Source organism: Chryseobacterium foetidum (assembly GCF_025457425.1).
Lineage (GTDB): Bacteria > Bacteroidota > Bacteroidia > Flavobacteriales > Weeksellaceae > Chryseobacterium > Chryseobacterium foetidum.
The window spans coordinates 978,943-1,093,916 of sequence record NZ_JAMXIA010000001.1; the positions used below are offsets into that span (position 1 = coordinate 978,943).

Annotated in this window: 118 protein-coding genes and 6 tRNA genes (2 of these 124 only partly in view); 43 read left to right on the forward strand and 81 right to left on the reverse strand. The window is 36.1% G+C overall.

The features are described from left to right. On the forward strand, window positions 1-894 hold the 3' portion of the coding sequence (locus NG809_RS04665) for an ABC transporter permease (protein WP_262148495.1). Its footprint begins 417 nt before the window's first position; only the last 894 of its 1,311 coding nucleotides appear in the window; the start codon falls outside the window, past its left edge; the stop codon is at window positions 892-894. Window positions 895-1,119: 225 nt separating this feature from the next. Next, window positions 1,120-1,947: a GLPGLI family protein gene (locus tag NG809_RS04670; protein ID WP_262148496.1), complete on the forward strand. Its 828-nt coding sequence runs from the start codon at window positions 1,120-1,122 to the stop codon at window positions 1,945-1,947. Between the two features lie 89 nt (window positions 1,948-2,036). Here NG809_RS04670 and NG809_RS04675 read toward each other — a convergent pair whose 3' ends face one another. The 9 genes from NG809_RS04675 to NG809_RS04715 all read right to left on the reverse strand — a co-directional run bounded on the left by NG809_RS04675 (window position 2,037) and on the right by NG809_RS04715 (window position 10,377). Then, window positions 2,037-2,681, reverse strand: coding sequence for a porin family protein (locus NG809_RS04675; RefSeq protein WP_262148498.1), 645 nt, complete (start codon window positions 2,679-2,681; stop codon window positions 2,037-2,039). Between the two features lie 101 nt (window positions 2,682-2,782). Next, window positions 2,783-3,655, reverse strand: coding sequence for a succinate--CoA ligase subunit alpha (sucD, locus tag NG809_RS04680; RefSeq protein ID WP_056081696.1), 873 nt, complete (start codon window positions 3,653-3,655; stop codon window positions 2,783-2,785). Window positions 3,656-3,745: 90 nt separating this feature from the next. Next, window positions 3,746-4,648 (reverse strand): UDP-3-O-(3-hydroxymyristoyl)glucosamine N-acyltransferase, encoded by a 903-nt coding sequence (locus NG809_RS04685; protein ID WP_262148501.1) that lies wholly within the window; start codon window positions 4,646-4,648, stop codon window positions 3,746-3,748. Window positions 4,649-4,911: 263 nt separating this feature from the next. Next, on the reverse strand, window positions 4,912-5,478 hold the full coding sequence (efp, locus tag NG809_RS04690; RefSeq protein WP_262148502.1) for an elongation factor P: 567 nt from the start codon (window positions 5,476-5,478) through the stop codon (window positions 4,912-4,914). A 23-nt stretch (window positions 5,479-5,501) separates the two neighbouring features. Further along, on the reverse strand, window positions 5,502-5,849 hold the full coding sequence (locus NG809_RS04695; protein ID WP_262148504.1) for a hypothetical protein: 348 nt from the start codon (window positions 5,847-5,849) through the stop codon (window positions 5,502-5,504). A 16-nt stretch (window positions 5,850-5,865) separates the two neighbouring features. Then, window positions 5,866-6,654: an acyl-ACP--UDP-N-acetylglucosamine O-acyltransferase gene (gene lpxA / locus NG809_RS04700; RefSeq protein ID WP_262148506.1), complete on the reverse strand. Its 789-nt coding sequence runs from the start codon at window positions 6,652-6,654 to the stop codon at window positions 5,866-5,868. Beyond that, the gene (locus NG809_RS04705) at window positions 6,655-8,052 is read right to left on the reverse strand and encodes a bifunctional UDP-3-O-[3-hydroxymyristoyl] N-acetylglucosamine deacetylase/3-hydroxyacyl-ACP dehydratase (protein WP_262148507.1); all 1,398 of its coding nucleotides are present in this window, start codon (window positions 8,050-8,052) and stop codon (window positions 6,655-6,657) included. It abuts the gene before it with no gap. After that, window positions 8,045-9,076 carry a UDP-3-O-(3-hydroxymyristoyl)glucosamine N-acyltransferase gene (gene lpxD / locus NG809_RS04710; RefSeq protein ID WP_262148510.1) on the reverse strand — a complete coding sequence of 344 codons (1,032 nt, stop codon included), beginning with the start codon at window positions 9,074-9,076 and terminating at the stop codon, window positions 8,045-8,047. The genes NG809_RS04705 and lpxD overlap by 8 nt, the downstream gene beginning before the upstream one ends. An 83-nt stretch (window positions 9,077-9,159) precedes the next feature. Beyond that, window positions 9,160-10,377: an HD domain-containing protein gene (locus tag NG809_RS04715; protein WP_262148512.1), complete on the reverse strand. Its 1,218-nt coding sequence runs from the start codon at window positions 10,375-10,377 to the stop codon at window positions 9,160-9,162. 121 nt (window positions 10,378-10,498) lie between these two features. On the opposite strand from NG809_RS04715, the gene NG809_RS04720 reads away from it, so the two are divergent. The 3 genes from NG809_RS04720 (at window position 10,499) to NG809_RS04730 (ending at window position 14,817) form a co-directional block, all read left to right on the forward strand. Next, window positions 10,499-12,148 (forward strand): S41 family peptidase, encoded by a 1,650-nt coding sequence (locus NG809_RS04720; RefSeq protein WP_262148514.1) that lies wholly within the window; start codon window positions 10,499-10,501, stop codon window positions 12,146-12,148. A gap of 148 nt (window positions 12,149-12,296) precedes the next feature. Beyond that, a complete protein-coding gene (gene porX, locus NG809_RS04725; RefSeq protein WP_262148515.1) occupies window positions 12,297-13,841 on the forward strand; it encodes a T9SS response regulator signal transducer PorX in 1,545 nt (514 codons plus the stop codon). 211 nt (window positions 13,842-14,052) lie between these two features. Continuing rightward, window positions 14,053-14,817 (forward strand): exodeoxyribonuclease III, encoded by a 765-nt coding sequence (locus tag NG809_RS04730; RefSeq protein WP_262148517.1) that lies wholly within the window; start codon window positions 14,053-14,055, stop codon window positions 14,815-14,817. Window positions 14,818-14,960: 143 nt separating this feature from the next. Here NG809_RS04730 and NG809_RS04735 read toward each other — a convergent pair whose 3' ends face one another. The 9 genes from NG809_RS04735 to NG809_RS04775 all read right to left on the reverse strand — a co-directional run bounded on the left by NG809_RS04735 (window position 14,961) and on the right by NG809_RS04775 (window position 25,066). After that, a complete protein-coding gene (locus tag NG809_RS04735) occupies window positions 14,961-15,341 on the reverse strand; it encodes a septal ring lytic transglycosylase RlpA family protein (protein WP_262148518.1) in 381 nt (126 codons plus the stop codon). A gap of 319 nt (window positions 15,342-15,660) precedes the next feature. Then, on the reverse strand, window positions 15,661-16,962 hold the full coding sequence (rimO, locus tag NG809_RS04740) for a 30S ribosomal protein S12 methylthiotransferase RimO (RefSeq protein ID WP_262148520.1): 1,302 nt from the start codon (window positions 16,960-16,962) through the stop codon (window positions 15,661-15,663). Between the two features lie 116 nt (window positions 16,963-17,078). Further along, window positions 17,079-17,624: a dTDP-4-dehydrorhamnose 3,5-epimerase gene (gene rfbC, locus NG809_RS04745; RefSeq protein ID WP_262148522.1), complete on the reverse strand. Its 546-nt coding sequence runs from the start codon at window positions 17,622-17,624 to the stop codon at window positions 17,079-17,081. Between the two features lie 9 nt (window positions 17,625-17,633). Continuing rightward, window positions 17,634-18,578, reverse strand: a complete 945-nt coding sequence (locus NG809_RS04750; protein WP_262148524.1) for a sugar transferase — start codon at window positions 18,576-18,578, stop codon at window positions 17,634-17,636. After that, window positions 18,575-19,636 carry a glycosyltransferase gene (locus tag NG809_RS04755; protein WP_262148528.1) on the reverse strand — a complete coding sequence of 354 codons (1,062 nt, stop codon included), beginning with the start codon at window positions 19,634-19,636 and terminating at the stop codon, window positions 18,575-18,577. The genes NG809_RS04750 and NG809_RS04755 overlap by 4 nt, the downstream gene beginning before the upstream one ends. Further along, the gene (locus NG809_RS04760; protein WP_262148530.1) at window positions 19,633-20,754 is read right to left on the reverse strand and encodes a right-handed parallel beta-helix repeat-containing protein; all 1,122 of its coding nucleotides are present in this window, start codon (window positions 20,752-20,754) and stop codon (window positions 19,633-19,635) included. The genes NG809_RS04755 and NG809_RS04760 overlap by 4 nt, the downstream gene beginning before the upstream one ends. Further along, window positions 20,744-21,568, reverse strand: coding sequence for a glycosyltransferase family 2 protein (locus NG809_RS04765; RefSeq protein WP_262148532.1), 825 nt, complete (start codon window positions 21,566-21,568; stop codon window positions 20,744-20,746). Before NG809_RS04765 ends, NG809_RS04760 begins: the two co-directional genes overlap by 11 nt. Beyond that, window positions 21,568-22,659 carry an EpsG family protein gene (locus NG809_RS04770; protein ID WP_262148533.1) on the reverse strand — a complete coding sequence of 364 codons (1,092 nt, stop codon included), beginning with the start codon at window positions 22,657-22,659 and terminating at the stop codon, window positions 21,568-21,570. The genes NG809_RS04765 and NG809_RS04770 overlap by 1 nt, the downstream gene beginning before the upstream one ends. Window positions 22,660-22,690: 31 nt before the next feature. Continuing rightward, window positions 22,691-25,066 carry a GumC family protein gene (locus NG809_RS04775; RefSeq protein WP_262148535.1) on the reverse strand — a complete coding sequence of 792 codons (2,376 nt, stop codon included), beginning with the start codon at window positions 25,064-25,066 and terminating at the stop codon, window positions 22,691-22,693. A gap of 271 nt (window positions 25,067-25,337) precedes the next feature. On the opposite strand from NG809_RS04775, the gene NG809_RS04780 reads away from it, so the two are divergent. Beyond that, complete coding sequence (locus tag NG809_RS04780; RefSeq protein WP_262148537.1) at window positions 25,338-26,414, forward strand: glycosyltransferase; 1,077 nt, start codon at window positions 25,338-25,340, stop codon at window positions 26,412-26,414. Here NG809_RS04780 and NG809_RS04785 read toward each other — a convergent pair whose 3' ends face one another. Both NG809_RS04785 and NG809_RS04790 read right to left on the reverse strand, forming a co-directional pair. Next, a complete protein-coding gene (locus NG809_RS04785) occupies window positions 26,415-27,665 on the reverse strand; it encodes an O-antigen translocase (protein ID WP_262148538.1) in 1,251 nt (416 codons plus the stop codon). A gap of 85 nt (window positions 27,666-27,750) precedes the next feature. Further along, window positions 27,751-28,341 (reverse strand): sugar transferase, encoded by a 591-nt coding sequence (locus NG809_RS04790; RefSeq protein ID WP_262148539.1) that lies wholly within the window; start codon window positions 28,339-28,341, stop codon window positions 27,751-27,753. Window positions 28,342-28,666: 325 nt separating this feature from the next. On the opposite strand from NG809_RS04790, the gene NG809_RS04795 reads away from it, so the two are divergent. After that, window positions 28,667-29,512, forward strand: a complete 846-nt coding sequence (locus NG809_RS04795; protein ID WP_262148541.1) for a prephenate dehydrogenase — start codon at window positions 28,667-28,669, stop codon at window positions 29,510-29,512. Between the two features lie 104 nt (window positions 29,513-29,616). Here the strand turns inward: NG809_RS04795 and NG809_RS04800 are convergent, their stop codons facing one another. The 7 genes from NG809_RS04800 to NG809_RS04830 all read right to left on the reverse strand — a co-directional run bounded on the left by NG809_RS04800 (window position 29,617) and on the right by NG809_RS04830 (window position 36,632). Further along, on the reverse strand, window positions 29,617-31,035 hold the full coding sequence (locus tag NG809_RS04800) for an L-serine ammonia-lyase (RefSeq protein ID WP_262148543.1): 1,419 nt from the start codon (window positions 31,033-31,035) through the stop codon (window positions 29,617-29,619). Between the two features lie 200 nt (window positions 31,036-31,235). Next, window positions 31,236-32,582 carry an ammonium transporter gene (locus NG809_RS04805; RefSeq protein WP_262148545.1) on the reverse strand — a complete coding sequence of 449 codons (1,347 nt, stop codon included), beginning with the start codon at window positions 32,580-32,582 and terminating at the stop codon, window positions 31,236-31,238. Window positions 32,583-32,714: 132 nt separating this feature from the next. Next, window positions 32,715-33,356 carry an alpha/beta hydrolase family protein gene (locus NG809_RS04810; RefSeq protein ID WP_262148547.1) on the reverse strand — a complete coding sequence of 214 codons (642 nt, stop codon included), beginning with the start codon at window positions 33,354-33,356 and terminating at the stop codon, window positions 32,715-32,717. 149 nt (window positions 33,357-33,505) lie between these two features. Beyond that, window positions 33,506-34,117, reverse strand: a complete 612-nt coding sequence (locus NG809_RS04815; RefSeq protein WP_262148549.1) for a YceI family protein — start codon at window positions 34,115-34,117, stop codon at window positions 33,506-33,508. Between the two features lie 79 nt (window positions 34,118-34,196). Continuing rightward, complete coding sequence (locus NG809_RS04820; protein ID WP_262148551.1) at window positions 34,197-34,763, reverse strand: YceI family protein; 567 nt, start codon at window positions 34,761-34,763, stop codon at window positions 34,197-34,199. A 143-nt stretch (window positions 34,764-34,906) separates the two neighbouring features. Then, window positions 34,907-35,956 carry a glucokinase gene (locus NG809_RS04825; protein ID WP_262148553.1) on the reverse strand — a complete coding sequence of 350 codons (1,050 nt, stop codon included), beginning with the start codon at window positions 35,954-35,956 and terminating at the stop codon, window positions 34,907-34,909. Between the two features lie 112 nt (window positions 35,957-36,068). Beyond that, window positions 36,069-36,632: a hypothetical protein gene (locus NG809_RS04830; protein ID WP_262148555.1), complete on the reverse strand. Its 564-nt coding sequence runs from the start codon at window positions 36,630-36,632 to the stop codon at window positions 36,069-36,071. Between the two features lie 248 nt (window positions 36,633-36,880). Here NG809_RS04830 and NG809_RS04835 point away from each other — a divergent pair, with 248 nt between their 5' ends. Together NG809_RS04835 and NG809_RS04840 are read left to right on the forward strand one after the other, a co-directional pair. Further along, complete coding sequence (locus tag NG809_RS04835; RefSeq protein ID WP_262148557.1) at window positions 36,881-38,260, forward strand: DUF1800 domain-containing protein; 1,380 nt, start codon at window positions 36,881-36,883, stop codon at window positions 38,258-38,260. Window positions 38,261-38,339: 79 nt separating this feature from the next. Continuing rightward, on the forward strand, window positions 38,340-39,530 hold the full coding sequence (locus NG809_RS04840) for a DUF1501 domain-containing protein (protein WP_262148559.1): 1,191 nt from the start codon (window positions 38,340-38,342) through the stop codon (window positions 39,528-39,530). 36 nt (window positions 39,531-39,566) lie between these two features. Here the strand turns inward: NG809_RS04840 and NG809_RS04845 are convergent, their stop codons facing one another. Further along, the gene (locus NG809_RS04845; RefSeq protein WP_262148561.1) at window positions 39,567-39,713 is read right to left on the reverse strand and encodes a hypothetical protein; all 147 of its coding nucleotides are present in this window, start codon (window positions 39,711-39,713) and stop codon (window positions 39,567-39,569) included. 119 nt (window positions 39,714-39,832) lie between these two features. On the opposite strand from NG809_RS04845, the gene NG809_RS04850 reads away from it, so the two are divergent. After that, window positions 39,833-40,975 carry a DEAD/DEAH box helicase gene (locus tag NG809_RS04850; RefSeq protein ID WP_262148562.1) on the forward strand — a complete coding sequence of 381 codons (1,143 nt, stop codon included), beginning with the start codon at window positions 39,833-39,835 and terminating at the stop codon, window positions 40,973-40,975. A 3-nt stretch (window positions 40,976-40,978) separates the two neighbouring features. On the opposite strand, the gene NG809_RS04855 is transcribed toward NG809_RS04850, so the two are convergent. The 3 genes from NG809_RS04855 to NG809_RS04865 form a co-directional block, all read right to left on the reverse strand. Then, window positions 40,979-41,998, reverse strand: a complete 1,020-nt coding sequence (locus NG809_RS04855; protein WP_262148564.1) for a helix-turn-helix transcriptional regulator — start codon at window positions 41,996-41,998, stop codon at window positions 40,979-40,981. A 268-nt stretch (window positions 41,999-42,266) separates the two neighbouring features. After that, window positions 42,267-42,599 (reverse strand): hypothetical protein, encoded by a 333-nt coding sequence (locus NG809_RS04860; protein WP_262148566.1) that lies wholly within the window; start codon window positions 42,597-42,599, stop codon window positions 42,267-42,269. A 31-nt stretch (window positions 42,600-42,630) separates the two neighbouring features. Continuing rightward, window positions 42,631-42,963, reverse strand: coding sequence for a HopJ type III effector protein (locus tag NG809_RS04865; RefSeq protein WP_262148568.1), 333 nt, complete (start codon window positions 42,961-42,963; stop codon window positions 42,631-42,633). A 781-nt stretch (window positions 42,964-43,744) separates the two neighbouring features. Between NG809_RS04865 and NG809_RS04870 the strand changes: the two genes are divergently transcribed. The 6 genes from NG809_RS04870 (at window position 43,745) to NG809_RS04895 (ending at window position 48,489) form a co-directional block, all read left to right on the forward strand. Beyond that, window positions 43,745-45,127, forward strand: coding sequence for an RtcB family protein (locus NG809_RS04870; protein WP_262148570.1), 1,383 nt, complete (start codon window positions 43,745-43,747; stop codon window positions 45,125-45,127). Between the two features lie 126 nt (window positions 45,128-45,253). After that, on the forward strand, window positions 45,254-46,003 hold the full coding sequence (locus NG809_RS04875) for a nucleotidyltransferase domain-containing protein (protein WP_262148572.1): 750 nt from the start codon (window positions 45,254-45,256) through the stop codon (window positions 46,001-46,003). 41 nt (window positions 46,004-46,044) lie between these two features. Beyond that, a complete protein-coding gene (locus NG809_RS04880) occupies window positions 46,045-46,248 on the forward strand; it encodes a hypothetical protein (RefSeq protein WP_262148574.1) in 204 nt (67 codons plus the stop codon). Window positions 46,249-46,675: 427 nt separating this feature from the next. Next, on the forward strand, window positions 46,676-46,960 hold the full coding sequence (locus NG809_RS04885) for a hypothetical protein (RefSeq protein ID WP_262148576.1): 285 nt from the start codon (window positions 46,676-46,678) through the stop codon (window positions 46,958-46,960). After that, window positions 46,960-48,003, forward strand: coding sequence for a nucleotidyltransferase domain-containing protein (locus NG809_RS04890; protein WP_262148577.1), 1,044 nt, complete (start codon window positions 46,960-46,962; stop codon window positions 48,001-48,003). Before NG809_RS04885 ends, NG809_RS04890 begins: the two co-directional genes overlap by 1 nt. A 108-nt stretch (window positions 48,004-48,111) precedes the next feature. Then, entirely contained in the window at window positions 48,112-48,489 is a 378-nt protein-coding gene (locus tag NG809_RS04895) for a hypothetical protein (protein WP_262148578.1), read from the forward strand. Between the two features lie 192 nt (window positions 48,490-48,681). Here NG809_RS04895 and NG809_RS04900 read toward each other — a convergent pair whose 3' ends face one another. Then, window positions 48,682-49,116 (reverse strand): cold-shock protein, encoded by a 435-nt coding sequence (locus NG809_RS04900; RefSeq protein ID WP_262148579.1) that lies wholly within the window; start codon window positions 49,114-49,116, stop codon window positions 48,682-48,684. 460 nt (window positions 49,117-49,576) lie between these two features. Here NG809_RS04900 and NG809_RS04905 point away from each other — a divergent pair, with 460 nt between their 5' ends. Beyond that, a complete protein-coding gene (locus tag NG809_RS04905; protein ID WP_262148580.1) occupies window positions 49,577-49,984 on the forward strand; it encodes a 5-fold beta-flower protein in 408 nt (135 codons plus the stop codon). Window positions 49,985-50,105: 121 nt separating this feature from the next. Here the strand turns inward: NG809_RS04905 and NG809_RS04910 are convergent, their stop codons facing one another. The 3 genes from NG809_RS04910 to rpsO form a co-directional block, all read right to left on the reverse strand. Continuing rightward, window positions 50,106-52,373, reverse strand: coding sequence for a polyribonucleotide nucleotidyltransferase (locus NG809_RS04910; protein WP_262148581.1), 2,268 nt, complete (start codon window positions 52,371-52,373; stop codon window positions 50,106-50,108). A gap of 158 nt (window positions 52,374-52,531) precedes the next feature. Beyond that, window positions 52,532-53,710: an acyloxyacyl hydrolase gene (locus NG809_RS04915; RefSeq protein WP_262148582.1), complete on the reverse strand. Its 1,179-nt coding sequence runs from the start codon at window positions 53,708-53,710 to the stop codon at window positions 52,532-52,534. Window positions 53,711-53,840: 130 nt separating this feature from the next. Continuing rightward, on the reverse strand, window positions 53,841-54,110 hold the full coding sequence (gene rpsO / locus NG809_RS04920; protein ID WP_056036093.1) for a 30S ribosomal protein S15: 270 nt from the start codon (window positions 54,108-54,110) through the stop codon (window positions 53,841-53,843). Between the two features lie 166 nt (window positions 54,111-54,276). Here rpsO and NG809_RS04925 point away from each other — a divergent pair, with 166 nt between their 5' ends. The 3 genes from NG809_RS04925 to NG809_RS04935 all read left to right on the forward strand — a co-directional run bounded on the left by NG809_RS04925 (window position 54,277) and on the right by NG809_RS04935 (window position 56,979). Further along, window positions 54,277-54,822 carry a pyruvate decarboxylase gene (locus NG809_RS04925; RefSeq protein ID WP_262148583.1) on the forward strand — a complete coding sequence of 182 codons (546 nt, stop codon included), beginning with the start codon at window positions 54,277-54,279 and terminating at the stop codon, window positions 54,820-54,822. An 82-nt stretch (window positions 54,823-54,904) separates the two neighbouring features. Beyond that, a complete protein-coding gene (gene mgtE, locus NG809_RS04930; protein WP_262148584.1) occupies window positions 54,905-56,227 on the forward strand; it encodes a magnesium transporter in 1,323 nt (440 codons plus the stop codon). 26 nt (window positions 56,228-56,253) lie between these two features. Then, window positions 56,254-56,979 (forward strand): ABC transporter substrate-binding protein, encoded by a 726-nt coding sequence (locus NG809_RS04935; protein ID WP_262148585.1) that lies wholly within the window; start codon window positions 56,254-56,256, stop codon window positions 56,977-56,979. A gap of 221 nt (window positions 56,980-57,200) precedes the next feature. Here NG809_RS04935 and NG809_RS04940 read toward each other — a convergent pair whose 3' ends face one another. Both NG809_RS04940 and NG809_RS04945 read right to left on the reverse strand, forming a co-directional pair. Further along, complete coding sequence (locus NG809_RS04940) at window positions 57,201-57,650, reverse strand: GAF domain-containing protein (RefSeq protein ID WP_262148586.1); 450 nt, start codon at window positions 57,648-57,650, stop codon at window positions 57,201-57,203. A gap of 11 nt (window positions 57,651-57,661) precedes the next feature. Then, entirely contained in the window at window positions 57,662-59,089 is a 1,428-nt protein-coding gene (locus tag NG809_RS04945) for a TonB-dependent receptor (RefSeq protein WP_262148587.1), read from the reverse strand. A gap of 55 nt (window positions 59,090-59,144) precedes the next feature. On the opposite strand from NG809_RS04945, the gene NG809_RS04950 reads away from it, so the two are divergent. Continuing rightward, window positions 59,145-59,906 carry an MBL fold metallo-hydrolase gene (locus NG809_RS04950; protein WP_262148588.1) on the forward strand — a complete coding sequence of 254 codons (762 nt, stop codon included), beginning with the start codon at window positions 59,145-59,147 and terminating at the stop codon, window positions 59,904-59,906. Between the two features lie 77 nt (window positions 59,907-59,983). Next, window positions 59,984-60,063: transfer RNA gene (locus NG809_RS04955), tRNA-Leu, on the forward strand. 69 nt (window positions 60,064-60,132) lie between these two features. Here the strand turns inward: NG809_RS04955 and NG809_RS04960 are convergent. Next, entirely contained in the window at window positions 60,133-60,879 is a 747-nt protein-coding gene (locus NG809_RS04960) for a metallophosphoesterase (protein ID WP_262148589.1), read from the reverse strand. Between the two features lie 351 nt (window positions 60,880-61,230). Between NG809_RS04960 and NG809_RS04965 the strand changes: the two genes are divergently transcribed. The 3 genes from NG809_RS04965 (at window position 61,231) to metQ (ending at window position 63,958) form a co-directional block, all read left to right on the forward strand. Next, the gene (locus NG809_RS04965) at window positions 61,231-62,259 is read left to right on the forward strand and encodes a methionine ABC transporter ATP-binding protein (RefSeq protein WP_262148590.1); all 1,029 of its coding nucleotides are present in this window, start codon (window positions 61,231-61,233) and stop codon (window positions 62,257-62,259) included. Further along, complete coding sequence (metI, locus tag NG809_RS04970) at window positions 62,252-62,908, forward strand: methionine ABC transporter permease MetI (RefSeq protein WP_262148591.1); 657 nt, start codon at window positions 62,252-62,254, stop codon at window positions 62,906-62,908. Before NG809_RS04965 ends, metI begins: the two co-directional genes overlap by 8 nt. Before the next feature lie 240 nt (window positions 62,909-63,148). Further along, the gene (gene metQ, locus NG809_RS04975) at window positions 63,149-63,958 is read left to right on the forward strand and encodes a methionine ABC transporter substrate-binding lipoprotein MetQ (protein ID WP_262148593.1); all 810 of its coding nucleotides are present in this window, start codon (window positions 63,149-63,151) and stop codon (window positions 63,956-63,958) included. Window positions 63,959-64,103: 145 nt separating this feature from the next. Here metQ and NG809_RS04980 read toward each other — a convergent pair whose 3' ends face one another. After that, window positions 64,104-65,390, reverse strand: a complete 1,287-nt coding sequence (locus NG809_RS04980; protein WP_262148595.1) for an adenylosuccinate synthase — start codon at window positions 65,388-65,390, stop codon at window positions 64,104-64,106. Window positions 65,391-65,551: 161 nt separating this feature from the next. On the opposite strand from NG809_RS04980, the gene NG809_RS04985 reads away from it, so the two are divergent. The 8 genes from NG809_RS04985 (at window position 65,552) to NG809_RS05020 (ending at window position 72,342) form a co-directional block, all read left to right on the forward strand. Beyond that, window positions 65,552-66,349, forward strand: coding sequence for a GIY-YIG nuclease family protein (locus NG809_RS04985; protein WP_262148597.1), 798 nt, complete (start codon window positions 65,552-65,554; stop codon window positions 66,347-66,349). A 47-nt stretch (window positions 66,350-66,396) separates the two neighbouring features. Continuing rightward, entirely contained in the window at window positions 66,397-66,990 is a 594-nt protein-coding gene (locus NG809_RS04990; protein ID WP_262148599.1) for a hypothetical protein, read from the forward strand. Window positions 66,991-67,273: 283 nt separating this feature from the next. After that, the gene (gene hpt / locus NG809_RS04995) at window positions 67,274-67,828 is read left to right on the forward strand and encodes a hypoxanthine phosphoribosyltransferase (protein WP_056081904.1); all 555 of its coding nucleotides are present in this window, start codon (window positions 67,274-67,276) and stop codon (window positions 67,826-67,828) included. A gap of 159 nt (window positions 67,829-67,987) precedes the next feature. Beyond that, a complete protein-coding gene (locus NG809_RS05000) occupies window positions 67,988-68,566 on the forward strand; it encodes an adenylate kinase (protein ID WP_262148602.1) in 579 nt (192 codons plus the stop codon). A 71-nt stretch (window positions 68,567-68,637) separates the two neighbouring features. Continuing rightward, on the forward strand, window positions 68,638-69,621 hold the full coding sequence (obgE, locus tag NG809_RS05005; RefSeq protein WP_262148603.1) for a GTPase ObgE: 984 nt from the start codon (window positions 68,638-68,640) through the stop codon (window positions 69,619-69,621). Window positions 69,622-69,707: 86 nt separating this feature from the next. Continuing rightward, the gene (locus NG809_RS05010) at window positions 69,708-70,346 is read left to right on the forward strand and encodes a porin family protein (protein ID WP_262148605.1); all 639 of its coding nucleotides are present in this window, start codon (window positions 69,708-69,710) and stop codon (window positions 70,344-70,346) included. Window positions 70,347-70,425: 79 nt separating this feature from the next. Beyond that, window positions 70,426-70,914: a DUF6438 domain-containing protein gene (locus NG809_RS05015; protein ID WP_262148606.1), complete on the forward strand. Its 489-nt coding sequence runs from the start codon at window positions 70,426-70,428 to the stop codon at window positions 70,912-70,914. Between the two features lie 168 nt (window positions 70,915-71,082). Continuing rightward, window positions 71,083-72,342, forward strand: a complete 1,260-nt coding sequence (locus tag NG809_RS05020) for a DEAD/DEAH box helicase (protein WP_262148607.1) — start codon at window positions 71,083-71,085, stop codon at window positions 72,340-72,342. A 378-nt stretch (window positions 72,343-72,720) separates the two neighbouring features. Here the strand turns inward: NG809_RS05020 and NG809_RS05025 are convergent, their stop codons facing one another. From NG809_RS05025 to NG809_RS05060, 8 genes are all read right to left on the reverse strand, one after another. Then, on the reverse strand, window positions 72,721-73,785 hold the full coding sequence (locus NG809_RS05025) for an acyltransferase family protein (RefSeq protein WP_262148609.1): 1,065 nt from the start codon (window positions 73,783-73,785) through the stop codon (window positions 72,721-72,723). A 6-nt stretch (window positions 73,786-73,791) separates the two neighbouring features. Further along, entirely contained in the window at window positions 73,792-74,559 is a 768-nt protein-coding gene (locus tag NG809_RS05030; RefSeq protein WP_262148611.1) for a TatD family hydrolase, read from the reverse strand. 4 nt (window positions 74,560-74,563) lie between these two features. Then, window positions 74,564-75,076, reverse strand: a complete 513-nt coding sequence (locus tag NG809_RS05035) for a DUF4269 domain-containing protein (RefSeq protein WP_262148613.1) — start codon at window positions 75,074-75,076, stop codon at window positions 74,564-74,566. Window positions 75,077-75,109: 33 nt separating this feature from the next. Continuing rightward, window positions 75,110-76,066 carry a GSCFA domain-containing protein gene (locus tag NG809_RS05040; RefSeq protein ID WP_262148614.1) on the reverse strand — a complete coding sequence of 319 codons (957 nt, stop codon included), beginning with the start codon at window positions 76,064-76,066 and terminating at the stop codon, window positions 75,110-75,112. A gap of 94 nt (window positions 76,067-76,160) precedes the next feature. Further along, the gene (locus NG809_RS05045) at window positions 76,161-77,132 is read right to left on the reverse strand and encodes a polyprenyl synthetase family protein (protein ID WP_262148616.1); all 972 of its coding nucleotides are present in this window, start codon (window positions 77,130-77,132) and stop codon (window positions 76,161-76,163) included. Window positions 77,133-77,461: 329 nt separating this feature from the next. Continuing rightward, entirely contained in the window at window positions 77,462-78,601 is a 1,140-nt protein-coding gene (locus NG809_RS05050; protein ID WP_262148617.1) for an inorganic phosphate transporter, read from the reverse strand. 22 nt (window positions 78,602-78,623) lie between these two features. Continuing rightward, window positions 78,624-79,262: a DUF47 domain-containing protein gene (locus NG809_RS05055; RefSeq protein ID WP_262148619.1), complete on the reverse strand. Its 639-nt coding sequence runs from the start codon at window positions 79,260-79,262 to the stop codon at window positions 78,624-78,626. 232 nt (window positions 79,263-79,494) lie between these two features. After that, on the reverse strand, window positions 79,495-81,222 hold the full coding sequence (locus NG809_RS05060) for a DEAD/DEAH box helicase (RefSeq protein ID WP_262148621.1): 1,728 nt from the start codon (window positions 81,220-81,222) through the stop codon (window positions 79,495-79,497). A 272-nt stretch (window positions 81,223-81,494) separates the two neighbouring features. Here NG809_RS05060 and NG809_RS05065 point away from each other — a divergent pair, with 272 nt between their 5' ends. The 3 genes from NG809_RS05065 (at window position 81,495) to NG809_RS05075 (ending at window position 84,689) form a co-directional block, all read left to right on the forward strand. Beyond that, window positions 81,495-82,163 (forward strand): DUF2461 domain-containing protein, encoded by a 669-nt coding sequence (locus tag NG809_RS05065; RefSeq protein ID WP_262148622.1) that lies wholly within the window; start codon window positions 81,495-81,497, stop codon window positions 82,161-82,163. A 246-nt stretch (window positions 82,164-82,409) separates the two neighbouring features. Next, window positions 82,410-83,204, forward strand: a complete 795-nt coding sequence (locus NG809_RS05070; RefSeq protein WP_262148624.1) for an FkbM family methyltransferase — start codon at window positions 82,410-82,412, stop codon at window positions 83,202-83,204. Window positions 83,205-83,213: 9 nt separating this feature from the next. Beyond that, window positions 83,214-84,689: a lipopolysaccharide biosynthesis protein gene (locus NG809_RS05075; protein WP_262148626.1), complete on the forward strand. Its 1,476-nt coding sequence runs from the start codon at window positions 83,214-83,216 to the stop codon at window positions 84,687-84,689. Here the strand turns inward: NG809_RS05075 and NG809_RS05080 are convergent. The 3 genes from NG809_RS05080 to NG809_RS05090 all read right to left on the reverse strand — a co-directional run bounded on the left by NG809_RS05080 (window position 84,682) and on the right by NG809_RS05090 (window position 87,809). Next, window positions 84,682-85,707, reverse strand: a complete 1,026-nt coding sequence (locus NG809_RS05080) for a hypothetical protein (protein ID WP_262148628.1) — start codon at window positions 85,705-85,707, stop codon at window positions 84,682-84,684. The genes NG809_RS05075 and NG809_RS05080 overlap by 8 nt on opposite strands. 108 nt (window positions 85,708-85,815) lie before the next feature. Then, window positions 85,816-86,670 carry a glycosyltransferase family 2 protein gene (locus NG809_RS05085; RefSeq protein ID WP_262148630.1) on the reverse strand — a complete coding sequence of 285 codons (855 nt, stop codon included), beginning with the start codon at window positions 86,668-86,670 and terminating at the stop codon, window positions 85,816-85,818. Between the two features lie 113 nt (window positions 86,671-86,783). Beyond that, window positions 86,784-87,809, reverse strand: coding sequence for an N-acetylmuramoyl-L-alanine amidase (locus NG809_RS05090; protein WP_262148632.1), 1,026 nt, complete (start codon window positions 87,807-87,809; stop codon window positions 86,784-86,786). A 134-nt stretch (window positions 87,810-87,943) separates the two neighbouring features. Here NG809_RS05090 and NG809_RS05095 point away from each other — a divergent pair. The 3 genes from NG809_RS05095 to NG809_RS05105 all read left to right on the forward strand — a co-directional run bounded on the left by NG809_RS05095 (window position 87,944) and on the right by NG809_RS05105 (window position 88,225). Continuing rightward, a tRNA-Ser gene (locus NG809_RS05095) sits at window positions 87,944-88,030 on the forward strand. Window positions 88,031-88,044: 14 nt separating this feature from the next. Beyond that, window positions 88,045-88,119 (forward strand) — tRNA-Pro (locus NG809_RS05100). Between the two features lie 32 nt (window positions 88,120-88,151). Next, a tRNA-Arg gene (locus NG809_RS05105) sits at window positions 88,152-88,225 on the forward strand. Between the two features lie 273 nt (window positions 88,226-88,498). Here the strand turns inward: NG809_RS05105 and NG809_RS05110 are convergent. The 3 genes from NG809_RS05110 to NG809_RS05120 are packed head-to-tail and all read right to left on the reverse strand — an operon-like array spanning window position 88,499 to window position 89,920. Then, window positions 88,499-89,170 (reverse strand): chitosanase, encoded by a 672-nt coding sequence (locus tag NG809_RS05110; RefSeq protein WP_262148633.1) that lies wholly within the window; start codon window positions 89,168-89,170, stop codon window positions 88,499-88,501. Between the two features lie 17 nt (window positions 89,171-89,187). Continuing rightward, window positions 89,188-89,376, reverse strand: coding sequence for a hypothetical protein (locus NG809_RS05115; RefSeq protein WP_262148634.1), 189 nt, complete (start codon window positions 89,374-89,376; stop codon window positions 89,188-89,190). A 10-nt stretch (window positions 89,377-89,386) separates the two neighbouring features. Then, on the reverse strand, window positions 89,387-89,920 hold the full coding sequence (locus NG809_RS05120; protein ID WP_317619158.1) for a peptidoglycan-binding domain-containing protein: 534 nt from the start codon (window positions 89,918-89,920) through the stop codon (window positions 89,387-89,389). 654 nt (window positions 89,921-90,574) lie between these two features. On the opposite strand from NG809_RS05120, the gene NG809_RS05125 reads away from it, so the two are divergent. From NG809_RS05125 to NG809_RS05135, 3 genes are all read left to right on the forward strand, one after another. Next, window positions 90,575-90,649: transfer RNA gene (locus NG809_RS05125), tRNA-Pro, on the forward strand. A gap of 114 nt (window positions 90,650-90,763) precedes the next feature. After that, window positions 90,764-90,837 (forward strand) — tRNA-Arg (locus tag NG809_RS05130). Between the two features lie 48 nt (window positions 90,838-90,885). Then, window positions 90,886-91,137, forward strand: coding sequence for a GIY-YIG nuclease family protein (locus NG809_RS05135; protein ID WP_262148635.1), 252 nt, complete (start codon window positions 90,886-90,888; stop codon window positions 91,135-91,137). A gap of 219 nt (window positions 91,138-91,356) precedes the next feature. Here the strand turns inward: NG809_RS05135 and NG809_RS05140 are convergent, their stop codons facing one another. The 14 genes from NG809_RS05140 to NG809_RS05205 form a co-directional block, all read right to left on the reverse strand. Further along, window positions 91,357-92,094 (reverse strand): DUF3575 domain-containing protein, encoded by a 738-nt coding sequence (locus NG809_RS05140; protein ID WP_262148636.1) that lies wholly within the window; start codon window positions 92,092-92,094, stop codon window positions 91,357-91,359. A gap of 10 nt (window positions 92,095-92,104) precedes the next feature. Beyond that, window positions 92,105-93,238, reverse strand: coding sequence for a DegT/DnrJ/EryC1/StrS family aminotransferase (locus NG809_RS05145; protein ID WP_262148638.1), 1,134 nt, complete (start codon window positions 93,236-93,238; stop codon window positions 92,105-92,107). A gap of 77 nt (window positions 93,239-93,315) precedes the next feature. After that, window positions 93,316-93,975 carry an acetyltransferase gene (locus tag NG809_RS05150; protein WP_262148639.1) on the reverse strand — a complete coding sequence of 220 codons (660 nt, stop codon included), beginning with the start codon at window positions 93,973-93,975 and terminating at the stop codon, window positions 93,316-93,318. Window positions 93,976-93,979: 4 nt separating this feature from the next. After that, window positions 93,980-94,579 carry an MBL fold metallo-hydrolase gene (locus NG809_RS05155; RefSeq protein ID WP_262148641.1) on the reverse strand — a complete coding sequence of 200 codons (600 nt, stop codon included), beginning with the start codon at window positions 94,577-94,579 and terminating at the stop codon, window positions 93,980-93,982. Beyond that, the gene (locus NG809_RS05160; RefSeq protein ID WP_262148642.1) at window positions 94,579-95,322 is read right to left on the reverse strand and encodes an SDR family NAD(P)-dependent oxidoreductase; all 744 of its coding nucleotides are present in this window, start codon (window positions 95,320-95,322) and stop codon (window positions 94,579-94,581) included. The genes NG809_RS05155 and NG809_RS05160 overlap by 1 nt, the downstream gene beginning before the upstream one ends. Before the next feature lie 5 nt (window positions 95,323-95,327). After that, the gene (locus tag NG809_RS05165; protein ID WP_262148643.1) at window positions 95,328-96,089 is read right to left on the reverse strand and encodes an SDR family NAD(P)-dependent oxidoreductase; all 762 of its coding nucleotides are present in this window, start codon (window positions 96,087-96,089) and stop codon (window positions 95,328-95,330) included. Beyond that, a complete protein-coding gene (locus NG809_RS05170) occupies window positions 96,082-96,303 on the reverse strand; it encodes an acyl carrier protein (protein WP_262148644.1) in 222 nt (73 codons plus the stop codon). The genes NG809_RS05165 and NG809_RS05170 overlap by 8 nt, the downstream gene beginning before the upstream one ends. A gap of 13 nt (window positions 96,304-96,316) precedes the next feature. After that, entirely contained in the window at window positions 96,317-97,384 is a 1,068-nt protein-coding gene (locus tag NG809_RS05175; protein ID WP_262148646.1) for a 3-oxoacyl-ACP synthase III family protein, read from the reverse strand. Then, a complete protein-coding gene (locus tag NG809_RS05180; protein ID WP_262148648.1) occupies window positions 97,384-97,614 on the reverse strand; it encodes a phosphopantetheine-binding protein in 231 nt (76 codons plus the stop codon). Before NG809_RS05180 ends, NG809_RS05175 begins: the two co-directional genes overlap by 1 nt. Next, window positions 97,595-98,356 carry a GNAT family N-acetyltransferase gene (locus NG809_RS05185; RefSeq protein WP_262148649.1) on the reverse strand — a complete coding sequence of 254 codons (762 nt, stop codon included), beginning with the start codon at window positions 98,354-98,356 and terminating at the stop codon, window positions 97,595-97,597. Before NG809_RS05185 ends, NG809_RS05180 begins: the two co-directional genes overlap by 20 nt. 75 nt (window positions 98,357-98,431) lie before the next feature. Then, window positions 98,432-99,958 (reverse strand): amino acid adenylation domain-containing protein, encoded by a 1,527-nt coding sequence (locus tag NG809_RS05190; protein WP_262148652.1) that lies wholly within the window; start codon window positions 99,956-99,958, stop codon window positions 98,432-98,434. 6 nt (window positions 99,959-99,964) lie between these two features. Then, on the reverse strand, window positions 99,965-100,570 hold the full coding sequence (locus NG809_RS05195) for a sugar transferase (protein ID WP_262148654.1): 606 nt from the start codon (window positions 100,568-100,570) through the stop codon (window positions 99,965-99,967). Window positions 100,571-100,575: 5 nt separating this feature from the next. After that, window positions 100,576-101,478 (reverse strand): glycosyltransferase, encoded by a 903-nt coding sequence (locus tag NG809_RS05200; RefSeq protein ID WP_262148656.1) that lies wholly within the window; start codon window positions 101,476-101,478, stop codon window positions 100,576-100,578. A gap of 1 nt (window position 101,479) precedes the next feature. Continuing rightward, window positions 101,480-102,178: a glycosyltransferase family 2 protein gene (locus NG809_RS05205; RefSeq protein WP_262148657.1), complete on the reverse strand. Its 699-nt coding sequence runs from the start codon at window positions 102,176-102,178 to the stop codon at window positions 101,480-101,482. A 64-nt stretch (window positions 102,179-102,242) separates the two neighbouring features. Between NG809_RS05205 and NG809_RS05210 the strand changes: the two genes are divergently transcribed. After that, on the forward strand, window positions 102,243-103,691 hold the full coding sequence (locus tag NG809_RS05210; protein ID WP_262148658.1) for a glycosyl hydrolase family 28-related protein: 1,449 nt from the start codon (window positions 102,243-102,245) through the stop codon (window positions 103,689-103,691). Here NG809_RS05210 and NG809_RS05215 read toward each other — a convergent pair. The 14 genes from NG809_RS05215 to NG809_RS05280 all read right to left on the reverse strand — a co-directional run. Then, the gene (locus NG809_RS05215; protein WP_262148659.1) at window positions 103,683-104,522 is read right to left on the reverse strand and encodes a glycosyltransferase; all 840 of its coding nucleotides are present in this window, start codon (window positions 104,520-104,522) and stop codon (window positions 103,683-103,685) included. The genes NG809_RS05210 and NG809_RS05215 overlap by 9 nt on opposite strands. Beyond that, window positions 104,510-105,475: an EpsG family protein gene (locus NG809_RS05220; RefSeq protein ID WP_262148661.1), complete on the reverse strand. Its 966-nt coding sequence runs from the start codon at window positions 105,473-105,475 to the stop codon at window positions 104,510-104,512. The genes NG809_RS05215 and NG809_RS05220 overlap by 13 nt, the downstream gene beginning before the upstream one ends. Before the next feature lie 114 nt (window positions 105,476-105,589). Then, window positions 105,590-106,561 (reverse strand): glycosyltransferase, encoded by a 972-nt coding sequence (locus NG809_RS05225; protein ID WP_262148663.1) that lies wholly within the window; start codon window positions 106,559-106,561, stop codon window positions 105,590-105,592. Window positions 106,562-106,568: 7 nt separating this feature from the next. Further along, window positions 106,569-107,510: a glycosyltransferase family 2 protein gene (locus tag NG809_RS05230; protein WP_262148665.1), complete on the reverse strand. Its 942-nt coding sequence runs from the start codon at window positions 107,508-107,510 to the stop codon at window positions 106,569-106,571. Between the two features lie 77 nt (window positions 107,511-107,587). Beyond that, complete coding sequence (locus NG809_RS05235) at window positions 107,588-109,075, reverse strand: oligosaccharide flippase family protein (protein WP_262148667.1); 1,488 nt, start codon at window positions 109,073-109,075, stop codon at window positions 107,588-107,590. Next, window positions 109,075-110,175 (reverse strand): DegT/DnrJ/EryC1/StrS family aminotransferase, encoded by a 1,101-nt coding sequence (locus NG809_RS05240; protein WP_262148669.1) that lies wholly within the window; start codon window positions 110,173-110,175, stop codon window positions 109,075-109,077. The genes NG809_RS05235 and NG809_RS05240 overlap by 1 nt, the downstream gene beginning before the upstream one ends. 9 nt (window positions 110,176-110,184) lie before the next feature. Beyond that, window positions 110,185-110,670, reverse strand: coding sequence for an acyltransferase (locus tag NG809_RS05245; RefSeq protein ID WP_262148671.1), 486 nt, complete (start codon window positions 110,668-110,670; stop codon window positions 110,185-110,187). Beyond that, window positions 110,663-111,079, reverse strand: coding sequence for a sugar 3,4-ketoisomerase (locus NG809_RS05250; RefSeq protein WP_262148673.1), 417 nt, complete (start codon window positions 111,077-111,079; stop codon window positions 110,663-110,665). Before NG809_RS05250 ends, NG809_RS05245 begins: the two co-directional genes overlap by 8 nt. Then, window positions 111,069-111,476 carry a sugar 3,4-ketoisomerase gene (locus tag NG809_RS05255; protein ID WP_262148675.1) on the reverse strand — a complete coding sequence of 136 codons (408 nt, stop codon included), beginning with the start codon at window positions 111,474-111,476 and terminating at the stop codon, window positions 111,069-111,071. Before NG809_RS05255 ends, NG809_RS05250 begins: the two co-directional genes overlap by 11 nt. 1 nt (window position 111,477) lies before the next feature. Beyond that, entirely contained in the window at window positions 111,478-112,551 is a 1,074-nt protein-coding gene (gene gmd / locus NG809_RS05260; protein WP_262148677.1) for a GDP-mannose 4,6-dehydratase, read from the reverse strand. A gap of 50 nt (window positions 112,552-112,601) precedes the next feature. Further along, complete coding sequence (locus tag NG809_RS05265; protein ID WP_262148678.1) at window positions 112,602-113,558, reverse strand: GDP-L-fucose synthase family protein; 957 nt, start codon at window positions 113,556-113,558, stop codon at window positions 112,602-112,604. A gap of 5 nt (window positions 113,559-113,563) precedes the next feature. Then, entirely contained in the window at window positions 113,564-114,556 is a 993-nt protein-coding gene (locus NG809_RS05270; protein ID WP_262148680.1) for a mannose-1-phosphate guanylyltransferase, read from the reverse strand. Further along, window positions 114,553-114,897: a phosphomannose isomerase type II C-terminal cupin domain gene (locus tag NG809_RS05275; protein WP_262148682.1), complete on the reverse strand. Its 345-nt coding sequence runs from the start codon at window positions 114,895-114,897 to the stop codon at window positions 114,553-114,555. Before NG809_RS05275 ends, NG809_RS05270 begins: the two co-directional genes overlap by 4 nt. Before the next feature lie 53 nt (window positions 114,898-114,950). Further along, window positions 114,951-114,974 carry the 3' portion of a nucleotide sugar dehydrogenase gene (locus NG809_RS05280; protein WP_262148685.1) on the reverse strand. The gene runs 1,275 nt beyond the window's last position, so the window shows 24 of its 1,299 coding nt (coding positions 1,276-1,299); its start codon lies beyond the right edge, outside the window; its stop codon occupies window positions 114,951-114,953.

Consider the following 114,974-nt stretch of genomic DNA (forward strand, 5'->3'; position numbering starts at 1 on the left):
AAAAAAGAAAAAATAAAAAAGCTCGGCATTCAGAATTCCCAGCTGGAAGATCTGGATAAAAGATTTTCGCTTACAACCATCAATCTTACAAACGATGATAAAGAGGATTCTGATATGGCTTTCGGTGTGAAAAGCGTGCTCAGTATGCTTTTGATGTACGTCACGTTTATGTTTATCATTATTTACGGCGTTCGTGTAATGCGAAGCGTCCTGGAAGAAAAAAACAACCGTGTGGTTGAAATTATTATTTCATCTGTGAAACCTTTTGAGCTGATGATGGGGAAAATTCTGGGTGTAACGCTGGTTGCCCTCACCCAGTTTATGGTTTGGATTACCATGTCGGTGATTGGTGCTTTGGTTTTAAACACAGGCTTTTCATCGATTCAAAAAAATATTCCAGGGGCGGATGAAGAGATGACTTCAAAATTTGACATCGTGGAAATGGGAACTCAGATTTCCCACAGCCTTCTGGAGCTGAATTTCCCTTTAATCATCTTCGTTTTTATTGTGTTTTTCCTTTTGGGATATATGTTTTACAGCTCGATTTACGCAGCTGTAGGTTCGGCGGTAGACAATGAAACGGAAACGCAGCAATTCACCATTTTTGCCATCCTTCCGCTGATGTTGGGAATGTACGGAAGCTTTTCTGTGATGAATAATCCTGACGGTCCGCTTGGTTTCTGGCTGTCGATTATTCCGTTTACTTCTCCCGTTGCGATGATTGCGAGAATTCCGTTTGGGGTTCCTGCGTGGCAGATTGCACTTTCTATTTTTCTGCTTTTGGCCACGACCATTTTTATGATTTTTGTTGCAGGAAAAATTTACAGAGTCGGGATTTTAATGTACGGAAATAAGGCAAGTATGAAGGAGATCTGGAAGTGGATTAAAGAATAATTTAAAGCAAAATCCATTTAAATAGGATGAAAATTATTAATCCATAAAGCTTATAAAATTGCTTATCGAATTATAATCAATTCAAAAATATTATGTTCAATATTTGCTCCTCTATTTTTTGGAGGAACATTTTTTAATTCAAAATCAAGTAAATCTAATAGTATCGATTTCACTTAAACATTGTATATTTGGTTCAAGACAGTCTTAATCAAAACACGTAACAAGATGAAATTTTTAAAATTTATTATATTTTTAATTCCAATAATATTTTATTGTCAGAATAATAGAGCTTATTATCAGATGAAATATAAGCCCAACAAAATAGATACTACTACAAAAAAAATATTACAGGTTTTAATTTTTAATAGTTTAAAATCAAGCTTTCAATCACATGGAGTTTTAAAGAGAGATTCGTTATTTGCGATTTCGCTGGAACATAAAAATAAAACCGGTGATTTCTTAAATAATGACGAAAATTTCAGGTCGTCAATGGATGATCAATATAAAATATCAAGCGATTCAAAATCTGACATTGTAACTTTTCAGGATATTCTAGGAGAGCAGTACTTGGCGAAATATGAGGAAAAAATAAAATTAAAATGGCAAATAAGCAGCGATACTCAAGATTTTAATGGTATCAAATGTCAAAAAGCAACCACTGAATATGGAGGGAGAAAATGGATTGCATGGTTCGCCAGCGAATACAACTTTCATTTTGGTCCTTATAAGTTTCAAGGACTTCCAGGATTAATAATAAAAATTTGGGATACAGAAAACAATTTTATGTGGGATTTTGTAGGCTTAAAAAAGCAGAATTCTGACAATTTTTACGAAAATACTTATTTGGAATTGCAGGGTTGGCAAATTGCTAATTTGGATAAAAAAAATTTTCTAAAAGTCGAACATCAGTATTTTAACCACCCTTTAGGAAATATCTCAGAAATCTTTCCTGATGCTTCCGGTGATAAGATTCAAAAAATATTAGAAATAGAACGGGAGAAGATTAAACGAAATCAATATATGAATAATAAGATTGAAATTGCCCAGAAATAGCAATGTCAGTGCTTCCGCATAATTTCTATACAAACAAAACGCCCGGCTTCCAATGGAAACCGGGCGTTATTATTTTAATTCAAAAAATATTATTTGAAGATATAGCTTAAGCTAAGACTTAAAACCTGCTCAGATTTCTTCTTTGCAGAATTCGGGTCGATCTTGCTCTCATCCAAATCCGGATAGGTATTTGATAATCCGAAATCGTATTTTAGAGTCAATTCTAACTGTCTTTTGTAGCTGTAACCAATACCGGCACCTAATGCAAAATTAAAAGACTTTGCTTTTCCGAATCTGTCTGTACGGTAGATCTCTCTCGATTCGTTTGTAACTTTCTGATCAACCAAAAAGTTGAATCTCGGGCCGATCTGTCCGAAAAACTCAGATTCAGCTTCAGAAAAATAGCCTTTAAATGAAACCGGTACGCTGATGTAATTGTTTGCATACATTGCGTTGTAGCCCTGCATACCTTTTGCATCCTTATCTTTTCCAGACTCACCTGCACCGTAGTAAACAACTTCCGGCTGAAGGAAAAACTGATTGGAGCTTCCCATCGGGATCAATGCCAAAACACCCCCCTGGAAAGAAAATCTTCCACCGGAAGGATTGTGAGCATTTCTTACTCTTGAATTGTTGACTCCTGCTGTGAGACCGAATCTTGTATTTCTGAAATCGATCTGAGCAGAAGCCATGAGGGAAAAGGCTAAAGCTGATGCCAATAATATTTTTTTCATATTTAGTTTTAATTATTTTTAAAGGACACATGTTATCGCCACTTCACTATTGTATTTATATGCAATGTTTTTTTAGTGGCAATTTCATATCAAATTTATTTTTATCCTAAAACTTTTGCGATGGTAACACCGATTTCTGCCGGAGAGTCTACAACGTTGATTCCGTTTTCTCTCATGATTTCCATTTTTGCCTGAGCTGTATCTTCTGCACCACCAACGATTGCACCTGCGTGCCCCATTGTTCTTCCTTTAGGAGCAGTTTGACCTGCGATGAAACCAACAACTGGTTTTGTAGAACCGCTTGCCTTGTACCATCTTGCAGCTTCAGCCTCAAGACCTCCACCGATTTCTCCGATCATTACAACAGCTTCAGTTTCAGGGTCGTTGATGAATAATTCCAAAGCTTCTCTTGTCGTAGTACCGATAATTGGGTCACCACCGATTCCGATAGCTGTAGAAATTCCGTAACCAGCTTTAACAACCTGATCAGCAGCTTCGTAAGTAAGAGTTCCTGATTTTGAAACGATCCCCACTTTACCCGCTTTGAAAACGAAACCTGGCATAATACCAATTTTAGCCTCATCAGAAGTGATGATACCAGGACAGTTTGGCCCGATCAATCTGCAGTCTTTGTCAGCGATGTAAGATTTTACTTTCACCATATCAGCTACAGGAATACCTTCTGTAATACAAACGATTACCTTGATACCTGCTTCAGCAGCTTCCATGATCGCATCTGCAGCAAATGCAGGCGGTACAAAAATGATACTTACGTTTGCCCCTGCTTTTGCAACTGCATCAGCAACTGTATTGAAAACCGGCTTCCCTAAGTGCTCGCTTCCTCCTTTCCCCGGAGTAACACCACCTACAACGTTGGTTCCGTATTCAATCATTTGACCTGCGTGGAAAGTACCTTCGTTCCCTGTAAAACCTTGTACAATTACTTTAGAATCTTTGTTTACTAAAATTGACATTTTATTGTTTTTTAAATTTATTTTCTTAATTATTAATGCTCACAAATTTACTTATTTTTCTTTGATTTTAAATAAAACCGAAGCATTTGTTTACTCAAGATTTCTCAATTTCACCTCTTTTTTGAGGTAAGTTTTGTAATCTTCAGCAAACATGCCGATGTAAGTACCTTTTTTGAGGTCACGGTTGACTCCTGTTTTACCTAAAAGTACGGAGCCGCTTTCGATATTATTTCCTGAAGCAATACCAACCTGTCCCCACAGGGTAACCTCATCACCAATGATGCAACAGCCTGCAATTCCTACCTGAGAAGCAATCAGACACCTTTTCCCAATCACAGTATCGTGACCAATCTGGATTTGGTTGTCTAAAACTGAACCTTCCCCGATAATTGTGGAATCCGTAACACCTCTGTCGATGGTACATCCGTTTCCGATTTCTACATTGTTTTCGATGATAACATTTCCTACCGAAATCAGACGGTCAAAATTTCCGTTGAGTTTTCTGTAATAAAATGCATCGCCACCCAAAACGGTGTTGGATTGAATGACAACATTATCACCAATCACAGTGCGGTCGCCGATGACAACATTTGGAAAAATCAAACTGTTTTTTCCAATGGTGATGTTGTTGCCAAGCACAGCTGAAGGATGAATTTTTGTGCCCTCTCCTATTTCCACATCGTGGAGTGTTTCGGTAAAGTTGTAGATTCTTGTGAAGTGGTTATTGATTTTATTGAAATCTCCGAAAGGATCATCTGAGATTAATAACGCTTTTCCTTCCGGACAATCCACTTCTTTATCGATTAAAATGATGGTGGCAGCAGAATTTAAAGCTTTGTCGTAATATTTCGGATGGTTGACGAAAACAATTTCACCGGATTTTACTCTGTGAATTTCGTTGGTGCCAAAAACCTGAAAATCTTCGGAACCCACGAATTTTGCGCCGATAAGGTCAGCAATGGTTTTTAGTTTTTGTGGTTGATGGAAAGTCATAATTTATTAGTAATGAGTGATGAGTAATAAGTAATGATTGATGATTGATTTTTATGCAGTGGATATTTTTAGTGTCTTACTACTTAATAATTTGATTTTGAAAAGGTATTTATACTGCCAAACTTTGCAGCCCGACCTGAGTGGAGCTCTTTTTGCTGCAGCGAAGCGGAGGCAAAAAAGCGGGAACGGAGGGCGGAAATTGCTGCCATAAAAAAATAAAAGCTGAAAGTTATAATGCTTTCAGCTTTTGATATTGTAAGTGATTACTCTTTTACTCTTTCTAAGTAAGAACCGTCTTCTGTGCTTACTTTGATTTTGTCTCCAGCCTCGATGAACAAAGGAACCATTACTCTTGCTCCTGTTTCAACGATTGCATTTTTCAAAGCGTTGGTTGCTGTGTTTCCTTTCACACCCGGATCTGCTTCTACCACCTCAAGGTAGACAGACTGTGGTAATTCTGCTGAAAGTGGCGTTTCGTCTGCTTCCTTCAAAATGATAGTTACTTCTTCACCTGCTTTCATCAGGTTTGAGTTTTCGATCATTTCTTTGTTTAAATATAACTGAGAGAAATCATCGTTATTCATAAAGTGGAAACCATTCTCATCATCATAAAGATACTGGAATTTTCTTGTGATTACCTTTACTTCGTCGATTTTGTGACCTGCAGAGAAAGTATTGTCAATTACTTTACCATTGGTTACAGACTTTAATTTTGTTCTTACGAATGCAGGACCTTTACCTGGTTTTACGTGAAGAAACTCGATTACTTTAAAAATATCATTGCTATACTCGATGCAAAGACCTTTTCTGATATCGTTACTTGTTGCCATTATTATTTTTATGTTATTTTTTATTATTTTGTTTTGTAAACCGGAACGCTTAAAACCGTTCTTCCTGCCCTGTCGATGGCATCCACTCTCGGTCTTGTCATCGTTCCCGAAGTCATCTGATCGATGTACTGACCATTCATCATTGGATTGAAATTAATGGTGTTTACATTGAGCTGATTAACATTCTTCCTGATTTCAGAAGAATTCTGAAGATCTGATTTTAAATTTGCAAAAGATTTTTTTGAATTGACAAAAATTGAATTCACATTGTTTACAGCAATTGAATCTTTTGTCGACCAGTCTAAATTTCTTTTTTCCTGTCCGAAAGCAATTGCCGAAATACCTGTTAAAGTAAGAATTAAAGTTTTCATCATTGTTAAATTTAAATTATTCTTTCCCCGTTCCGTATCCCTTTACGATACCTCTCGGTGAATTTTGAATAAACTGAAGAATCTCGTCTCTTTCCGCTGTAGGAAGCATTTCCTTTTCGATGTGCGAAACGGCTTGTGAAACATTCATCTTCATCTGGAAAATTGCCCTGTAAATCTTCTGAATTTCGAAAATTTTATCGTTGCTGAAGCCTCTTCTTCTTAAACCAACAGAATTGATTCCCGCATAAGACATCGGCTCACGAGCTACTTTTACGTAAGGTGGAATATCTTTTCTCACCAGGGTACCTCCGGAAATCATTACGTGCTTCCCGATTTTGCCAAACTGATGTACTGCTGACAGCCCGCCCATCACAGTGTAATCACCTATTTCAACGTGACCTGCAATACCGCAACCGTTTACGATGATAACGTGATCACCGATTACACAATCGTGTGCAATGTGTGAAGTCGCCATAATCAGACAGTTGGTACCGATTTTTGTAAAACCTAAAGCCTTTGTACCTCTGTTTACGGTCACACATTCTCTGATTGTAGTTTCGTCACCAATAATTGTCTGGGTATCTTCACCGTCAAACTTCAAATCCTGAGGAATTGCTGAGATCACCGTACCCGGAAATATCCTGCAATTCTTACCGATTCTTGCACCGTCCATAATGGTAACGTTTGAACCAATCCACGTACCCTCGCCGATTTCCACATCTCCGGCAATCGTGGTAAATGGTTCTATGGTTACATTTTTGCTTATTTTTGCGCGTTTATCAACGGCTGCTAGCTGGTGAATCATTTAGTCAAGTTTATTTTTAGCTACCTGAGCCATTAGTTCTGCTTCTACAGCAATTGTATCACCTACATATCCGTAGCCCTGCATGTGTACAATACCTCTTCTGATAGGCGTAATCAATTCAATTTTGAAAACCAGAGTATCTCCCGGAATTACTTTTCTCTTGAATTTCACCTTATCTATTTTAATGAAATATGTAGAATAATTTTCAGGGTCAGGAACACTTGCCAAAACAAGAATACCACCGGTCTGTGCCAGTGCTTCCACCTGTAGAACGCCCGGCATTACAGGCTCTTTAGGGAAATGTCCTACGAAAAACGGCTCGTTGAAAGTCACATTTTTCAAACCTACCACGTGTTTGTCTGAAAGCTCAAGAACTTTATCGATCAACAAAAACGGGTAACGGTGAGGCATTAATCTCATAATTCCGTTGATATCAAAAACCGGTGGTTTATTTAAATCAAATTCCGGAACATTTTTCTTTTTCTGAAGCTTCCACTGTCTGTTCAGTTTTTTTGCAAACTGCGTGTTGACATAGTGACCAGGCTTATTGGCGATAACTTTTCCTTTAATTTTAACTCCGGTAAGAGCCAAATCACCAATCACGTCGAGCAGTTTGTGTCTTGCAGCTTCATTTGGATAGTTTAAAGTCAAATTATCTAAAATTCCGTTTGGTCTGATGGAAACATTGTCTTTTCCGAAAGCTTTTTTCAGCTTTTCTGTAGTTTCAGGCGTAAGATCCTTGTCTACATAAACGATGGCATTTGAAATATCACCCCCTTTTATTAAACCATGATCCAGTAACATTTCCAATTCATGCAAAAAGCTGAATGTTCTCGCTGAAGAAATCTCTTCCTTAAATTCTGAAATATTTTTAAGTGTAGCATTCTGGGTTCCCAAAACCTTGGTTCCAAAATCTACCATTGTTGTTACTTCGTAGGTGTCTGAAGGAATAATCGTAATCTCAGAACCTGTCGCAGGATCGCTGTAGCTCAGAACTTCCTTTACCACAAGATATTCTCTTGCAACAGACTGTTCCACCACACCAACACTTTCAACAGCTTCAACAAAAAACTTTGAAGAACCATCTAAAATTGGTGGTTCTGAAGCATCCATTTCCATAATGGCATTGTCTACGTCGCAACCCACCAAAGCAGCCAAAAGATGCTCGCAGGTATTGATTTTCACACCTAATTTTTCAAGTGTAGTACCTCTTTCGGTCGCTACAACGTAGTTTACATCGGCTTCTACCTGAGGATGTCCCTCAAGATCGGTTCGTACAAATACAAAACCTGTGTTTTCTTTTGCCGGTTTAATGGTCAGTTTTACTTCTCTACCGGTATGAAGGCCAATTCCAGAAAGGGTAACCTCTTCCTGAAGCGTTTTTTGCATATCACTCATTCGTATGATCTTTTGAGATATTCTCAAGATTATTTATTCTTTTTGCCAATTCGGGCAATTTTCTGAAATGTACGTAACTTCTTAAATAGTCGTTGTAGGCAATCGCCGGCGAACCGTAAACCGTTTCTTTATCATTCACACTGGAGTTTACACCACTTTGTGCCTGAATTTTTACCTGACTTCCGATTTTTATGTGACCAACAATTCCGACCTGTCCGCCAATCTGGTTCCAGTCTCCGATTGTAGTAGAACCTGCAATACCCGTTTGGGAAGCAATTACATTATTGGCTCCGATTTTTACATTATGTGCAATCTGGATTAAATTATCGATTTTGGTGCCTTTACCAATAGTTGTAGAACCGATTGTAGCTCTGTCTATACTGCAGTTTGAGCCGATTTCCACGTTATCTTCAATGATAACGTTCCCTAACTGAGGAATTTTCTGAAAACCTTCAGGAGTTGGCTGAAAACCAAATCCGTCACCACCAATTACGGTGTTTGAATGAATCACACAGTTGTCGCCGACAATACAGTAATCATAAATTCTTGCGCCACTGTCTATTTTACAGTTTTTGCCAATCTTTACCCCTTTACCAATGTAAACCTGAGGATAAATCTGCGAACCTTCACCAATTTTTGCTTTTTCTGAAACATAAGTGAATGCGCCGATGTATACTTTTTCTCCGATTACAGCAGTTTCGTGGATTGAAGAACCATCTTCAACACCTTCTTTTCTGCCCTGCATTTCCTGATACAGATTCATTAAAATCTGAAAAGAAAGATAGGCATCTTTTACGGTAATAAGGGTTGGCTGGTAAGTTTTATCAGTAATAAGATGCTCGGAAACAATGATTACCGAACACTTTGAGTTGTCTAAATAGGCAGAAAAACGATCCTGAGCAATAAAAGATAAGTGCCCGGATACTCCGTTTTCTATAGGTGAAACACCGGTAATAACCGCACTTTCGTCACCAATGATTTTCCCGTCAATAAAACTTGCAATTTGCGAAGCTGTAAATTCCATATTCTGCAAAGATAAGAATTTCTGTAATTCACAAACAAAATTTGATTTTAGGATATTAAATTTTAATAATATTTAAGAAAACATCACGAAACTTCACGCGGGAAGGTAATGATATAACGTGTTGTCTTTGTATTCAGTAAGCCCGACAGCAACTGATCCTGCGACTGATCAAGACGAATTTTCTGTCCGTTTTTCTGGAGTAGATTAATTGGCTGTTTTTCAATATCATAAGACAAAAGTTTACGTTTTATTTCGTGCACCAGTGCATCACCGTTATCAATTCCAAAAAAATCATTTGTCTTTTTTATTTTTTCATTAATAAAACTCTCATCAAATGGCTGTGTTGAAATAATTGTTTTCGGTAAGTTCCTCTGAATGACGCACTTGCAGTAATAACTCAATACAAAATCTTCCGAATTCTGCCACAGTTTCATCGCCTGAATCACATCATTATCATCAAGTTGCGTAAAGCGAAAGATATCTTCGTCTGTAGCCTCACCTTTCTCTCTGTAGAGAAAATAGCTGAGATTTTCTGTTGCCGGCAGTTTCATTCCGAGGGAAATCAGGTGTTTTGCGCGTTCCAAAACTTTCACGAGGAGAAACTCTGCCAAAGCTGAAGTTTTATGGTAATACACCTGCCAGTACATAAACATCCTTGCCGTAAGGAAGTTTTCTATGGAATAAATTCCTTTTGCATCAATCACCAGCTCGCCATCATCGCAAACGTTCATCATTGATACAATCCTTTCAGTATTTATATTTCCTTCAGAAACTCCGGTGAAAAAACTGTCTCTTTTAAGATAATCCAAACGATCCACATCCAGCTGGGAAGAAATCAACTGATTAAAAAATTTGCGGTGGTATTTCCCCTGAAACATTTCCAAAGCAAGCGTCAGTTCGCCATTAAACTCATCATTTAAACGGTTCATTAGTAACAAAGACAGATTTTCGTGATGCCAGTCGTCCATCAGCATACTTTCCAAAGCATGAGAAAAGGGCCCGTGACCGACATCGTGCATCAAAATCGCCAGCATTGCCGCCTTTTCTTCTTCAACAGAAATAGAAATTCCTTTCTGCTTTAAAGTTTCCAGAGCAGTAAACATCAGATGCATCGCTCCCAGGGCATGATGAAATCTAGTGTGGGTTGCTCCCGGAAAGATCAGATTTAAAAGTCCGGTCTGCCCGATCCTTCGTAATCTCTGAAAATATGGATGTTCTATGACATCAAAAAGAATTTCGTGAGGAATTTTTATAAAACCGTGAACGGGATCGTTGATAATCTTGAGCTTGTTGATGTTCATTTAAAAGATGATTAATACTACAAAATTAGATAAATTTAGTTTAACACATTTTTAATTTTAATTGGGAAAAACTTTTGAAAATGTAAATCTACTTTTGAGGAATTAAAAACTATTATTTGTAATGAAAAGATTTTTACTTCTTCTCGTGCTTGTTTTCGCAGGAACTCAACAAAATTTTGCTCAGGAAAAACTTTCTGAAACTCAAAAATTAGAAGCTCTAGCTAAAGTCTGGGGTTTTCTGAAATATTATCATCCGGAAGTGGCTAAAGGCAGTTTTGACTGGGATAATGAACTGATTGAAAAGATCAACGTAGCTGAAAAAACAGGCGACAAAGCTCAATTTAACAATATGATTTCAGAGTGGATTGACAGCCTGGGCAAAGTGGATATATGTAAAAAGTGTATTAAAAAAAATGATAAAAAATATTTCCTGAAAAATTTTGACTTACGCTGGACAGATGACACTAAGGTTTTCGACCAAAAAGTTATAGAAAAGTTAAATTTTATCGAAGAAAACAGAAATCAGGGAGATAATCACTACATCACGGTTGGAAGAAGTTCGGTGGCCAATTATAAAAATGAAAATACTTCAAATCCAGAATTTGTATCGAAAAAAAATACATTACTGGAACTTTTCAGGTATTGGAATTTTGTAGAATATTTCTTTCCCTATAAATACCAAACCGACCAAAAATGGAGTGATGTTTTAACGGAAATGATTCCAAAATTTTCATCAGTAAAAAACACGCAGGAATTACATCTGAATGTCTTAGAACTTGTAACAAAAACAGATGACAGCCATTCTTATTTTTCAAGCAAGGAAACCAATTCGTTTTTCGGATTGAAAATGTTGCCGGTGCATTATAAATTTATTGATGGACAACTCATTATTATTGAAATTGCCCGCGATTTTGATTCCCAAACACAGTTAAAGAAAAACGATATTATTTTAAAAATCAATAATCGCAAAGTTTCAGAGATCTTTGACAGTTCGAAAAAATATTTACCGGCATCCAACACATCCCTAAAAGAGCGGAATTTTGTTTACTCTAAAATACCAACCAGAAGCAATGATGATCATTTGTCTGTAGAGATTCTGAGAGATGATAAAATAATGGAATTAAACGAAAAAACATATCCCTTCAACGATATTCGTTTTTCTCAAAATAAAAATAAACAGGAGTGGAAAATGCTTTCTGACCAGACAGCCTATGTTGATATGGGAATTCTCGAAAAGGAAAATGTTGAGAAAATGTTTGCAGAAATTAAGGACAGCAAAGCCATTATTTTCGACATTCGAAATTATCCTAAAGGTACAATACACAAAATATCATCCTATTTATTTCCTAAAAGAGTAGATGCCGTTTCATTCACATCTGCCAACTTTGATTATCCGGGAAAATTTGATTATATGCTGACTCAAAAGTATGGACACAACAACAATTCATCCTATAAAGGAAAAATTATCGTTTTAGTGAACGAAATCACGCAAAGTCACGCAGAATATACCACAATGATTTTAAATGCTTTAGATAACACTACCATTATAGGATCTCAGACTTCAGGAGCAGACGGAAATGTGAACGAATTTGAGATTCTCGGCAATCCCACACGTTTCACCTGCTTAGGCACTTTTTATCCGGACGGAACAGAAACTCAGAGAATCGGAATTGTTCCCGACATTATTGTAAAACCTACAGTGGAAGGCGTTAAAAATGGTAAAGATGAAGTTCTGGAGCGGGCTCTGGAATTTATTGAAACCGGAAAATAAACTAAAAAACACGATTTTCCGTTGCACTCATTTTATAAGAATTTGTGATAACTTTATGCAATTCTTAAGGATGTTTTGGCGTAATTTTGGAACTGATACCACAGTTCAAAAACATTGAACATCCACTTATAAATACAGAAATTATTATATGTCAGATAAAATATTATGGATCGATGATGAAATAGATTTACTCAAACCTCATATCGTATTTTTAGAAAAAAAAGGCTATCACGTGACGCCTGTAAACAATGTAAATGAGGCTTTGGAGCTGATGGACTCTGAGAAATTTGCCTTAACGCTTATTGATGAAAATATGCCGGGAATTTCCGGTCTGGAAGCGATTCCAATGATCAAACTGAAAGACAGCAGTTTGAAAATCGTGATGGTAACCAAAAGTGAGGAGGAACACATTATGGAAGAAGCCATCGGATCACAGATCGCAGATTATATTCTGAAACCTGTAAACCCAAATCAGATTTTGCTTTCATTAAAGAAAAACCTTCAGGAAGATAATCTCGTTGAGCAAAAAACGATCTTACAGTATCAGCAGGAATTCAGAAATCTTTCTCTTGAACTTTCGTACCTGAGAACATATCAGGACTGGGCAGAATACTATAAAAAAATTGTGAACTGGGAACTGAAATTTGATAAGGTTGCCGACAACGAATTTGCGGATCTGCTTCAGTCTCAAAAAGAGGAAGCCAACATTCAGTTTGCCAAATTTATTGAAAACAATTACGAAGACTGGTTGAACGATACCGAAAAACCGATGATGAGCCACACTTTATTTAAGGAAAAAGTGAAGCCCGAGGTTGAGAAAGAAAAAGTACTTCTTCTGATGGTTGACAACCTGAGATATGATCAGTGGAAGGTAATCGAACCGCTTTTCACCAAGTTCTACAACAAAGTTTCTGAAGATTATTACTACAGTATTTTGCCGACGGCAACTCAATATGCAAGAAATTCATTTTTTGCAGGTTTGATGCCTTCTGAAATCGAAAAACGTTTTCCGGATAAGTGGTTTAACGATAATGAAGACGGTAACAAAAATGAGCACGAACGTGAATTTTTGGAAGACCAAATGAAGAGAATCGGCTTGAATTCGAAGTCAATGAAATATTTAAAGATTCTGAATGCTGATTTTGAGAAGAAAATTTACGAAGATTTTAATCAGCATAAAAACAATGATCTTTTGGTGATTGTCTACAACTTTATCGACATCCTTTCTCATGCAAAAACCGATAATCACATTGTAGATCAACTTATCAGAGATGATAAAACTTTCAGATCGTTAACCTATAACTGGTTTGAAAATTCGTCATTAATCAAAATCATTAAACTGGCTGCTGAAAACGGTTTCAAACTGATCATCACGACCGATCACGGAACAGTTTACGTAAAAAAACCGAGCAGAGTTGTAGGCGACAGAGAAACTTCCACCAACATCAGATATAAAACAGGTAAGAGCTTAACGTACGAAAAAAGTGATGTCTGGGCAGTTACGAATCCGGAAAAATTATTTTTACCGAAAGGAAATTTAAGTTCAAAATATATTTTCGCCAAAAACAATATCTTTTTAGCTTATCCTAAAAATTACAATCACTTTGTAAATTATTATAAAGAAACCTATCAGCACGGCGGAATTTCTTTGGAAGAATGTATAATTCCAATAAGTATTCTTGAGCCGAAGTAGCGGTTGGCTGATTGCTTTTTGCTTTTTGCTTCTTATCTCACGTTGATTTTGCTGATTTGGCAGACTTTGTTTGAGGTTTAAATTTGGACAAATAATTATTATTAAATATAAACTTCGGGCGGGTACTGATATAGATTTTCCTCCCGATTTTTTGTGCATTGTTAAAACATAATAATCGTTTTCCTTTTGTATTTTTGAAAAAATAAAAATTTTGAGATTAATTACATACAACGTCAACGGTATCAGAGCCGCATTCACAAAAGATTTTTTAGGCTGGCTGAAAACTGCTGATCCGGACATCGTCTGCATTCAGGAAAGCAAAGCAGGAAATGATCAGATCGACATTGAAAGCCTTGAGAAAATAGGTTACAAAAGCTTTTGGCACTCCGCACAGCGCAAAGGTTACAGCGGCGTAGGAATCGCCTCCAAAATGCAGCCCAAACATGTCGTATACGGTTGCGGAATTGAAAGTTATGACAATGAAGGCAGAGTGATACGGGCAGATTTTGACGGTTTTTCTGTCATTTCAGTTTACGTTCCGTCGGCTTCCAATATTGAAAGGCTTGAATTCAAAATGCAGTTTTGTCACGATTTCCTGGCTTACATTAAAGAACTTAGAAAAACGATTCCCAATCTTATTATTTCCGGCGATTTTAATATCTGTCATCACGCAATTGATATCCATAATCCGGTGGGTTTAAAGAATACCTCAGGCTTCCTGCCGATGGAAAGAGAGTGGATGACCGATTTCATCAATGAATGCGAACTGATCGACAGTTTCAGGCATTTTAATAATGAACCGGACAATTACACATGGTGGAGCTACCGACAAAACTCAAGAGCCAATAACAAAGGCTGGAGATTGGATTATAATTTTGCTTCTTATCCGATGAAAGATAAACTAACGAGAGCGGTTATTTTAAAGGAAGCTGTGCATTCTGATCACTGTCCAGCTTTGCTGGAATTTGAGATTTGAGATTCGAGATTCGAGATTCGAGATTCGAGATTTGGGATTTAAAGTTGCTTAGCTATAGACTTTTTTATCAAACAAATTGGCCTACTATTTCAGCAATAAAAAAAGCCAACTGCGATCAGTTGGCTTTACCATTTTTTATCAGTCTATTCTTCGACTTCTACAACTTCATATTCAATTGGAATTTTGCCGCTGGCAATATTTCCGATTTCGTCAAACGCGGCTTTAGAAAGGTCTAATGCTCGTGAAGAATGGTACGGACCTCTGTCGTTGATCCTTACAATTACTTCTTCTCCGTTGTTCAGATTGGTTACTTTTACCAAAGTTCCGAACGGAAGCGTTCTGTTGGCTGCGGTTAATTTGCTGTTATCAAATACTTCTCCGCTGGCTGTTTTTTTACCGTTAAACTTATCGTGGTAATACGACGCATAACTTGTTTTCCTGGCATCTGCAGTGTTTTCTGTAAAAGAATAAACACCGAGTGCAGAAATCATCATTATGATTACAAGAATAAATCTTTTCATCATTTTGAAATTTTTTGGGTTAATGACTTGGCAAAAATATAGTGCGAAAAAGTAGTGACCTATTTTTTTTGTTAACGACTGTTAATGAAAATCAAATAAAAAGTTAAATTCAACCTAAAATAGAGTTCTGATTCAATCCAGAGTACGCTTGTTAAATTGTGTTAAAAATAACATTTAAAAGTTAATTTAATTAACTAAACATTGTGTAAGAAACTATAATTTCATTTAAAAAACCACTATTAATCAGTGTTTTAAAAGTTTTAAGACAAAAAAAACCAATACTGAAGTAGCATTGGTTTTGTAGTGATAATCGAATTGTATTTTAAACTAATTCTCCATAAAGGTCAAATTCTTCGGCCGAAGTTATTTTAACATTGGCAAAATCTCCGATTGAAATATATGTATCTTCAGCGGAAACCAAAACGGTATTATCAACATCCGGAGAGTCAAATTCTGTTCTTCCGACGAAGTAATTTCCTTCTTTTCGGTCAAAAACACATTTGAAAGTCATCCCAATTTTCTCCTGATTTTTCTCCCATGAAATCTGAGACTGAAGCTCCATAATTTCCTCTACCCTTGCCTCTTTCACTTCCTGCGGAACATTATCTTCCAAAACGTAAGCTCCGGTATTTTCTTCATGAGAATACGTGAAACATCCCAAACGGTCAAATCTCTGCTCACGAACCCACGATTTTAATTCCTGAAAAATTTCTTCGGTTTCGCCTGGATAACCAACGATCAAAGTAGTTCTAATCGCCATATCAGGCACTTTTTCTCTGAATTTATCTAAAAGCGCATTTGTTTTTTCATGGCTCGTTCCTCTTTTCATCGACTTCAAAAGGTCTGAATTGATGTGCTGCAAAGGAATATCAATATAATTACAAACCTTTGGTTCTTCTCTGATAATATCCAAAACATCTTCCGGGAAACCGCTTGGGAAAGCGTAGTGAAGTCTGATCCACTCGATGCCTTCTACTTTTACGAGCTCTTTTAAAAGTTCACCTAAAGCTCTTTTTTTATAAATATCTAAACCGTAATACGTTAAATCCTGAGCGATAAGAATGATTTCTTTTGTACCTTTTTTGGCTAATTTTGAAGCTTCCAAAACCAGTTTTTCAATCGGTGTTGAAACGTGACCACCTCTCATCAAAGGGATTGCACAAAACGAACAGGGTCTGTCGCAACCTTCTGAAATTTTAAGATAAGCGTAGTGTTTTGGAGTCGTAGTTAATCTTTCGCCCACCAGTTCATGCTTGTAATCAGCACCTAAATGCTTTAATAAAATCGGAAGATCTCTCGTTCCGAAATACTGATCAACATCCGGAATTTCTCTGATCAAATCCGGCTTATATCTTTCTGAGAGACAACCTGTAACAAAAACTTTCTCTACTTCGCCACGGTTTTTAGCCTCAACATAATCTAAAATCGTGTTGATAGATTCTTCCTTTGCATTATCAATAAAGCCACAGGTGTTGATTACCACAATGTCTCCACGGTCTTCGTGTACAACTTCTTTTCCGTTAGCCTTTAGCTGGCTCATCAGAACCTCCGAATCGTAAACATTTTTGGAGCATCCGAGAGTTACTACATTGATCTTCTTCTTACCTGTTGATTTTGTACGCATCTTTCTATTTTTCAGGGTGCAAAGATACAAAATAATAAAAAGGCTGGGCAATAAAAACAAAACCACTTTAAAAAAGTGGTTTTCAATATTTTAAAATGATTTAAAGAATTCTAAATCTAATAATTTTTATCTTTAAAAGATGCTGCATTTTTATCTTTATCAGAAAGCTGAGCTTCATTTTCAGAAATTTTCCAGTCGATATTTAAATCTGCATCATTAAATTTCACAGCACCTTCAGATTCTTTATTGTAAAAATTATCACATTTATAAGAAAAAACTGCTGTGTCGCTCAAAACAGAAAAACCATGTCCGAAGCCTCTCGGAACGTATAGTTGAAGCTTGTTTTCTGCCGTTAATTCAATTCCGAACCACTTTCCGAATGTTGGAGAATCTTCACGAAGATCAACAGCAACGTCCCAAACTTTACCTTCAAGACACGAAACCAATTTTGCCTGTGCGTGCTCCCCTTTCTGCAAATGCAGACCTCTCAAAACACCATAAGATGATTTTGAAATATTATCCTGAACAAAGTGTCCGTTCATTCCCGTAAGTTCTTCAAATTTTGCTTCATTATACTTTTCGAAAAAATAACCGCGATCGTCTTCAAAAACGGTAGGTTCGATAATGTAGCAATCCTTAAGAGGAGTTTCTTTTATTTTCATTGTGTAAATTTAGTGGCTGTTTAAAGTAAAAACAACTTTTATGGTTTTAAAAAAAATTAAAAAATCAAGTTTCAGATTATAATTCTTGATATAGTAAAGATCGTATTCCAGTTTTTTAAGGTTTTCACGGGGAGTTGCTTTTGGCAGATGCACCTGTGCCCAACCGCTTATTCCCGGTTTTACGAGATGTCTCAAATCAAAATAAGCGTTATCTTTTATAGATTCGGTTACAAATTTTGTTCTTTCCGGTCTTGGTCCGATGAGACTCATAGAACCGTTGAGTACGTTGAAAAGCTGTGGAAGTTCGTCGATCTTAGTTTTTCTGAGAAATTTTCCCACTCTTAATAAGCGGTGATCATTTTTGGTAGTGAAAGTTCCATCATGAATTTTGGTCATCGTTCTCAACTTAAAAATCTTAAACGGCACAGAGTTTTTCCCAACGCGAACCTGCGAAAAGAAAACATTTCCAGGTGAAGTTGCAAAAATAAGCAAGGCACCAAATGCAATGAGAGGCAGAGTTATCGGAAGTAAAAGAAGGCTTACGATGACATCAAATACACGTTTGAAAAAGATATCTTCTTCGTCCAAACCTATGGTGAAGACATTATCTGCCAAATACTCGTTGGAGGAGAATTTAACTAAAGGAATTCTTTTGCTTACAACTTCATAAAAATTTTGTGCATCGTATATTTTTACTCCTTTTATTTTTGATTCAATGATTTCATTGGTCACTTTTTCGGAGATATGATTAACGTTGGTGGTATCAATAATCACATTTTTTATTTTTAGTTTAACGATATACTCTGAAATGCTCCTCGTTTCAACATTTGTATCGAAAAAAATCACCTTATTATCCTTCAGAAAATCTGTTTCTTTCAAAATCTTGTAAGAAATATCGCTGACGTTTACAATAAGATATCTTTTAGGAAAGTTGGTTAACGTTGAAACTTTCATTTTTTAGCTATAACAGAATACAATTCTTTATATTTATTATACATTACCTCTACATGGAAACGGTCTTCAAATATTTTCCTTGACTGATTTGCAAATTTGTCATAAATTTTTTGATTATTCAGCATAAAAGTAATGGTTTTTTGCATTTTGTGCAAATCATTATTGCCTGTAAGCACACCATTCTCATCTACGAGTTCAGAATTTCCGCCAACATTTGAAGCGATAATGGGCTTAGAAAAACATAAAGCCTCAATAAGAGACATCGGAAGTCCCTCATAATTAGAAAATAACACCGCAATATCTGCATTTTTATAGTATTGAAATGCATCTTTTTTCTCACCCAAAAGAATTACATTTTCGGGAATATTTTTTTCTTCGGTCTTATTTCCAATCCACACAAATAGTATATTTTGGTTTGCCATATTCTTTGCCAAATTGCAAAAAACATCAAACCTTTTGGGAGGAGCAAGTCTTGAAATACTTAAAACAATTTTTGTGTTTTCATCTCTTCTGAAATCTGTAAATAGATCAACCCTGGAGTCAAATTCATTCTGAGCGAAATCTTTAATTCCGTTTTGGATGACGTGCACATTTTCTGTAATGCCTTCTTTTTTCAGATTATCAACATCATAATTACTTACTCCAACAATCGCTTTACATCTTGACTTTAAAATCTTCTCCAAAGGCAAAAACTTTCGGTAGCGAAGTCTGATAGAATCGAAACCGTGAATGGTGTAAATAATTTTGGAAGAAGGAAAAATAAGTCTTCCTAAAATGCCGATTTTTGAGGAATGAAGATGAATGACATCAGCTTTTATCTTTCTGTTAAGTAAAAAGAGGTCTTTTAAAACTTCAATATCATTTAAGCCGATAGAATGTTTTAAACTTTTAATTTTAATCTGATGAACATTGGGGTGAAGTACATCCCACATTTCACCATGTTCCGACGACGCTACAAATACCTCATCACCATCCTGCACAGATCTTTCGGCAAGGTTAATGACCACTGATTGAGCTCCCCCCAGTTCGGCTAATGTGATGACGTGAAGAATTTTCATTCTGAAATTAATTTTACATTGTGAAGATTCTTGACCTTACTTTCAAAATCAGTTTTTTGTTTTAAATCCTGAATTTCAATTCCTGAAAACTCTATATTGATGCTGTGTTTATTGGGTGTGAACCAATAGGATGACTGATTTTGTTTCCACTCAGCATTTTTTATTTTAATCAAACCTTGAGCGTCATGAGGCAAATTGTCAGTATTTAAAGAAGTGAGAAAACCGTGTCTTGAACCTTCATCGGTATGATTTTCTATTACTATATCGACCGTTTTAATATCTGAAGCCTTTTGTCTGTTAAATTCATTCAGATTAATGGCGATACCAGCAACCTGATTGTGAAAAGTATAAATGTTTTTTAAAGAAATATTATTGAGAACATCTTTTTCCCAGCTTGGTTCAATATCGACTCCACACTGAGGATCATGACCGTAGGTATTTGAAATAAGAATATTTTTCAAGACCACATTTTTTGCTGAAGTTACAGAAATCCCGTTTCGCCTTGCTTTATTAATCCAACCACTTTCTACAACCACATTTTCAGAAAAACCACCATCTTCAGACCCTATAAAAATTCCGTCGCCAAATGTATTTGAGATTTTAGCGTTAGTAACTTTAATATTTTTTGAATTTAATACAGAAATTCCGGCAGACCACTGGCCTGTCTGAGATTTGGTTTTGGAATATCTGTTTCCAACAATCACAGCATTGACGATCTCCACATTTTCAGCATTGTAAATTTTTACTACATCAGAAAATCTTCCATTTGCAAATCCAACCGATTGTATGGCCGAATTTTTCCTGAATATAATTTTTTTATCTGAACCGATTTTTAAACCTTTAGAATTAATGAAAATTTTAAAATCTGGCAGAACAATTACTTTATTAGCATCAATTATCTTCTGAACGACAGCAGTATGATCTTTAGAATTTCTGAACTTCTTATCAGCAGGAAAAAGATTTTTTATTTTGCTGATATTTGGATCTGAAGTTTTTAGATACTGAACAACCAGCGAAACCGGAACATTCGTCACGGTAAATTCCTGAGCTTTTATGTTTAAACTCAGAAAAAATAATCCTCCAACAAGAATCAGGTTCAGACAAAATCTACTTTTCATTATTTATAAATTTAGTAAAATGCTCTCCGTTAAGTTTAATCTGATTCCTGTTTTGAATTAAAATATGCTCTTTACCGAATAAATAATACATCAGATACATAAAACTCGCGGCAAAATATCTGAAAGCAAACTTTAGGTAAACTAAAGACATAAAATTTTTTCTCAAGAGATAAAATACTCCACCAAACCCCTGAAAATATTTTTTATAATATTGATTCCCAATTTCTCTGTAAAAGAAGAGAGGCTCTCCCATGGTTCTGAATACACTTCTGCTTCCGGTCCGTATCCACAGATCAGCATCATCTACCCGCAGTGCATTTTTATCGTAAGGATTTGATCTGAACCAGGCTGTTTTCGCAATTACTGTCGGATGAATAAAAGGTATGTGATCACCGAGAAAATCATCCTGTACATCATATCTTTTTCCTACAACTTCATCATTTTCATTGATGGAGTAAAGATTGGTTGCAAGTACGTCAATTTCAGGATGTGCTTTGAGTACTCTCAGTTGTTTCTCCAGTTTTTGGGGATGCATAATATCATCGTTATCCATTCTTGCAAGGTATTCAGTCTGCACGTCTACAGCGGTCTGATTTAAACGTGTAGCAAGCCCCAGATTTTTACCGTCTGTAAAAACTTTTACTCTGGAATCGGATAAAAATTTTTTTGAAATCGCAACTGAACTGTCTGTAGATCCGTCATCTACAATCCACAGCTCAAAATCCTGAAAAGTCTGCGCAAGCACAGATGAAATAGCTTTTTCTAAAAACTTTTCTGCATTGTAAACAGGGATTGCAACCGTAACTTCTGCCATTAATTTGTACTGTAATAGATTGAGAAGAAGACAAAAATAACAATTAAAAACACAAGCGTACCCATGCTGTATTTTCTTGTTTCATAAATGTTGAAAAGCGGTGCCAATAAAAATGGAATAGTAATCCACGACATCATCCCCCAACGGTCTGAAAACGGAATCTGAAACATGAGAAAAAATATAGCACTGATGACCATATAATATTTAAGCAGAATCTTATAATTTTCATTTTCGTACTTCAAAATTTTTGTATTGATAAATGAAAATATTCCTAAAAATATTGTGTTGAAAATTGCAAATTGAGTTTTGAAACCAATCTCATACTCAAGACCGTTTTCATTATTGATGTAGAAGTCTGCTCTCTGGCTGTCTACAAGAAAAAAATAGCTGAGCAGCGACCCAAAAGACAAGATACTTCCTCCCACAGCAGAAACTATTAAAATGAGAAAATACAGTGCATAATAGTATGCAAGTTTTATCTTTTTAAAAACTACAATCAGGGCAAAAACCAGCACGACAGCAATAGTAGTTACGTGGATACCTACTGCCAAAATCAGAGGAATAATCCAGCTTTTATAGTTAGATGGATTTTTATAGTAGAGACTTAATGCCAGAAGAAAGCAAGCAAGCGAAACGCCCTGCCGTACAATATTAATCCCCAATTGCTGGAAAAAATAAAAACACACAAAAGTGAAAGCTACCAAAAAGATATTAAAATTATTCTTTTTAGACAGTACAAGTATTGCAGACAGTATAAGCCCGTTGAACAACAAACTGAGAATCAAAAGAAACACCTGGTAATTGCCTGTAAAGCGGCTAACTATTAAAGTAAGAAAATCATACACAAACTGAAAGCCAAAATCCAATCTGTCATAGTATTCAAACTGGTAAATCACGATCCCGGTGTCTGTTCCCACATCTTCATTTCTTAAACCGAAAAGAAGAGAAAAAGCTAAAAAAAGCAATACCGAAAAGAAAATTGAAAAAGAATTATAATGTTTCTTTTTAATGTCTACATACATCGAAAATATAACTGCAACAACAGCAAAAAGAATGTATATGACATGAAACTTCAGTTTAAACTCTTCCATCAGACTTTATAATCCCAGTATTCTGTACAAATCAAGATCTTCCGAACCAGGATCTTAGTCTACCGAAGAATCCAGAATCTGCGTCTTGATTATAACCGTATCCTTTCTCGTTTCCATAGCCGAAATTCTGTGCTTTCACATCATTCAGTACAATATTTGCTTTGTTGAGCTTATTCTCAGCAGCGGTGTGATCCGCGTATTCTATGTAGCTTTTTTCTGTTTTTTCTGAACGCACAATGTACAGCGTCATATCTGCCAGTTTTGCAATAATATAAGTATCTGTAACAGGCATCAACGGCGCAGAATCAATAATAACATAATCGTATAATTCTTTTGCTTTTTCAAGCAGAACTTTATACCGGCCGTTGTCTAAAAGTTCCACTGGATTCGGAGGAATAATCCCTGAAAAAATAAAATCACAGTGCTCGTTCAGTTGACTCGGGTGGATGATTACCTGAATGTCATTCACAGTTCCGTACAGGAATTCTGTAAGACCTTTCGCAGATTTCATCTCCGGTCTATATCTCTGCAACTGCGGATTCCTGATATCTGAACCAATCAGCAAAACTCTTCTCCCTTTTTTCGCCAGACTCAAAGCAAGATTCATAGAAACCAACGTTTTTCCCTCACCTTTCACACTGGATGTAATGAGTATAACGTGATTTTTCTTGTCTAAAGGCAACTGCAGATTAATATTGGTTGCCAAAATTCTGAAGGATTCAGCTAAAGCTGAAACATCATTCTGATGTATAAGATTATTCTTTTGAGATTTAAGATGCGGAATTTCTGCCACAACAGGAATTGAGGTATGTTTTTCAACACTTTTCTTATCAGAAATTCTGGTATTAAAGAAAAGCCGGATAAAGATGATTAAAAAAGGTATTCCTAATCCTGCCAAGATAGCTGCACCTAAAACGGTCATCTTTTTTGGAGCAACGGGCTTTTTCTTTTTGTAAGCCACATCCAAAACTCTTGCTTTATTAGAAGACATGGCAAGCATGATGGCAGTTTCTTCACGTTTTTTAAGCAAAACCAAATACAGTTCTTCTTTGATTTGCTGTTGTCTTTCTATATTTCTGAAAAGACGCTCCTGTACAGGCACTTTCCGCATTCCGGTATTCGATTTGCCTTCCAGCGATGAAATACTGTTGATCATCGACTGAATGTTGGATCTGTTTTTGTCCAGACTTTCTTTGATGGCGGTTCTCTGTTTACGGATTTCGTCGTTCAGCGTTTTCACCATTGGATGTTCTGAAGTGGAATTTTCCAGAAGCCTGTTTCGCTGGGTTACCAGTTGATTGTATGCAGCAATATTACCCGAAGATTCAGATTCCTGATCACCGCTGAGCTCATTGGTAGGAAGAATTTCGTTTGTACCTTTACTGTTGATGTACCCCGAATACATGTTGTTAATCTCCAACTGCGTGTAGAGTTCGAGTTTTTTCTTTTCAGCTTCTGCATTGGTTTGCAGTTCGAGACCGGCCTGGGCACCGATATCCACAAGATCATTGGCTGTTTTAAAATCCTGCTTTTGTTTTTCAACATCTCCTAATTCACGGGAGATCAGCGTGACACGATCGTCAATAAACTGTTTTGTTTTTTCGGATTCAGTATTTTTTTCATCAATCGCTTCGAGGTTATACTGCGCTACAAGAGTATTGAGAAGATCTTTGGCTTTAGCAACATTGTGATACTGCACAGACAGATCGATTACTGTTGCATCTTTGTTGCTGAGTCTTACATTCAGAAGCTCCTGCAATTCATCAATAAGACCCACTTTATCACTATACGTAAAATACAGTTGATTTACATTGAGATTTTTTACTAAAACAGGATTAAACGCTTCATTTTTCAGAAACATCAGATTAGCATAAGGCAAACTGACTGTCTTATTGAATTGAGTTTTGATCGGAGCAGAAAATTCTTCTGAGTTCAGGGTGATTTCATTTCCTTTGATATTGATGTCAATTCGTTTTTTGGGAAGTTCTGCGAAAGGCTTTTCATTAATCACTTGAATTTTAACCGGTGATTCTGCTTTGTAAAGCTCTACGTTGTGAAAACCTCCTTCCACAAAAATGGGGCACTGAAGCGGGAGCTCATCAACCAACTGCCCGAGCAGTTTTTTGGAAGCCAAAACTTCCATTTCGTTTTCTACGGTGTTTGAATTAAATCCTGATAAGCCCGCCAGGCCTTCCATGCCAGGGATTGCGTCTGCCGGATTACCTGATTTTTTGGCGTCTTTAATTAAAATCTTCGTAACAACTTCATATACAGGAGCAGTTCTCATTATATAGAACATTGCGAGCAAAACCATCAGCATCACAGTTATTGCAAACCAATACCATTTTCTGCGATACGGTTTTATGATTTCGTGCAGAGAGTCTTCTTTATAAAATTCAGTCTTCAAATTTTCCGCTTTTATTTTCGGTCAACGAATATAGAGATTTTGAGGATAATATAAAAATGAGAGACTGGTAAATTATAATTGCTAAGAATAATTTATCTGTTTTCAAAAAAAGCAATTTAAAATATCAGTTTGTTGTTATTTAAATATTTTCTCAAAGGAATGGGAAGAGATTGACTGAATTATAACAAATCAATAATGCTATCTTTGCTATGTACAAACTGATAAAAATTACGGAATAGAAATGAACAGAATTCTCCATGTTGTAGGTAAAATGAATCTGGCTGGTGCTGAAACCATGATCATGAATATCTACAGGAATATTGATTTGAAGAAAGTGCAATTTGATTTTTTATATTTTACTGATGAAAAGTCATCTTATGACAATGAAATTGAAGCTTTGGGAGGTAGAATTTTTAGATTAAAAGATTCAAATATTATTTTAAACATATTCAGACTGAAAAAAATTCTTAGACAGAATTCAGACATCACGGCAATCCATTGTCACACTGCATTAAGTAGTTTTGCATATCTTTTTTCAGCATATATTTCAAATCTCGGTACACGGATTATTCATTCTCACAGTTCAAAAAGTCGGGAAGAAATCAGTTTCACTTATGGTCTTTATGAGAAATTTGCTAAAGTTTTAATCAATAAATTTGCCAATCAATTTATAAGCTGTGGCGAACTTGCTTCAGAATATTTATATCCATATAAGAAAAATACAGAAATTACAGTTATTCCTAATGCCGTAGATGTGGACGCATTTTACAAGACAGGTAAAGAGCATCAGGATTATTTGAGGAAGCAGTACAATATTTCAGAAGAAACAATTGTATTATTACAAGTTGGAAGATTTCTAACTGTTAAGAATCATAAATTCTCTGTTGAATTCTCAAAATTTCTATGTGAGAATAATATTTTACATAAACTTTTCTTCGCAGGAGAAGGACCACTCAAATCAGAAATCGAAAATTATGTAAAAACAGAAATGCTTCACGATAACATAATCTTTTTAGGTAATAGGTCTGATATTGACTTTTTAATGGCTGGAGCGGATGTTTTACTAATGCCTTCGCTGCATGAAGGTTTCCCCTTAGTATTAGTTGAAGCTCAATCTGCAGGTTTATATTCTATTGTCTCGGGAAACATTTCTAAAGAAGTAGATTTGGGTCTGGGGCTTCTTGAATTTGAAAATCTGGAAACAGATAAATGGTTAAAAAGCCTGCTAAATCGGAATAATAGCAATCGCTTAGAAGATGAAGAACGTTTTATTAGGATATCCAATCAAGGTTTTAATATTAATGAGAGTACAGAAAATATCTTAAAAATCTACCAGGCAAACGGGTAGTCACCTTTTGAATAATGTGCTGTAAAAGATCAATACCATTATAAAAAAGCATAGTAGACAACTTACAAAAAAAGCGAATGTACTGCCTTGCAATCCCATTGAATTAATTAATATCATACTCAAAACTACATAGAGCAAAGCACTTAAAACTTCCATAAAAATAAACGCTTTCGTCATCACCTTCGAAATCATCAGGTAAGAAAAAACCCACGAAAGAACTTTAAAAAAGTCGCCCGCCAGCTGCCAGAAGAAAAGGCTTTCCATGCTTGAAAAATCTTTGGTATAAAGAATTTCAATAATGTAGAATCTTGTAAAATAAATACCAGCACACATCGCCAAAAACAGCGGAGCTAAAAATTTTAATCCGTCTAAAATTTCTTTTCTCAGCTCATTTTTACCGTTTAAAGAAGACAGTTTCGGCAGAAAATAGGTTCCTAAAGTGATATTAATCATCAGAAGATAACCATCAGAAATCCTTATCAATCCCTGCCAGATTCCCGCGCTGTTGAGATCAATTTCTTTGGTGATGAAATTTCTGATGACGATCTGAGCCAAAGGCATTGCTGAAGAACTTACAACAGCCATGACTGTAAAATGACTGAGGTTTTTTACTGTTTTAAAATCAGGTTTAAAGATTGATGAACTAATATTTTTAAAAATTCTTTTCCAAACTAAAAGCACGGCCACGAAAAATACTGCAAACTGTGCAATGACCAAAGCATACAAAGCTCCTGAGATGTTGTAATAATAAATAAGTATAATCGTGAGCAAAAGAGTGATTACACTGCTGATTCCGTTGATGATGGTGAACTTTTTAATGTAACCTAACCCATTCAAAAAGGCTAAGAGGATCGTATTTAATGAATAAAAAACAATACCGCCACCTAAAAGATAAATTACCGAAACGAATTCTGTACTGTGAAAAATACTTCTGCTCCAGTGTTCAGCGAAGAGAATAAGCCCTAAAAAAACCAATGCCGAACAAACCAATGACACAAAAACTGAAGTATCATATAAAATTTTGGATTTCCTTCTGTCATTTTTAAATTCAGCGGTGTATTTTACAACTCCGGAAGTGACAGATCCGTTTGCAAGGCTCAGTACAACAGCCATAAAGTTTGTGAGCGAACCAACCAAAGCAACACCTGCCGGTCCCGAAAAAGAGGAAATCACTTTCGTTGCAACAAATGCTGCAGAAATTTTCACAAATGCCGTGATGCCAGAAAAAACCGTTGTACTAAGGAGTTTCATATGTAGGTTCTAATTTTTTTAACGGTCATATGGTATCGCCAAATCATCATTGGTATTTGTTAAAATTATTTTTGCCATGGCGATTTCATAAGTGTTTTTCGGATTTTAGATTTAAAATAACTCCGAAAGCTTTTAAAATAAGCCTCACATCATTTTTCAAAGAAAGATTTCTGTAATATTCCAGATTCATTTTCACCTTATCCGGAAAAAGAACCTCATCATTATATTTCAGTGGGTTTTTCTGCTGAGACAGAATTTTGTCTTCGTGTCTGTATTTAAATCCTGCTTCACTGATGAGTCCGGGTTTGAGATTTAAAACTTCACGGTCATCACCATCCAGTTCATCATAATATCCCTTTATATCTGGTCTGGGACCGATGAATGACATTTCGCCCTTCAAAATGTTAAACAATTGGGGAAGTTCGTCAAGCCGTGTTTTTCTCATCCAGTTTCCGAAAGAAGATTTCTGATGATTGGCAGAATGATAAGTTTTAAATTTAAAAACCGTAAACATTTTTCCGAATCTCCCTACCCTTTCCTGAGTGAAAATCCCGGGAAAACCGGTATCTGCAGACGCCAGAATAAAGAGTACGAAAAAAAGCGGAAGAAAAACTACTGTGGCTACGAAAGAGATTCCGTAATCCATCACCGACTTCCAGACCGGATATTTTTTCACAAAGATGTTCTTATCGGGCAAAGATAACAAATTCTGTCATTGCGGGGAACTCTCTGTCCCGAGCCTTCGGGAAAGCAATCCGTTTAGAATATTTCGCTATTTCCAACAGATTGCTTCGCTTTGCCCGCAATGACTTTGACAGAAGCTTTGCACTAAGGTTTTTGCTCACTTAAAAAATTTTCAATACTTTAGCCCCATGAAAATAAACGCACAAAACTATTATTATCCATCTGAAAAGGTTTTCGGATAAGGATTTTGTGCTTCACAAATAAGTAAAACCTCGTCCGAAAGACGGGGTTTTTCGTTTTTAAATAATTTATAAATAATGAAAATCAGCATTATAGGCGTAGGATTGATTGGAGGATCGATTGCTTTAAAATTAAAACAGAAAAACATTTCCGATTTCATCTACGGAATCGACAATAATATTGAGAATCTTGAAGATGCCTTACAATTAAATATCATCAACGAGAAAGCAGATTTCAAAAACGGAATTGAGGCTGCTGATCTCATCATCATCGCCGTTCCTGTGGATTCAGCGGTAAAAATTTTGCCTCAGGTTTTAGATTTAATTTCAGATCATCAAACGGTAATGGATGTGGGTTCTACCAAATCAGGAATTGTAAAATCAGTTAAGAATCATCCTAAAAAAGAGAGATTTGTGGCATTTCACCCAATGTGGGGAACAGAGAATCATGGTCCAAAATCTGCGCTCGCCGAAAGTTTTGCAGGTAAAGCCGGTGTCATCTGCGACGGTGAAAAATCCGCAAAAGATGCTTTAGAACTGGTGGAAAACGTCGTCAAAAATCTGGATATGCACATTGTTCAGATGTCTGCAGAAGATCACGACATTCATACGGCTTACATTTCACACATGTCTCACATCACTTCCTACGCACTGGCAAACACGGTTTTGGAAAAGGAAAAAGAAGAAGAAACGATTTTCCAGCTGGCGAGTTCGGGGTTTTCGAGCACGGTTCGTCTGGCAAAATCTCATCCCGAAATGTGGGTTCCGATTTTTAAACAAAACAAAGAAAACGTTTTGGATGCATTGAATGAGCATATTACCCAACTCAGAAAATTCAAATCTGCTTTGGAGAAAGATAATTTTGAATATCTGGAAGAATTGATTTTAAATGCCAATAAAATCCGTGGGATTTTGAATAAATAATTTCTCAAACTATCTATTTCGAAAGACTCAAAAGTTTATCAGTAATAAGATAAAAAATGCATTCCAAACCATCAAGGTTTTTGAAACTTTGATGGTTTTAATGTTTAACACTCCGGAACATTCACCGCAATTGCCAAACCGCCTTCGGAAGTTTCTTTAAAACGGTCATTCATCGACAACGCAGTTTCCCACATTGTCTGAATCACCTGATCCAAACTTACTTTCGCTTTTGCAGGATCACTTTCCAAAGCAATATTCGCCGCAGTAATGGCTTTTATAGCGCCCATCGTATTTCTTTCAATACACGGAATCTGCACCAAACCTTTGATCGGATCGCAGGTTAATCCCAAATGATGCTCCATCGCAATTTCAGCTGCCATCAAAACCTGACCGACACTTCCGCCCAAAATCTCAGTTAGACCAGCTGCTGCCATTGCCGAGGAGACCCCAACTTCTGCCTGACAACCGCCCATTGCTGCTGAAATGGTTGCGTTCTTTTTAAATAATGTTCCGATTTCACCGGCCACCAAAATAAATCTGGCAATATCATCCTCAGTTTTAGCTTCAGTGAAAGCCTGAGCGTACATCAAAACCGCCGGAATCACGCCACTTGCTCCATTGGTAGGTGCAGTGATAATTCGTCCGAAACTTGCATTTTCCTCGTTCACAGCGAGAGCAAAACAAGAAATCCATTTATTGATATTGGTGAAATTTTCCTCTGCGTCAACAACCTGCTGAAACCATTCATCGATATTTTTATAAACCTTGTCGCCTAACAATTTTCGGTTGATTCCGGCGGCACGGCGGCTTACGTTGAGGCCTCCCGGAAGAATCCCTTCCTTGTTGACGCCTTTGTAAACGCATTCTTTGATGTTTTTCCAGATATTTAAAGCCTCTGAACGGGTTTCATCCTGCGTTCGCCAGCTTTCCTCGTTCATTAAAATTAAATCTGAAATTTTATTCAAACCTAAATGTTCGCAGTACTTTACAATATCCGAAGACTTATGACACGGATATAAAGTTCTTACACACTGTTTCTCAATAGAATTTTTCTCCTGACTCATGATGAAACCACCGCCAACAGAATAGAAATCCTGCATCAGCTCGGTTCCATCCTCAAAAACCGCCCTGAAGATCATTCCGTTGGGATGATAATCAAGTGATCTGGACATATTTAAAACCAAATGATGCCCGTAAATGAAGGGGATTTCTTTTTCACCACCCAGATTGATGATCTGAGATTCTTTAATATGATTGACAATATCATCAATCTTTGTTGTATCAATAGTTTTAAAATCTTCGCCGTTCAAGCCCAACATTCCGGCAATATCGGTTCCATGACCGATCCCTGTTTTAGCTAGTGAACCGAAAAATTCAAGAAAAACCTCTTTGACTTCGGCTACCGATCTTTCACGGTTCAGAATTCTGATAAATGCAGATGCAGCATTCCACGGCCCCATTGTGTGTGAGCTGGAAGGCCCGATCCCGACTTTAATTATCTCAAATACAGATATTGACTCCATACAATTTTTTCAATTTCATGAAAAGCAAATATACATTGAAAATATTACAGATGGCAGGAATTTGAGGTTAAGGTTGAGGCGAAGGTTGAGGTTGAGACGAAGACTGAGGTTAATGCCAAGTATGACAGAGAGATAATATTTATTAAAGAAAAAACAGCGATCATTAAAGACCGCTGTTTAAGTTAAATACCAAAAAAAAATTACCATTTTAAACTTTCGCCGTGCTGGGAAAGATCAAGTCCCATTTCTTCTGAATCTTCTTTTACGCGAAGTGAAATGATTGTATCCGTAAGTTTGTAAAGTAACAGCGAACCGAAAAATGTGAATACCGAAACCAGAAGCAAAGCAATCATGTGGTGGGCAAAAACCGCGATTCCGCCGTGCATGAGGCTTGCGTTTTCGCCGTGAGCAAAAATGGCAGTGAGAATCATTCCCATAATTCCGCCGACGCCGTGGCAGGCAAAAACATCAAGTGTATCATCAATTTTCTTTAAAGCTTTCCAATTCACCATCAAATTTGAAACAATCGCAGAAATGAATCCAATAAAAATACTTTCCTGAACAGATACAAACCCACAGCCCGGCGTGATGGCCACCAAACCTACAACCGCACCAATGCACGCTCCCAAAGCAGATACCGGACGGCAGTTTAAACGATCAAAAAAGATATACGTCATCATTGCTGATGCAGAAGCAATCGTTGTAGTTCCGAAAGCCACAGCTGCTGTAGCATTGGCTGACAGAGCTGAACCGGCATTAAAACCAAACCATCCGAACCAAAGCATTCCTGTCCCTAAAATAACATAAGGAATATTGGAAGGTTCATGATGAGGGTTTTTACGGTTGCCTAACACCAAAGCTCCGGCCAATGCTGCAAAACCGGCGCTCATGTGAACAACCGTTCCGCCTGCAAAATCTTTTACTCCAAAAAATTTATTTAAAAGTCCGTCCGGATGCCAAACCATGTGACACAGCGGAGTGTAAATGAGAAGACTGAAGAGAATCATAAAAAGCAGATAGGAAATAAAACGAACCCTTTCTGCAAACGAGCCGGTAATCAAAGCTGGAGTAATCACCGCAAATTTCATCTGAAACAAAGCAAAAAGAACAAACGGAATCGTGGAAGCCATATCCTTGTGAGGATAGAGGCTTACATTGTTGAAAAACATATAGGTGAAAGGGTTTCCTATGATTCCGTAATGCTTACCATTGATCTCAAAACCAATGGAATCGCCGAACGAAAGCGAAAAACCAACAACAATCCACAGAATTGAAATCACTCCCAGAGAAATAAAACTTTGCAGCATTGTGGAAATCACATTTTTTTTACCCACCATTCCTCCATAAAAGAATGAGAGACCTGGTGTCATTAACAGAACCAGACCAGCAGCAGCGAGAATCCAGGCGACATCGGAACCTACAACGGCGGATTCACCTAAAAAATCTCCGGTATTGGGCGCAGTAAAATCGGGACGCCAGAAAAGTCCGCCAACTGCAACGATTGAAATAATTGTAAAGGAAACGATCCATTTTAATCCAACTTTCATATTTATTTTAATTTAACCCCTACAAAAATATAGATAATTAATTTAAAATAATATAAATTTTAATTCTAACCCCTAAAAATTTAGGATTTAAATTAAAATTAGTAGTTAATGAAAGTTCTTCTTTTAAAATCTTTAAATGAAAATCATTTTTAAAATTTCAGAAACCTCTTTATGTTTTGTTGCAGGAAAAAGATGGGTTCCGCCTTTAATGATATAATCGGGTTTTGAATTTTTAATGGGAAAAACAATATCGCGGTCGCCCATAATCTGGATAACATTGCTTTCGTGCTCAAACTTCCATTCTGTAATGCGCTGCATTGACCATTTAAGATAATACGGATCTGTGAATCTGAAATACTGAAGAACTTTTGGATTTTTAGGATCAAAAAACTTTCTGAAAACAGCGTATGTTTCAAGCGTTTTCATATTGAAAAAACCGACTGGCAGATATTTTGGTATTTTGGTATGCTGCCCGATTTTAATCAGTCTTGATTTTTCTTTATCTGATTTTATACTTCCCAAGATAACGGTTTTCACGGCAGGTTTGAGCCTGTTGATTTCCTGCACCATAATTCCCCCAAAAGAATATCCCAGAAGATAAAATGGTTCAGTATCATCTACTTTTTCGGCCATTCTTTTTACGTATTCAGAAAAATCTTCATCCTTTTCCGGAACCAGCCATTCTATAAAAACAACTTCGTGCTGCTCAGGAAAAACAAGCCTTTCCAGCACTTTATAATCTGCACCGAGACCACTTACAACATAAATTTTCATACGTGGATGTACTGTTTCTTTTGAATTAAAATCAATCACCGTTGCTTTTCTGAACTCTCAATTCTACATACAGCGATTTAGGCAAGCTAAAATAAAAAAAGGACGGCTTAATCTAAGCAGTCCTCTTTAATTTATAAAAATTTTAACCTTTATCTTGGTCTGTCGTTGTCTACTTTCACTGTAGAAACCTTAAACTGAATTTCCATTTCGTCTTTGATGAAGTGATCCTTCAACGAAGTCTGGTAGAAAATTCTAAAATCTTTTCTGTTTAATGCAAATTTTGAAGATTCAATCTCAACTGTAAACTGAGTCACGTGTGCATTGGCAGGGAAAGAGATGGTCTTTCTGATTCCTTTGATGGTAATGTCACCTACGATTGTAGAATTGAACTCTGCATTCGCAAGAGGGATAATTTTCTTTAAATGAAATTTCGCTGTAGGGAATTTTTTCACTTCGAAAAAGTTGGTTCCTTTAAGCTCATTGGTCAGTTTCACCTGATCCGGTCCCGAAAGATCTGCCACTACAAGGCTTCTCATGTCGATAATAAACTCACCGTCTACCAAAACTGTTTTATCGAAATTAAATTTTCCGCTTTTCAGCTTTAAGCTTCCGAAATGAGTTGTAGGTGCAGTTTTTACCACTTTGCTTCCCCACCATAAGATCTCAGAAGTGACAACTTTAGATATTTTATCTCCTTTTTTCTGAGCAAAAACAAACGACATGCCCGCACACATCATAGCAAACAATAATAATCTTTTCATTCTTTTTTATTTACAATTCAACAAAAATAAAAAAAAGCGCAGAACTTCTGCACTTTTCTCAATATTTTTTTAGATTAAATTACTTCGCACTAACTTTTACTGTCATATCAATTTCGTCATTGATCACAGAATCTTTCATTCCTGACTGATATGCGATATCAAATTTCTGTCTGTCGAAAGAAAATTTATTTGATTCGATAGTCACTACACCGTTTGCATTGGTGATTTTTGCAGGGAAAGAAATTGCATTTGTTTTTCCTTTTACAGTAAGATTTCCGCCAACTACAGAGTTGTAGGTCGCATCATTATTTTTCTTTACAGAAGTGATTTTAAAACTTGCAGTAGGGAATTTTTCAACTTCAAAGAAATCTCCGTTTTTAAGGTGACCGTTCAGTTTAGTCTGTCCTTCTCCGGCAAGATCCGTTGCGTTGATGGTTGTCATATCCAAAACAAAATTTCCACCTACAACCTGATTTCCTTTCATCACAATATCTCCTGATTTCACTTTAACAGTTCCGTCGTGCGAACTGGCTTGAGATTTTACAACTTTATAACCCCACCAGTGAACATCTGAAGAAACTACTTTTTTAGACTGTCCGAAAGCAAGACCACCAGCCAAAACCGCAAGTAAGAATATTTTTTTCATGTTTAAATTTTAATAATTATTTTAATGCTGCAAATGTAAACAAGTGGATTTAATTTTAATCTTATCATACGGTAAGATATTGAAACTTTCTGGTATGAATGTTATCATAAAAAAACTCCGGCGCGATGCCGGAGTCTGTATTTTTAATCCTGATGATAAGCGGTGTAAAGCGCAACACCATTGATGCTGGTACTGTTTGATTTCACGAGATAAATCGGGATGTTACGAAGCATGGCTTCCATTTTATCACTGATTTTAAATTTCTCGTAAAACTTATCTTTATCAATATAATTGCTCACTACCTGCGGAATATCTCCTGCGATAATCAAACCTCCTGTAGCTTTTAATTTTAATGTTAAACTGTTTGCTTCTCTCGCCAGGAATTCAAGGAAAGTATCTAAAGCAATTTTGCAGATCATTACATCTTCTTCTGTAGCGGCTTTGTAAAGCACTTCTACGAAATCGCCTTCGTTTAATCTTTCAGAAAGTCCGTCCGGCTCAGGATGTCTTTTCACGTCTCTTAAAAATCTGTAGATATTGAACAGACCTGCTTTAGACAAAACATTTTCCCAACTTACGATACCGTAAAGATTATTTAAAAACTGGTAAAACTCAACTTCAATAGTTGTACGCGGAGAAAATTCTGAGTGACCACCTTCCGTAGCGAAAGGTCTTAAATATTTTCCGTCGAAGAAATAACCAGCTTCACCCAATCCGTTTCCTGGAGCGATGATGGCAACGTTTCCGTTTTCAAGATGACCTCCCGAACGGATATCTTCAAGGTCAGAATCTTCCAGCAGACCGATACCGTAAGCTGCTGCTTCCTGGTCATTCAGCATACAGACTTCCTTGAATCCGAATTCGTTTTTAAAATCTTCCACATCAAGGTTCCAGCCCAGTCTTTCCGGATTACTTTTTCCGTTAAGAACCGGTCCCGGCACAGAAATTCCGAATCTGTCTATCTCTGTTAGTGAATTTTCCGCGAGAAAATCCTGCACAATTGCATTAAGACCCGGATAATCTTTGGTAATGTATTTTTTCTGAAGTTTGACATCTAAGCCTTCACGTCCCGAAACATAGTAAGCAAGTACCGTTTCATCCTCACGAAGATTGGCTCCCAGGATCGTTAAATTATCATTTCTGGTATTTTTTACTCCCGGCAAGTAAAGGGGAAATTTCGGATTCAAGTTCATAATAGCAAATTTTAGTAAATATAATAATTGTTTTGGTATTTATAAAAGGATAAAAGAAAACCTTTTCAAAAATAAGAAAAGGTTTGTCTTTTAAATAGTTATTATCTGTAAATTAATTTCCCAGTGGTATGTTATAAGAAAATCCTGCTCCGATGCTTCCTACATTATAGTCCTGTCCTGCAACATTTCCGTCGTTTCCTGTGAATACTTTCTGATACTGAAGGAAGAAATTCCAGTCTCTGTTGTGGTAACCTATTTCAGGTTTTAGATAGAAACCTCCGTCTGGTCTTGTAGCCAACGAATTGGTTGCAACATTATCGTCACCTACCAAAAATCCGTAACCAAGGTCAGCACCGAAGTAAAAACCTGTTTGTTTAGGATAGATTCTGATCAGTGCAGCCACTGGCACTACTCCAACATCGTTATTATTGTATCCGTTGTTTTCTTTTCCGAAATAATGAGTATATCCTGTTGCGATACCCAGACCAAAACCAGGCGTAATCAGATTCTGATAAGCTACGTCAACGCCAACAGCCATGGAAGTATTTTCCTGAGGAACTGCAACACCTACAGTAGCTCCTACTTTAATCATGTTATTCATCGCCTTATCCTGTGCACTTACTAAACCGGCAGTTAAAAATGCTGCCGCAATGATAGTTTGTTTCAACGTTTTCATAATAATGAATTTTAAATTTTACTGGTCGTAAACTGTAAAAATTATGCCAAAGAGAAGTTTTAAAAATTCACACAGTCTGTAAAAATCAAAAATATAATGATTATCAATACTTTAAAAATGAAATTTAAATGAATAATTTCCGTTTAAAATTAAAACAAATCATCAGAATCAAAAACTTTAACCTTCGCTAACACAGAGTTGGTATATAATTTACTGCATCAAATACATCTCTTTAAATCCGGAATAAAATGACGAGCGATTTAAATTTCACCAACAACAAACACCTTCTCTGGCGCGCCGGATTCGGAATCGGACTTTCTCAGGTAGCTGATGTAAGAAAACTGAAACGAAAAGATTTACTGAAAGAGCTTTTCATGGAAGATCATTCGCAAATAATTGATTATTCAACTGCCGATATTGAACCTCCAGATTACGAAGCATCAAAAGCCAGTGCTGAGATGAGAAATCAGATTCAGAAGGTCAATCAGAAGCAAAATCAGGAACTCAACCTCAACTTTCTGGATGAAATGGTGAATTCCAAGTCTCAATTGCAGGAAAAAATGGCATTTTTCTGGCACGGACATTTTGCAACGAGAATCAACAATCCAAAATTCAATAAACATCAGCTGAATATCATCAGAAAAAATGCTTTAGGCAATTTCAGAGAGTTGCTTTTTGAGGTAAGCAAATCTCCGGCAATGCTGAACTTTCTGAACAACCAGCAAAACAAAAAAGGTCACCCCAACGAAAATTTCGCCCGTGAAGTCATGGAACTTTTCACCATGGGCATCGGAAATTATTCTGAAACCGACATCCGTGAGGCTGCAAGAGCTTTTACAGGTTGGGGTTACGACAAGGAAGGAAATTTTATCGAAAGACTTAAACAGCACGATGACGGTTCCAAAACATTTCTCGGAAAAACAGGAAATTTCTCTGGTGATGATGTTTTAAACATCATTTTAGAACAGAAAGCAACTGCAAAATTCATCACCACCAAAATTTACAGGTTTTTTGTGAATGAAAAAGCAGATCAAAGTACCATCGCAAATCTGAGCGAAAAATTTTATCAGTCAGGATACGATATCAAACAGCTGATGAATGAAATTTTCAGCAGCGACTGGTTTTACGAACCCAAAAATATCGGCAACAGAATAAAATCGCCTACTGAACTTATGGTTGGAATGATGAGAATCCTTCCGATGACCATCCAGAATCCTGAAAACCTTGTGGTTTATCAGAAACTTTTAGGACAGACACTTCTTTCGCCTCCCAACGTATCAGGCTGGCCCAGCGGAAAATCATGGATTGACAGTTCAACCTTGATGCTGAGACTTCAAATTCCACAAATCTGGTCCGGACTCAGACCACTCGATCTGTCACCTAAGGAAGATGATGATGTGGAAATGGGCATGAAATCAAGGGAAGCCCTGAAAAAATCCTTTAAAAATCCCAACATCACGATCGACTGGACAAAAGTGGAAACAGCTTTCAATAAAAAAGACTGCGAGGATTTTTTACTTTTAAAACCTGAAAATTTTAATACAAAAGCGGTTCAGAATTTCTCTGACAAGAGCACTAAAATAAACATCATCAACATTATGTCAACTCCGGAATATCAATTAATGTAGGGTGTTGGAGATGGAGATGGAAGATGGGAGATGGAAGTAAAAAAAATCTCAGCCTTAACCTTAACCTAAATAAATAGTCATGCTAATAAAAAGAAGAGAATTTCTCAAGATAAGTTCGCTGGCAGCCGCGTCGCTGATGATGCCCAGTTTTCTGAAATCGATGACTTTGGATAATGCCCTGAATCCTAATCAGAAAATTTTGATCATCCTGCAGTTTACAGGCGGAAATGATGGGTTGAATACAATTATTCCAACAAAAAATGATATTTATTTTAAGGAAAGAGAAAATATTTCCATTAAAGATTCTCTGTCTTTAAATGACGAAACCGGCATCAACCCTGCTCTTTCTTACTTCAAAGAACTTCATGACAACGGTGAACTTTCGGTTTTAAACAATGTCGGTTATCCCGAACCCAACAAATCTCATTTCCGAAGCATGGACATCTGGCATTCTGCAAGCAGGAGCGACGAATTTCTTGAAACCGGATGGCTTGGAAGATTTTTGGATGAGGAATGTTACAGTTGCGAACACCCAACGCAGGCTCTGGAAGTCGATGACATGCTGAGTTTAGCTTTAAAAGGCGATAACAATAAGGCTTTTGCCTTTAAAGATCCCAGAAAATTATACCAAACCAGTCAGGAAAAATATTTTAAATCGTTGTACGAACAGGATCATCACCACGATGATGAAACCGTTTCTTATTTATACCAGACTTTAGGTTCAACCATCAATAACGCCGATTATATTTTTGAAAAAAGTAAAGCTAAAAAATCAGCTCAGGAATATCCGAATTCCAAGCTGGGGAAAGATTTTAAAACAGTTTCCTCCTTAATAAAATCAGACATAAACACTCAGGTGTATTACCTGTCCATCGGAAGTTTTGACACTCATGTGAATCAAAATGAAAGACAGCAGAAACTTTTTGGAGAAATTAATGATGCAGTAAAATCCTTCGTCGCAGACATGAAAAGTAATGGACTTTTTCAGGATATTTTACTGATGACTTTCTCAGAATTCGGGCGAAGAGTTTCTCAAAATGCAAGCAAAGGCACTGACCACGGAACGGCAAACCAAATGTTTTTTATCAGCGGAGGTTTAAAAAAGAAAGGGATTTTAAATGCTCTGGCTGATCTTCAGAATTTAAATGAAGGTGATTTGATTTACACCGAAGATTTCAGAAAAGTGTACGCAACCGTACTTAAAAACTGGCTGCAGGCTGATTCCTCGAAAGTCTTAGGCTGGAAAAATGGTGTTTATGATTTTATTTAAAAGCAAAAGAGACCGCAAAATGCAGTCTCTTAATTTTTAGCTATGCCCGATTGGTTCAGGTGTTTGTGGCTTTGGTTGAGGAGAACTTCTCTGATCTATTTTCTCAGAAACTTTCTTGATAATAAACTCTATCACGATAGGTACCACAAGAGCCAAAGCGGCTTTTAAAATTCTTGATTTCATTTTGTTTGATTTTCAAAAATGAGTTACAATTTCCAAGCCACATCCAAAAAAATCATTCAATTTTTCTTCGGTAAGATTTAAACAATTACAATAACGTATCTTTGCGTCAAATCTTTTTTATGTCATTTGAATCTCTCGGATTATCACACAACATCATTAAATCTGTAAACAAACTGGGTTACCTCAAGCCGTTTCCAATTCAGGAGCAGGCTGTACCAGTCATTTTACAGGGTAAAGATTTGATGGGAATCGCACAGACAGGTTCAGGAAAAACCGCTTCCTTTGTAATGCCAATTCTGGAAAAATTACAGAATGAAGAAGTAAAAAAAGACAGAAATATTCAGGTTTTAATATTGGTTCCTACGCGTGAACTTGCGATTCAGATTGATGAAGTTTTCAGGGCTTTTACAGAAAATCTTAAGCGTGAAATCAGAACAATGGCTGTCTATGGCGGAGTTTCCATCAACCCACAAATGAAAGGAATGTTTGGCGTGGAAATTCTTATCGCAACACCAGGTCGTTTGCTGGATTTGATTGATCATAAAGCTTTGAGCATTTCAGCCATCAAACATTTGGTCATTGACGAAGCTGACAAAATGTTTCAGCTTGGTTTTGGGGAGGAAATGAATAAACTTTTTGCCATGATGCCTGTTGCGAAACAAACCACTCTTTTCTCAGCGACTTTAAATGACAAAGTTTCAGAAATGAAGGAACGACTTTCAATCAATCCGACAATTATTGAAATTAAAAAAGAGGAAGTTGAAATTGAAAACATCGAGCAGCTTGCCTATCACGTTTCTCCTGAAAACAAAGGTCCTTTCCTTCGCTATTTAATTAAAGAAAAAAAGGTTGAGAAAGCTCTGATATTTGTTTCATCGACAAGATCTGCCGATAATCTGGTTGAAAAACTGAAGAAAAATAAAATAAAAGCCGTTGCCATCCACAGTCAGAAATCTCAGGGTGCACGTAGAAATAATCTGGAAGAATTTAAAGTCGACGGAGCTCAGATTCTGGTTGCCACAGACTTAATCGGTCGTGGAATCCACATTGATGATTTGCCGTGCGTCATCAATTACGAACTTCCCCGTTCACCTTTAGATTACATTCACAGAATCGGTAGAACAGGTCGTGCCGGAGAGAAAGGAACTGCCATCAATATTCTCACCGATGATGAGCTACAACATTTCAGGGTAATTCAGAAAAAAATGGGCAAAAAAGTGACTTTACAAAGAACAGAAGGCACCGATCTTCACGGATACTAAAAGCTATTCTTTAACGTCATCCGGATCAGAATGATAGTTTCTATAAGCTTTACTGATGCTTTTTGAAATTCTCTGTTTTAATTTTCGGGGCGCCAAAACCGTAAGAAATTCTCCCATTCCAAGAATCATTCTTTCCAGTTCGAAATTGAGCTGCACACAGATTTTAAACGTTGTTCCGTTTTCGTCTTCACTCACAATCTCCTGAGAATGGTGAAAAGGCTTGGTTTTAACATAGGGCGCATGCTCCGGAGTCACTATAAAAATAACATTCTGACCCCGCTGATTGGGTGAAACCGTTGCTCCAATAATTTCAGAAAAGTAAAGGTCTGCATCAAGTTCAATGTCGTGGTAATGAATTTTGTCTTCAACTACAATCTCTTCCATCCTGTCGAGCGCGAGATTCATCAGTTTCTGTTTGTGCCAGCACACCAAAAACCAACGGTTATTATATTCCTTAAGCAGCTGTGGGTGAACAATGTAGTGATTAGACTCTCTTGCTTTAAAACTTTTGTAACAGATTTTTAAAACCTTTTTATTCAGAATACTTTCATACAAAATATCTATATGCTCCAGACCTTTCAGATTTTCATTTTTATCTAAATGAATAATCGATTTTTGTTTAGTCGAATGTATAGAATCCTCCAGCTTCTGAATCACTCCATTCATTTCTTTAAACATCGAAAAATCCTTAAACTGCTTGAGAATCTGTATCGCATTATTCATCGTTTTCAAATCATTTTCATTCACTGAAATCTGATGAATGCTGTAATCAGGATCGCTGTACCGGTAATATCTCCTTTCATAAACCTCAATTGGTGCCTCATACCCAAATTTCTCACTCCGCATATTCTGCAAATCCAGTTGCACCGTCCGCTTACTCACAAAAGATTCCTTCCCTTCAAACTCAAACAAAGCTTCAGAACATTCGTTCATCAAATCTTCCAGAGTATATTTTTTATACTTATTCTTCAGACATTTATCTAAAGTTTTGTAGCGGATGAGGGCGTTTTTGTTGGATGACATAAATTGAGGTTGAGGCTGAGGTTAAGGTTGAGGTTAAGGCTGAGGCTGAGATTGAGTTTACGGTTGAAAATAGATTTGAATTAAGGCTGAAGTTAAAATTAAAATCATAAAGCTTGACAATTCCTCTCCTCTGGAAATCGAGGAACGAGATTCGCCGAATCATTTTAAAAATAAAAAACATTGAGGCACTGGTGGCGAAAAATCTTTGATTTTTTGACGGGGTGGTTACCACACGAATCATTCCACAAAATTGTTCCCAAACCATCCATCACTCCCACTCTTCTCCCGTAATCGTTTTAAAAAAAACATCCGTAGAATACGTTTCACCTACATATACAAAGCTTTTCAAAAATGGATTTACTTCAACTTCATAATATTTCGAGCCATCCGGATAAATTCTGAACTTTATCTTCAAAACTTCTCCATCAACCTCTTCCATATTATCAAGATTAAAAATCGTAATCACGGGAATAATCTCTTCTCCAGTCAATACATTTTCAAGTCCGAAACCGTTAATCCATAACGCCATTTTGAATTCATTTAAATCTGTTATGAGTTTAAAATTCCCATTACAAACCAATTTCTCTTTTCTGTATTGCATGATTACTTTTTTAAAGCAGATAAAACCTTGTCTATTTTCTTTTCAAAGCATTCCCCTCAAAAGAAACTCCATCCCAGCCATACTCAATAAAATTTCTGATGTTCTGATGATCGGTTCCTTCAGGATTCTTCAAAACATCTTCCCTGTAAAAAGCTCCGAAAAGAGCTAGCGTATCTTCCTTTGGCAAATCATTCAGCTTCGCAAAACTAAACACTTTGCACGAACCATTATTCTGCCCCGCCTCATTCACGGTATCTCCATTGGTAAATTTTGTCGGAGTAAAATCATAATGCGCATCAATAAAAGCAATCACATCATTAAACTGAAGCTCCTCTGCCGATTTTTCTAATTGTTCGAATAACATATTTTTTATTTTGTATTAAAATTGAAAAGACTTAAAAACCGCACGAGGTTCTTAAGTAAATGTTTGACTATGAAAAATTTAATCAAAATCATTTGCCCCGACCCTAAAGGGAGTGATTTCGATTAAATTTTAAGCAATTTTTCCTCCCTTTAGGGCTGGGATAAAGAAAAATTGTTTAAAATTTTACACTAAAATTAGCTAACCAGTTTTCAAATCGCACATAGATGTAACAAGATTTTTCCCTCTCATTAACGTAATAAATTACACTTTCAAAAGAAAAAACATTCACAAAACTTCTGTGACTTTTGTGTTGAAAATAATCATCAAAAATCTTCTAATAAAATACACACCACAATTTGCCAACTTTTGAAAATCTTAATTATCCACCTAAATCTTTTGTCTCTTTTGCGGTAAAGACCCAGAAAAAATCTTTGATTTTTAATCTCATGTGCTCTAAAATATCCTCAATCATTTCAACTAAAACCTAATGTGACTCATGTGTTAAAACATTTCAAGTTAAAACGTTTCAAAAATAATCAAAATAATTTCATCTACGCAAAAACATTGCGCAATCAGGCAATTACTTTGCATTATGAAAATGACGAAACAGTTTTAAAAAGTCGAATCACCCGCAGCCCGACCTGAGTGGAGCTCTTTTTGTGTAACGAAGTGGAGCAAAAAAGCGGGAACGGAGAGCATAAATGAGGAAAAGCGAAGGCTTTATCGAAATTTACGAACGAAGTTCAGAGCTGCCCAAATAAAAAAAATTAAACAATAAATTATGAACACAATCAACGGAAATCACCTTATCGAATTAGGTTTCAGACCATCAAAATGGTTCAACGAAGCCATCCAACATATTAATGAAAACCAGCTCACTGAAAGCGAGATGAAAATATACCTTGAACAGTTCAGATCACCGGATCCGATTCCTCTGCATGCTGAGCCGAAAGATTTTATCATCAACATTCGTCCGGAACATGAGAATGAGATCGACAATGTGGAAAAAGTCATCAACACGATGAAAGTTCTGATGAAAACGCCTCCCCTAATCAGCGGAGCCATTATGCCCGATGCCTGCCCCACAGGTCCTGAAGGTCAGATTCCCGTTGGCGGAGTGGTCGTAGCGAAAAACGCCATTCATCCCGGATTTCACTCTGCAGATATCTGCTGTTCGGTAATGCTGACCGACTTTGGAAAGGCCGATCCCAAAGAAGTTTTGGACGCTGCCCATTCCATAACCCATTTCGGATACGGCGGAAGACCCAGAGGCGAACAGATGCCCATGTCTCAGGAACTGATGGATGCTTTCAGAGAAAATTTCTTCTTAAATGACGAAAAACTCATCAGCATTGCCCGTTCGCACATGGGAACGCAGGGCGACGGTAACCATTTCCTTTTTGTAGGAACATCAAAAAACACCGGAAACACAATGATGGTCACCCATCACGGTTCAAGAGCTCCGGGCGCCGCGCTGTACGATAAAGGAATGAAGGTAGCCAACCGTTTCAGAATGGAAATCTCCCCTGAAACCCTGAAAGAAAACGCATGGATTCCCTACGAAACCGAGGAAGGACAATCTTATTGGGAAGCTTTGCAGCTGATCAGAGCATGGACAAAAGAAAACCACGAAGCCATTCATAATGCCGTTTTGGAAAAACTGCATACCGAAAAACAAAACAGATACTGGAACGAACACAACTTTGTTTTCAAAGACGGAGATTTGTTTTACCATGCAAAAGGAGCAACGCCTCTGGACGATAAATTTATGCCCGACATCACCGGACCAAGACTGATCCCGCTGAATATGGCAGAGCCCGTTTTGATTGTTCAGGGAAAAACCAATGAGAGAAACTTAGGTTTTGCACCCCACGGCGCCGGAAGAAATTTCAGCAGAACCCAGCATAAAAAATCATTGGCCCACAAAACCATTGAAGAAGTGTTCGCCGAAGAAACCGCAGGTCTAGACATCCGTTTCTTCACCAACGACATCGATATCTCCGAGTTGCCAACCGCCTACAAAAGCGCCAAAAACGTCAGAGCCCAAATTGAAGAATACGGTCTGTGCGAAGTGCTGGATGAAGTGATGCCTTACGGATGTATTATGGCAGGTGATGTGCAGAAAAATGCGCCGTGGAAGAGGAAGAAGAAGTTTAGAAAATAGTAGGTTTTTGTTAAACATCTTAAAAATCTTCACAAAGTTTGTCATTCCGTGGGAATCTAAACAAATACATTTTTTTTGCAGAGATTCCTACGGAACGATAATTATAAAATTTAAATAAGTAAAAAAATGACACCAAAAATATTAGAAAAACTCAAAGAGACAGAGGCAAAAAGAAACATAGAAATATTGCTTGCCGTAGAATCAGGAAGCCGCGCATGGGGTTTTGCGTCTCCCGACAGCGATTATGACATACGGTTTATATATCGACACGACAAAGACTGGTATCTTTCGCCATGGGACAAAGATGAAACCATAGAATTCATGACCGAAGACGATCTTGACGGTTCCGGATGGGATCTGAGGAAGACTTTTCATCTTCTTTTGAAATCCAATGCAGCATTGCTGAGTTGGTTTTATTCTCCAATCGTCTATGTGAAAAACGAAAAATTTTATGATCTTTTTAAACCTTTGGCTGATGAAGCATTTTCGCCGATAGCGGTTTCTTACCATTATCTGAGCATGAGCAAAAAATATCTCGAAGCATGCCGGACAGATGAAGTAAAATTGAAATCTTATTTTTATTGTCTGCGAACTGCACTGACCGGAAAATGGATATTGGAAAAAGGAACAATACCGCCGGTTTTGTTCAGCGAACTTCTCGTCTTAGTGGATGATTTTACAAGAACCAAAATAGAAAATCTGGTCGCCTTAAAATCTACAAAAGGAGAATCTTATTTTCATGCAAATGATTGGGAGTTGTTTGGTTTTTTGGAAGCCATGATAAAAGATAATGACGAAAGAGCGAAAAGTTTGGGTGCAGGGAAAACGGACAAAAATAAGATGGAGAGGGTTTTTAGGGAAATATTGTTATATTAGATTTTTAACAAATGCTTAAATCTCATTCTATTTAAAAAATCATGTACTTACCAAATACTGACATAAAATTTCACACTTGCATTGAAGGAAATATTTTTGAAATTAAAGATATATACATTTGGTCTTTGAATAGATATATTGGCTCCAAAGAAAAAGATCCATTCTTTTTTGCAAGCTTTGTGAAACCTGTAGAAGATTTTGGTAATGGAATTTCTGCAGAAAAAATAATTATCAAAACTCAATGAAAGTAATATTTTTGATTTTGATTATACACCACGAGAAAAAGACACCTTGTATATAAGTTTCCATGCAAAAAACAGACGGGAATATAAACACTTTGAGTTAATTTTTAGAGATAATACTTGGCAAACTGGTCTTAACCCGCGTTATGTCAGTGTCACTGAAAACATTGCAAGAGGTGAAGTGAAAGTTGTTAACATTGATAAAAATTTATTTTTAAAACATTGTGAAGAAATAAAAATCAATTACTGACTTGAGATTCCTGAATCCATCAAGGTAAAATGTATAAATCAGAACGAAGATTCGCAGCTTCCTATTTATAGTGCGATTAAGAATTTTAAAGGATATAAGGTTTTCTTTGATTCTATTTTTATTGAAAATATTACTGAAAAGTACTTCCAAAAATTTTCAAAAGATGAAAATTCAAATATCTTGCAGTCTTTAGTAGATAAAGCACAAACTCAATTTTCGCTATCCGACAAAAAATTCATCTCGGAAAAGGTGGATTTTTCTTTCCTAAACGAATGTCTTACTAATTTTGAAAGTTACCTTGATTGTTTATTTATTACGATTCCTTTAAAAGAGGATGTGTATATAATCACTGATGGACGCCTACACCTTGAGGAAATTATTTCAAAAGGTAAACGTAAAACGCATTTCATAAATAAAGCTCAAAAACTAAACTATGAAGTATTTAGCTTAAAAAGATATACTTAATGACCATCCAAGACCTCAAAAACAAAAATCTTCTCCTCTTCCAAGCCATCTCCGGAAGCCGCTCGTTCGGGCTCGCCACGGAAAATTCAGATACAGACATTAAAGGGGTTTACTATTTGCCAAAAGAAGATTTTTTTGGTTTAAATTATATCCCGCAGATTTCTAATGAGACGAATGATATTTCGTATTATGAAATCGGGAGATTTGTAGAATTGCTTCAGAAAAACAATCCAAATATTCTGGAAATTCTGGCAAGTCCAGAAGACTGTATTCAAATTAAGAATCCTTTGATGGATTTGTTTAAGCCTGAAGATTTCCTGTCGAAATTGTGCAAAGACACATTTGCCGGTTACGCTATTTCTCAGATAAAAAAAGCAAAAGGACTCAATAAGAAAATTTTAAACCCAATTGAAAAGGAAAGAAAATCGATTCTTGATTTCTGCTATATTTTAGAAAATAACAGTTCTGTTCCATTGAAAAAATGGCTTTCAGAAAACGGAAAAGTTCAGGAAAAATGCGGTTTGGTAAGCATCGACAACACCAAAGGAATGTTTGCTCTGTTTTATGATGAATTGGGAGATTTAAATTATAAAGGAATCATCCAGAACGAAGAAGCCAATCAGGTTTCCGTATCATCAGTTCCGAAAGGTGAAAAATGTATCGCCTACTTATTTTGCAACCTCGATGCCTACTCCACTTACTGCAAAGATTACAGAGAATACTGGAAATGGGTTTCAGAAAGAAACGAAGACCGCTACAACGTCAACCAAAATCACGGACAAAACTACGACAGCAAAAATATGATGCACACGATTCGTCTTTTGCAGTCTTGTGAGCAGATTTTTAAAAACAGTTCATTAAATATCAGAGTCGATAACCGTGACGAACTGTTAGACATCAAAGCCGGAAACTGGTCGTATGAAAAAGTTTTAGCGAAAGCAGAAAATTTAATAAAATCAATCGACCATTACCATTCCATCTCAAAACTCCCTGAATATCCTGATAGAGATAAAACCACAAAAATTTTAGTGGAAATAAGATAAAATTTATATTCGCATTAAACATAGCAAAGAGAAAAACTTACCATTGATATTTTAATTCGTGTTCAAAATAAATTTCTAAATTTACTTTCAAATAAAAAAAACACTGATATGAATTTCGACGATAAGTTTAGCAAAGATTTCGAAGAACAATTCCAGAAACACCTTCAGGCAGTAAGAGGCATTTCTCCTGAAGATTTTGAAAAAATAAAACAAAACCTGCAGATCGTTTTTAAATTATTAGAAAAATTTAAAAACAAGCCGGATAAAACACCCGAAGATTTAGAACAACTGGCTGCCATAACTTCCAGACTAAAACCTCTTTTGCAAAATATTGAAGATATAAACCTGATTTTAGGAGAAAGTTTAAACAGGCAGTCCATCGCTTATTATGAGAATGTCAAAAAACTGGCGAAGGAAGGAGACAAAGAAGCTGAGAAAATTTATCTTGATCTAAAAATGTATTTTGAAAAATTTGATCCTAATTGATCGAGTTACCAACCGCCTACAAAAGGCTCCGCTGGTGCGAGCGTCACGCTCGTACCCATTGCCCGTAGATAAAGAGGACACAAGCGAGACGCTTGCGCCAGCAAAATAGCTAATATTAAACCATAGCTTCCATTAATTCCACAAAAAAAGAGCTTCAAAACTGAAGCTCTTTCTGTATGATTAATCCAAAGATTATTTCACGATTTTGATATCGATAGCTGAAAAACCTTTTGGCGATCTTTCCTTTTCGTAAGAAACTTTATTTCCTTTTTTCAAAATTTCGGTCGCGTTGTTGGAGTGGAAGAATACATTTTCCTTGGAACGGTCTTCGGTAATGAAACCGTAACCCTTCTCACTGAAAAACGTTACAATTCCTGTCTTTCTCAGTTCCTCCTCCTCTATCGGAGCTGCCCCCAGCTGAATATCATCAAGACTGATCTCGATTTTTTCTCTGTTTTCAGGTGGTACAGAAGTAAGCTGACCGTTTTCGTCAACATACATCAACATATCGTCAAGGCTTTTCCCCTTATCATTATTGTCCTTGCGGTCTTCGCGACGAAGTGCTTTCTCTTTTAATTTTGCCTGTTTTTTCTTAAAGTTTTCTTTTTTTGAAAAAGAATCTGCCATATATATTTTAAAATTTATTTGTTACTGATGAGGTTAAAGATAGAATTTTTTTCCGGATTCTACCACGTTTCCGGCCAGATACTTTGCAGAAGTGCATCATTAAGGTATTCTGTTGTTTTCAGTAGTGATAAAAGATTGCCTGTATCAATATTTTTTTGAGGAATAAACCGGCATCTGAAATGTGAAACTGAGAGAAAAAAATAAATGCCCAAAACTTTTCTTTAGCAAAAGCTGTAAACATTCAGTTAATCACTCTGCAAATATACAACAAATATTATTGGAAAACAGCTTCATAATAACTTTTTAGTTTTCAATAACTTATCATTGAGATTTGAAAAATCTATAATTGCAACTGAAATTTTGTTGATGAACGTCAGTTTTCCGTGCAGTCAATTGAATTCAGATTCATCTAAATAATTTTATTATCTTCAACACTGAATATTTTAAATTAAAATAAGCCATGGGAAAAATCATTTTTACAATACTTCTTTTCAGCCTTACCACAATAAGCGCGCAGACCATCGAATCATCAAGCCGAAATACAACAGGTTACATCAAAAGCGACGGAACAATAGAAAGCAGCAGCCGCTCGACGTTGGGATATATTAAAAATGACGGCACTATCGAAAACAGCAACCGAAGCACGATTGGTTACATTAAAAGTGACGGGACGATAGAAAATAAAAAGCGTTCAACCGTTGGTTACGTTAAAAAAGACGGAACAGTGGAAAACAGCAGCCGCTCAACAATCGGTTACATTAAAGATGATGGAACCGTAGAAAACAGTAGCCGTACGACGATTGGCTATGCAAAAGGCATCAGAAAAGAATGGGCAGCAGTGGCATTTTTCTTTTTTAACTTTGACTAATCATCCGCTTCCGGAAAAAAACTTCTTCTCCTTAAAACCTTCAAGCTTTTTGAAAGCTTGAAGGTTTAATTTTTACACAAAAAAACCACCGAAATTCGGTGGTTTAGTATTGATAAGATGATTAATCTTGTGGTTCGTTCAAAGGCTTATGTTCGCCCGGTTGATCTCTTCCTTCAGGATTTAATTTACCTTCAGGTCTTGCAGGTCTGTCAGATCTGTTTTGACCTTCCGGTCTCGGACCTCTCTGCTCACCTTCTTTCTTTTCAGGTCTTGGTGGTCTTGGCAATAAAACTTTTCTTGAAAGTTTCATTTTTTTACGGTCATCATAACCCATAAATTTCACCTCAACCTGATCACCTTCATTGTAAGGAACTTTATCAAGTCTTGCCCACTCGATTTCAGAGATGTGAAGTAATCCTTCAGTACCTTTAGCAATCGCTACAAAAGCTCCGAAATCCATCACTTTTACTACTCTTCCCTGGTACACTTCACCTACAACCGGTACGAAAGTAATCTCGTTGATTTTTGCAATCGCCTCGTTGATTTTCTCTCTGCTTACACCTGAAATTTCTATTCTACCGATTTCGCCAACTTCTTCAATTGCGATAACAGTATCAGTATCTTTCTGCATTTGCTGAATGATTTTTCCACCAGGTCCGATTACAGCACCAATGAAATCTTTGGAGATTTCCATCATCACCATTTTCGGAGCGTGAGGTTTCACATCTTCTCTTGGTGCAGAAATAGTTTCATTTAATTTATCAAGAATATGTAATCTTCCGTCTCTTGCCTGTAGAAGGGCTTTTTCCATGATTTCCATAGACAATCCCTGAACTTTGATGTCCATCTGGCAAGCGGTGATTCCATCTGCTGTTCCGGTTACTTTAAAGTCCATATCTCCCAGGTGATCTTCATCACCCAAAATATCAGAAAGTACAGTGTATTTCCCTGACTTTACATCAGTTACCAATCCCATTGCAATACCTGAAACCGGTTTCTTGATTTGAACACCCGCATCCATCAATGCTAAAGTTCCTGCACAAACAGTCGCCATAGAAGATGAACCGTTGGATTCCAAAATATCAGAAACAATACGGATGGTGTAAGGATTTTCTTCCGGAATCATGTTTGCCAAAGCTCTCTGAGCCAGGTTTCCGTGACCAACTTCTCTTCTTGAAGTTCCTCTTAAAGGACGCGCTTCACCAGTTGAGAACGGAGGAAAGTTATAATGAAGGAAGAATCTTTCGTCATAATTCACCATTACGCTGTCTACCATGTTCGCATCTTTTACTGAACCTAAAGTTACAGCCGTTAAAGACTGAGTTTCACCTCTTGTAAAGATTGCAGAACCGTGCGCTCCAGGTAAATAATCAATTTCAGACCAGATCGGGCGAATAGTCTGAGGATCACGACCGTCTAGACGGATTTTATCATTGATAATCATCTGACGCATCGCTTCTTTTTCCACATCGTGGAAGTATACTTTAGCGAAAGGAGTTACTCTTTCAAGCTCTTCAGCATGCTCTACATACTGCGCTAAAAATTCAGCCAAAACAGCTTTGAATTTCTCACCTCTCTCCTCTTTTCCAGAAGGAATTTTAGCTACTTCGTATACTTTATCGTATGTTTCTTTCCACACTTTCTCGCGAATCGCTTCGTCGTGATTTTCGTGGCTGTATTCTCTTTTTGGGAATGATTTGCCTACTTTTTCAGCCAATCTTTCCTGAGCTTCAACCTGTTTTTTGATTTCTTCGTGAGCAAAAGTAATCGCTTCAAGCATTTCTGCTTCAGTGATTTCCTTCATTTCACCTTCCACCATTACGATAGAATCTTTGGTTGCACCTACCATAATGTCAAGGTCAGCCAGTTTAAGATCTTCATAATTAGGATTGATCGCTAATTTCCCGTCGATTCTTACTACTCTTACTTCAGACATTGGTCCGTTGAAAGGAATATCTGTGATTGCAATCGCTGCCGAAGCTGCAAGACCTGCCAAATCATCAGGAATTGACTGTCCGTCATAAGAAATCAATGAAATCATCACCTGTACTTCCGCGTGGAAATCTTCAGGGAATAATGGTCTTAGAACTCTGTCTACCAAACGCATTGTCAGGATTTCCTGATCTGAAGGTCTGGCCTCTCTTCTGAAAAAGTTACCGGGAATTTTTCCACCTGCGTAGAATTTCTCTCTGTAATCTACTGTCAATGGTAAGAAATCTACACCATCTTTTGCTTCTTTGCTGGCTACCACAGTTGCTAAAAGCATTGTGCCACCGATTTTTACTACAACAGAACCGTCAGCCTGTTTTGCCAGTTTTCCTGTTTCTAAAGTGATCTCTCTGCCGTCTGCAAGAATGATCGTTTCTGTAATTGCTTGAGGTATACTCATAAATTGTTTTGTGTTGCACTCCGTATTGAGTGCTTTAATTATTATATTTCGTCTAAAATGTGGTGCAAATTTAAGGTATTATTTGTTATAATGTCCTATTTTATAGATTTAAGAATCGATTTATAGGTTTTAAAGTTTTAAATCTCAAATATCTGCATTTACTTTCTGTTTTTCTTTTTTGAAATGGTGTATCCTAACTTCCATTCCAAGTAATTGGCAATATGAAAATTGTAGGCATTGATCCCGAATGACGCAAACAACCGGTCTGTAATCTGATACTGCAAACCTATTTTCTGAAAGAAAATATCTTTGTCATACTGTCTTGTTTTCTTGAATGGATAAACTCCTGCACCAATGTTTACGTATAGTTTCCCGATCATCAGCCGGTACGTCGGGATGATACTTAACAGCATTCTGTCATTTGAAAATCTTTTTTTCTCATACAAAGTACTGTCCTGAACATAAGATGTGTGATTGTACTCGCCATCATAAGTAATACCGACGCCCAGACCATAGGCAGATTTATCTGAATACTGATGCATATAAAGTGCGTCGGCACCAAATACATTGTATTCGTAGCCCTCATAGTACTTCAGATCAAAGCGGTTTTCACCCTGATAAAAGGAGTCTTTTCTTCCGCCAAAAACAGAAAATTCCAAAGTGTTGTATCTTTCGACCGCTTTGTACACGGTATCGGTTTCAATGGGTTTGATTCTTTCAGGATAATAAATAAGGCTGAGTTGCCCTGCAGCCATGTTCAGACCTTTATTGGGGATTTTGGTAGCACCGTTGGAAAGATGATTGAATTTTAGATTTAAACCAACATCAAAATGCTCATCCAGTTCGTAATGCAGTCCCGTAGACAGACCGATGTACATATTTGTTTTGGAACCGATAGAAATATTGTAATACTGATTGTCAAAATCGAAATAATTTGAATTAAAAGAAATCCCGAAATTAATTCCGTACATCCATTTCAGTCTGTTCCACTGGTTTATTCTGGCGTTGTAAATTCCGTAAAAACCATAAGGACTACCCATGTCTTTTCCCTTCAAAAAATCTAAAGCAAAAACACCGAAACCGATTTGAGGATAATTGTAAAGCTTCTCCCAATCTCTGCTGCCGTCGGTCTGTTTCAAAAACTGCACGTTATATCCTGAAAATGCCTTGTGTCGGTAAAAATTCAGGGACTCGTTGGTGGGAATAATTCCGCCGTATTCTCCTGTTGCCGCGAATGCCCATCTATGAGGCTTCAAACTGTCGTTTTCCTGTGAAAACACAAAAGCATTTGAAAACAGCAGGATGAAGAAAATATAAAATCTCTGGAACACGGGCATTTTATTTTGAAAGTGGCAAATTTAATGATTAGGATTTAAATAAATTCTAAATTTTTCTCAGTTTTAAAATTAAATCCACAAAAAAAGCAACCTCTTTCGAAGTTGCTTATGTTTTAGACTATCGCTAAGATTATTTTCTTAATCCTAATTCAGCGATGATCGCTCTGTATCTGTTGATATCTTTTTTCTTAAGATAATCAAGTAAGCTTTTTCTTTTACCTACCAATTTTACCAAAGATCTCTCAGTGTTGAAATCGTGACGATTTGCCTTCAAGTGCTGAGATAAGTGGTTGATTCTAAAAGTAAATAAAGCTACCTGTCCTTCAGCGCTTCCTGTGTCTGTTGCAGATTTTCCGTGCTTTGCGAAAATTTCTGACTTTTTTTCTGTTGTTAAGTACATTCCAATATTGTTTAATGATTATTATGTAACGGGTGCAAAAGTACAACATTTTTTTGAATCAGAAAAGCTGATTACAACTTTTAGCTTTCTGATAATAAAAAGACTATTAAAATTATCAAAAAAACATCTCTTATCTCACTAAAAGACAGTATTTTTGTGTTCATAAATGAGAAAAGAATTATTATTTAGCCTGATCCTGATTTTAGCACTGAAAACCTACACAATTTCAGCGCAGAAAAACCATGACACTCAAAACATTCTCTACTTCAATCCCGAGGTGGAACCTGATATCGAAGAGATAAAGGAACCGACAAATCTTGCATTTTTCAGTGCAGTTTCTGATCATATCAGCACGCATAAAAAAAGAAAAATGATGAAAACCGAAACTCAGTTACCATTTGAAACTGCCGATCAGAAAACAATCTCAGACTATGCCGTAAACAATGATGCCGATTTTGTAACGGTTTCTAAAGTGAAATACTTCAAAGTAGGTCTCGGAAAATATGTATTTTCCAATCAGGTGATTGTCAGCATGAAACTTTTCGATAAAGATGGAAATCTAATTACAGAATCTTCTTACGATACCTACAGAAAGAATATGAGGATGCTGGGTTCTGCCGAAAATTCCATTAAAATAGGGACAGCCGGAGCCTTAAAAACCATCTTCAAAAATCTCAGAAAGCTGAAACCCTTAGCAGAAACCGACATTTAAAGTTTAATAAATCCTTAAATTTAGGCGGTTCTTCGTGTAGTTTTAAAATTTGATTTATTTTTGCATAGCAAAAATTTCTATTTTGAATCAATCTGACGAACTTATCTTCAACCCTGCCGACATCGCCGAAACCCTCAGCGGACTGCCCGCTGACGAAAGACTGTTGGCATTCCTGAAAGTTCCGAAAGAGTATAAAGCAGATGTTTTTTCGCATCTTGACCCTGATTTTCAGGAAGAAACCATCCGAAGCATCACAAGTGCCGAGGTTTCTGAAATCCTGAATGCGATGACTCCGGATGACAGAACTTCCCTGTTTGAAGATTTTCCCGATGAGCTCATCAAATATTCCATCAACCACCTGAATCCGCAGGAAAGAAGAATTGCCCTGAAGCTTTTGGGCTACGATTCTGATTCCATTGCGCGTTTGATGACGCCTTATTACATCCAGATCCGAAAAGAATGGACGATAAAAAGATGTCTTCAGCAAATAAAGAAAGTTGGAAGCAGGGTAGAAACGATGAATTATCTTTACGTGGTTGACGAAAGAAACCGTTTGATTGACGATATCGCATTGGGAAGTTTGCTTTTGGAAGAAGAAGATACTTTAATTTCAGAAATTACTGACAATCATTTTGTTGCGATCACAACAACCACATCAAAGGAAGATGCAGTGCAGTATTTTGAAAAATATGACCGTGCTGCTCTCCCGATTGTTACGGAAGCTGGAGTTTTGGTTGGAATTGTGACGATTGACGATATTTTAGATCAGATTGAATCTCAAAACACCGAAGACATTCAGAAATTCGGGGGTGTGGAAGCTTTGGATGATCCGTATATTCAGACGCACTGGTGGGAAATGATTAAGAAAAGAGGGCTTTGGCTGATTGTACTTTTCTTTTTACAGTTAATTACCGCTTCCGTGATGGGTTTCTACGAAAATGAAATTGAAAAAGCAGTCGTTTTGGCCTTATTTATTCCATTGATTATTTCAAGTGGAGGAAACTCTGGTTCGCAGGCAGCAACTCTGATTATCCGTGCAATGGCATTACAGGAAATCACAATAAAAGACTGGTGGATTGTGATGAAGAAAGAACTTCTAACCGGAATTATTCTGGGAACTTTCCTCGGTGTGATCGGGTTTTTCAGAATTATGATCTGGCACAAACTCGGATGGTTCGATTACGGCGATTATTGGTTTTTTATCGGCATCAGCGCAGGAATTTCTTTGGCGATGATTGTACTTTGGGGAACAATTTCGGGCTCGATGGTTCCTTTTATTCTGAAAAAATTTGACCTTGATCCTGCCACCTCATCGGCACCTTTTGTAGCGACTTTGGTAGACGTCACCGGATTAATTATCTACTTTACCATCGCAGCAATGTTTTTAACCGGAAAACTTTTGTAATTTTAGGCATCATCTAAAATTATTCAATGAAAGTAGTTTCTCTTGTTCCCTCAATCACCGAGGCTTTATTTGATTTGGGTTTAACGGAAAATGAAATTGTCGGAAGAACAAAATTCTGCATTCATCCCAAAGAAAAAGTGAAAAATGTAGAAATCATTGGTGGCACAAAAAATCTTAATCTGGATAAAATCAAAAGTTTACAACCAGACATTATTCTTGCCAACAAAGAAGAAAATGTGAAAGATCAGGTTGAGGAGCTGATGAAGGATTTTAAAGTAGTAGTAACCAATATCGAAAATATTGAAGACAATTATTATCTCCTGAAAACTCTCGGAAATCTTTTTAATAAAGAAGAAAAAGCACAACAGTATAATCTGAAAATTTACGATGTGCTACAGAATTCAAAAATAAATTCTCCCATAAAAGCAGCTTATCTGATCTGGAAAAATCCTTACATGACGGTTGGTTCAGATACTTTTATAGATAAAGTTTTAAAGGAAATCGGATTTGAAAATTTATTTGAAGATCGAAAGCGCTATCCTGAAATTACAGTTGAAGATTTAGCAGATGCGGATGTCATTATGCTTTCATCAGAGCCTTTTCCGTTTAAAGAAAAACATATTTTGGAGCTGAAAGAGTTTTATCCTGACAAGAAAATCATGATTGTGGACGGCGAAGCATTTTCATGGTACGGAACGCACATTGCGAAGTGTGAGAATTACTTTAAAGAATTGATTTCAGAATTTAATTAAATTGAAATTAGATTTTTAAAGAAAATTAAAATTTGACATCACTCTTCAGGGCTTTCAAACGACAATATTTTTCAATAAAATAATCTAAGAAAACTGAATTTAGATTTGGGCTAAGTCCAATGATACATCGAAAATTACAAGCGGATGAAAGTCGGTTTCTATTCATAAAAAAACTCAGACCGAAATCTGAGTTTATATTTTTAAATCGAAATGAGATCGAATTACAAAATCTTAGAAACTTCATTACAAAGCCATTCCAGAAGTTCTCTGTCGGCGTCTGTGAAAGGATCTACAGTGTGAGAATCGATATCAATCTGTCCTACGTTTTGTCCGTCTTTGAAGATTGGAACTACGATTTCTGCTTTGGTATCAATGGAACAGCTCAGATAATTGCTTTCTTCGTTCACATCCGGAACTACGAAAGTTTCGTTTGAAACCGCTACCTGACCGCAGATTCCTTTTCCGTAAGGAATGATGGTGTGGTCGGTTGGTGCACCTACATAAGGACCCAATTTCAGTTCATCCTTATCCCCGTTTTTGAAGTAAAAACCAGTCCAGTTGAAATAGGAGATTTCCTGATCCAAAAGATGACAAACTTTCTCCAGTTTCTCTTCGGTATTATGTTTCGGACTTTCAAGAATAGACGAAAGTCTCTTTTTTAATTCTGACATTATTTTATATTTTATGAGAATTGTTTTAGTGAAAGTTCTTTTTTGTATCCAAACATACTTCTTTCCTTAATCATTTCAGCAACACCTTCCGGTACCTGATTCTCCCAGCCTTCGATGTTGCACGTAATTTTTCTGAGGATTTCCCTTGAATAAATTTCCAGAAATTCAGGGTTGAAGTTTTCGATGTCTACAATTCTGTTGTTGGTTTTGAAATATTTGTAAAGTTCCTTCAGATTATCACCAACTTTCAGTGTGGTTGAATTAAGAAGTTCCTGTGTTTCAGGATCTTTGTAAGGATAAAGATAAACACGCATTCCGTTTCTGAAGAATTTACCGAATGCCTCGAGAATTCCTCCTGAAAGATTTTTGTAATACTTCTCATCAAATACCATCAACAGGTTGTTTACACCCATCGCCACGCCGATATCGCCGGTTGTGTAAGCCGAGAAGTAATCGATAAGTCTGTAATATTCTGAGAAGTTTGAAATGATAACCGTGTACCCTAATTTCCCTAAAACATCTACTCTGTCGAGGAAATCTCTTTCATCGATATCTCCGTCTGCACGCAGGTTTGAGATGGTAATTTCAATAAAAATTTCGGTCTGTTCCTGAGTACACTGAGAATCTTTCATAAACATTTCGATACCGCTTTTCAGCATGTCAATATTTACTTTAGTTACAGGTCTGAAACTTCCTCTTACCGCAAAAATATTTTTCTTGTACAAAAGATCTGCAGGAAGCATATTATTTCCCTCAGAATTGAAAACAACAGCATCTGTCATTCCGTTTTTCACGAGTTGAAGGGACATCAAACGGTTGTCTACATAATCGAAAACAGGTCCGCTGAAATCAATCATATCAATTTCAAGATTGTCTTTTGCAATATCGTCGTAGAGAGATTCAATTAAATTTCTTGGATTGTCAGAATATTTATAGGCTCCGTAAATCAGATTAACTCCAAGATTACCAAGCGTTTCCTGCTGTAAAGTAGCATCATTTTCTTTAAATTTAACATGAATGACGATCTCATTATACTGAGCATCCACTTCACTCTGAAAACGGATTCCCACCCAGCCGTGGCCTTTTAAAGTTTTATCAAAATTAATCGTGGTAACGGTGTTGGCATAAGAAAAATACTTTCTGTTGGGATGGTTTTCCCTTGAAATACGCTCCTCAATCAATGCTACCTCATAACGGAGCATTTTCCTGAGACGGTTTTGGGTAACATATCTGTTTTTAACCTCTTTACCATAAATCGCATCACTGAAATCCTTATCGTAAGCCGACATGGCCTTTGCGATGGTAGACGACGCTCCTCCTGCTCTGAAAAAATGCCGAACGGTCTCCTGCCCTGCTCCAATTTCTGCGAAAGTACCATAAATAGTAGGATCTAGATTAATTGTCAATGCTTTTTGCTTGGGCGTAAGTTTCTGATACATTAGGACGTGTAATTTTTTCGTAAATTTACCAAAATTAAACCAACCTCGAAAGAAAATGAAGTTGAAATTTTTAGGCACAGGAACCTCGCAGGGCGTTCCCGTTATAGGATGCGAATGCGAGGTTTGTAAGTCTGCTGATCCCAAAGATACGCGTTTCAGATCTTCTGCAATGATTACCTCCGATGAAGGAAAAAAAATCCTCATCGACTGCGGACCCGATTTCCGCCAGCAAATGCTCCTCAACAACGAAGGACACATCGATATCGTTTTGATTACCCATGAGCACAACGACCACGTGATCGGGCTGGATGACATGCGCCCGCTGATTTTCAAAACCGGAAAAAACATGCCTGTTTACTGCCTTGAACGTGTCGGACAGGAAGTAAAAAACAGATTTCCCTATGCTTTTGCAGACGTAAGATATCCCGGAGCTCCGGCTTTTGACCTGCACTCAATCACCAATCGGAAATTCACTTTTGCAGATGCAGAGATTGACCCGATTGCGGTAAATCATCACACACTTCCGATTTTAGGTTTTAAATTTAAAAAACTGGCCTACATTACCGACGCCAGCTCGATTACCGATAAAGAAAAACTGCGGGATCTGGACATCCTGATTGTAAACTGCATCAGAAAGTTTGATCCACATCCTGCCCATTTCATTTTACCTGACGTGATAAAACTGCAGCAGGATTTTAAACCAAAAAAAATATTTCTCACGCACATCAGCCATCATTTCGGGCTCTATTCTGTTGAGGAAGAATTACTTCCGGAGGGAATCCATCTTGCCTACGACGGTTTGGAAATAAATTTCTAAATTTTTATTGAAAATAATTTTTGAGTTTTAATAAAACTTTCTATATTTGCACACCGATTTACAGCAATGTAACACCAGCCCAGGTGGCGGAATTGGTAGACGCGCTGGTCTCAAACACCAGTTCTTAGGAGTACCGGTTCGATCCCGGTCCTGGGTACAAAACCTCTGATTTTTCAGAGGTTTTTTGTTTTTCTTATCTTTTATGCTCGTTTTCAGACACAAAAATTCATATTTCGATAATTAATTCTTTTTCAAAACCATTATACTTCTCAGTAATGTAACCGTGCGGATTACAGATAATTTCTGTTGCTCCTATTTTATATCTTGAAGGTGTGTGAATGTGCCCGTGAATCCAGTACAGCGGTTGATGCAATTCAATAAAATCTTCTAAGTTGGAAGCGTATGCAGAAGTCACAGGATCAGTTTTAAAATGTTCAGGAACAGATTGCAGGCTAGGTGCGTGATGCGTTACGACAACATTTTTCATACCCTTCGATTTTTCCAGACTTTCTTTCAACCAATGTTTTGAGATTTGATGTATTTTAAATGTATCAATACTTCTCATCTTCGAATAAGAGGGATCACGTCTGATTAATTTATAATCATTCATTTCAGACTGACAAAGACTTCCGTAAGCCATAGGACTCCCAAAAACAGAGAAGTCTGTCCATAAAGTTGCACCGTGAAACCGTATATCTTCAATATCCACAAAAGAATCTTCCAATACAGACACATTAGAATTTTCAGCAGCTGTTTTGATTTTATTTAAAGTTTTCGGGTAAGAACCTTTGTAATACTCATGATTTCCTAAGACATAAATCACAGGTTTATCCGGAATTTTATTTTTAATCCATTCGATTCCTTTCGTTCCTAAATCAACATCTCCTGCTAATATGACCACATCAGCATTTTCAAAAGACAGATCAGTGAAACCAAACTCCCGATGCAGATCACTGATAATTTGAATTTTCATGTTTTAAAAATAATTTAATTTAAATAAAAATCTCAAACAAAAACTAAATTTTAAAATTAAAAATCTAAAAATCAACAGTTTAAATTCAAATATTTAAAAAGTCTACAAAAAAAGTAGACTAATAAAAATATATGTTCTATCTTTGCCACCGTAATCAGGTTTAATAATGAAAATGAAGACAAAATTCAGATACAATTCAATGAGGGAGATGCACATCAGTTTTATGATGATGTATTGCTGTATGCCTTTGTACGCGGATTTTTGTGGATGAGCTTAAACTTTATTATGACATTTTTATAAAGGCTTTACCACGTTGTAGAGCCTTTTTTATTTAAAAACTATTCAGGAAACATGATAGAAATTAAAAATATATCGAAAACCTTTCATCAGAAAAAACAGTCTTTCAAAGCTTTGGATGATGTAAATATCAACATTGAAAAAGGCGACATTGTTGGAATCATAGGATTTTCGGGAGCCGGAAAAAGCACCTTAATAAGAACGGTAAATCTTTTGGAAAGGCCAGATAACGGACAAATCATCATCAACGGAACAGATTTCACCAAATTAAAATCAAAACAACTTGCCAAAGAGCGCAAAAAGATCGGAATGATTTTCCAGCATTTTAATCTGCTTTCTTCGAGGACGGTCTTTGAAAATATTGCACTTCCGCTGGAGCTGGACAATTTAAGCAAAGAAGAAATCAGGCAAAAGGTAAATGAACTTCTGCAAATCGTTGGACTCGAAGACAAAACCAACGACTATCCTAAAAGTTTATCTGGAGGGCAAAAACAGAGGGTTGCCATTGCAAGGGCTTTAGCCAACGACCCGTATCTACTGCTCTGTGATGAAGCGACAAGTGCACTCGATCCGGCAACAACACAATCTATTCTGCAGCTTTTGAGAGATATCAATCACAGGCTGGGAATCACGATTTTGCTGATCACCCACGAAATGGAAGTCATCAAAGCGATCTGTAACCACGTTGCCGTTATCGACAAAGGACAATTAGTAATCAAAGGAACTTTGAGCGAAATTATTTCCAACAAAGACAATCCTATCATCAAACAATTTTTAAACTCAGGTGTTATGACTATACCGCAAGAACTTAATAAAAAACTACAAAAAGAGCCGCAAGCCGGACTTTTTCCGCTGGTTGAAATCGAATTAAACGAAAAAATAAGCGTTGAAAAACTGCTTTCAGTGATTTATGATCAGTATAAAATTCCTTACCAGCTTCTGAAAGCTGATGTGGAATATCTGGGCGATTCCAATTTTGGCAAACTTCTACTACATCTGAAAGGTGAAAGTGAAGAAAACCAAAAAGCCATCTATTATTTAAATCAGAATAACATTCAAAATACTTTAAAAGGATATGCTTAGTGATTCTGTAATTTCGCTCCTGTCAAAAGGAGTATGGGAAACTGTTTACATGACTTTTGTGTCTGGATTTTTCGGTTTTGTTCTTGGTCTTCCGGTGGGAATTTTGCTTTTTGTAACCCGAAAAGGACAGCTGTTAGAGAATATCATTTACAACAGAATTCTTTCGGTTTTGGTTAATATTTTCAGGTCAATTCCTTTTATTATCCTGATTGTCTGGATGATTCCTTTCACAAGATCTATTGTCGGAACTTCTATCGGAATGAATGCCGCACTGGTTCCTTTAAGCATTGGTGCCGCACCATTCATCGCGAGACTGGTCGAAAACAGTTTACTCGAAATTCCAAACGGTTTAATTGAAACCGCGAGAGCATTGGGAGCAAGTCCGTTTCAGATCATCAGAAAAGTTCTGTTGCCGGAAGCGTTACCTTCTTTAATTAATAATGCAACGATTACTTTAATCACTTTAGTCGGCTATTCCGCAATGGGTGGAGCCGTCGGAGCCGGTGGATTGGGACAGATCGGTTATCAGTACGGCTACATTGGCTATGATGCTTTGATTATGAATCTGGTGCTAGGACTTCTCGTGGCTTTGGTGTTTATCATTCAGTTTTCGGGTGACCGATTGGCGAAGAGGGTTGATCATCGGTGAGCTTTTGTGTGGGAGAGTTTGAGAGTCAGAGGGTTTGAGGGTTTGAGGGTCGGAGAGTTTGAGAGTTCGTTGAACGCGGAGGCGCGAGGATTTTTTATACGGTATAATGTTGGATTTTATCAGAGATAAAATTGATTGAGAATAAGATAGTAAAAGTGCTTTCTCATTACTTCCATCTCCCATCTCCCATCTTCCATCTCCCATCACCCAACACCCAACAATAAAAAAAAATAATTTTCAATGAAAAAAATAAAAATTCTAAGTCTAGCAGCAGGACTGCTTTTGTTCGGAGCGTGTAATTCTCCAAAAAAAGATGATCCTAATTTCATCAAAGTAGGAATCACTTCCGGACCGGAACAGCAGATCGCCGAAACTGCAAAAAAAGTGGCAAAAGAAAAATACAATCTCGAAGTGGAACTGGTTTCATTCAATGATTACGTCGTTCCAAACGAGGCTTTAAACAACGGAGATATCGATGCGAATGCCTTTCAGCACGTTCCTTATCTTGATGAGCAGTCGAAACAGCGAGGCTATAAATTAGCGGTGATTGGAAACACTTTTGTTTACCCAATTATTGCTTATTCAAAAAAAATAAAAAGCATCAATGAACTTCAAAACGGAAGCACAATTGTAATTCCCAACGACCCAACCAACGGCGGACGTTCTCTTCTTCTTTTGCAGAAAAATGGTTTATTAAAATTAAAAGACGGCATCGGATTGCTACCGAAAGTTACCGACATTGCCGAAAATCCGCGACAGTTGAAAATTCTTGAGATTGAAGCTCCGCAATTACCCAGAGTTCTGGATGACAAAGAAGTTGTGATTGCGATTATCAACAATAATTTTGCAGCTCAGGCAGGTTTGGATGCTGATAAAAACGGAATTTTTAAAGAAGATAAAGATTCTCCTTACATGAATGTCGTGGTTTCAAGAGAAGACAATAAAAACACGGATAAAGTGAAAAATTTCCTCAAAGCTTATCAATCAAAAGAAGTGGAAGATAAAGCCAGAGAAATCTTTAAAGGTGGCGCTGTGAAGGGATGGAAGTAGATATGGGTAATGGGTAATAATTGATGATTGATGATTGATGATTGATGGAATAAAATCGATGAGAAGAAAATTTTTTACACTAACAATTTGATAACAAAAAAACCGCTTTCGAAAAAAAGCGGTTTTTGTATTTTAAAAAAATTCCTTAGAATAATTCTTTTCTGATGATGTTCTGGCTTCTTTCAGGACCTACAGAAACCAAATAAACATTGATTCCAAGATACTTTTCGATGAACTCGATGTATTTCTGAGCTGTGTCCGGAAGTTCGTCGTAGCTTCTAACTTTCGTCAGATCTTCGTTCCAACCTGGTAAATCCTGATAGATTGGTTTGTAGTTGTATAATTTTTCGGTTGAAGAAGTGAAATAATCAATAATTTTTCCGTCTTCAGTTTTGTAATGCGTAACAATTTTCAGATTTTCAATTCCTGTAAGAACGTCTAATTTAGTGATGACCAAATTATTGATTCCGTTGATCATACAAGCGTGCTTCAAAGAAACAAGGTCTAACCAACCTGTTCTTCTCGGTCTACCTGTAGTCGCACCGAATTCACCACCAATTTGTCTGATGCTTTCACCCAACTCATTGTCCAGTTCAGAAGGGAAAGGTCCGTTTCCTACTCTTGTGCAATATGCTTTGGCAACACCGATTAAATTCTGAAGTGAAGTTGGCGGAACACCAGCTCCTGTACAAACACCTCCGGTCGACGGAGAAGATGAAGTAACGTATGGATAAGTTCCAAAATCGATATCCAACATCAAAGCCTGAGCTCCTTCAAACAGTACATTTTTACCGTCTCTGATGGCTTCGTTCAGTTCCAGTTCAGTATCAACAATTCTGTCCTGAAGCTGTTTTCCGATTTCCAGATATTCGTTGTAGATTTCTTCAACGTCTAAAGTTGGTTTGTCGTAATATTTTTCGAATAGAGAATTCTTAATTTTTAAGTTTTTCTCGATTTTGTCTCTTAAAATCTCAGGATTCAGAAGGTCAATCATTCTGATTCCCACTCTTGCGATCTTATCTTCGTAGCAAGGTCCGATTCCTTTTTTGGTCGTTCCAATCTGCGTTCCTCCGTGCTCTTCCTCACGGTAAGTATCCAAAAGAATGTGGTAAGGCATGATGACATGCGCTCTTCTGCTGATGAAAATGTGATCCGTCTTCAAGCCTTTGCTCTCGATCTGGTTCACCTCCTTAATGAAAGATTTAGGATTTACCACTACCCCATTGGCAATGATACACTTCCCTTTGCACTGAAGAACTCCCGATGGAAGAAGGTGCAAAACGAATTTCTCTTCACCCACATAAACCGTGTGACCAGCATTGTCGCCCCCCTGGAAACGTACAACGTAATCAGATTTTGCCGATAAAACATCCGTGATTTTTCCTTTACCTTCATCTCCATACTGAAGACCTACAACTACGTAAGTTGACATATTTTACTTTTATTTTAGATTCATGCAAAATTACTTTTAAAAAATTGGGTGGGCAAATTTGCGGTGGATTTTATTTTTGGGTGGGTGGAAATCGTAGGGCTAAATCTTAAAAAAAATTGATTCCTTGTTTGATTTATTTTTAAATTTAGTAAAATAAAAATATGGAGGAATTAAAAATAATTAATGATGAATTTAATAACGGTTATTTTGAACTAAATGAAGAATTAATTCATTTACTTAACAAAAACGACTTAAATGGAAGTATCAACAATGTACTTATTGGAATTAATCAGGAATGTTTTGGTGTAAGATTATTTGATGAAGAAGAAATTATCATCGAATTATTTTATATAACTTATAACCAAAAACCAGAAGGAGATCTTATTAGGATAAATCTAAATAGCAAATTTTACGCTATAATTTTACTGAGATTCTGTTCAATTTTAGAAACGAAATACAACCTCATTAAAGAAATAGATACGTTTAACACCTTTCAAAAGTATTTAAGAACGGTATTAGAAAAGGATAAACACTTTACTATAACAAATCTTGAATTGAAAGAGTGGATGGAAGAGGGAAAAGAGGGAACTATCATAAACACATTTTACAAATCAATTAGAGTAATCGAAATGATTCCGAAAGTTGAGTTTTTAAGATCAATTTTCAATAATAACTATAATATTTTTAATGCAGAATACAAAAGTGAATACATTTATTTAATGGTAAATAAAGAAACCTCTTTAATAAAGATTGGCTTTAGCAAACAACCAATTTTTAGAGAAAAAACTTTACAATCCAAAGAACCAGAAATTTTCAGAATTGCTTGTTGGAAAGCACAACGCTCTGTGGAAACTGAATTACATAGAAAATATAAAGAAAAAAGAGTGAGAGGAGAGTACTTTAAATTAAACTTAAAAGACTTACATGAAATAAATAGATTCATGGAAAATTACAATTAATAATTTTATATTTAGTTTAAATTATCTTCACAAAAAAATACTTAAAAATGCAAGAAAACTCAAAAGATGAACTTTTAAAAATAGCCAAAGAATATGTATTAAATAATGCCGGAGATCATGTTGAAGTTAGTTTTACTGATGATTATGATGAACTCTTCGTTTTTGGTTACCAAGCAAAAGATAAAAAGGTTAGACTTGTAGGACAAGGCCCAATACTTCTTGTAAAAAAAGATGGAAGAATATTTGAATACGGAAGTGGTACAGGTGAAAAACAAGCTCTCGTTCAAGTAATCAACAAATTAAACAAGGAAAGATTAATAAGAATTTTTCAAAAAAATTATAATATTCAAAACAATAATTATGATTTAATAATAAATGATATATACAACGATGAATATATTGGCTATGAAGAACTTGATGACTTGATTACTGTTTTATTAAGAAACAAAATCTATTATCTTAAACGTAACGAAAACAATGAAGTGAAACGTCATTATTACACTGAAGAAAAACTTAAAGAAATTTTGCAACAAACACCTGCGAATTTAGGTCACAATTTTGATGAGTATTTAGAAGATGTTCTTATTGATCTCATTAATACTAATATTTATTTCAAATGGGCACTTTCAGAGGTTAAATAATAATAATAATAATAATAATAATAATAATAATAATAATAATCATTCCGCAGAAACCTTTCAACAATTTAGTTTCCTGCTGAATGACAAGCAGTGTAAATTTTTGTCTCATTCTTAAAAAAACATCCTTAGAAACCTAACGGGTTTTAAAAACCCGTTAGGTTTGGAAGATTTATCTCTATTGTGAGTTTCAATTTTCCCAGCAAATCATCTTTTCTTAAACTAAAAACAAACACCAAAACAGTTTCATCAAAATTCCGTAACTTTGCCGCCTACTAAAAATTTTATGGAAAGTATTCAAGTTCACGACAAAACTTTTGTGCCTTATTTAGAGGATGCCGAAATTCAGGAGATTGTAAAAGCTACCGCTCTGAAAATTTATGAAGATTATAAGGATGAAGTTCCTGTTTTCATTGGCGTTTTGAATGGTGTCATTATGTTTTTCTCTGATCTTTTAAAACATTATCCGGGTGAATGCGAAATTGCTTTTATCCAAATGAGCTCGTACGCCGGAACAGAATCTACAGGAATCGTTTACCAGAAAATGGAATTGACGAAAGACGTAAAAGACCGTCACATCATCTTAGTAGAAGATATCGTGGATACCGGAAATACGGTTGAAAGCCTTTTCAAATATTTCAACGAAACCCAACGCCCGAAATCTGTGAAAATCGCTTCATTTTTATTGAAACCTGAAGTTTACAAGAAAGATTTCAAACTGGATTACATCGGAAAAGAAATTCCAAACAAATTTGTTTTAGGGTACGGTCTTGATTACGATGAGTTGGGAAGAAATTTACCCAACCTGTATCAACTGGCTGACGGACAAATCAACCATTAAAATGCTGTTGGCTTTTAGCAGATAGCTTTTAGCCTTCATTTAGAAAAATAGAAAGAAATAAATTTTAATAATAACTAAAAATAAGCTGAAAGCAAAAGCACATCGCCGGAAGCCACGCGCCAAAAGCAAATCGCCAGCTGCCAACAGCGAAACCACATTATGATAAACATTGTTCTGTTCGGCCCTCCGGGGAGTGGAAAAGGTACACAAGCTCAAAACTTAATCGAGAAATTCAATTTAAAGCAAATCTCAACGGGAGATCTTTTCAGATTCAATATGAAAAATGATACCGAACTTGGGAAACTGGCTAAATCGTACATCGATAAAGGAGAATTGGTTCCGGATCAGGTAACGACAGATATGCTGATTGATGAGATCAGAAAACCGACCGATGCTGCCGGATTTATTTTCGACGGATATCCAAGAACAGCTGTACAGACAGAAGCTTTGGAAAAAATCGTGAAAGAAGAGCTGAATGATGATATTGATGTATGTCTTTCTCTTGTTGTAGCAGACGATATTTTGCTGGAAAGACTTTTGAAAAGAGGCGAAACCAGCGGAAGATCAGACGACAGCAATGCAGAGATCATCGGAAGCAGAATAAAAGAATATTACGCAAAAACTGCAGAAGTTGCAGAATTATATAAGCAGCAGGGCAAATACGTTGAGATCAACGGTGTAGGAGAAATCAATGATATCTCTGAAATGCTTTTTGCTGAAGTAGAAAAAGTAAAATAATAATTTGAGATTTGAAGTTTGAGATTTGATATTTAATCTCAAACTTCAAATTTCAAATCTCAAATTAAAGTATGAGCAATTTTGTAGATTACGTAAAGATCCATTGTAAAAGTGGTCATGGTGGCGGAGGTTCTGCCCACTTACGCCGTGAAAAATATATTCCCAAAGGTGGTCCTGATGGTGGAGACGGAGGCCGTGGCGGTCACGTGATCATGAGAGGAAATGCCCATGAATGGACTTTACTTCCACTTCGTTATACCCGTCACGTAAAAGCGGAACGTGGACAGAACGGAGCGAAAAACCAATTGACAGGAGCTTTTGGTGAAGATGTTTATGTAGACGTTCCCATTGGAACGATTGCTAAAAATGAGAAGGGTGAGGTAATAGGCGAAATCATGGAAGACGGTCAGGAAATTATCCTGATGGAAGGCGGAAAAGGCGGAAGAGGAAATGAATTTTTCAAAACTTCTACCAACCAGACGCCCCGTTTTGCACAGCCAGGTATGCCGGGACAGGAAGGTTACGTAGTTTTCGAACTTAAAATCTTAGCAGATGTAGGTTTGGTAGGATTTCCAAATGCCGGAAAATCTACTCTTTTGGCATCAGTTTCTGCTGCTAAACCGAAAATCGCCAATTACGCTTTCACCACTTTAACTCCAAACCTTGGAATTGTGGATTACAGAAACTATAAATCTTTTGTAATGGCTGATATTCCCGGGATTATCGAAGGTGCTGCGGAAGGTAAAGGTTTAGGACACAGATTCCTGAGACATATTGAAAGAAATTCGATTTTATTATTTTTAATTCCTGCGGATTCTGAAGATCATTTTCAGGAGTTTAAAATTTTGGAAAACGAGTTGAAAGAATACAATCCTGAACTTTTAGATAAAGATTTCATTATTTCCGTTTCAAAATCTGATCTTTTGGATGAAGAATTAAGGAAAGAAATTTCAGCAGAATTTCCGGAAAACAAAAGACCCCTGTTTTTCTCAGGTGTTACCGGTGAAGGAACAATGGAACTGAAAGATGCCATCTGGAAGCAACTACACGGATAAATTACAATAATGTGCTGTAATCGTTGATTGCAGCACAATTTCTTTTAGAATTCTCCGTTTCATTTTTAAATTAAACTTAAAAAATTATGACAAGGAATTTTTTTTTGACCTTAGCGGTCACAATTTCGGGATTTATGACTGCACAGACAACTTCTGAAAGCTCTGATTCTGATTTTAAATTTGGCGCAAAAGCGGGCTATTCGTTATCAAACATGAAAATTTTTGATGACAAACTCGATTCCAAATCTTATTTCTATGCAGGTTTTGTTGTGGAAAAACCAGTTTCATCAAACGTAAGCATTCAGGCTGAAGCTTTGTATACTCAGATTGGCGGTACAGATTCTCTTCCGCTGGTACAGCTTGTTGGTAACGAAATCGTTGAAATGGGAAATGTTGATTTTAATTATCAGTTTACTCAGATTCAGATTCCTGTTTCGGTAAAATATTATTTTGTTCCGAAATTTTCGGCTTCCGCAGGCATGAATTTCGGATTTAATCTTTCTGAAAAAATGAAAACCGATGTAATTGTAAACGGTACAGATTCTCAGGATCTGGTAGATTATAAAACTCTAAACCTCTTCCCTTTTCTTGGTGCAGAATATAAAATAACTGACAAAATTTTTGTTGACGCAAGATACAATTTCAACTTTTTTGATACTCACAGGAAAGGTTTTGAAACAAAAATTGGTTTTCTGCAAGCCGGTGTAGGTTACAGATTTAATTAAAATTTTAAAGAGAAGCTGAAAAGTTTCTCTTTTTCGTTTTGGAATATTTATTGTAAGACCCCACAAAAAAAATTCAGTTATGAAATATTTATTGGCAATCTTTGCATCCATTTTTCTTTTTTCCTGCGCTACACAAAAAGCAGATTCAAAATACGCTCGAATCGAATATGAAGCCGGACCATGTTTTGGTTCTTGCCCGATGTTTAAAATCACCATCAATCCGGACAGAACAGCAGTTTTTGAAGCTGAACATTTTAATTTTTCTAAAAACTTCAGCAAAAGTGAGTTTGACAAACCGAGAGAAGGTACTTTCAAAGGAAGCATCAAAGAAGGAGATTATAAAAAGCTGACTGCATTAATTGACGGACTGAACATTAAATCGATGAATGATAAGTACGGGAGCAGAAATATCACTGATATGGCAACTTCATATTTAAGAATAAAATTTGCTGACGGAACTTCCAAAGAAGTTGAAGATTACGGTAAAAACGGAAGCCCGAAACTGGTGGAAGTTTACAAATTTTTTGAAGAACTGAGAACCAATCAGGACTGGAAAAAAGTGGAGTGATTTTCTTAAAATAATTTAAGCTATCTTTGCAGTATATTTCGCGGCATTCTCAGCCAGACAGTAAATGATTTTACTTAAAAACTCTGTTAAAAAAACACTTTGGCAGATCTGCTAAAAATGATGAAGTATACTGCTTCGACCGCATTATTTTAATACACAACAAATATTTTGTTATTTACCGACTTAAATTTGATCAAGCCCATTCTCGATGCGCTTCAAGATCAAGGTTATGAAAAACCAACCCCTATTCAGGAACAGGCGATTCCTTCAATATTAGAGCAAAGAGATGTGCTTGGTACAGCACAGACGGGAACAGGAAAAACAGCCGCTTTTGCCATCCCAATTCTACAGAACCTCAGCGAAAGAAAAGGTCCGAAAAACAATCATATCAAGGCACTGATCCTTACGCCAACAAGAGAACTGGCGATTCAGATTGAAGAAAGTTTCAACGATTACGGAAAAAATTTACACTTAAGACAACTTGTTGTTTTCGGTGGTGTAAAACAGGGAAATCAGGAAAAAGCTTTGAGAAGAGGCGTTGATATCCTTGTGGCTACACCGGGAAGATTACTGGATTTTATAGCACAGGGAATTATCTCCCTTAAAAATCTTGAAATTTTCGTATTGGATGAGGCCGACAGAATGCTCGATATGGGTTTTGTACACGACGTAAAAAGAATCATTAAACTTCTACCTCAGAGAAGACAGACTCTGTTTTTCTCTGCAACGATGCCCACAGAAATTCAGAAACTGGCAGATTCAATTTTGAATACACCAATCAAAGTTTCGGTAACTCCGATTTCTTCGACTGCTGAAACCATCAAACAATCTGTTTATTTTGTTGATAAAGACAAAAAGCTGGATCTGCTTTCACATATTCTTCAGGAAAACATCAAAGAATCTGTTTTGGTATTCTCAAGAACCAAGCATGGTGCAGATAAAATTGCCAGAAAATTACAGGCTTCAAACATCACAGCAGAAGCGATTCACGGGAATAAATCTCAGAATGCGAGACAGAATGCTTTAAGTAATTTCAAATCAGGAAAAACCCGCGTTTTGGTGGCAACAGACATCGCTGCGAGAGGAATTGATATTGATGAACTTAAATATGTAATCAACTTTGAACTTTCGGATGTAGCAGAAACTTATGTTCACAGAATTGGCAGAACAGGCCGTGCGGGAGCAGAAGGAAGTTCGCTTTCGTTTGTTGACGGTTTAGATCTATTAAATTTAAAGGATACCGAAAAATTGATAGGAATGAAAATCCCTGTGGTGAAAGACCATCCTTTCCATACGGATAATCTGGTAGTTGAAAAAAGAGATTCCAACAATAAACCTTTTATTCCAAAACCGAAACCTGCAGGTCAGCAAAAATCTGATCACAGCAAGAAGCCTAAGAATAAAAGCAATTTTTTCAGAAAGAAATAAAAGCAAAGCCTTCCGATGGGAAGGCTTATTTTTTTGAGTTTTAAAGTATTTTAGATCTATAAGATGAAAACTTCGAAAAGCTCCGCCCGACACGGCCATAAAAATAGTATTAGAGATGTCACGCTGAGCAAGTCGCAGTGTCAGTCATTTATTAATTATCTCTGACTTGGGAAGTAATTTTAAGAATTATAATTTTTAAACATTCCATTTACATTTTCCGTATTAAGTCAGTTAATTTCAGAAGAATTAACTCCACAAATATTTTTCATTTTTAGCCACCAGAATCCAAACAAGAGCATACATTTTTTGCCTGTGTGCGGAATGAGTGCAAGATAAGGAGAATCCGTTTTCAGAACATTTTTTTTCAGAACGAATAATTCATTTCAGAACTCTGAAGTCCTTTTTTAAATTCAAAAACTTCTTTTCAAAATACTGGTAAGAAAAATGAGAAACAATAAGTGTGATTATAATAACCAGAAAAAAGCTGGCTAGTATTGCTGTAATGTTGTTCAGATTGTACTTTGGGACTGCTTTCAATAATAAAAAACCCACCAGCTGCATTACAACAGAATGATACATGTAAATTCCATAAGATATCTTCCCCAGATACACCAGCGTGCGATTCTGAAAGAACGAAAATGATTTTTGAGTAAAAAAGTTGATAAAACTACCAAACAGGATCATGCTGAGCAGAGAATATTGAAATTCTGACAAATTTTCAACAAAAATATCTGTAGTAAAATACAATATCACCAGCGCAAAAACGATGTAGCTGAAAATTTTTGAATATCTGAAGTTTATAAAATTTAAAAAAGAACATAATCCCGCAAAAGAGAAGTAAAAAAACATCAACCTGTACTTCATCAGAAAAGGAAATAACGATGAATGGTATATGGAAATCAAAATAATACTGAAGGCTAAAAGAAAAAACACCGCCTTCCTTCTCGGAATCAACGCGATTACGGGGGCTATCAACAGATAAAACTGTTCTTCAATACCGATTGACCACAAAATCACGAGAATTCCGCCGGGATCATAGGTAGAAAGGACATTGGGAAGAAAAAAAAGCAGGAGAAGAATTCCTTCTGTAAGACTGTGAGTTTGGGTCAGGCTTATTCCGATGGCAGGTAAAAAAAAATTGTAGTACAGAATTCCTGTCAAAGCAATCAGGTAATACAAAGGCAAAATTCTGAGCGCCCGCCTGATGTAAAATTTCTTAAGATCAATTTTGTTTGTAGTATCTTTTTCAATAAAAAGCTGTTTGATAATTAAAAAACCACTCAGTGAGAAAAACATGTATACCGCCTCAGTTCCTTTATTAAAGACAGGTAAATCATTAAAATAGGGCAAACCCCTGTTATAAAAAAAAATCGGAATATGGTAAATCATGACCAGCAGAGCCAGAAAGAACCTTAAAGATGTGATATTGGGCAGCTGTTGCATCTAATCTCAGCCAGTTTTAAACAATCTCTTCGCATTTTCCGTTGTAATCCTGTCAATTTCAGCAAAATCGACTCCATAAATATCCACCAGTTTGCCGGCAACCAAATCGAGATAAGAACTTTCATTTCTCTTTCCACGAAACGGAACGGGTGCAAGATAAGGTGAATCTGTTTCGAGAACGATTTTGTCTAATGGAATTTCTCTTAAAAACTGATCAATCTTGCCATTTTTAAAGGTCACTACTCCACCGATTCCGAGGATGAAATTTAAATCTAAAGCATGTTTTGCCTGTTCCAAATTTCCTGAGAAACAATGAAAAATCCCTCTCAATTTCGGATGTTTTTTCCCTTTTAAAACTTCAAACGTTTCATCAAAACTTTCTCTTGTGTGGATGACGATCGGCAAATCTTTTTCAATTGCCCAGTCGATCTGTTGTTCAAAAGCTTTCACCTGAATGTCTAAAGTCGATTTGTCCCAATATAAATCAATCCCAATCTCTCCGATGGCTGGAAAATGTCTTTGATCGAGATAATTCTTTACGATTTCAAGCTCTTTTTCCCACGTTTCCGGTTTTACATAACACGGATGCAGTCCCATCATCGAAAAAATCTGATCAGGATATTCACTTTCAAGCTGCAACATTTTTTCGTGCGATTCTGAATCGATTGCTGGAAGATAAAATTCTGAAATTCCTTTATCTAAAGCTTTCTGAATCGCCTCTTTTCTGTCTTCATTAAATTCTTCTGCGTATAAGTGGGTATGTGTATCAATCATTATTTTAAAATTTCAAAAGATCTTCGTAAGGATTTTCTAAGTTTAAAATCATTCCGAAAGCGGGTTCGGTCTTAATTCCTTTTTTCTTAAGATCTATTATTTTCTGTTTAAAATTATCTCCTTTTTCCTGCAAAATTTTATACTCGGCAATCATGTGGAGATAGGCATTTTGCTCAGTTGTCGGTTTATTTTGTCCGAAAATTTCGATTGGGAAATCTTCCAGTTCGAAATTACAGACAATACAGTCTGTTTCGTTTAATTTAATTGTTTCAATTTTTAAATCAAATTCAGAAAACTTTTCATTTAAAAAATTTTCAAACTCAAACTGATTTTTAACATCACAGATAATATCCAGATCGCTCCCGTCAATATCAATCTGAATCGGAATAGTGCCTGCTAAAATGGGTGAAAAATCTGAAAGCTTTTCAAGCACTTTATATTTATTAAGAACTGCAAAAGCTCTTTTCTGCTTTCCATTTCCTTCTTTTAAATAATCAATCCTTGTAAAATCAATCATTTTGTTTTCTTATTAAATCTTGAATCTTAAATTTTAAACTTTGAATATTCCGTGTTTCACTTTCAATCTCTGAACTTCAATTCTCTGGTTCAGTTTTTCTTTAAACTCAATGAATTTCGGATCTTTTTCGTCGTCTGTTCTGTGTTCCAAAGCCTGATTGATTTTAAAATTTTCTTTGATAAAATCTTTGGTTTCATCTGAAAAATAAGCATTTCCAAATTTCTCAAAAATATAGTTGACCGCCTGTGAATTGGGATGAATTAAATCTTCTTTATAGAATCTGTAATCCCTCAAATCATCCATTAAAATCTCATAAACCGGCAGATAATGACAGTTCTCAAACTGAGAAATCACTTCGTGAACCGCTGTAATGAGTTTAGACTTACTCAACTGGTTTTCAGTCATTCCATCTTTGGTGTGACGGACGGGAGAAACCGTGAACAGAATCTGCAGATTTTCCGGACAGATATCTTTTAAATTGATAATTGTATCGTAAATAGAATCTGTAATTTCCTGATGCGTTAAAAGTCTTTTTTTAAAGAATTTCTGCGGAATTTTGTGACAGTTGGCGACCAGTTTTTTCTTCGGTTCAAATTCGTAAATAAATGAAGTTCCGTAAGTGATAATCACCCAGTTGGATTCCTGCAGAAACTGGTTTCCTTCAACCAGTTTAGAATTGATTTTATCTAAAGTCTGATGAATATACCTCGTGTCAAAAGATGTATGATGATCAAGCGAAATGAACTCTTCGTTGTAACTGATCAGTTCATCTTCATGATAATATTCTGAGTCGTGAAGCCTTTTCACAGCATTATTAATCGAAAAAGGATTAAAAACCGTCCCGAAAGGATTGTTGACCGTCTGAAGCTGACCTTTCTGAAACAAATCAGACATTTCTGAGGCGAAACAGGAACCTATCGAAAATATTTTATCTTCAATTCCTATTTTGTTTTCAGATTCTGCAATGTTTACTTCGGTACGGAATTTCATTTTAATCAATTTGAAAATGAGTTAATTTGATCATTTGAAAATAAAAATTGAATCTCTAAAAATTTTCAAATTGGTACATTATCAAATTTTCAAATTAAGACTCTCTTCTTAAAAGATAGTTTGCCAATTCTGCGAAAGGCTTTTTCTTCTCATCATCGATGTCGATTTTGTGAAGGAAATTTTGACCTATCTCATTGTGTTTTTCAATTAACCTTAAAGCTTTTTCGTCAACACCAGTGCGTCTGAAAATCTTTTCTACGCCGTAGACTTTATCAATATTATCTGTCTTTTTAGAATACCAGAAATCAAGTTCTTTCAGTTCCGCTTCTGTGGCGTATTCTCTCGCCAAAAGATAAAGAACTGTTTTTTTGTTTTCATAAATATCTCCTGCATGCTTCTTTCCAAACTGTGCCTGATCACCGAAGACATCCAAATAATCATCCATGATCTGGAAGGCAATTCCGATGTGTTTTCCGAAATTGAAGATCGCTTTTGCATCTTTAAAATTCGCCTTGGCAATCATCGCTCCGATTTCGAAAGATGATGCGCTTAGAACGCCTGTTTTGTAGGTAATCATTCTGATATAATCATCAAAAGTAACATCTTCTTTTGTTTCAAAATTGATGTCGTACTGCTGACCTTCACATAGAAGCAAACCTGTATGCGTAAAAATTCTGATGCAGGCTTTAAAGATTTCAGGTTCAAGATCTTCGAAAAACTTGTAGGCTTTCAGCATTAATCCGTCACCCGAAAGAATTCCTGTATTGATCCCGTGAATCGTATGAATTGTAGGTTTATTTCTTCTCAGAGGTGCTTCATCCATAATATCATCATGAATCAGCGTGAAATTATGGAAAAACTCTATTGCCAAGGCTGGTTTTATTGCCTCTTTCATATCACCTCCGAAAAGATCACAGGCCATAAGCACCATTATCGGACGAAGACGCTTTCCACCGTGGGAAATGATGTAGTTCATCGGATCGTAAAGCTCAGCGGGCTTGTCTTTGAAAGTATATTTGGTAATGGCATCAGCAACAATCTGTTGGTAGGTGTCTAAGAATTCCATAAAATGTAAATAGTTTGAACAAAAATACAATTTTCTGAGGGGTTTTGAAATAAAAAACTTTGGGTAAACAATACATTTCGCATTCATTCAGGAACTTTTTTTTCTTTTAAAATATACAAAATGCAAATGGTCAGTAAGCAAAAATAAAATGCACGCCTGCTTTTTGAAAATACACGCCTGCTTTTTCTAAAAGCTCTCGTGGATTTATACCAAAGCACGAGAGCTTTTTCCTAAAAGATACTGACGACTTTAATCAGCCCTTTCGAAAAAAGAAAAACGGACATTTTAAGTAAAATGCCCGCTATATTTATTATTGTAAAATACTTTTTTTAAAAAGACGTTACGAGTAAATACGTTAATCCTGCAACAATAGCTGAAATAGGAATCGTTAAAACCCAAGCCCAAAGAAGACTTACAGTGATTCCCCAACGTACCGCTGAGATTCTTTTCGTTAAACCTACCCCGATAATCGAACCTGTAATCGTGTGTGTTGTGGAAACAGGAATACCGAAATGATCTGTTAAGAATAATGTAATTGCACCTGCAGTTTCAGCACTTACCCCTTCCAGAGAAGTTACTTTTGTAATTTTTGTTCCCATTGTTTTGATGATCTTCCAACCACCACTCATCGTTCCCAATGCGATTGCAACGAATGAAACCAATGGAACCCAGATGTAATCTTTTGAGAAATGATCGAAACGGTCTGCTGAAGCTATATTCAAATATTCAGGATCTAGTTGCATTTGAACATGATAGTAGATTACCGCCGCACCAATGATTCCCATTACTTTCTGAGCGTCATTCAAACCGTGCCCCAAACTGAACAGTGCCGAAGAAGCCAGCTGCAGTCTTTTGAAAGACTTGTCTGCTTTATAAGGATTTGAATTTTTATAAAGATGTACAATGATTAATGTGATGATAATTGAAATAATCATACCCACAACCGGTGCAAGGAAGATAAACAGGAAGATAGGAATTACTTTATCAAATTTCACAACACTTTGCTGGGTTACCTGAGCCAGTGCTTCTTTCACAGTTTCCCAGACACCAAGTTCAGGTTGTGCTGCGGCTACTGCCTGATAATCCATCGTGAAGGCGTGCATCAAAGCTGCTCCCAAAAACCCACCGATTAAGGTATGTGATGATGAGGAAGGAATCCCAAACCACCATGTCAAAAGGTTCCATGCAATGGCTGCGATAAGACCTGAGAAAATGACTTCAAGTGTAATAAAATTCTCGTTGACGGTTTTGGCAATCGTGTTACCGATTTTGAATTCTCCAATGATGTAAGCGGCGATAAAAAAAGCGGCAAAGTTCCATAATGCTGCCCAGAGCACGGCCTGAAAAGGAGTTAAAACTTTTGTAGAAACAATAGTAGCAATCGAGTTGGCTGCGTCATGAAAACCATTGATGTAATCGAAGATAAGCGCCAAAGCAATGATCACTATAAGTAAAATAGGAAATTCCATTTTTTAATTTTAGAGCTCTTGTTTATGCGTATTTAATCATGATGTTCTCAATCGTATTGGCAACATCTTCAGCTTTATCGGTTACGATTTCAAGATAATTCAATACAGAAGAAACTTTGATGATATTGATGGCATCGTTGGTTTCAAATAAATCTACCATTGAATTTGAAAGCAGATCATCAGCAATATTTTCGATAGAGTTTACTTTGATACAAGCCTCTTTTACCTGCTCCATATTTTTGAATCCCTTAAGATTCTTCATCGCATTCTGAATTTCAATACATGCTTTGTTAATCAGAAGTGAGAAATCTGAATAAGCCTTCATTTCCGGAGACTTGTAAAGGAAAATATATTTTGTAGAAGCGTAGATGTAATCTGCAATATCGTCAAGCCCCGTTGCAAGGGTGTGAATATCTTCTCTATCGAAAGGAGTAATGAAGTTTTTCCCCAACTCTACAAAGATTTCATGAGTCAACTCATCGTTTTTGTGCTCGTAGTCGCTCATTTTTTTCAACATGGTATCGTCGTTTACATCAAAATCTTTGATACCGTTGTTGAACTCTTCAGACATAGCCACAAGGTTGTCGGTTACTTTTTCAAAAAGTACGAAGAAGATTTTATCTTTTGGTTGAAAAGCGTGGAAAATATTACCAATTCCCATTGTATGTATATATTATAATTCGAGTGCAAATTTCTAAAAAAAGCTTCTTACCAAAAAGCATCCAGCGTTAATTTTTGTTCATATTGGAAGAAACTTTTTAACATTGGATTTCGCACTGAAAAATTATATTCCATCTTTAAAAATACCAAAGTTAAATCACTGTAAAACATTTATTTAGATAAGAAAAAGAGCCGACAAAAATGCCGGCTCAAATTGTATGGTATGAATAAGATTAGTTAGCTTCTTCAGCTCTCATATCCTTTCCTTTAAATTTCATAGACTGAATATTTCCTAAAAGTTCATTTTTATAAGATTTTTCAATCTCAAAGAATGAGAATTTTTCAAGGATCTCAATATTACCAATTTCAGCTCTTTTGCTTCCTTTGCTTGAAGTCGCCTTGTTGATAATTTCCAGTACATCGAGTTTTTTCAACTGGTCTTTTTTACCAAGATTGAAGAAAAATCTAGTCATATTTTCGTCTCTCTGTCTTGGTTTTCCGCCACGGTCACTTCTGCCTCTTTCGCCTCTTCCGTCACGGTCACCTCTTGGGCCTCTGTCACGGTCACGGTCTCTTCCTCTGTCGCGGTCTCTGCCTCTATCACGGTCTCTTCCACCTCTGTCATCATCTCTGTTGCTCATTTTCTGCTCCAGAAGATCATGTCTGTCTTTGTAGTACAAAGCAAGATCTTTCAACTGGAACTGAAGTAATTTGTGTACCAGTTCTTCTTTTGTAAATTCAGAAAGGTCTGGAATCAAGGCATCATCAAATTCAAAGAAATCTTCGTGTACTTCCAATAAATTTTCAAAAACACCTGCAACCTGAGCTTTTATAATGTCTTTTCCTGTAGGAATTCTGGATTCTGTGATTTCGATTTTAGTTACAGACTTGATCTGCTTTAATTTTCTGCTTTCTTCAGGCTTAATTAAAGAAATCGAAATACCATCTTTTCCTGCTCTACCCGTTCTACCACTTCGGTGAACGAATACTTCAGGATCATCCGGTAACGAAAAATGCACAACGTGAGTTAATGAATCTACATCCAAACCTCTCGCTGCAACGTCTGTCGCTACTAAAATATCGATATTTTTCAGTCTGAATTTCTTCATTACCGTATCTCTCTGCGCCTGAGAAAGATCACCATGAAGCGCATCTGCTGCATATCCGTTCTGCATCAGGAAATCGGCAACTTCCTGAGTTTCCATTCTTGTTCTGCAGAAAATAATTGAATATTGATTAGGGTTTGAATCTATCAATCTCTTCAACGCTTCTTTTTTATTACGGTAACCGGCTACATAGTATTCATGTTTGATGTTCTTTTTAACTTCGTTAATAGAACCAACAGAAATTCTGTGTGGATTGGTTAAATAATTTTTAGAAATTCTCTCTACCTCTTTGCTCATCGTTGCCGAGAACAGGAAAGTTTGTTTCGTTTCCGGAGTTTCTTTTATAATTGTTTCCAATTCGTCTTTGAAACCCATTGAAAGCATTTCATCTGCCTCGTCTAAAACCAACCAGTGAATTGCTGAAAAGTCCAATGCTTTTCTGTTAATCAAATCGATTACTCTACCAGGAGTTCCTACAATGATTTGCGGTTTGTCCTTAAGAGATCTCATCTGATCCATAATACTGCTTCCCCCGTAAACCGCTGTAGATTTTACGTTCGGCATGTACTTCGTGTAGTTGTTTATGTCTTTAGCAATCTGAAGACATAGTTCCCGTGTCGGACAAAGCACCAAAAATTGGATTTTGCGACTCGTATCGTCAATCATATCCAAAATCGGAAGCGAAAACGCTGCTGTTTTGCCTGTCCCTGTCTGCGCAAGTGCGATCAAATCGCGAATATCTGAAAGAATAAAAGGGATAGTCTGTTTTTGGATTTCTGTCGGGCTTTCATAGCCCAGTTCGCCAATTGCCTTAAGTAAATCAGGACTTAAATTGGACTCCGTAAATAAATTCATTAAATAATATAAAATTTTTGCAAAGGTACAATTATTATTTGGATAATCTCGCAACGTATATTACAGAATCAATAATTTAACAACTTAAATTCGATTCATTTTTTAAAATAATCAAAAAAAATCATCCTTTTTATTCATAATTTTAAAAATATCATATTCTTGCGGTAATTTAAGACATTCATTTATTTAACAGTAATTTATTGTTAATACTTCAAAAAATCAAACAACAATAGATTTAAATTGATTAAATTTGGATTAAAATCAATCATCGCATGTCTGCAACAATATCAAAAAATACTTTAATTTTTCTACAGAATCTTCTTCAAAACAATAACCGTGAGTGGTTTACAGAAAACAAACAACAGTATACCGATTCTCAGGAAAACATGATTTCATTCATAGAAAATCTAATTACTGAAATGGGCGTTTTTGATGAAGATATTCTGAAAACCGACGCCAAAAAAACACTTTTCAGAATTTACCGTGATGTCCGATTTTCCAAAGACAAATCTCCATACAAAACCAATATGGGAGCTTCTTTAGGCATGGGAAAAGGCAGCCAGAAAGCAGGTTACTATCTTCATGTGGAGCCAGGCAAATCTTTTCTTGCTTCAGGAATTTACATGCCAGATTCTGCAGCATTGAAAACCATTCGTAAAGAAATTTCGCTGTATTCTGAAGATTTTTTGAAGGTTGTAAATCAGAAAGATTTCAAAAAACTTTTCAAAGAGCTTGATCAGGACGATAAACTGAAAAAGATTCCTCAAGGATTTGAAAAAAAAGATCCGATGGCAGAATATTTAAGACTTAAAAATTTTATTGTAGTTTATCATTTAAAAGATGAAGATCTGACAAAAAAAGAAGCCGCAAAGAAGTTTGCCGAAATTTTCGCGGTCGCAAAGCCACTGAATGATTTTTTGAATCGTGCGATTGAGGGATAGCTGGAGATAGCAGTCCTACTGACTGCGCCGAGGTTTTGAGAATTTATGCTACACGGATGCTGCTCCTGACGCAGCAACCTGTCTTTGTTGAAAAATTTCAATTTACAAACACCAATAGTTTCTCCACAAATCTAAAAACCTACTCAACCAAACAACGTCCTCCAAAATTTATTATCTCAAAAAAATATATTAAAAGTTTTTTGGCAAAATGACTACCTTTGCAAGTCGTTATAAAAAGAAAAACTAATGTCTTTATACCAGCAACTCGCAGAAAATCTACAGTTTATAAGTCCTGGGTTTTACAAACAGAGGTATTTTAAAAATCTGAAAAACCTCACCAGAGAAAACTTTTCGGCGAGAAATGTAGAACCGGAGTTGGTTTGGATAAAAGATTATCTGCAAAATGATGCTGTAATTTTCGACATTGGCGCCAACGTGGGCACTTTTCTTTATCAGTTCGAAAACAAACTGAAACATCAGAATATTTTCGCTTTTGAACCCAATCAAAAACTGAACACCCGTCTGAAAAGGCTTTTCCCATCGATGAACATTTCTTCTGTGGCACTTTCTGATGAAAACACAACTGCTCAGTTTAAAGTTCCTATTATCAAAGGAAAAATGGTCGCTTCGAGAGGTACTTTAAATACTTCCTACAAAGAAAAGGACGAAGAAAATTCTTTTACAGAAACCGTGGAAGTTGTAAAACTGGATGACTGGGTAAAATCTAAAAACATCAGCAGAATTGATTTCATTAAAATTGATGTGGAGGGAAATGAGATGAAAACTCTTTTTGGCGGAAAAGAAACGATACAAAAATTCAGATCAACTTTAATGGTTGAAATGGAACAACGCCACCACGACACTCCTATTTGGAATGAGATTTCAGAGGTTGAAAATTGGGGCTTTAATGCTCATTATTTAAACCGAAAAACATTCACTCCCGAAAAACTGACTGAAGAAATTCTGCTCAAAAATATCAGCGACGAAAAAAACAAAACCGAATACATCAACAACATTATTTTCCTTCCTAAAAACGTTTAAAAACTGAGTATGAGTGTAGTTGCAAGGCAGGGATTTAAATATTCAGTGATTGGATACGTCGCGACTTTGATCGGGATGTTTTCGATTTTCATTTTCACCAACAACCTTATTTTTTACGGAAAATTGCGGTACATCATGTCTGCGGCAGAAATGCTGGTTCCGTTTGTAGTGTTGGGAATTTCGTATTCGAACGTAAAATTCTTCGGAAAAGCTCAGGAAGACGGCAAAAATCAAAATATGCTGTCGCTTTCTCTGGCTTTGATTTGTATTAATTTTCTTATTTTTTTAATCGTATTTTTCTTCATCCCGAATTTTTACCCTCATTTTACTGAACTGAAAATCTGGGAAAGCAAAAAATATATTCTGCCGCTTGTTTTGACGCTTTCACTTTGCGCGGTTTTCAACAGATATATTTCCAATTACAAAAGGATTGTCGTTTCCAATATTTTTGACAATCTGTTGCCTAAACTGGCGAATCTAGGTTCGTTTTGTCTGTTTTTCTACTTTCAGTTTTCAGAACAGATTGCCTTGGCATTTTTCTTCGGAATGTTTGCTCTGATGCTTTCCGGATACATTTATTACACCAACAAACTTGAAAAAGTGCAGCTCGATTTCAGCAGAGATTACTTTAAAAAAGATAACTTTTACAGAGAATTTGCAGCGTACAGTTTTTTCGGATTTTTGGGAACTTTCGGAAACCACATGGCCATCAACAATTATATGATTGGTGAGTTTATCGGTGATGAGGAAATCGCTGTGTACAGTATTTTGCTGGCTTTGATCTCTTTGATTTCCATTCCGCAACTGGGATTATTTAATATTTCCGCACCGATTATCAGAAAAAACCTTGCCGATGGAGACATGGAAGAACTCGACAGATTTCATAAAAAAACTTCACTCACCATTTACTTTTTGGGAGCCGTTCTGTTTGGATGTATTATGGTTGGATTTCCGTACCTGACGCATTTTATGCCCAAAAAAGGAGATTTACTGAGAATGTATGAGCCGGTGATCTGGATTTGGGGTTCCGCAGTTTTACTTGATCTGGCAACGGGTTTCAACGGAAATATTATTTCGCTTTCAAAATACTACAAATTCAACATCATGGTCATGCTTTTGTTAGCAGGATTGACGATTGGATTAAACTGGTATTTCATCAACAACACCGACCTTTCGCTGATTGGAATTGCTTTGTCTACGGCAATTTCCGTGACGCTTTACAATATGATCAAAGTGATTTTTAATTATTTTGTGTTTAAAGTTTCACCTTTTTCGATTGAAATGATTTTTGTATCAATCATCTGCACGCTGGCGATTACGGTGGCGATTGTTTTACCGGTTTTTGAAAATAATTTTATCAATTTAGTTTACAAACCTGCAGTTGTTTTACTGCTGATTTTTATTGGAAATCATTTTACGAAAATCTTTCCCATTGAAGATTATATCAACATGAAATTCATTAAAAGCATATTGAAATTTAAATAAGTTTCAAAAGCGTATTTTCTAAATTTCTGAGGACAATCTTTTTGCTAAACTCTTTCTGAAAATCATAATTGGCATCTTTCAAATCATAGAATTGCTGAATTACATCTTCCTTTTCCTGAACGATAAAATTGAGATTTGATGCGTAATTTTTAGGGAAAACAGCCATTTTTCCAAATTTGATGGCGTCGCCGATGTTTCCGGTCATTTTGGTTGTTCCATAAATTTCTTTCTGACTGAAAAATTCTGTTTCCTGCTGAATCGGACACCACAAAACATCTGCTTTTTTCATCCACATTTCAAAATCTTTCTGTGAAATTCTTTCGGTAAAATATTTTAAATCAAATTTCTCTGAAACTTTTTTAATATTCTCAAGCTCCTCTCCTTTTGCCTTACCTAAAAAAACAAACGCAATATTTTCCGCCGATTCTGATTTTTGAATGGTATTTAAAATATGTTTGTAATCGCGCCTTTTCTGTGAAACTCCGCCTGGAATGACAACTGTCAATTTTTCATTTTTATTCTGACGAAATTCTTTGGTATAAAAAAGCGGTAAAAACTGATATTCTGATGAGGAAAAACTTTTATCCAAAACAAGTTGAGACGCGCTCTGATAAACTTTGGAAGAATTTATCAGTCCCTCTTTCCATAAAAGTTTTAAACGGTAAAATAAATCTTCCTTGAAAATATTTTTAATTAAATCAAATTTAGAAGCTTTGGAAAAATTGAGATTATGAACGATTACAGCGGTCTTATATTTTTTGGTAATGCTTAAAAATGTATTGAAATACCGGTGAACCGTTCCGATGATTATCAAATCATATTTTTTGGACTTCAGCTGATCTAAAATCATCGAATTATTTGATAACCAGATATTTTCATCATGTTGTGAAATCTGATTTTTAATCTTCTCTGAAAAATAATAATCTACAGTAAACGCTTTGGAATCTTTCATTAAATCCAAAAAATCCGAAGCGATTTCTGCGTGGGTGTCGATTTCGATGTAAGCGATATTTTTCAAGTTAAAAAATCTAATTTTTCATTAAAATTGAGAAAGTAATTTTTTAAATTATCAAACCTAACAGGTTTTGAAAACATGTTAGGTTTCTGAGTGAATCCCAACAAATATTTATATTTTAAACCATTTCTTTTTAAACATATTCCACCGTTGCTGATTGATGACTTTTTGTTCATCATCAGAAATCTTCAATTCCAAATTTTGAGATTTGCATTTTTCGTACGAACTGATAATTTGAAATAAAAAAGCAGGAGATTTTATTTTCATCGCTTCTTTAGCCGCTGCGACGTAAGTCAAAAAACGGTTTAGACCTAAAAAATAAAAATATCTTCCGTAGTAATCTGCCGGTTTTATGGTGTAATCTGCACCTTTTACTTTAATTAGTTTCACATGCAATTCCGGAATCACAACTTCTTTCCAGCCTAAATTTTGCAATAAAATAGCATCGATATTATCCCAACCCAAAGTTTCCCGTAAACCGCCTATTTCAGTAAAACATTCCCTTCTGTATGCTTTCATCGGACCGCGGACGTGATGCTTGTTTGAATTTCCTTCATAAACCCATCCGCCGTTTTTTTCAACATATAAAAGTCCGCCAACGAGGCCGTAGTCAGAGTTTTTAGCGAAAGCATCAGCAACTGTCTGAAGGTAATTTTCCTCTAAAATAATATCAGAATCAAACTTACAGATGATTTCAAATTCATTTACATTTTGAGTTTCCAAACCCTTTTTAAAGGCTGCAACCACCTTTGAACCTGGCTGATGTGCTGATTTTTGAAGATTGATGGTTTCAAATTTTGAATCATTTTCCACATATCTTTGAACTACTTTTGCAGTTCCATCTGTCGAGCCGTCATTGACAATGACAACTTTAAAATCTCTACAGGTTTGCTGTTGTAAAGAATTGAGAGTGAACGGCAAATTGTTTTCCTCGTTATGTGCAGGAATGATGATTAGAAATCTCAAAGTGAAAATTTAGTTTTCAAATTTAGTTTAAATCCATCAAAAAACCTTCTTCTCATCTTTAAAAAGAGTGAAACGAAGGTTGAATAATTTATAATTTTTATTTAAATCAAGTATTATTTTGTAGGATACTTTTGCATTAAAGCCTGGAGAATCGCCCAAGTTTCAGCATCCATAATTCCGTCATAATTTTGCGGTCTGAAATGATACTGGAATGCTTCGATGGTTCTTTTTGTGGCATCATCCCACTTTTCTGAAAGTTCGATTCCGTAGCCAAATTTCTGAAGACTGGTTTTCACTAAAAATACAAACGAAGGGTCATTATATTTTACGGCAAAATCTGTCATTGCCAAATTATAAAAATTTTGTTTCGTTGGCTCATCGTACCACATCCCTATTTGATACTCATCATACAGTTTTTTCCATGGAAACAAAGGTCCCGGATCCTGTTTTCTCGTTGGTGCAATATCTGAATGAGCTAAAACATTTGTTGCAGGAATTTGGTATCTGTCAACAATATCTTTTGCCAAAGCCGCTACTTTCTTTACCTGCTCATCGCTGTAAGGCAGGAAGGTTTTCTTTCCGGTAGCATCAGCGGTATAGCCGATGTTTACGATTTCAATACCAACGGAGTTGTCATTGAGGTTTTTATCTGATCTCCAGGTACTGATTCCGGCGTGATAGGCTCTTTTATTTTCGTCAACCAGCTGGTAAATTTCGTTATCACCAAGATTATTGACAAGATAATGAGCGCTTACTGATTTTTGTGTGAGTGCTGTAAGCGATCTGCTGTCATCCAACGCAGTATAATGTAAAATCAAATATCGCTGTCTGAAATTCTGACCCAAAGAAGGAAAATACGTCTTCACCACTTTGTAACCCTGAGGTTTCGCAGAAACTATCGAACCGTAACTTATAGTATTGTCATTATTGGCTGCATTGGCAATATTTTCTCTAAAGAATTCAACACCGTTTTGTGTTTTAATCTGAGGTTTTTTTTCAGTTTCGTCAACTTTATCTCCTGCTGTTTTGGTTGTGGCAGAAGCAATTTTAGGTCTGTAAGTTGTAGCAACCGTTTTTTTCTTAGCCGCACACGAAAAAATAAGTGTACTTAATCCGATGATATATAATGTTTTACGCATCTGTGGGTTTTTATAGTCAATTATCAGGGTAAAAATACACATTTTTTTTGTTAAAAATATTTGCTTGGTAATGAAAACTAATCTATATTTGCACTCGCAATAACGGAATAAAGATCTTCAAAATATAAGATAAAGGAGAGTTGCCTGAGAGGCCGAAAGGACATGTTTGCTAAACATGCGTACTGGAAACGGTACCAAGGGTTCGAATCCCTTACTCTCCGCTTTTTATCTTTCTCGGGGCGTAGCGTAGTCCGGTCATCGCGCCTGGTTTGGGACCAGGAGGTCGCAGGTTCGAATCCTGCCGCCCCGACAGTTTTAGATAATTTTCACAAAATTACAAATGGGTGCGTAGCTCAGCTGGATAGAGCATCTGCCTTCTAAGCAGACGGTCAAAGGTTCGAATCCTTTCGCGCTCACTTAACAGAGAAATCAGAAATGGTTTCTCTTTTTTTGTGGAAAAAATTACCAAAAGCTCAGCTGGATAGCGCATCCCGATTCTTCAGGACGGTTACAGGTCAAATTTCTTCACGCGGATTTTAAAGAAATCAGAGACAGCTTCTTTATGGTAACAAAATATGTCTGCCATGAAAACATAAGAATTTCTACAAGTCCACAAACAAATCCTTTCACCAATGGTCACATCTACCTTAGACACGTTTGAAACCTATTTAGAGCAATATGTAAGTAAACTACACAATTGTACCATTAGCATTGATTGATTTCGACAAATCCCAATTATTGGCCGCAATCTGCTCTAAAAAACATTTGGTTCTGTAGTTTGTTTTCCGCAGCAACTGTTTTGAATGATTAGTCAACCAAGCATGTCTTGCTTCAGTATATTTTTTTATCCACTTTTTCTCGTCGCCACCGTTTACAGGAACATTTTCGGCAAATTTTTCACGGATAAATGCGGGAACACTTCCCGAATGAATATAACTGTCATAGATTACCAACAAACTCAAGGCCTTCGAAAATTTATTTTTTTCAAAAAAATGAAAGGCAGGTTGAAAATACAACACTTCAAAAAAATCATCCTGAGATTTTCTCATTACCGGATCCTGCTTCGCTGCTTTCTTTAGAAGACTTTTAAACGCTGCATCGTCTACTAAAGATGTTTTCCCAATTTTAGGAATATAAATTTTAAATTCTGCTGCGAACAAACCTTTGTTTGCAATATACTTTTCGATAAGTGCTTTAAGATTTCCCTGCTCGGTTGTCTGGCTGCGTCCATAGGTAATTTGTCTGGAACCGTCTCTTCCATCGGGATAGATCGCAATCAGGTCATATTTCCCGTCTTTAGTTCCGGTTTCAAAGACATTGATGATCTGAATTATTTTACTTTTCTGTGAAGATGTAATCATTATTTTTAAATTTTAAATTAAACCAACCAATTGTTTAGACTAAAAACATCCAGATAGGATTTTCTGAAGTTTCTCACTCGCTTGTAAACACCATCACCATTGCTCGATCCGTCGTTATTGGTGTTTCCTTCAATAGTTATAAAAGTGTCTCCGATCACATCTACTATGACCGCTGTATGAATCCAGTCATTTTGAGACTTTCTCACCAAAAGAACATCACCTTTTTTTTGCGAGAGCCGGATTTATTCTGATCTTTTCATTCCGTATCAAAACCTTTTTGTGAATACCATGCGTACCAACGGTATCGCAACTGTAACTTATGGGCATCATTTCGGTAAAATTTCTATTATGCAAAGATGTTGCCTGATCCAGAACTGCCTGTACAAAACCCATGCACCAAAGCCAGTCTGAGCCCTCGTTTCCACCCATGTAACTTCTTACCCAAGGTCCGCAGTTGGTTTGCTGTTTGATGACCAGCTCAACAGGGAAGCATTTTAAGTGATTGTGAGCCACCTCAGAAATGGTATCTCTTAAACTGGTTTTTTTTGCAACCGATTCAAAAGAATTTTTAAGATTTGATGTAAGTTTTGAAAACAATGATGCTGTCACGATACCATCAGCAGCTATGCATAAGAATTTCTGGTAATTTTTTACAGCTACTTCGGTTGCTGGACCATAATCCCCATCGATGCCGATCATTGTACCTATTCCGCGGTATTGTCTCTCCTGAAGACAAAGCCAGGACTGGATTTTCTCTACATCTGCGTTTTTTTGTTAGACCCCTTCTTACCTGTGTAGCAGACAGAGATAATTCTTTAAGATAATGAGTTTTTTTCATGATTAATTTACTTTTAATGGTTAAAATTAGTTTTAAAGAAATTTAAACACATATCAAATCAGAAATAAGAATTTTCTTTTTTCTAGTTAAAAAGAATCAGAAATATTTACAAATTGTAAGCGACCGGCATTGAGCCTGATCTACCACAATTTCAAGTCAATCTGTACTTATCCATAATTTCTTACCGGAATATCTGTTTAAATATAAAGTAAAGTTACTCATTATCTGACATATACAATCCGTAAAATCACTATTTCACGTAGGCATTTTCCCCATAGCAGAAATTCATTACAAATAAAATGATGCGAAAAACAGCGACTTCAAAGGATTTTTGGCTGGATCACTTAAAAAAAAATTGATGAAAAAATATAATGAAATAAAAACGTTCTACATAGTTACTAACCAATTTACTGTCAATCGATTGGTACTGATATTGAGCAATACAAAAGCCATAAAGCTAAAAATTAATTTAAAATATTTTGATATAATATTTTGATAATTAAAAATATATTATATCTTTGCACCCACAAAAAACAAGGTAATATTTGTTTTAGATGACTTTTAATCGGGGCGTAGCGTAGTCCGGTCATCGCGCCTGGTTTGGGACCAGGAGGTCGCAGGTTCGAATCCTGCCGCCCCGACAGTTTTAGATAATTTTCATAAAATTACAAATGGGTACGTAGCTCAGCTGGATAGAGCATCCCGATTTTAATCGGGACGGTCAAAGGTTAGAAAAGCGTATTTAAAAAAATTAAGGGTGCGTAGCTCAGCTGGATAGAGCATCTGCCTTCTAAGCAGACGGTCAAAGGTTCGAATCCTTTCGCGCTCACTAAAAAACTCACATTTTTTGTGGGTTTTTTTTGTATATAATAGTTTTATGTGTTTCTGCTATATTCTGTATTCAAAAATTTTGGACAAATACTATGTTGGCCATTCTTGTGAGTCACTGCAGGAAAGGTTAAGAAAGCACTTATCTGCTCACAATGGATTCACTTCAAAAGCGAAAGACTGGATTATAGTGTATTCTCAAATATTCGAAAACAAAAGCTCGGCCCACAATAGAGAATTGGAAATTAAATCCTGGAAAAGCAAATTGAAAATTAAAGATCTTATCGGAAAAACTGAATAGAGCATCCCGATTTTAATCGGGACGGTCAAAGGTTTGAATCCTTTTGCGCTCACACAAAAGAAATCAGAAATGGTTTCTCTTTTTTTATGGGAAAAATCTATGAAAGATTAGATGTAAAGGAGGCCATTTGTTTTTACGATGTTCAGAGATTTAAAAATTTCTCTAAGCTAAGAAAAAAAACCGCCTCAAAAAATGATTTCTGAACGGTTTTTCTGTGTTTTATTTAAAAACATATGAAAGCATTAAGCCTCCCCGTGTGGGAAGAATTTCTCCACTTTTATTCCAGTTTTCAGCAGTTTCTGACCTTTCTTTGGTATCCGCTAAATATCCGTGATAAAAGCCCTGTACAGAACCTACGCCAACAAAAGCTTCGAGATTTAATCTCTCTGAAATTTTAAATTTATATCCTGCATCAACCCCAAATACCAAGGCAAAGCCGCGTTGAAAAACGTTTGTAATTCTGGGGCAGCCGTCTGCATTATAAACTTGCTCGCCATTTTCATCGGTAATAGGTACTTTATCCAGATAATTCCATTTCTGCATATCAAAGAATCCACCGGAAAAATATCCTCCCATAAACCATTTTCTATGCTCTGTGCTAAAATAATATCTGGCTTCGGCAGTTCCTAAATAAAGCTGAAGATGTCGCCCCGCAAAAGATTTCCAGGGTGAGATAAAGACTTCTCCCTGGAGGGCAAAATGATCTGACACCGGTCTTTCAACCGCAACATTAAATATCGCTAAAGGAGCAAAGAGCGTATTGGCTTTAACTTCTGTCTGAGCATATACCGAGGAATATACTGAGAACAAAAGTACTGTTAAAAGCATTCTTCTAACAGACGAAAAAATTCTGCAACCTATGGGAACATCATATTTCATGATATAATTTAAATAAGTAAGGTGAAATAATGCATCATTTAGGATAGGCAAATAATCACCATATTTCTTGTCTAACAAATAATTTTAGCTAAGAGAAAATTTTTGAAACAACATCTGTTATTCTACTTCTATCGTCGTCCGACAGATTTGAACCCGATGGCAGACATAAACCGTTATTAAATAGCTGCTCAGCTACATTACCACCGTAATAAGGTGCATCAGCAAACACGGGCTGCAAATGCATTGGCTTCCATAACGGCCGTGATTCAATATTGTCTTCTAATAAGGCTAATCTTAAATCTTCACGGGTTTTACCTGTTTTATTTGCGTCAACAATAATTGCAGATAACCAGTGATTAGAATAGTAATCAGCACTTGGCTCAACAAAGACGCTAACCCCATCAATACTGTCAAACAAATCCTGATAGAATTTATTCATTGATCTACGCGCTTCTACTCTGCTTGTCAACACTTCCATCTGTCCGCGACCGATTCCCGCTACAATATTACTCATACGGTAATTATAACCGATGTGCGAATGCTGGTAATGCGGCGCATCGTCCCGTGCCTGAGTTGAAAGAAAAACTGTTTTATCTTTATCTTCCTGAGAATGACAAACCATTGCCCCACCACCGGAAGTGGTGATAATCTTATTACCATTAAAAGATAAAATTCCGAAGCGGCCGAATGTTCCGCATTTCTGACCTTTGTAATTTGAGCCTAAGGCTTCAGCTGCATCTTCAATGACAGTAATGTCATATTTATTTGCCACAGCTATTATTTCATCCATTTTTGCCGGCATTCCGTACAAATGCACAACGATAATAACTTTTGGTTTTTTTCCTTTTGCAACTCTATCTTTGATTGCATCTTCCAAAGCTATCGGGCACATGTTCCAGGTTTCATTTTCGGAGTCGACGAAAACCGGTGTTGCACCACAGTACGCTATAGGATTTGCAGAGGCGGAAAAAGTCATTGACTGGCAGATCACTTCATCGCCATACTCCACTCCACACTGGATAAGAGCCAGATGCAATGCTGCTGTTCCTGACGAGAGAGCTCCAACATTTACACCGGCATTTAAAAACGCCTCGAGATCTTTTTCAAAACCATCAACATTGGGTCCCAAGGGAGCAATCCAGTTTGCTTCAAAGGCTTCCTGTATATATTTTTGTTCGGTTCCTCCCATGTGTGGGGAAGAGAGCCAGATTTTTGTGCTCATTAATTAAAATCTTTAAGTATGATATTTGCTTTAATTCAGCGTGCCAAATTACTTCACAAATTTTCAGTAATTTAAAACTATTTTTTAATAATAGTAACTTTTTCTTTAAATCTATAAAAGACAGTTTCATCATCCGTAATATTTTTGTCTATCACCATTCCTGCCTGAATTGTATTGTGTGATCCAATTCTCACTGAAGGAATCACGGTACTGCGAATACCAAAAAAATTTGTATTTCCTATATCTACGTTACCAGCAAGGCCTGCTGTAGAAAGAAAATTATGATCACCAATAGTGCAGTCGTGGCTTATAAAGCTGTAGGATGTTATCAGATTAAAATTACCCATCGACACATTAGGTCCTATTACAGAATTGGGGTAAATCACATTTCCTTTCCCTAGCTTGGACGTTTTAGATATCACTGCTGACGGATGTATAATGTTCGGGAAATCTAATTTTTCAAGATCAAAATTCTGAGCAATTTTAGCCTTTATTTCCGGCAGTCCCAGTCCAAATATATAAGAATAGCTATCTGAAAACTGATGCCCTTTTATTGCACCCAAAAAATCTCCCTCAAAACCATATTTTACTGAATTGATTTTAAAAGATTCTTCATTATCATCTAAAAATCCGTAGATTTTAAATTCCGCTGATGGATTGTGTGTTTGAATATCTTCTAAATAAGAAATAATTTCAGAAGCTACAGAGCCACTGCCTATAAAAATTATTGGTTTCATTGTGTTATTTTTTATAAATATATTTTCCACCGTGACCTGGAAAGACAGTTGATTTATCAAGTATTGCGCTATATTTCTCTACACTTTCTTTATACTGCGTTTTGCAACCTGTTGGTAAATTAGTAACAATTCTGGTACCCTGCAATAAAAAATCTCCCGAAAAAAAAGAGTTGCCCAGTTTCAAACTTATTGACGAGTCTGTGTGACCGGGTGTTCTAAAAACTTCAAACTCTAAACCTATCATTTTTAGTTTACCTTCTTCAACGTTGATATCTGATTTATTTACCACCAGATTAATCTGGTTATGAAAGATGGCCAGATTTTTCTTGGGATTAACCAGGCGTTCAGATGTTTTCTCTGAAGAAACAACTTTTACGTCATGAAACCTACTCCTTAAAAAATTTACTCCCAAAATATGATCGAAATGCTCATGGGTAAGAAAGATATACATTAATTTCAGCTTATTTTCTTCGATATAACTGCTAATTCTTTCGTCATCTTGAGTTCCGGGATCAATCACGAGAGCTTCAGCATTATCGGGATTCGATAGGATATAGGTTACAGAATCTACAGGTGAATTTATAAAAGACTTAATATTAACCATTATCCTGTAATGTTAATACTTCTTCCTCCATCCACGGTTAGCTGTTGACCTGTAATCCATCTTGACTGTTCAGAGAGTAAGAAAGATACGGCTTCTGCAATATCGTTCGGCAAACCAATTCCTAACGGATACTGAGCTGACATTCTTTGACTTACCTCTTCGTTTTCAAAAATTGCTTTTGTCATTTCTGTAATAACAGCTCCCGGCAAAACAGAATTTATTCTCACTTTTGGTGCCAGTTCTACAGCTAAACTTCTCATTAAACCATCTAAAGCAGCTTTTGATGAGCCATAGGTGCTCATTGCTTTTGCACCTCTGTTACTGATATTGCTTGATATTAAAACTACACTGTTAAGCGATGAATTATTTGCCTTTTTGTTGGTTAATAATTTAATAATTGTATTTGCAGAAAAGACATTGGTTTTGAAAGTCTCCAACATCAAATCCTGGCTTACCAGTTTTAACGGAACCATCTTCATAAACCCGGCACAGTGCACAAACTTTTCAACTGTTAAACCATTTTCTTTTAAAAATGATGAGATGTTATTTTCTAATGCATCAAGATCAGATAAATCCAGTGGCAGAATATAAACCTGATTCTCTGTTTCACATTTTGATTTCAGATCTTCAAGTTTCTGGGTATTTCTCCCACTAAGAATAATGTTGTACTGCTGTGACAGACCGATAGCCAACGCCTCACCAATTCCGGCCGTAGCTCCCGTTAAAAATACTGTTTCTTTCATAAAAATTATTGCGCTGTGAAACCTCCATCAACAGACAAAATCGTGCCAGTAACCCATTTGCTCATATCTGATAAAAGGTAGGTTATGCCATAGGCAATATCTTCTGCTTCTCCCAGCCCTAAAGGATGAAGAGAATTTAATCTGTTATTATATTCATTATCAAAAGATCCCGAGACATCATCAAGCATCTGTGTTTTAATGAAGCCAGGAGCCACACAGTTGACACGTATTTTTTTTGATGCCAATTCTATCGCCAAAGACTTTGTAATTCCGTGTAAGGCTGATTTAGACATTGCGTAAGCTACATTTGCAGCCGATCCCACAAGGCCATACACCGAAGATATTAAAACAATAGAAGGATTTTCTGTTTTGTACATCTTGTGCTTTGTAAAAACTTTTGCTAACTCTAAAGCTGCGACTGTGTTTACTTTCAGTACTTTTTCAACAGTATCAGTATTCAAAGTTTTTAAAGGAGAAACATAAGGCAGACCGGCAATGTGGACGATGCCGTCAAGCGGTCCAAATGTTTTTAATTTATCCGATAAGATGGTTTTAATTGTATGAATATTTGATAAATCGATGGTTAAAAAATCGCATTTTTCGTTACATGAAGTAAGTGTTTCCTGAAGCGATTCTTCATTGATATCTAATAAGAGGAGCTTTGCGCCTATTGATGATAAGTACAAAGCTGTTGCTTTTCCAATTCCAGAACCTGCTCCTGTGATAAGGATTACTTTTTCTGAAAAGTCTAAAAAATTATTATGCATTTTGCTTGCCAGTGATTAATTGATGCAAACCTTCAATAGTTTTGGCATCTGCAATCTCTGCATTGGTTAATGAAACCTGATACTCATCATCTGCTAATGCGATGATCGATAATGTTGTCAATGAATCCCAAGCTTCGAATGAAGTAAGTTCGTCTGATAAATTTACATTATCAACCTCCATTATCTCTGCCATTTGTTCTAAAAAATCTTCCATACTATTTTTTTAATTATTTATATATGAGTTTACAAAAATCTAAATTACCGATTTTCATAATAATTGTTCCCCAGGTAAGGCCAACACCAAAACCAGAAAAACATACTTTCATTTCTGTATTCTCTAACTGTTCTCCCAAATTGTGTGTTGTAACAACCGGAATGGTAACACCGCTGGAATTACCAAAATTCTCCACAACATTGGAAGGCAATTTTTCTCTGCCAACGCCAATTTTATCAGCTAATTTCTGAAGCATAAAGCGGTTGGGCTGATGAAAAAGGAAATAATCAATAGACTCAACGCTGTCGTTTGAATTTTCAACTATATTTTTGATCTGCTCCGGCACTTTTGTCTGAACAAAATTAAAAACATTATCACCCTGCATTACCAGATGATTCTTAGTTCTCTTATTGCCAAAACTGTCTTCGTATAACTCTGAAGTTTCTGCCGTAATAGGCATTCTCGCACCTCCAGCAGGAACATTGAGAGCCATTGCACCGGTTCCGTCCATGCGAATTTCACCAATAATTGAAGTATCTTCTGAGGTATTTTCTATAATGGTAATAGCCGCAGCGTCTCCAATTAGTGGATTACTGTTTCTGTCAAATTTTGAGACTTTCGGACTTAAAACATCCGCATTGCACAATACTACTTTATTTATGCCTTCATTGTTAAGCAACATGAAAGCCTGCTGCAAACCTACAATGAAACCTGCACAACCCTGATTAATATCCATGCAGAACACCCTTTCATCCAGCTCATATTTACCATGAATAAGATTACTCGTAGGTGGCATAATGTATTCCGGACTTTGGCTTACAAACAAAATAGCATCGATAGAGTTTTTATCCAAAAAATTGTTTTCAAACAGATAATCCAAACCTGCTACCACTAAATCATAACTTGTTGTAGAATCTTCTGCTACAATTCTCTTTGATTTAAAACCCATTGCTGCTTTCAGCTTCAGAGATTTTGCTTCAGAAAAGCTGTAATTATGCATTTCGTCTTCAAACAATACTTCGTTCGCAGGCAAAATGCTGAGCATTCCGGAAATTTTTTTATTTGAAAAATTAATTTTCATTACTGTGCTCCGTTCTTTTTCAGCAAAGCTTCAATAGCTTCGGCAGATTCAAAATTTTCTGGTAATATATCTGTACCGTCGATTGAAATACCAAAAGATTCATCCAATTCTGTAACCAAAGTAATCAGATCAAATGAATCTAACATGCCTTGAGAAATATAATTTGTTTCTGAACCGAAATCGAATTCAGGTCTAATCCCGTTTAATATTTCAATAATTTTGTTCTTCATATTTTTTGTTTCTATTAATTAAAATCAAATTGTGCATGTCTTCTTCAACAAAGCCAAAATGTTTATATCTTTTTATAGCGTTTTCATTGCTTTTAATTACCCAAAATAACTCCCTTTTCACATTATTCCCCATATTAAAGAATAACTGAATAAGTTTTGAGCCTATTTTTTTGTCGCGGTAATCGGGATGTACAAACCAATAACGCAGATGACTTGTAATTCCGTGGTTTTCAAAAACAATAAAGCCCTGAATCTCGTTATTATCAGAGAAATAATAGGCATTCTGGTTTTCTATAAAGCCATCGATATCTTCATTCGCAGGAATACGCTCTACAAATTTATCAAAATATTTTTTGTAAAGTCCGTGAAATTCTTCTTTCTTATCTAAAGTCAACAGATGAATATTTTCGTACGACACCTCTTCAACATCCTTTCTGACTTTACTCATTCTGACCATTGAAGAATACTCGAAAAATCCGTTCTGAAGGAAAATTTCTTTTAAATCTGTCAGATAACCAGAGTTTCCTGCAGCCTCAACTGATATTTCTTCTTCAGAATCTTTATTTAAAAATTCTAAAAATGATTTTAATTCTGCAGCATTTGAAACAATAAAGTAAAGTCTCTTAAAACCAAAATCCTCTGTAAGCAAAAAGCATGCACTTTCTGATTTAAAAGCCTGAATTTTCAGTTCTGATAACAACTGATTAAACTGCAGCTCTGTCATAAAGAAATTGGTTTTCATTTCTTTAGATTTCAATCTGAACAATTCGCTTTTAATGTTGGAATATGAAAAATTTGAGATTTGCTCCATTTTCTGTTATGCGTTAGCCTGCTGATTTAAAAACGCTCTGTCTATTTTGCCATTAGGATTTCTCGGCATTTCATCGTAACGGATGTAAACTGTAGGAATCATGTATTTTGGCAAACTTGAAAGCAGTTCTTTTCTAAATGTTGCAGCCGTAATTTCTTCTGTATTTTCATAGTATAGAACAATTTCTTTGCTTTGACGGTTGTATACACAGCAAGCATTTTTTGCAATTTTAAGAGTGTTGACAACGATGTGCTCAATCTCCCCCATTTCAATTCTGTACCCTTGATGTTTAATAAGCGTATCTTTACGTCCTTTAAAAACAATCTCTTTTCTATCGTTTAATGCGACAATATCTCCGGTTCTGTAAATCACTTCGGGATAATGTGGGTTTAAAGGATTTTGCACAAATGCAGTACCTGTTTTTTCCGGATTATTGTAATATCCTAATGCCAGAGAACTTCCGCGTACACAAAGTTCACCTTCTTCCCCATCAACAGCCAGTTTATCTTCGTCTGTAATTATTAGAACATCAGTATTTCTGTAAGGAATTCCGATGGGTAATGGCTCGTTATCTTCAAATTCGCGGTCTACAATAAAGTAGGTACAATCAAGTGTAATTTCTATTGGCCCATACAGATTAGCAAATTTTGTATGCGTAAGAGTTTTCTTCCAATAGTTGAATTGTTTTGTCGGAAATACTTCACCCGCAAACCAAACTAATTTTAATGTTTCGAGATTCACTTTATTTAAAAGATCCATGTTGGCGATGTTCACCATAATTGTTGGAACCCAAAAAATAAAACTCACTTTGGTTCTCTGCATTTCTTCCAGTATTTTTATTGGAAATGCAGCCATATTTTCAGGCAATACAACGATACAGCTTCCCTTTGAAATCAGCATGCAAAGCTCGTAACTGAAAATATCAAAAATCACAGGCGATAAAGATCCTATCATCTCATTTTCTGAAAATTGAAAGATCTCATCCGAAACTTCAATAAAATCTACAAAACTTCTATGATTAAGGGCTACACTTTTAGGAGTTCCTGTAGAACCTGAAGTATTAATGATACAAGACATATCTGTATCTATACTTCTAACTTTTAATCTTTCTAATAATTTTGTATCATCACACTGAATATCAAAATCAAGTTCATCAATCAATATTATTTTATCGGCAGAATAAATACCATCTAAACCTTTTAATAAATTTTTTGTTGTAATTATAAATTCCGGTTTTACAAGCGCTAAAATATTTTCAATGCGTTTTGCAGGACTTTTTACATCCAAATTTAAATATGCATTACCGCTTAACATTACACCCAAATCAGCAACAACACAATTGATTGATTTAGGTAAATAAATTGCCACAGGTTTATTAACTACATCTGATTTCTCCAGAATATAATCTGCTAAAATGCTGATATTACGGTATAACTGATTAAAAGTAATCTCCTTTTCATTCTCTGTAACAGCAGTGTTATTTCCTTTTAACTTTACTGTTTCTACCAAATATTCAATTAAGTTTCTTTTCATAATTTTTTAATTGCTGCCATTAAATCCTTCCATTGTCACTTGCCCTTCCTGGCTAATACCTTCACGCACAATCACTTTTTTGATGGTTAAGAAGAGTATTTTAAGGTCTAAGGTAAATGATAAATGATTAACGTACCAAACATCCAATTCAAATTTCTTCGTCCACGAAATAGCATTTCTTCCATTTACCTGAGCCCAACCCGTAATACCCGGCCGTACATTGTGCCTAAGTTTCTGAGTTTCGCTATACAATGGCAGATATTGAGGAAGTAACGGCCTCGGGCCTATTAGAGACATATCACCTTTTATAACATTTATTAACTGTGGAAGCTCATCGAGGGAGGTTTTTCTGATAAATGCACCCAGCGGTGTTAATCTTTCGGCATCCGACAGCAAATTGCCGCCTGCGTCTTTTCTGTCATTCATTGTTTTGAACTTAATAATTTTGAAAATCACACCTCCTAAACCAGGTCTGGCCTGAAAAAAGAAAGGTTTTCCGTTATTTGCAAAATACAGGCCTATAGTAGCAATGATAAATATGGGACTTAAAAGTAAAAATCCAAAGAATGCGACTGAAAAATCAAATATTCTTTTTAAAAATGTATTGTACATATCTTTTACTTAATTTTCATGAGGTTTAAAACTGCGAAGATTAAGAATTTTTTCTTTTCTCTCATTAACTGAGTATTATACTTTAAAATCATTAGATTTCTTACCAGGTAGTTTCCTAAAAATTTTTTGTAAATATTATACTCTTCCGAATTTTTATCTAAATACTGTATGTAGTTTTTAACGTGATTTTGATAATAGCCCGAAAAAACATGCCTTGATTTTTCTTTTATTGTTGCAAGCGACAGTTTATTCAGATGTCCGTGTATGTTTTCGTCATGTAATCTGTAGTGAATATAAGAATTGCCATCAATCACTACTTTATAATTTTTGGAGCGGGCAAAAAAGTAAACCAGCCAGTCATGAGAAAAACCCTTCCAGTCTGAAGAATCTAAATCTTTGAGATAAAAACTTAAGTCTCTGGCAAAATTTCTTGTAAAAACATAGGTGCATCCGGCACTTCCTCCCTCAAACAGATAATCAAATTTCTTCTGAGGGAAATCTTTTTTCAGCAAACTGTATGAGTTGTCTGAAGTATCCCATTTTGTGAGATTTGAACAGTAGAGATCAGACTGTGAGTTTGTGAGTTTATCTGCCGCAGCTTTCATTTTTTCAGGAAGCCACAAGTCGTCCTGATCTGAAAATGCAACAAAATCAAAATCTTCCTCAAAATTGAGATTCTGCACCATCTTCAAAAAATTTTTTGCTGCAGAACCGGTTCCTGGAATATTTTGAGAAACAGTAACCTCAGGATAAGTTTCTCGGATTATGTTCAGCGTATTATCTTTACTTCCGTCGTCGCTCACAGCTACATCAATGTGTACAGACTTTTGAGAAAATATAGACTCTATCTGTTCTTTAATATATCTTTCGCCGTAATAGGTAGCTAATAAAATCTTTACTTTCAGCATTTTATTTACTGTATATTGCTTTTAATATTGAGATTCTCCACTTGAAAACCTGTAAAAGATCTGAGCGTTTACCTGTAGTGACATTGGCGCCGTGTCTACGGTAAGAAATCAGATTTTCATTTATAAATCCCACTTTTCCATTCTGAATATGTTTTAAGCCAATATACCAGTCGTGCATAGGGAGATCATCAGAAAACGGAGTCAATTTTATAGTATTTCGAAAAGCCATGGTACAGCCTAAAAATTCATTTTTCAGCACCATCCTGAAAAAATTTGTTTTCGGAACAGATTTAAAAAAATGGTCTACAATTTTTACATTATTTTCATCTATCAGTTCAGCATTGGAAAAGACACATGTGTATTCAGGATTATCAGAAAAAAAATCCAAGATTCTTTTTACTTTATTGCTTTTCCAGATATCGTCCTGATCTGCTAAAAAACAGATATCCCCATTTGCATTAGATATAGCATTATCAAAATTTCCTACAACTCCCGGTTTATTTATATTACGGAAAACTTTTAAACGTGAATCCCTGTAACTCTTAATGATATTCACTGTATTATCGGTAGAAGCATCATCAGAAATTACAACCTCATCATTTTCACTCAGTTGAGATAAAATAGAATCAAGCTGCTCTGATATATACTTTTCGCCATTGTAGGTTGCGATACACACCGATATTTTGTGTTTTTTTGTCATTTGTAGTGTGCAAAATTTTAGCTTACAAAGATATTAGTATTTTTGTACAAATAAAATTTATTGCATGAATTACTGTAAGATTGTCCTGCTTTCATTTGTATTGTTGGTTGCCAACAAAGGATACTCCCAAAATATGACTTCTGTAAATGTTGTTAAAATGGGTGCCGATGGAACGGACAAAGCAGATGACACTACTGTCTTTCAGCAGTGTATTGACAAACTTGCTGCGAAAGGTGGAGGAACCCTCGTGATACCAAAAGGTACTTATTATATAAATCATTTGTTGTTTTTAGGAGCCAAATATAGTAATATTGAAATTAAGGGACAAAATGCGATTATTATTCAGACTACACCAAAAAACCGAAAAGTGGTTCAAAACGGTTTAGTAAAGACATTTGCACAGCGTTTGGCAGCAGATGGTTGTTTCGTTTTTGATGCTCAGGTTTCTAATCAAATTAATGATCAAAAAAGTATTAAGAATATTACCATCAGTGGATTAGCATTTAAATCTGACATCCTGAAACAAGGTTTTGATGAGCTTATGCACCTGATTTCTGCGCATGGTGTAAGTAATTTCAAAATAAATAACTGCACTTTTACAGGTTTTCTGGGAGACGGGATTGCAATAAACGGTGCAACAGACTTTACCGTCAACCGCAATGCATACAATAAAGACATATCTATTACCAACTGTGTATTTGACGGAATAAATAAAGACAACAGGCAGGGCATTTCTATTTACTATGCTGATGGTTTTTTGATTAAAAACTGTACTTTTAAGAATATAACCAGACCCAATATGCCGGGTGCGATAGATATTGAAGCAGATTCTCCTACCAACGTTACGCGAAACGGAAAAATTTCTGACTGTGTCTTTGATAACATCGGAGGTATTGCCTGTATTGTTATGCACATAAAACCATCTGACAGAGGCAATAATTTTTCTTACAAAAATTTTACTGTTGAAAACTGTAAATTTAATAACTCCAATTCCGGCATCGCCGTTTTCGGTAGTGATTTTTATAAAGAATATACATCTGATGAGAAAATTCTCATTATAAAAAACAGTGAAATCACCAATTGTTTTATCATGCTGGATTTACGCAAAGCTTACGGAATTGAAGTAGATAATTTAAAAGCGCGTAACATATACACCAAAATTCACAATATTGTAAGCGATGGCGGCGCAAGAAATATCACCTTCAAAAACTGTACTTTCGACACTTTTGCAAATCCTGCCGGCTTAGGATTCACCGGTGAAACTTACGGTATTAATTTCGAAAATAATACATTTAAAAACTTTATCGGTACGGCAATTACAATAAATTCGCCTTCTGGTGTAGGTACTATAAAAAACAATAAATTTCTTTCAGCTAAAAATGCCGGAAGCTTTCCTCTAATAACAGCTTACTTCAAAGATAAAAACATCGTAAGGAACGCAAAAATTTCCGGCAACATATCTTCGCAGAACTTCAGTAATATTAATTTAAATTATTTTCTACAGTCAAAATAATCTTGTTTTAACAAATTCTAATGTTTTGAAGGTATAACTTAATTTTAATAATCTGGGTAAATCCACGCGGGTAAAAACTGTGAATTTGTTTCTTCCTCTGTAAAACTCTTGTAAATCTTTTACAAATAAACCGTACCTGAAGAGCGACTGTGCTTTGGTGTGGCTAACAGCCGAGAAGTCCTGTATCAGTTTACAGTCTACAATTCCTATTTGTGTTACACCAGCTTTTTTTACTCTCTCTATAAAATCGTGATCACAAAAATCTAAGAACAAATTGGGATTATAACCACCAATCTGATTGTAAAAAGCGACGCTGATCATCAGTCCGGAATTGATGCATGTAAGATCAGAAAGTGGCAATGATTTTTGATCTGTAATGGTAACAGGCGAAGGTCTGTACTTGTGAAATTTGGATGGAGACATTAGATTTCCATTACTGAAAACCAAAGGACAGTTTACAAAATTCGAGGAATCTACAGCGAGATATTTAGCCACAAAATCATCGGGAAGACTTGTGTCCTGATCTAAAAGTACCATCCAGTTTTTTGAAAGCTGCTCCAGTTTTTCTGCGAATAAATTATAAGCGTATGGAAGACCTCTGTTTTCGTTTTCGGTAAAATAAAAGACCTCCACATACTCATTATAGCAGAAATTTTCATTCTTCTTTCTATCTTCTTTACGGGGCGTGTTGTCAAAAACAACAACAGCAACCCTTTCTTCAGGCTTAAATTTTTCAATAGATCCTGATAAAGTCTGAAAAGCGTCGCAGCTTAGCAGATCTTCTTTATACAAAACGATGCCGAAACCAATATCAGTATCTAAAACAGCCATGATGAGTATTCTTTTAAAGTTTTTGCTACAAAAATACTGTAGTAAAAAGATACGGAAATTGTGGAAAGCACAATAAGGTATCCAAAAACTTTGACTCTGTCACTAAAACAAAGTATTATAAGAGGAAATAAGATAATCTGTATCACTGAAATCAGCTCATAAGTTCTTAAAGAGAATGTAAGACCTGTAGTACTGAACAGGAAAAAAAACACCAGTGATAATATGTGTATTTTTAAAAAGATATCAAATCCTCTGTAATTAATCTTTTCTCTGAACCAATATAAAATCACGAGGTAAAATAATGAGATGATGATTTTAAAATTGAAAATATTCAGTTGTGTATCTTCATATTTTTTACCTTCAAGATATACTTTTGCCTTCCAAAAAAATGAGTCTAAGCTGAAAATGGAAATGAAATTCAGATCCAGAATTGGGGTTAGCAAACTAAGTCCGAGTAACAGAAACATCCATTTAAACTTTACATCATATCTGTTAACAAGATAGATACTTAAAAATAAAATCGAAGAATTATGAAACATCGTGGCAAGCAGGATCTTTAATAAAACAACTTTATTGTTTTTAGCGACCAAATCCGGTGTCATCCACAATAAAATTCCCGATGCTACTCCAGCTCTTATGGTTGTCATTTCCTGACCTAAGAACAGATTTGAGACGTAGAGCATTACAGCAAGAGTAAAAAAATGATAATTCTTTATTACAGTAAATTTAAAATAAACTCCTAAAAATGCATAGATGATAAATGTGAAACGTACATAATCGTTAGTCAAAGCCTTAGCGAAGAAAGAAATAAGGGCAATTGTAGGTTCTTCCCCGATTTTTTTTAGTGAAGCTGCACTTCTAAAAAGATGCGAATACAGGTTGTAATCATTATCAATACCAACATTTCTGGTACCTGCAAAAATTACAAGGATTAAAAAAATAATAGCCCCCACAAAAGCTACATTTTTCCGGTTTCGGAAAAAAGTAAAAACAGAGGTGGACAAGAGCAGCAGTATGTATGCAACCATAATTAAATAAAAAAGGTCTGAATAAAAATAGTATTTACTTTAAACAAATTTAAGATAAAGATTTATGATTATTCTGAGGACAGAAAATTTCTTCTTACTGATATAATCCACTTGAACTTTCTCAAGCGGATAAAAATTATTCTGCTTTATCTTTTTCGCAAAATGTTTAATCAGATTATATTTTTTATTTTTAAAAAGATCAAGCATCATCAAAAGTACAAAAAAACTGTTCATTCCGGCAATTGTCTTTTGTATTGCAGAAGACTCTTCCCGGACTACCTTTCTCATTTCCTGCATGTTTTGAAAAATATCTTCATAATATTTTTTAAGGTGTTCGGTTGTTTTCGTTTTCGTAATAGAGTTTTGTCTCTGATAGTAGAAATAGTAAACCTCATTGATTTTATAGTATCTTTCGGCCAACAAAGTAGTTTTCAGTGAAAAAATGTTGTCTTCACTAAACATACCCACGGGAAATAAACTGTTGTTTTGTAAAAGAAATTCCCTACGGAAAATTTTTATGGTAACGCCCAAAGAATACTCATGATCTTCGAGAAATTCTCTTCCGGTTTCTACCGCTGTTGATTTTGCGTTAGGATTTCCGGCATATTTAAACTCCAAGCTCTTTTCTGTTTCAAATGCCAGTTCGTAGTCGAATTCTAAGATATCCAGCGATGGTAACCTGTTTAAATGGTCTGACAACTTTGTAAGAGACATTTCCGGAACCCAGTCGTCACCATCAACAAACCATATATAGTTTCCGCGGGCTTTTGAAATTCCGTAATTTCTTGCTGAGCTCAGTCCCCCGTTAGATTTTGTAAAAACAGTAATCTGATGATGAGGAAAACGTTCTTTAAAATTTTCAATTATCTCTAAACTACCATCGGTACTTCCATCATTTACAATAAGAAGCTCAAAATCATTTACATCATAATTCTGTTGAGTAAAAGATTCTAAACACCGGGTAATATAACCTTCTAAATTGTAAACGGGAATAATAACTGAAAATTTCATTGATGTTTTATTTTGATGAGTAAGATACCTTCTGTCTTAAAAAGAAAAGATATCTGAAAGGATTCAGAAGATGTGCTATTTTGTAAAGTGTGCGATTGATTGGCTTATTCTTATTCAAATCATTTCTGTCAAAAAAACTTAAAACTTTATGATAAAAAATTTCGTTATTAAGGCTGATGAAATCTAGATGGGAATGTCTGTATTTCTGATCAAACTGAAATTTAGTCTGATAAAACCTGCCAAAAATTTCAGCATTGTTTTTAAAATAGGCCGAATCTTCACGTACACGGTAAAGTACAGTTAAGGCAGGAAGGTACTCATATTTAAAGCCTGCTTTGGTTGCAATAATAGCGAATGGATAATCTTCAAGCAAAGGAATCGATTCGTCAAAATCTACCTTATCAAAAACAGATTTTCTGTAGAACAGTGCAGGTGCATTTCCAAAATAGCTGGTCTGAACTAAAAATCTATTCTGATCTTCGGCTGTATCGTCAGCATGAAAGATATTTCCGAAAGGTTTTTTTCTTTCCAGTATTTTTTTTGGTTCGGTACCGTCCAGAAAGGCATCCATTTCAGAAATAATGATATTTGCAGCAGGATTTTTTAAGGCAAAATTAAAATTATCCAAGATGCAGTCTGGTGTAAGAAGATCATCTCCTGCAATCAGTTTTAAAAACGCTCCTTTGGCGGCCTTTACACCACGATTACAGTTGGCAGGAATTCCGCTGTTTTGCGGTACCGTAATAATCTGTGATGCCACAAATCTCTCTGTATTTTGTTTCAACCAGTTACTGCATACTTCTATGCTCTTATCTTTTGAGTGATCATCAGAAATAATCAACTCAATGTTTTCGTAGCTTTGATTTTTGATACTTTCCAGAGTCTCTATAATAAAACTCTCTGAGTTGTAGCAAAGTACGATAATTGACACTAAAGAATTTGTTACCATCTTTTATAAATTTTTCTGCTATGAGAGACAAATTGCAAATATGTTCTGATGACGTTGATCACAGAATTATATAATTTTCATTTTTTCTTTCCATTTATTTTTAGAAGAATATTTTTAATATTTACAATTTTGTTTACATTATATAAAGAGAAACTGCTCGCAATAATTATGAGAATACTTCCCATTATATATGAAAAAATAATATTACTTGTGATACGCATACATAACAGTCCTAATCCTGCGACTAACAATTGAATAAAAAAAATCTTTATAAAATTACCATCGAAATGAAATCCGTAAAACTTGTTTGTGACAACCAACATCTGTATTAAATATAAAATATAGCCAACAATGAATGAAATACCTAAGCCGTCAAGTCCCCAAAAATAAAATCCTAAGCAGTTAAGGATTGTCATATAAATATTTGCTAATAATTCGCACCAAAAATATATTTTTGTAGAACCCTTTGATAAAACGACAAAACCCAATAACCAAGAAGCCGCTTTAAAAAAAACTCCAATTGCAGAATATTGCATCATTGTACTGATTGGCAAAAATTTCTCGCTATATAATAGAATAATTGCAATATTTATAAATACTATAAAAATTGTAAGAATTGGACCAAGAATTATTAAAGCGACATTACCTTGTTGATTTACAACTGAAATAAATTTTATCTTATCATTTATTACTGCGGACAACCGTGGATAATAATCTGTTGCCATTGCTGTAAAAACTATTCCAACATATGAATTAATGATTGCAAAGCCAGCATTATAAAATCCTACATCCTCTAAGTTCCCAGTTCGCGTAATAAAAATTCTAACTAAATAAGAACAAGCAGTAATGATCAATCCGCTGAGACTTAAAAAAAATCCCGTTTTCATCATAGTTTTACCCTTCACCAAAGTTTCCTGGCTTGAAATTTTTGGTGGTGAAAATTTTAGTTTACTATAAAAATACTGTGTTATCACCAATGTTGTTGAGGCAACAATTATCATCGCTGGAACTATTCCTCCTAAACCGTAGAAAAAATATAATGGCAAAGTAATAATCAGTGATAATAAAGAGCTCAGCATGTTTGCGTATGCAAGCCATTTTAGTTCTCTGGTACCTTGCAATACGGCATCTTTGCCTAAGGTTAACTGACCAAGAAATAACGTAACTGATAAAAATATAAAAGACCATGTATAACCATAACTATCAAACGTGAGTTTCGACAGATATGGTGATAGCACCAATGTAAAAACCGTTCCCAAAGCACCTGTATACCACACTAATCTATTCAATACTGCTACAGCGTAGAGAAGCTTTTTGTTGTCTTTCTGCTCATTAGCAGATGCGATATCTTTTACACTAATCGTTCCTAAACCAAATGAAGTTAATGATGAAATTATTGCAACTGTAGAACTAAGTAATCCTGCTATACCCATTCCCGAAGGGCCAAGAAGTATTGCAATAAACTTCGATCTAATCATCGAAATCAAAATATTGAATACTTGTACACCTCCAAAAATTGATGTCGCTTTAAAAATTTGACGATATGAAGAATTTTCCTCAGACATTAAGCTCTGTTAATAATATCTATTACAATTTCAACGTCACTATCTGTCATAACTGGAGAAATAGGCAAACTCAAAACTTCATTATGGATTTTCTCTGTAATCGGAAAACTCAGATGATTCATATCTTTATAGGCTTCCTGTCTGTGAGGAGGAATTGGATAGTGAATCAATGTCTGGATGCCGTTTTCAGTAAGGTAAGTCTGCAGTTTTTCTCTTTCCTGGATTCTGATCACAAACAAATGCCACACGTGCTCATTCCCATCCTGAGGTAGCTGAGGAAGCGTTATAGCAGGATTGGTGATTTCAGAAAAATAGCGGTGTGCAATTTCACGCCTTCTTGTGTTTTCCTGATCGATATATTTCAGTTTTACATCCAGAACTGCCGCCTGAATTTCATCCAATCTTGAATTTAAACCCTGAAAAACATTAATGTATTTTTGGTTTGAACCATAGTTTGCCAATGCACGCAGTGTCTTCGCAAATTCATCATCATTGGTAGTTACAGCACCAGCATCACCTAAGGCACCCAGATTTTTACCCGGATAGAAACTGAAGCCTGCGGCGTCCCCGAGATTTCCTGTTTTAATTCCTTCATATTCTGCACCGATAGCCTGTGCATTGTCTTCAACAATTTTCAAACTGTACTTTTGTGCAAGAGCTTTTAAATCTGCTGAGAAAACAACTTTACCATAAAGATGAACAATCATAATGGCTTTTGTTTTTTCGCTGATCTTTTCTTCGATTTTACTTATGTCAATATTGTAATTATCAATATCAGGCTCTACAAGCACCGGCACAAGACCGTTGTCTGATATGGCAAGTATAGAAGCGATGTAAGTATTTGCCGGAACAATAACCTCATCTCCTTTCTTCATCATTCCCATTTCGATGTAGGTACGCAAGATGAGTCTCAGCGCATCAAGACCGTTGGCAACACCTATTGCGTGTTTAGCACCAATATAATTTGAAAGATTTTCTTCAAAATTTTTAACTTCATTCCCCAGAAGATACCAACCTGAACGAAATGTACTGAGAAGTCTTTCTTCGATTTCCTGCTGATATGCAAGATTTATTTTCTGTAAATCTAAAAACTTTATCATTGTATTTTTTTATGTGTAGCTAATTTTTCCTTTTTCATCAATAAAACCACGCTGTTTAGCGGGGTTACCAAACCAAACTGTATTTGCCGGAACATTTTTTGTAATCACGCTTCCTGCTCCAATCAACGCATTTTCGCCGATAGTATTACCAGCCACTATGGTAGAATTAGCCCCAATTGACGCTCCTTTCCTAATAACCGTTTTTGCGAATGCTTCAGGATAAACTTTAGAACGCGGAATTAAATCATTTGTGAAAGTAACATTTGGACCTATGAAAACATTATCTTCCAAAGTAACACCATCCCAAATCTGAACTCCCGGTTTTACAGTTACATTATCACCTATTACCACATCATTCTCTATAAATACGTGACAGTTGATATTGCAGTGATCACCAATTACAGCATTTTTTAAAATAACAGAATACTGCCAGACAAAAGTATTTTCGCCAATATTTTCGCTCTGAACATCTGATAACGGATGAATTTTAGCCATTTTTTCTGTAGTTTTTAAAATCTTGGTAATCTCTTATATAATCATCTTCCGAATAGGCAATGGATGCCAGTACAAGACAAATACTTCCGCTGGAAAAGTCTTTCATTTCTCTCCAAATTCCTGGAACTATATGTAATGCCTTGTTTGGATGATTAAGAAACACTTCTTTTTTATTTTGTCCATCATCTAAAATAAAGGTAAATGAACCACTGGCTGCTACGACGTATTGTTGAAGCTTATAATGTGCATGCCCTCCCCTTTCAGCACCCATAGGTACATCATAGAGATAGTAAATTCTATTGATGTCAAATGGTAAATCCACACTATTCTCCATCACAGTAATGTTTCCATTATCATTGTGGACTATAGGCAATTCTACAATCCTACAGTCTTCAATATTAAATTGCATTCTTTAGTTTTTTAAACTGTTCAAAATTCCTGATATAATCACCTTCATCGTATTTTTTATCTGATACAATGAGTGCCAAAGAATTGGTAGAAAAGTTTTCGAGTCTGCGCCAGTACATTTTTGGTATGTAAAGGCCATCGTATGATCTGTTTAAAGAAAATTTCTGTTCAGTTTCTCCATCATTCAAAACAATATCAAAGCTGCCAGACAATGCCACGATAAATTCCTGCTGCTCTCGGAAAGCGTGGCTACCGCGCACTTCACCACCGGGAACATCATAAATCCAGTACGTTCTGGCGATTTCAAACGGCAACTGACCGGGAAACTCGAAGAAGGAAAGATTTCCTCTTTTATCCAGAATTTTTGGTAACTGTATTATTTTCGGTGTTTCTTCCATTTTACGTTATTTGGAGGTCTGACGCAACCATTTCTTTAACCAATCCAGCCAAATCATATTTTGGTTCCCAGCCTAACTGTGTTTTAGACTTTGTAGGATCTCCAATTAATAAATCTACTTCGGTTGGTCTGTAATATTCCGGATCTACAGAAACAACAGTTTTCCCTATTTCAAGTTGATACATAGGATTATTACAAGCCACTACTTTGGCAATTTCATTTTCATTTTCACCTTCAAAAGAAAGTTCAACCCCAATCTCACCAAATGCCATTCTCACAAAATCACGTACAGAAGTAGTTTCTCCCATAGCGATTACAAAATCTTCAGGTTTATCCTGCTGAAGGATTCTCCACATGGCTTCCACATAATCTTTAGCGTGCCCCCAATCTCTCAGTGCATTCAGATTCCCAAGATAAAGACAGTCCTGCTTCCCCTTTGCAATCGCTGCTGTAGCCATAGTAATCTTACGGGTTACAAAAGTTTCGCCTCTTCTCGGAGATTCGTGGTTGAATAAAATTCCGTTGCAGGCAAACATTCCGTAAGCTTCACGGTAGTTTTTGGTAATCCAGAAACCGTAGATTTTTGCTGCTCCGTAAGGTGAACGCGGATAGAATGGAGAATTTTCGTCGTAAAAACCTCTCTCATTTTTATTTTCGGATAGTCCGCCATATAATTCGGAAGTTGATGCCTGATAAATTCTGGTTTTCTTTTCCAGTCCCAAAATACGTACTGCTTCAAGAATTCTTAAAGTTCCGATACCGTCAACGTTTGCAACATATTCGGGGGAATCAAAAGAAACTTTCACGTGAGACATTGCTCCAAGATTGTAAATTTCGTCTGGCTGAACTTCCTGAATGATTCTTATGATATTCATAGAATCAGTAAGATCACCATAATGCAGAGTAAAATTTACGTTCTGCTCATGCTGATCCTGATAGAGGTGATCAATTCTCTGTGTATTGAATGAAGAAGCTCTCCTTTTAATACCGTGAACCTGATATCCTTTCTCTAATAAAAGTTCTGCTAAATAGGAACCGTCCTGTCCGGTAACTCCTGTTATTAAGGCTGTTTTCATCTTTGTGATGTATGTTTAATATGTGATAAATGATCAGTAGATTTCAATATCTAAGACATTTTCACCTGTTTAAAATTATTAATATTTTCTAAAAACCATTGGTAGGTTTTTGTAATTCCCTGCTCGAGGTCTACCTGGTGCTTCCATCCCAAATCGTGCATTTTCGATACATCCATAAGTTTTCTAGGTGTTCCGTCGGGTTTTTCAGAATCCCAAACAATGTCTCCTGTATGCCCTACCACTTTCTGAATCATTTCTGCCAGTTCTCTGATGGTGAGATCAACACCGGTACCTACATTATAAAGATGCTCTGGAAGAACATTTTCTAAAGCAAATATTACAGATGCAGCCATATCATCCACAAAAAGAAACTCTCTCATCGGCGTCCCCGAGCCCCATAAAGTTACAGATGCATTTCCGTTTTCTTTCGCCTCATGAAATTTTCTGATCATGGCTGGTAACACGTGAGATGTATTTAAATCAAAATTATCGTGAGTACCGTAGAGATTAGTAGGCATCATAGATACATAGTCTTTTCCGTACTGCTTTCTGATTGCCTCGCAGCTTTTAATACCTGTTATTTTTGCCACAGCATACCATTCGTTTGTGGGCTCAAGAGAATCTGTTAACAGATATTCTTCTTTTAGAGGCTGCGGCGCCAGTTTAGGATAAATACACGAAGATCCCAGAAAAATAAATTTTTCAACATCGTTTTTAAGCGAAGCATCAATCAGATTATTCTGAATCTGCATATTTTCCATTAAAAACTGATAAGGAAAAGAATTATTTGCCAGAATACCTCCTACTTTAGCAGCAGCATCTATCACCACCTCTGGTTTATGCTCTTCAAAAAAATCTGCAACGGCTTTTTGATTTTTAAGATCCAGTTCGCTGCTGGACAAACCTATTACATTAGTATATCCTTTCTCAGCCAGCTGTCTCATGATAGCAGATCCCACCATCCCGCGGTGACCGGCTACGTATATTTTAGATTCTCTAGAAATCATAATTTTTATCTTAAAGTAGATTGATATTTTTCCAATTGACTGTAGATCTTCTTCACATCCTGAGATTTCTCTTTCTGAAGTACCAGAATGGCATCCGGAGTATGAACAAAAATACAGTTCTTCATTCCAACAAAAGCTGTAAAAATTTCTGTACCAATTACCATATTACCGTTTTCATCCGCAGGATGACCGGTTGTTCTCAAGTAATCGTACAAAGACTCGAAAGATCCCAGATCATTCCATCTGAAATTGGCCGGAACAACCTTGATCTGTCTTGAACGCTCCATTACAGCATAGTCGATACTTATAGAAGGAATCTGTTTGCAGGACTCTTCATCTAAAAGATTATTTTGAGATTTCTCCCAGGCTTCTGAAGATTTCTGATAAACTTCGGGTTGATATTTTTTCAGTTCACCCAGAAGAACTCCTGCTTTAAAGCAGAACATTCCTGAATTCCAGAGAAAAGTTCCTTTATCTAAAAATTCCTGAGCAGTCTCAGTGTTTGGTTTTTCCCGAAATGAAAGCACATCTTTTCCTTCGTATTCGATATATCCATATCCCGTTTCCGGTTTTGACGGTACCACACCAAAAGTAACTACAAAATCTTTTTTGGCGAGCTCTACCGCTTCCATCAAAGACTTTTCATAAGCCTCCTGATTCTGAATCAAGTGGTCTGAAGGTGTAATAATCAAAATATCGTCTGCATCAACGGCTAATGCAGCAAATCCGATGGCTGCTGCAGTATTTCTGGCAATGGTTTCTGTTACAAATATTTTCGGAAGATCGATGTCTTTCAACAGTTCTCTGCTCCATTCAATATGATCAGAATTTCCTACCACCATCAATTCGTCTACGACAGATTTATTTCTTTCTGCAGTAAGCTCAAATAAAGATTTTCCTTCAAAAATTTTGAGGAACTGTTTTGGATGGTTTTTTCTGGAAAGTGGCCAAAGCCTGCTTCCTACACCTCCGGATAAGATTACATTGTATATTTTCATGCTCTGTTATAGTCGTCTTCTACTCTTACAATATCATCTTCACCGAAGTAAGTACCATATTGCACTTCGATAAAAACAACCGGTTCAGAAGTTTTATTTTCCATCCTGTGGTGTGCACCCAGTGGAATCTGTGCTACTTCTCCTGTAGAATATTCTTTTACAGAATCATTAATGGTAATTGTTCCGGTTCCTGAAACTACAGTCCACACTTCTGCCCTGTGATGATGGTATTGCAGCGAAAGTCTGCCACCCGGATAAACCAAAATTCTTTTTACTTTATGAGTTTCAGCATCTTCCAATACCCAATACTCTCCCCATGGTCTGATGTCGTGTTCTAACATTTATGTATATGTTTTGAATTTGCAAATATACGGTATGTATCTGTATAAAAAAATTACAGCCTTTTATCTGCAATTTC

What these genes read in the sequence shown, in the direction of transcription:
- NG809_RS04910 (WP_262148581.1), bottom strand. Translation starts at nt 52,373, where the DNA reads ATGAGTATACCTCAAGCAATTACAGAAACGATCATTCTTGCAGACGGC.
- NG809_RS05200 (WP_262148656.1), bottom strand. Translation starts at nt 101,478, where the DNA reads ATGCTGAAAGTAAAGATTTTATTAGCTACCTATTACGGCGAAAGATAT.
- NG809_RS05110 (WP_262148633.1), bottom strand. Translation starts at nt 89,170, where the DNA reads ATGATTACATCTTCACAGAAAAGTAAAATAATTCAGATCATCAATGTC.
- NG809_RS05160 (WP_262148642.1), bottom strand. Translation starts at nt 95,322, where the DNA reads ATGAAAGAAACAGTATTTTTAACGGGAGCTACGGCCGGAATTGGTGAG.
- NG809_RS05265 (WP_262148678.1), bottom strand. Translation starts at nt 113,558, where the DNA reads ATGATTTCTAGAGAATCTAAAATATACGTAGCCGGTCACCGCGGGATG.
- NG809_RS04780 (WP_262148537.1), top strand. Translation starts at nt 25,338, where the DNA reads ATGAATCTGGCTGGTGCTGAAACCATGATCATGAATATCTACAGGAAT.
- NG809_RS04940 (WP_262148586.1), bottom strand. Translation starts at nt 57,650, where the DNA reads ATGTCAGAATTAAAAAAGAGACTTTCGTCTATTCTTGAAAGTCCGAAA.
- NG809_RS05235 (WP_262148667.1), bottom strand. Translation starts at nt 109,075, where the DNA reads ATGTCTGAGGAAAATTCTTCATATCGTCAAATTTTTAAAGCGACATCA.
- NG809_RS04905 (WP_262148580.1), top strand. Translation starts at nt 49,577, where the DNA reads ATGGGAAAAATCATTTTTACAATACTTCTTTTCAGCCTTACCACAATA.
- NG809_RS04805 (WP_262148545.1), bottom strand. Translation starts at nt 32,582, where the DNA reads ATGAAAGTTGGATTAAAATGGATCGTTTCCTTTACAATTATTTCAATC.
- NG809_RS04925 (WP_262148583.1), top strand. Translation starts at nt 54,277, where the DNA reads ATGAGAAAAGAATTATTATTTAGCCTGATCCTGATTTTAGCACTGAAA.
- NG809_RS05185 (WP_262148649.1), bottom strand. Translation starts at nt 98,356, where the DNA reads ATGAAAACCAATTTCTTTATGACAGAGCTGCAGTTTAATCAGTTGTTA.
- NG809_RS04985 (WP_262148597.1), top strand. Translation starts at nt 65,552, where the DNA reads ATGGAGGAATTAAAAATAATTAATGATGAATTTAATAACGGTTATTTT.
- NG809_RS05255 (WP_262148675.1), bottom strand. Translation starts at nt 111,476, where the DNA reads ATGGAAGAAACACCGAAAATAATACAGTTACCAAAAATTCTGGATAAA.
- NG809_RS04735 (WP_262148518.1), bottom strand. Translation starts at nt 15,341, where the DNA reads ATGATGAAAAGATTTATTCTTGTAATCATAATGATGATTTCTGCACTC.
- NG809_RS04950 (WP_262148588.1), top strand. Translation starts at nt 59,145, where the DNA reads ATGAAGTTGAAATTTTTAGGCACAGGAACCTCGCAGGGCGTTCCCGTT.
- NG809_RS04765 (WP_262148532.1), bottom strand. Translation starts at nt 21,568, where the DNA reads ATGGCAGAAGTTACGGTTGCAATCCCTGTTTACAATGCAGAAAAGTTT.
- NG809_RS04945 (WP_262148587.1), bottom strand. Translation starts at nt 59,089, where the DNA reads ATGTATCAGAAACTTACGCCCAAGCAAAAAGCATTGACAATTAATCTA.
- NG809_RS04825 (WP_262148553.1), bottom strand. Translation starts at nt 35,956, where the DNA reads ATGAACTTGAATCCGAAATTTCCCCTTTACTTGCCGGGAGTAAAAAAT.
- NG809_RS04860 (WP_262148566.1), bottom strand. Translation starts at nt 42,599, where the DNA reads ATGCAATACAGAAAAGAGAAATTGGTTTGTAATGGGAATTTTAAACTC.
- NG809_RS04810 (WP_262148547.1), bottom strand. Translation starts at nt 33,356, where the DNA reads ATGAAAATTTATGTTGTAAGTGGTCTCGGTGCAGATTATAAAGTGCTG.
- NG809_RS04935 (WP_262148585.1), top strand. Translation starts at nt 56,254, where the DNA reads ATGAAAGTAGTTTCTCTTGTTCCCTCAATCACCGAGGCTTTATTTGAT.
- rimO (WP_262148520.1), bottom strand. Translation starts at nt 16,962, where the DNA reads ATGCGTACAAAATCAACAGGTAAGAAGAAGATCAATGTAGTAACTCTC.
- NG809_RS05065 (WP_262148622.1), top strand. Translation starts at nt 81,495, where the DNA reads ATGTCTGCAACAATATCAAAAAATACTTTAATTTTTCTACAGAATCTT.
- NG809_RS04855 (WP_262148564.1), bottom strand. Translation starts at nt 41,998, where the DNA reads ATGTCATCCAACAAAAACGCCCTCATCCGCTACAAAACTTTAGATAAA.
- NG809_RS05090 (WP_262148632.1), bottom strand. Translation starts at nt 87,809, where the DNA reads ATGCGTAAAACATTATATATCATCGGATTAAGTACACTTATTTTTTCG.
- efp (WP_262148502.1), bottom strand. Translation starts at nt 5,478, where the DNA reads ATGGCAACAAGTAACGATATCAGAAAAGGTCTTTGCATCGAGTATAGC.
- NG809_RS04900 (WP_262148579.1), bottom strand. Translation starts at nt 49,116, where the DNA reads ATGGCAGATTCTTTTTCAAAAAAAGAAAACTTTAAGAAAAAACAGGCA.
- NG809_RS05165 (WP_262148643.1), bottom strand. Translation starts at nt 96,089, where the DNA reads ATGCATAATAATTTTTTAGACTTTTCAGAAAAAGTAATCCTTATCACA.
- NG809_RS04965 (WP_262148590.1), top strand. Translation starts at nt 61,231, where the DNA reads ATGATAGAAATTAAAAATATATCGAAAACCTTTCATCAGAAAAAACAG.
- metI (WP_262148591.1), top strand. Translation starts at nt 62,252, where the DNA reads ATGCTTAGTGATTCTGTAATTTCGCTCCTGTCAAAAGGAGTATGGGAA.
- NG809_RS04870 (WP_262148570.1), top strand. Translation starts at nt 43,745, where the DNA reads ATGAACACAATCAACGGAAATCACCTTATCGAATTAGGTTTCAGACCA.
- NG809_RS04670 (WP_262148496.1), top strand. Translation starts at nt 1,120, where the DNA reads ATGAAATTTTTAAAATTTATTATATTTTTAATTCCAATAATATTTTAT.
- rpsO (WP_056036093.1), bottom strand. Translation starts at nt 54,110, where the DNA reads ATGTACTTAACAACAGAAAAAAAGTCAGAAATTTTCGCAAAGCACGGA.
- NG809_RS04980 (WP_262148595.1), bottom strand. Translation starts at nt 65,390, where the DNA reads ATGTCAACTTACGTAGTTGTAGGTCTTCAGTATGGAGATGAAGGTAAA.
- metQ (WP_262148593.1), top strand. Translation starts at nt 63,149, where the DNA reads ATGAAAAAAATAAAAATTCTAAGTCTAGCAGCAGGACTGCTTTTGTTC.
- NG809_RS05190 (WP_262148652.1), bottom strand. Translation starts at nt 99,958, where the DNA reads ATGAAAAGAAACTTAATTGAATATTTGGTAGAAACAGTAAAGTTAAAA.
- NG809_RS04915 (WP_262148582.1), bottom strand. Translation starts at nt 53,710, where the DNA reads ATGCCCGTGTTCCAGAGATTTTATATTTTCTTCATCCTGCTGTTTTCA.
- NG809_RS04785 (WP_262148538.1), bottom strand. Translation starts at nt 27,665, where the DNA reads ATGAAACTCCTTAGTACAACGGTTTTTTCTGGCATCACGGCATTTGTG.
- NG809_RS05180 (WP_262148648.1), bottom strand. Translation starts at nt 97,614, where the DNA reads ATGAAGAACAAAATTATTGAAATATTAAACGGGATTAGACCTGAATTC.
- NG809_RS05205 (WP_262148657.1), bottom strand. Translation starts at nt 102,178, where the DNA reads ATGACAAAAAAACACAAAATATCGGTGTGTATCGCAACCTACAATGGC.
- NG809_RS05030 (WP_262148611.1), bottom strand. Translation starts at nt 74,559, where the DNA reads ATGATTGATACACATACCCACTTATACGCAGAAGAATTTAATGAAGAC.
- NG809_RS04720 (WP_262148514.1), top strand. Translation starts at nt 10,499, where the DNA reads ATGAAAAGATTTTTACTTCTTCTCGTGCTTGTTTTCGCAGGAACTCAA.
- NG809_RS05145 (WP_262148638.1), bottom strand. Translation starts at nt 93,238, where the DNA reads ATGAGCACAAAAATCTGGCTCTCTTCCCCACACATGGGAGGAACCGAA.
- NG809_RS05045 (WP_262148616.1), bottom strand. Translation starts at nt 77,132, where the DNA reads ATGGAATTCTTAGACACCTACCAACAGATTGTTGCTGATGCCATTACC.
- NG809_RS05035 (WP_262148613.1), bottom strand. Translation starts at nt 75,076, where the DNA reads ATGATTGATTTTACAAGGATTGATTATTTAAAAGAAGGAAATGGAAAG.
- rfbC (WP_262148522.1), bottom strand. Translation starts at nt 17,624, where the DNA reads ATGAAAATAAAAGAAACTCCTCTTAAGGATTGCTACATTATCGAACCT.
- NG809_RS05150 (WP_262148639.1), bottom strand. Translation starts at nt 93,975, where the DNA reads ATGAAACCAATAATTTTTATAGGCAGTGGCTCTGTAGCTTCTGAAATT.
- NG809_RS04845 (WP_262148561.1), bottom strand. Translation starts at nt 39,713, where the DNA reads ATGAAATCAAGAATTTTAAAAGCCGCTTTGGCTCTTGTGGTACCTATC.
- NG809_RS04830 (WP_262148555.1), bottom strand. Translation starts at nt 36,632, where the DNA reads ATGAAAACGTTGAAACAAACTATCATTGCGGCAGCATTTTTAACTGCC.
- NG809_RS05015 (WP_262148606.1), top strand. Translation starts at nt 70,426, where the DNA reads ATGAAATATTTATTGGCAATCTTTGCATCCATTTTTCTTTTTTCCTGC.
- NG809_RS05175 (WP_262148646.1), bottom strand. Translation starts at nt 97,384, where the DNA reads ATGAAAATTAATTTTTCAAATAAAAAAATTTCCGGAATGCTCAGCATT.
- NG809_RS04835 (WP_262148557.1), top strand. Translation starts at nt 36,881, where the DNA reads ATGACGAGCGATTTAAATTTCACCAACAACAAACACCTTCTCTGGCGC.
- NG809_RS04760 (WP_262148530.1), bottom strand. Translation starts at nt 20,754, where the DNA reads ATGAAAAGTAGATTTTGTCTGAACCTGATTCTTGTTGGAGGATTATTT.
- NG809_RS05040 (WP_262148614.1), bottom strand. Translation starts at nt 76,066, where the DNA reads ATGAAATTCCGTACCGAAGTAAACATTGCAGAATCTGAAAACAAAATA.
- NG809_RS04800 (WP_262148543.1), bottom strand. Translation starts at nt 31,035, where the DNA reads ATGGAGTCAATATCTGTATTTGAGATAATTAAAGTCGGGATCGGGCCT.
- gmd (WP_262148677.1), bottom strand. Translation starts at nt 112,551, where the DNA reads ATGAAAACAGCCTTAATAACAGGAGTTACCGGACAGGACGGTTCCTAT.
- NG809_RS04840 (WP_262148559.1), top strand. Translation starts at nt 38,340, where the DNA reads ATGCTAATAAAAAGAAGAGAATTTCTCAAGATAAGTTCGCTGGCAGCC.
- NG809_RS05270 (WP_262148680.1), bottom strand. Translation starts at nt 114,556, where the DNA reads ATGAAAATATACAATGTAATCTTATCCGGAGGTGTAGGAAGCAGGCTT.
- NG809_RS04865 (WP_262148568.1), bottom strand. Translation starts at nt 42,963, where the DNA reads ATGTTATTCGAACAATTAGAAAAATCGGCAGAGGAGCTTCAGTTTAAT.
- NG809_RS04715 (WP_262148512.1), bottom strand. Translation starts at nt 10,377, where the DNA reads ATGAACATCAACAAGCTCAAGATTATCAACGATCCCGTTCACGGTTTT.
- NG809_RS05210 (WP_262148658.1), top strand. Translation starts at nt 102,243, where the DNA reads ATGAATTACTGTAAGATTGTCCTGCTTTCATTTGTATTGTTGGTTGCC.
- lpxD (WP_262148510.1), bottom strand. Translation starts at nt 9,076, where the DNA reads ATGGAATTTACAGCTTCGCAAATTGCAAGTTTTATTGACGGGAAAATC.
- NG809_RS04795 (WP_262148541.1), top strand. Translation starts at nt 28,667, where the DNA reads ATGAAAATCAGCATTATAGGCGTAGGATTGATTGGAGGATCGATTGCT.
- NG809_RS05225 (WP_262148663.1), bottom strand. Translation starts at nt 106,561, where the DNA reads ATGAAATTTTCAGTTATTATTCCCGTTTACAATTTAGAAGGTTATATT.
- NG809_RS05275 (WP_262148682.1), bottom strand. Translation starts at nt 114,897, where the DNA reads ATGTTAGAACACGACATCAGACCATGGGGAGAGTATTGGGTATTGGAA.
- NG809_RS05050 (WP_262148617.1), bottom strand. Translation starts at nt 78,601, where the DNA reads ATGGAATTTCCTATTTTACTTATAGTGATCATTGCTTTGGCGCTTATC.
- NG809_RS04770 (WP_262148533.1), bottom strand. Translation starts at nt 22,659, where the DNA reads ATGGAAGAGTTTAAACTGAAGTTTCATGTCATATACATTCTTTTTGCT.
- NG809_RS04895 (WP_262148578.1), top strand. Translation starts at nt 48,112, where the DNA reads ATGAATTTCGACGATAAGTTTAGCAAAGATTTCGAAGAACAATTCCAG.
- NG809_RS05215 (WP_262148659.1), bottom strand. Translation starts at nt 104,522, where the DNA reads ATGGCTGTTTTAGATACTGATATTGGTTTCGGCATCGTTTTGTATAAA.
- NG809_RS05195 (WP_262148654.1), bottom strand. Translation starts at nt 100,570, where the DNA reads ATGTACAATACATTTTTAAAAAGAATATTTGATTTTTCAGTCGCATTC.
- lpxA (WP_262148506.1), bottom strand. Translation starts at nt 6,654, where the DNA reads ATGATTCACCAGCTAGCAGCCGTTGATAAACGCGCAAAAATAAGCAAA.
- NG809_RS04850 (WP_262148562.1), top strand. Translation starts at nt 39,833, where the DNA reads ATGTCATTTGAATCTCTCGGATTATCACACAACATCATTAAATCTGTA.
- NG809_RS04880 (WP_262148574.1), top strand. Translation starts at nt 46,045, where the DNA reads ATGTACTTACCAAATACTGACATAAAATTTCACACTTGCATTGAAGGA.
- NG809_RS05155 (WP_262148641.1), bottom strand. Translation starts at nt 94,579, where the DNA reads ATGGTTAATATTAAGTCTTTTATAAATTCACCTGTAGATTCTGTAACC.
- NG809_RS05060 (WP_262148621.1), bottom strand. Translation starts at nt 81,222, where the DNA reads ATGAATTTATTTACGGAGTCCAATTTAAGTCCTGATTTACTTAAGGCA.
- NG809_RS04990 (WP_262148599.1), top strand. Translation starts at nt 66,397, where the DNA reads ATGCAAGAAAACTCAAAAGATGAACTTTTAAAAATAGCCAAAGAATAT.
- NG809_RS04890 (WP_262148577.1), top strand. Translation starts at nt 46,960, where the DNA reads ATGACCATCCAAGACCTCAAAAACAAAAATCTTCTCCTCTTCCAAGCC.
- NG809_RS05025 (WP_262148609.1), bottom strand. Translation starts at nt 73,785, where the DNA reads ATGCAACAGCTGCCCAATATCACATCTTTAAGGTTCTTTCTGGCTCTG.
- NG809_RS05135 (WP_262148635.1), top strand. Translation starts at nt 90,886, where the DNA reads ATGTGTTTCTGCTATATTCTGTATTCAAAAATTTTGGACAAATACTAT.
- NG809_RS05075 (WP_262148626.1), top strand. Translation starts at nt 83,214, where the DNA reads ATGAGTGTAGTTGCAAGGCAGGGATTTAAATATTCAGTGATTGGATAC.
- NG809_RS04815 (WP_262148549.1), bottom strand. Translation starts at nt 34,117, where the DNA reads ATGAAAAGATTATTATTGTTTGCTATGATGTGTGCGGGCATGTCGTTT.
- NG809_RS04750 (WP_262148524.1), bottom strand. Translation starts at nt 18,578, where the DNA reads ATGAAAGTTTCAACGTTAACCAACTTTCCTAAAAGATATCTTATTGTA.
- NG809_RS05240 (WP_262148669.1), bottom strand. Translation starts at nt 110,175, where the DNA reads ATGATAAAGTTTTTAGATTTACAGAAAATAAATCTTGCATATCAGCAG.
- NG809_RS04755 (WP_262148528.1), bottom strand. Translation starts at nt 19,636, where the DNA reads ATGAAAATTCTTCACGTCATCACATTAGCCGAACTGGGGGGAGCTCAA.
- NG809_RS04875 (WP_262148572.1), top strand. Translation starts at nt 45,254, where the DNA reads ATGACACCAAAAATATTAGAAAAACTCAAAGAGACAGAGGCAAAAAGA.
- NG809_RS05000 (WP_262148602.1), top strand. Translation starts at nt 67,988, where the DNA reads ATGATAAACATTGTTCTGTTCGGCCCTCCGGGGAGTGGAAAAGGTACA.
- NG809_RS05245 (WP_262148671.1), bottom strand. Translation starts at nt 110,670, where the DNA reads ATGGCTAAAATTCATCCGTTATCAGATGTTCAGAGCGAAAATATTGGC.
- NG809_RS04705 (WP_262148507.1), bottom strand. Translation starts at nt 8,052, where the DNA reads ATGAGTGATATGCAAAAAACGCTTCAGGAAGAGGTTACCCTTTCTGGA.
- obgE (WP_262148603.1), top strand. Translation starts at nt 68,638, where the DNA reads ATGAGCAATTTTGTAGATTACGTAAAGATCCATTGTAAAAGTGGTCAT.
- NG809_RS05010 (WP_262148605.1), top strand. Translation starts at nt 69,708, where the DNA reads ATGACAAGGAATTTTTTTTTGACCTTAGCGGTCACAATTTCGGGATTT.
- NG809_RS05230 (WP_262148665.1), bottom strand. Translation starts at nt 107,510, where the DNA reads ATGGTAACAAATTCTTTAGTGTCAATTATCGTACTTTGCTACAACTCA.
- hpt (WP_056081904.1), top strand. Translation starts at nt 67,274, where the DNA reads ATGGAAAGTATTCAAGTTCACGACAAAACTTTTGTGCCTTATTTAGAG.
- NG809_RS05070 (WP_262148624.1), top strand. Translation starts at nt 82,410, where the DNA reads ATGTCTTTATACCAGCAACTCGCAGAAAATCTACAGTTTATAAGTCCT.
- NG809_RS05250 (WP_262148673.1), bottom strand. Translation starts at nt 111,079, where the DNA reads ATGCAATTTAATATTGAAGACTGTAGGATTGTAGAATTGCCTATAGTC.
- NG809_RS05170 (WP_262148644.1), bottom strand. Translation starts at nt 96,303, where the DNA reads ATGGAAGATTTTTTAGAACAAATGGCAGAGATAATGGAGGTTGATAAT.
- porX (WP_262148515.1), top strand. Translation starts at nt 12,297, where the DNA reads ATGTCAGATAAAATATTATGGATCGATGATGAAATAGATTTACTCAAA.
- NG809_RS04960 (WP_262148589.1), bottom strand. Translation starts at nt 60,879, where the DNA reads ATGAAAATTCAAATTATCAGTGATCTGCATCGGGAGTTTGGTTTCACT.
- NG809_RS04820 (WP_262148551.1), bottom strand. Translation starts at nt 34,763, where the DNA reads ATGAAAAAAATATTCTTACTTGCGGTTTTGGCTGGTGGTCTTGCTTTC.
- NG809_RS05055 (WP_262148619.1), bottom strand. Translation starts at nt 79,262, where the DNA reads ATGGGAATTGGTAATATTTTCCACGCTTTTCAACCAAAAGATAAAATC.
- NG809_RS04675 (WP_262148498.1), bottom strand. Translation starts at nt 2,681, where the DNA reads ATGAAAAAAATATTATTGGCATCAGCTTTAGCCTTTTCCCTCATGGCT.
- NG809_RS04695 (WP_262148504.1), bottom strand. Translation starts at nt 5,849, where the DNA reads ATGAAAACTTTAATTCTTACTTTAACAGGTATTTCGGCAATTGCTTTC.
- NG809_RS04685 (WP_262148501.1), bottom strand. Translation starts at nt 4,648, where the DNA reads ATGACTTTCCATCAACCACAAAAACTAAAAACCATTGCTGACCTTATC.
- sucD (WP_056081696.1), bottom strand. Translation starts at nt 3,655, where the DNA reads ATGTCAATTTTAGTAAACAAAGATTCTAAAGTAATTGTACAAGGTTTT.